Source organism: Luteimonas sp. RIT-PG2_3, from assembly GCF_054902115.1.
Window position 1 is genome coordinate 57672 of the sequence record NZ_JBUBPF010000003.1, and the last position, 115343, is coordinate 173014.

The following is a 115343-nucleotide window of genomic DNA, read 5'->3' on the forward strand; positions in this document are numbered from 1 at the left end:
GACGACGCCGACGGTGGTCGCGGCGCTGCAGAGCCGGCGCGACTGGCCGGATCCGGTGGTGCGCGAACATATCGACTGGGCCTTGGCCCGGCACCTCGGCTGACCGTCATCCTTCCGCCATCGCGCCCCTGGACAGCGCTCCTGCGGGGATGACGGCCGTCGCTCAGCCGCGCGCGGCGATCTCGGCCAGCACGGCGCGGGTCACCGGATCGTCGGCTTCGGCCTTGCCCTGCAACGCGGGCAGCAGCTTGCTGGCGACCTGCTTGCCGAGCTCGACGCCGAACTGGTCGAACGCGTTGATGCCCCAGGCCACCGATTGCAGGTAGACGCTGTGCTCGTACAGTGCGACCAGCATGCCCAGCGATGCCGGCGTCAGGCGGTCCAGCAGCAACAGCGTGCTCGGTCGATTGCCTGCATACGCGCGATGCGGATCGTCGCTGCCCTGGCCGTTGGCGAGCGCCTCGGTCTGCGCCAGCAGGTTGGCCAGCAACGCCTGGTGGTTCTCGACATGCGGATCGTCGTTGCGCACGACACCGATGAAATCGGCGGGCACGACCTGGGTGCCCTGGTGCAGGGCCTGGAAGAAGCTGTGCTGGGTGTCGGTGCCCGGCCCACCCCACCACACCGGCACGCTCTGCACCGGCAATGCCGTGCCATCCAGCCGCACCGACTTGCCGAGGCTTTCCATGACCAGCTGCTGCAGGTAGCTGGGCAGCAGTTTCAGGCGCTCGTCGTAAGGCAGGACCGCCTGGGTCGACGCACCCAGTGCATTGCGGTTCCAGATCGCGGTCAGGGCGTGCCAGACCGTGAGGTTGGTGCGCGCGGGCTCGGTGGCGGCATGCGCGTCCATGGCGTGCGCACCCTCGAGCAGTTGTTCGAACGCCGGCATGCCGATCGCCAAGGCGACCGGAAAGCCGACCGCCGACCACAACGAGTAGCGCCCCCCCACCCAGTCCCACATCGGCAGGATTCGCTCGGCGGCGATGCCGAACTGCGCGGCACGCTCGACATTGGCGCTGACCGCGTAGACGCGGCGGTCGTCGCCGAGCCAGTCGCGGACGATGCGGCCATTGAGCAGCGTTTCCTGGGTGCCGAAGGTCTTCGAGATCAGGATGGTCGCGGTCCGCGCCGGATCCAGCGACGCCAGCGTCCGCTGCGCGGCGGCACCATCGACGTTGGACAGGAAATGCACGCGGAAGCGCGCGCCCGGCTGCGCCAAGGCATCGACGATCAGCCGTGGCCCCAGGTCCGACCCGCCGATGCCGACGCTGACGATGTCGGTGACGTCGGTCGCGGCCAGGGCATCGATCATGGCGGCCATCTGCCGACGCGCATCGCGGGCCAGTGACGCCGCATCGCGCGCGACCTGCGCATCGGACACATCGCCGCGCAACGCGGTATGCAGTGCCGCCCGGTCCTCGGTGACATTGACGAGGTCGCCGTCGACCAGCCTGCGCATCGCCGCCGACAGCCCTGCATGCTCGCCCAGCGCGAACAGCGCATCCAGCGCCCCGCGATCGTAGCTCTGGCGCGAGAAATTGGCATACAGCGGACCGACACGCAGCGCGAGATCGCGCGTGCGTCCGGGATCACCGGCGATCAGCGTCGACAGGGAGGCGTTGGCCAGGCGTTCGGCGTGCGGGCCCAGGGAATCGATTGTCGACAACGTCATTGCTCCGCGACAGTGGGGTCCCCGAGTATAGGCCCGCACAGGCGCGCAGCGCGTGGCAACGGCGTCGCTGGCATGGCCTGTTTTCCGCATGCTTGAACCTGTCCCGTGGATGTCCTCTGGCGCCATGCCAAGGACAGTCGGGACCACATGGGTCGGGGTATGTGCGCCAGGCCATGTCGCGCGTCGTGTCCCCGCGAGACGCCGCCACGCCGCGCGTTGCCGCACCTGCGCTCAGCGCGCGTCGGGCAGCGTGAATTCGAGGTTGTCGATCAGCCGGGTCGTGCCCTGGCGGGCCGCCGCCAACGCGACCAGATTACCGCCCTGCCCGTCCGCGAATGCGGCCAGCGTCGCCTGGTGCACGACGACATAGTCGACGACGAAGCCGGCGGCCTGCAGCCGTGCAATGGCGTCTCCCTGCGCCCTGGCGAGCGACTGGCCCGACAGCAAGGCATCGCGCAACTGTTGCAGGCTGCGTTGCAGCTCCGGTGCCTGCGCACGTTGTTCCGGCGACAGGTACTGGTTGCGCGAACTCAGGGCCAGGCCGTCATCCGCACGCACGATGTCGGCACCGACGATCTCCACCGGGAACGCGAGATCGCGCACGAAATAACGGACCACCGCCAGTTGCTGGTAGTCCTTGCGGCCGAACACCGCGACATCGGGCTGCACCTGGTTCAGCAGCCGCGAGACCACGGTGACCACGCCGTCGAAGTGGCCGGGACGATGCGCGCCGTCGAGGATGTCGGTGATGCCGGGCACGCGCATCTGGACGGCATTGGCAGGACCGAACGGATACATGGTATCCACCGACGGCAGCCACAGCAGATCGCAGCCGGCCTCCTGCAGGCCCGCCGCATCCTGTTCGGGTGTGCGCGGATAGCGATCGAAGTCCTCGTGCGGGCCGAACTGCGTCGGGTTGACGAACACGCTGGCGACCACACGATCGGCATGCTGGCGCGCGAGCCGGACCAGGGCGTGATGGCCGGCATGCAGGTTGCCCATCGTCGGCACGAACGCCACGCGCAGGCCGTGGCGCTTCCAGTCGGCGATGCGCGGGCGGAGGGCGGTCAATGCGTCGACGACATCAATCATGGTCTGGCAGGCGAGCGGGCAATGGACGATTGTCGCCGATGTCGGCGGCACGGGCACCAGGACGCGCGGCACATTGCGTCCCGCCCACCATCACTGCAGCGACATTGCGGCAGCGATCAGCGCCGGACCGCTCGTTCCGCAATCGCCGCAATCGGGGCCAGGATCTCTTCGACAACGACAACGACAACGACGATCGCGGATGGGCGGGCGGGCACAGGCCCGCACGACGATGCCTCAGGCGTACGAATGCTGGGCGCCGGGGAAGCTGCCGTCGCGCACGGCGGCGATGTAAGCACGTGCCGCGCCGGCCACCGATCCGCCTTCGGCCAGGAAATCCTTGACGAATTTCGGGCGGCGATGGCCCGTGTCCAGCCCCAGCATGTCGTGCAGCACCAGCACCTGGCCATCGCAATGCGGGCCAGCGCCGATGCCGACCGTTGGGATCGGACAGCTGCGGGTGATGTCCTCGGCCAGCGCCACGGGCACGCATTCGAGCACCATCGACGACGCGCCGGCTTCGGCGACCGCCATCGCATCGGCCAGCAGTTGCCGTGCCGCGCCTTCGTCGCGCCCCTGCACCTTGAAGCCGCCAAAACGCAGCACCGATTGCGGCGTCATGCCCAGGTGCGCCGAGACCGGGATCTCGCGCTCCACCAGATAGCGGATGACGTCGAGCTTGTGCCCGGCGCCCTCGAGCTTGACCATGCCTGCGCCGGCCTGCAGCAGCGCGGTCGCGGCATCGAGCGCACGCGTCGGCGAGGCGTCGGCCTGGAACGGCAGGTCGGCCAGCACCAGTGCGGAACGGGTCGCGCGGGCGACGCAGCGCGTGTGGTAGACCATGTCTTCAAGCGTCACCGGCAAAGTCGATCCCAGGCCCTGCACGACCATGCCCAGCGAATCGCCGATCAGCAGGATGTCGGCGCCGGCATCGTCGAACACGCGTGCGAAACCGGCGTCGTAGGCGGTCAGCATCGCCAGCTTGCGGCCGTCGCGCTTGGCTTGCAGCAGATCGGGAACCATGACGGGCTTGCGTGGGGAAATGGCGTTCATGCGGTCAGTCCAGTGGCTTGATGTCGTCGTGTCGGCCATCGCCGGATGCGGTGGCGGTCAGTGCCGCCAGCGCGGTGCTGGCGCGGCCCACGCCCGGGATGACGATGTCCGGGTCCAGTTCCGTCAGCGGAACCAGGGCAAAGGCGCGTTCGTGCAGATGCGGATGCGGGACGCGCAGGTCCGGCGTGTCGATGCGGCTGTCACCATACAGCAGGATGTCGAGATCCAGCGTCCGCGGTCCCCAGCGGTCGCTGCCGTCGGCGGCGCGTTGACGGCCGGACTGGCGCTCGAGCGCCAGCAGGGCCTTCAGCAGCGCATGCGGCGGCAGGGAGGTTTCGAGCGCGGCCACGGCATTGATGAAATCGGGCTGGTCGCGCACGCCCCAGGCCGGGGTCGCATACAGGCGCGACGCCCGCAACAGGCGGGTCTGCGGCAGCCCGTCGAGGGCGACCAGCGCGTGGCGCAGGATCGTCGCCGCATCTCCGACATTGCCGCCGAGGCCAACGTGACACACCAGCCCTGCACTCATTCCGCCGCGCTCATCCCGCCGTGCTGACCCGCCGACGCCGGCGACGGCGCTTGCGCGCTGCGCCCTGCTCGTCGGTGTCGCTGTCATCGCCATCGCCACCGTCGGCGGGCGCATGGGCGATCGCGGCATCGGGATCGTGCTGGGCCTCGGTCCAGAAGGCGACGTCGTCGGCATGGCTGTTGGACGCCTGCAGGCGCAACACCAGGAAATCGAACGCGGCGCGGAAACGCGGATGCGCGATGGTGCGCAGCACGCGCTTGCGCTGGCGCAGCGAGAACCGCGCCTGCATCAGCCAGATCTCCTGCATCGGCAGCGAGAACCGGCGCGGCAGCGCAATGGTGTTGAGCTGGTGCAGGGTCACCCGGTCGGCCGCGCGGCGCTGGGCCTCGGTCACGTGCACGCCCTGCGCCTGCAGCCCGGCCAGCGAACGGCAATAGGCCGGCCACAGCAGCACCGCAAACAGGAATGCCGGCGACACCGGCTCGTCGTTGGCGACCCGCTGGTCGGTGCTGCGCAGGCCTTCGATGGTCATCCGGCGCAGCGCGCCGCTGCGGTTGGACGCCAGCGCCGCAGCCGTTTCCGGGAACAGCGCCTGCAACAGGCCGTGCCGCTCCAGTCCTTCGAAGCTGGCCACCGCATGGCCGGACAGGAACATCTTCAGGCACTCCTCGAACAGGCGCGCCGGCGCGGCTTCCGACAGCAAAGACCCCAGGCGCAGGATCGGTTCGGCGGTGGCCGGTTCGATCGAGAAGCCGAGCTTGCCGGCCAGCCGGATCGCACGCAGCATCCGCACGGGGTCCTCGCGGTAACGCGTCTCGGGGTCGCCGATCAGGCGCAACACCCGGTTCTGGACGTCCTCGAAGCCGCCGACATAATCGCGCACCGAGAAATCCTCGATCGCGTAATACAGCGCGTTCGCAGTGAAGTCGCGGCGGATCGCATCGTCCTCGATGGTGCCGTAGACGTTGTCGCGCAGCAGCCGGCCGTCGTCATGGACCTCGCGGTCGCCGCTGCCGTCGTCGACATTGGCGCGGAACGTGGCGACCTCGATGATCTCGCGGCCGAACACGACATGCGCCAGCCGGAACCGCCTGCCGATCAACCGGCAATTGCGGAACAGGGCCTTGACCTGCTCGGGCGTGGCGTCGGTGGCGACGTCGAAGTCCTTGGGCTGGATCTCGACCAGCAGGTCGCGGACCGCGCCGCCGACCAGGCAGGCCTGGTGGCCGCCATCGCGCAGGCGATAAAGCACGCGCAAGGCATTGGGACTGACATGCTTGCGGGAAATGGTGTGCTGTTCGCGCGGAATGATCCGCAGTTCAGCCGGGTGGAGCGTGGTATCGGGCATCAGGTCGCCAGGAATTTCGTGAAAGGGGTCGTTTCCGACCGCCGCATCGCTGCTATACTAGCAAGCTGCGCAGGGCCTGACCGCTCCCGCAGGCCGGTTGGACGACCGGCGTTGCCCAGACTACCGGTCCGGGCAGACTTCAGCTCCCTTCGTCTAGAGGCCTAGGACGTGGCCCTCTCAAGGCTAAAACACGGGTTCGAATCCCGTAGGGAGCGCCATCTTGATAGTAAGAGCCCATGTCGCGAGACATGGGCTTTTTCAATTCCCGGCGCGTCGCGGAGGGTTCGTACCCGGGTTCGACGGATTCGCCCGGAGCGAATCCGCACAGCCGCAGGCTGCCCGCAGGGCGCGGCACACGGATGTGCCGCGTGTATCCCGTAGGGAGCGCCATCTTGATAGCAAAAGCCCATGTCGCGAGACATGGGCTTTTGCTTTGTGGCGTCCTGCGCGACTTGGCCAGACCCGACTCGATCCATCCGCATCGCTGCCCGATGCGCGACCCGCATTGCGGCCGGACGATCGCGGCCATGGCCGCTGCTACAGGGTTCCGGCGACCTGCAGGGGCGGCAGGCCGCCACCCGCCGCCGCTTCGGCGACGAGGCGGTCGGCACCGGCCTGGTCGATGCCATGCTCGGCGTACCAGTCGGGGTTGTAATAACTGTGGTCGTAGCGCTCGCCGCCATCGCAGAGGATGGTCACGATCGACCCGACGTCCCCGCGCGCGCGCATGCGCGTGGCGACCTGTAGCACGCCGATGAAATTAGTGCCGGTCGAACCGCCGACGCGGCGGCCCAGCGCGCGATTGACGTGACGCATCGCAGCGAGGCTCAGCGCGTCGGGCACCTTGACCATCGCGTCGACGCAGCCGGCGATGAAGCTGGGCTCGACCCGGGGACGACCGATGCCTTCGATGCGAGAACCGCGTACCGGCTCGGCCGGAGCGGCATGCACACGGCCTGCCGCGACATCGGCGTAGTAATCCTGGAACGCGGAGAACTCGGGATCGGCGCACAGGATCCGGGTCGGGAAGCCGCGATAGCGCGCGTAGCGGCCGAGCGTCGCACTGGTGCCGCCGGTGCCCGCGCTGCAGACCACCCAGGCCGGAATGGGGTGCTCCTCGTGCGCCATCTGCCGGAAGATCGATTCGGCGATGTTGTTGTTGGCGCGCCAGTCGGTCGCGCGCTCGGCGTAGGTGAACTGGTCCATGAAATGACCGTCGCAATCGCGCGCGAGCCGCGCGGATTCCTCGCCGATGCCGCAGGCCGCGCGGATCAGGTGGCAACGCCCGCCCTGGAATTCGATCGCAGCGATCTTTTCCGGCGACGTCGACTCGGGCATCACCGCAACGAACGGCAAGCCCAGCAGGCGTGCGAAGTAAGCCTCGGACACCGCGGTCGAGCCGCTCGACGCCTCGATCACCGTGCTGCCGGCATGCAACCAGCCGTTGGCCAGCGCATACAGGAACAGCGACCGCGCCAGCCGGTGCTTCAGGCTGCCGGTGGGATGGCTGGACTCGTCCTTGAAGTACAGGTCGATGCCGGGAAAGCCCGGTAGCGCCATCGGAATCAGGTGGGTATCGGCCGAACGGTTGAAGTCGGCTTCGATCTTGCGGATGGCCTGGGCCACCCATGCGCGGTTGGACATGCTGGACCTGGTTGTCTGCGCAGGCGATGCGCGCGGCGACCCCATCGGCCGCAGCGCACAGCTTAGCGGGTCGCGCGCACGATCACCCGGTGCCGCGGCTGCGCATTCGGGCACGGCTCAGTCGGCGGCCCCCGCACTCGCCTCCCAGCGCCACTGTCCACGCGCGCGGAATAGGTAAGGAATAGAAATAGGAGTAGGAAGAAGGGGGAAATCGCAGGCCCAGCGCAGGCCCCGACCCGCCCGCGACCGGCGCTTTCCAGCCGGAACGCCCACCGCGCAGGCCAGCCCGCCCGCGCGGCCGTATAGCTCGTATAGCTTCCGTACAAGACAAGGGCCCACGTCGGCGATATCCTGCACGCCGTGCACCGCACCCACGCTCCCCAGGCCGCATCCCTCCTGCGCAAGCTGCTGCAGCTGCTGCTGTGCGCCAGCGTGCTGCTCAATGGCGTAACGGCAGCGACGGCATCGGTACGCGTCGCGGCGATGGCCCTTGAGGTCCCCGCTGCCATCGCGAGCACCGCCGCGGCCGCCGCCGATCCCGACTGCCATGACGCTGCGGCGACCAGCGGCCATCAGGCCGGCATGGGCATGACGCATGCCGCGATGGCTGCCTCCGGCCTGCCGGCCGCCGATGTCCACAGCGGCCATGACGAACAGGAATGCCTGCAGTTCTGCATGGACATCTGCATGCAGCACTGCACTGCCCTGTTCGGCGGCCATGCCTTGCCGCCTTCCCTGCTGGCCGAAGCCGCACCGCTGGTGTCGCTCGACACCGGCCTGCAGTCGCTGCCGCGCCTGCCTCCGATCCGACCGCCCATCGCCTGACGTCACGACGGCCCGCGTGCGCCCCGTTGCGCCCGCACGACCGTCCCGTTCCCTGAACACGTGAGCCCGCGCTTCGACGCGTGCACCACGATGACCTTGTGATGGCGCAACCGGCCCCGGCCGATTGCGGAGGAAAATCCAATGACACACGATCCATCCCGGCCTGCGCCCTGGGCGCAGACGCCGCTGTCCCGCCGCCGCTTTGTCCAGGGCATGGCACTGGGCGGACTCGCGCTCGGCACCACCGGTTGGCACCTGCCGGCCGCCGCCAGCGATTCCCGCAGCGGACCGCAGGTGCTGCGCGGCACCGAGTTCGACCTGTCGATCGGCAGCTCACCGGTCAACTTCACCGGCCGCACGCGGCCCGCGATCACCGTCAACAACAGCCTGCCCGCACCGATCCTGCGCATGCGCGAGGGCGATACCGTGACGCTGCGCGTCGCCAATCGCCTGCGCGATGCGATGACCTCGATCCACTGGCACGGCATCATCCTGCCGGCCAACATGGATGGCGTGCCCGGCCTGAGCTTCGACGGCATCCGTCCGGGCGAGACCTTCCAGTACCGCTTCCAGTTGAAGCAATCCGGCACCTACTGGTACCACAGCCATTCGATGTTCCAGGAGCAGGCCGGGCTGTATGGCGCGCTGATCGTCGATCCGCTGTCGCCACTGCCCTACCACTTCGACCGCGAGCACGTGGTGCTGCTGTCGGACTGGACCGACCTCGATCCGGGCAAGCTGTTCCGTCGCATGAAGAAGCTGTCGGAGTACGACAACTACTACAAGCCGACCGTCGGCGATTTCGTCCGCGATGTCCGCCGCGACGGCCTGTCGGCAACGCTGGCCGACCGCAAGGCCTGGGGCCAGATGCGGATGACGCCGACCGACATCTCCGACATCAACGCGCACACCTACACCTACCTGATGAACGGCACGACGCCGGCAGGCAACTGGACCGGCCTGTTCCGCAGCGGCGAGAAGGTGCTGCTGCGCTTCATCAACGGCTCGGCAATGACCTATTTCGATGTCCGCATCCCGGGGCTGAAGATGACCGTGGTCGCCGCCGATGGCCTGCCGATCCATCCGGTCTCGGTCGATGAATTCCGGATCGCGGTCGCGGAGACCTTCGACGTCATTGTCGAACCCAGCGGCCAGGATGCGTTCACCGTGTTCGCCCAGGACATGGGCCGCACCGGACACGCCTGCGGCACGCTTGCCGTGCGCGAAGGCCTGCGCGCGCCGGTGCCGGCGCTGGATCCGCGTCCCTTGCTGACGATGGACGACATGGGACATGGCGGCCATGCCGGCCATGGCGCCGCCGCGTCCGCGACGGCGGTAGCCTCGGCCAACGACCACAGCGCTCATGCCGCACCCGCCGCACCCGCGGCGATGGACCATTCGGCGCATGCCGGCCATGGCGGTGCGCAGGGCAGCGCGATGCAGACACACCCGGCCAGCGAAACCCGCAATCCGCTGATCGACATGCAGACCATGTCGCCGACGCCACGTCTGTCGGACCCGGGCATCGGCCTGCGCGACAACGGACGCAAGGTGCTGACCTATGCCGACATGAAGAGCATCGCGCCCGACGAGGATGGCCGCGACCCCAGCCGCACCGTCGAACTGCACCTGACCGGGCACATGGAGAAATTCGCGTGGTCGTTCGACGGTATTCCGTTCGCGAGCGCCGAACCCTTCCGCATGAACTATGGCGAGCGCATGCGGATCGTGCTGGTCAACGACACGATGATGCAGCACCCCATCCACCTGCATGGCATGTGGAGCGACATCGAGGACGAACAGGGCGACTTCATGGTGCGCAAGCACACCGTCGACATGCCGCCAGGCAGCCGGCGCAGCTTCCGCGTCCGCGCCGACGCGCTGGGCCGATGGGCCTGGCACTGCCACCTGCTGTACCACATGGAAGCGGGCATGATGCGCGAAGTGCGCGTGGAGGAACGGGCATGACGCTCAGGATCAACGCACGACCGATCAACGCACTGGTGCTGGCGCTGTCGTTCGCGCTGGCGCATCCCGCGCTGGCGCAGTCGCCCCCCGCATCCACCGCCCCCTCCACGACAAGCTCGTGCACGCCCGAGCATGCCGCGATGGGCCATTGCACGCTGCCTGCACCGGCACCCGCAGCACCGGCCGCGTCCAGCTGCACGCCCGAGCACGCCGCCATGGGCCATTGCACGCTGCCAGCACCGGCACCCGCAGCACCGGCCGCGTCCAGCTGCACGCCCGAGCACGCCGCCATGGGACATTGCACGCTGCCGACACCGGCACCTGCAGCACCAGCCGCGTCCAGTTGCACGCCCGAGCACGCCGCCATGGGACATTGCAGCCTGCCTGCAACCGCGCCTGCAGCCGCCTGCCCGCCGGAACACGCGGCGATGGGTCATTGCACGCCTGCGGCCAATGCGCCAACCGAGCCGTTGACGCCGATCCCGGTGCCGAGCGATGCCGATCGCGCAGCCGCGTTTCCCGAGATCGGCCACCACGCGATGGAACATGCGCCGGCGGTCAATTCGATGGTGCTGTTCGATCGCCTCGAGGCCTGGGATGCCGACAACAGCACTGGCCAGGCCTGGGAAGCCAGCGCATGGATCGGTGGCGACATCCATCGGTTGTGGCTGCGCAGCGAAGGCGAGCGCGACGGCGGGCGCACCGAGTCCTCGGATCTCGAAGTCCTGTACGGCCGCAGCATCACGCCGTGGTGGGATGTCGTCGTCGGCGGTAAGCAGGAGTTCCGTCCCGGCGCACGCAGCTGGGCGGCGTTCGGCGTACAGGGCCTTGCGCCTTATCTGTTCGAGGTCTCGGCGACGGCCTATGTCGGCAGTGGCGGCCAGGTGCAGGCCACCGTCGAGGCCGAGTACGAACTGCTGCTGACCAACCGGCTCATCCTGCAACCGCTGGTCGAGGCCACGGCCTCGCTGAAGGACGAACCCGGGGAACAGACCGGCAGCGGTCTCAACAAGGTCGAAACCGGGCTGCGCCTACGCTACGAGTTCAGCCGACGGTTCGCGCCCTATGTCGGTGTCGTGCACGAACGCAGTTTCGGGCAGACCGCGCGTTACCTGGAAGCTGCCGGCGGACATGCACGCGACACCCGCATCGTCGCCGGCGTGCGCATCTGGTTTTGAAGCACCGCACTGAAGCACTGCACTGAAGCACTGCACTGATCCGTTGCACTGATCCGCCGCAGCGATCTGTCGTTCCGATCCATCGCCACAACGCTGTCCCGCGTCATCGCCAGCCCCTGCCTGCGGCCCAACTGCCGCAGGCAACGGCCAGCCAACCCAACGTTCCTTCCCACTCAATGCAACACCCACACAGACAGGACTCCCATGAACACTTCACGTTCCGCTTCCCGCATCACCACCCTGCTGAAGGCCCTGACGCTGTCGACCGCACTGCTCGTCAGTGGCGGCGTATTCGCGCACGCCCACCTGGTCTCGGCCACCCCGGCCGCCGACAGCCACGTGCCCAGCGCCGACCGCATCGAGCTGACCTTCAACGAAGCCCTGACGCCGCGCGCATCGCGGGTCACGCTGAGCAAGGTCAATGCCGACAAGTCGCTGACCCCGGTCGAGCACCTGAAGATCGAACTGGCCGGCGACAACAAGGTCCTGCGCGCAACGCCGTCGCACAAGCTCGCGCCCGGCAGCTACAAGGTCGAATGGCGTGCGGTGGGCGGCGACAACCACCCGATGACCGGCGACTACCAGTTCATGATCCACTGAGGCAGCCCGGACCGATCCCCTTCCCTCCAAGCCACGCCCTGACATGAGCGATGCCGGCATGAGCGACCTTGCGCTATACCTGCTGCGACTGCTGCAGTACCTGTCGCTGATGCTGCTGTTCGGCCTGCCACTGCTGCAGTGGCAGGCCGATCGCACGATGCACCGGACGCCATCGGGGGCATCGTGGTTCGCGGCCCGTCCCCTGCAGTCCTGCTGGCTGCCGGCATGGCTGGGCATCGCGGTGGTGATGCAGTGCCTGGATGCGCCACTGAAAACGATGCGCATCCTCGGCCTGTCGTGGTCCGAACTCGATGCCGACGCGTTCGGTTGGTATCTGCTGGAAACACCGGCAGGCCTGGCCTGGATCGTCCGCACCGCCCTGCTGCTCGCCATCGCCGGCCTGCTGTGGTCACCGGCGCGACGGCATGCGCTCGGCAGCCGGCTCGGCAGCCGGCTGGTCGGCCTGCTGGCGGGCGCCGCGCTGATGACCCTGCTGTGGAACGGTCATGCCGCAGCCAGCGAAGGCACCGCCAGCGCGCTGCGACTGACCATCGGCGGGCTGCACCTGTTGGCCGCGGCTGCCTGGCTCGGCGCGATCGCGGGTTTCCTGCAACTCCTGGCGCACGACGGGCTGCGGCGCGGCGACGTCGGCGCGCTGAGCCGGCTGCACGTGTTGCTGCATACGTTCTCGGGGACCGGCACCTGGCTGGTCCTGATCCTGCTGGCGACGGGCCTGCCGCACTACGCCTGGATCATGCAATGGCAATGGTCGCCATCGCAGATGCTCGCCACGCCATATGGCCGCTGGATGCTGGTCAAGCTGCTGCTGTTCGCCGGCATGCTGGTGCTGGCGGCCCTGCATCGCTGGGTCCTGGTACCGCGGCTGCAGCGCGCGCGCGACATCGCAGCGGGCGTGCAGGCAGTAGGCATGCAGGCAACGGGCATGCAGGCAAAAGAGCCCCAGGCTGATGATGCCGTGGTCGCGCTGCGTCGCAGCCTGCGCCTGGAAGCCTGCGCGGCGTTGCTGGTGGTCACCGCGGTCGCGGTGCTCGGCACGATGAGTCCGCATGGCTGATCCGGCGACGCCCGCGACGACATGTCGTTTCCCTCCCTGTCCTTTTCAACACCCCTTCTTCCGGAGTTCCCGATGAAACGCCATACCCTGCCCGTCGTCGTCGCCTGCGTCGCACTGCCCTGGCTGCTGGCGTCCTGCACCGTGGCCGATTCCGCCAACGGCCCGCAGCCGGCGGCCGACAGCGCGACCACCGACGCGGTCGCACCGGCATCGACGACAGCGCGCGCACCGGGCCCGTCGGCCGTGCCGCATTCGCCGGTGCAGCCCGGCGCGCTGCCCCTGATGACCGTCAGCAAGCATCCCAGCTGCGGCTGCTGTGGCGTCTGGATCGAACACATGCAGGCGGCCGGCTTCAAGGTGGCGGTCAACGACGTCGAAGACCTGGGACCGATCAAGCAGGCGGCCGGCGTGCCCTATGCGATGGGCTCATGCCATACCGCGCAGGTCGACGGTTACTTCATCGAAGGCCATGTGCCGGCATCCGATGTGCTGCGGCTGCTTGCTGAACGACCCGACGCCAAGGGCCTGACCGTGCCGGGCATGCCGATGGGCTCACCGGGCATGGAGCACCCCGACGGCATCGTGCAGCCGTATACGGTGACCCTGGTACGCAAGGACGGCAGCACGCAGGCGTTCAGCCAGTATCCGCAACCCTGACGCCGGAGCCCCCTTTGCGGGCCAGCGTTCCGGGAGCCTTGATCCGCACCGCGAGGCATGGCCGCGGCGCATGCGAAGGATTCCCGATGGGAATCGCTCGCATCACTTAGGCCGGCATTGTTCTAAAATTCGCGCCGACTCCCACGATTCCCGATTGCCATGCCCTTCGTTGTCACCGAGAACTGCATCAAGTGCAAGTACACCGATTGTGTCGAGGTGTGCCCGGTCGACTGTTTCCATGAAGGCCCGAACTTCCTGGTGATCGATCCCGACGAGTGCATCGACTGCACGCTGTGCGAGCCCGAGTGCCCGATCAACGCGATCTACCCCGAGGATGACGTCCCCGCCGGCCAGGAAGGCTATGTGGCGTTGAATGCCGAGCTGGCGAAATCCTGGCCGGTCATCACGACCCGCAAGGAGCCGTTGCCGGACGCCGGCGAGTGGGATGGCAAGCCGGACAAACTGCCGCTGCTGCAGCGCTGAGCCCCTTCCGGGGGCTGTCCAGGCATCGGCTGCCCCCAGGCGCCCCCACCACACATCGCAGGCCACAACGAAAACGGGCGCCCAGGGCGCCCGTTTCGTCATCCGCGCCCGCGCCATCCAGGCGCAGGCGGGGACAGGTGGCCTCGATTCAGGGAACCAGCGCCGTCTTCAGGGCCGCGACCAGGCGCTGCGGGGCTTCACCGGCGGCCGGCTGGCCACGCGGATCGACCGCCGACACGTAGGCGCCGTTGTCGACGCGGGTCACCCGCACCAGGAACTTGGTATCGCCGTAGTCGACGTCGTAGGTACCCAGGATCTGCGCGCGGTTGACCACGGTCAGGCCCTGCGTGGCCGCCAGGGCTTCGCCGACCTTGTTGAACACCTCGTCGCGGTCGCCCGGCACCGCGAATCCGTTCGGCGAGGCCGAGGCCTGCGTCTGCTGTGCCTGGACGTCCGAGCGGGTCACCGATGCCGGCGTGGCCTCGGGCATCTGCATCGCGCCATCGGTACGCGGACGGTCGAGGTCCGGCGGCACTTCCAGCGGGCGGTTCTCGGGGCTCTGCGCATACAGCTCGCTGCCCTTGCGGAACCATTTGCAGCCGGAGGTGCCCATCACCGCCACCAGCAACACAGCGACGGCGATCGAACGGGACAAAGTCTGGGGATGACGCATGGACGGCTTACTCCTGCAGTGATGAGGTCATGCCGCGAGGGTTTCGCGACAGGATCGTTCGAGCTCATCGACATTGTGTTCGATGCGGCTCGCAAGGGGGTGGTGGAGATCGGACAGCGCGATCAGCGGCAGGCGCAGGCCGTGTCCGATGCCGAGCCGGGCAAGGATCGCCTTGACCGGGATCGGGTTGGGTTCGATGCAGGCGAACTCGCAGATCGCCTGCAAACGGGCGTTCCAGGCCTCGGCAGCGACGCGGTCGTCGGCCAGCGCGAGGTCGCAGAGCCGGCGCAGGGCACGCGGCACGAGGTTGGAGATCACCGAGACCACGCCATCGGCGCCGGCCAGCATCGCCCGGGCGCAGGTTGCGTCGTCGCCACTGAGCACCGCGAAGGCATGGCCGCGCAACGCCAGCAGGTCCTGCATGCGCGCAGGATCGTCGAGCGCTTCCTTGATGCCGACGATGCGGGCATGCCGGGCCAGCCGCGCAACGGTGGTCGGCAGCAGGTCGCAGGCGCTGCGCGACGGCACGTTATAGAGCACCACCGGCAATGCGCCGTCGTCGGCAATGGCGGTGAAATGCGCCAGCAGGCCGTCCTGGGTCGGACGCACGTAGGCCGGGGTCACCACCAGGGCGGCATCGGCGCCAAGTGCCGCGGCCCGGCGGGTCTGTTCGATGGTCTTGGCAGTATTCATCTGGCCGGTACCGGCAATGACCGGGATCCGGCCTGCGCAGCATTCGACCGCCGAACGCAGGATGGTGTCGTATTCACCCCCATACAGCGACGCCGCTTCCCCGGTCGAACCGGCGACGACCACGGCCTGGGTCCCGGCATCCAGTTGCGCCTGCAACAGCCGCTGCCACGCGCTGAGATCAAGCTCGCCACTGGCGGTGAACGGCGTCGCCAGCGCGGTGATGCTGCCGGAAAGTCGCAAAGGTCGGGCCCTGTCAGGATCGAACGGGAGTTGGGAAAGTGAACGGATGGAGCAAACGGGGGAATCTTGGCGAGATTTTGGAGAGCACGAAAACACGCGCGCAGTCGCCGCGTTCACGGAGACTTGCATGTTACTTGCGGCCACAAAGCAGGGGCAAGTATGCTGACCGCGGCTCCGGACCTCCATCCGGGTGCCATTCATCCCCTGCCTCACTCGCAGTGACCCCTCCCAGTTCCACCCAGACTTATCGCTGCGGACGCCGCCTTGACCGATCGAGATACCGCGCCAGATGCCGCTGCCAGGCCTGCGCCGAACGAGAATTTCCTGCTGATCAACGCCTACACGACGCATCCGGCCTCGCCGCTGCTGGCCGTGTCCCGGCGTATTTCCGACAGTGGCTGCAATCTCGTCGACACCCGCCTGTCCACGGTCGGCCGTGACGTCTCGGTGACCGCGCTGGCGACAGGCTCGTGGGACTCGGTGGCCAAGCTCGAGGCGATGTTGACCCGGCTGGAACGCGAGGAAGACCTGAAGCTGATCTGGTACCGGACCGGTCCCAAGCCGATCCAGTCCAACCTGCTGCCGTACATTGTCGAAGTGGTGGCCGCCGACAAGCCGGGCATCCTGTTCCAGCTCGCCGATTTCTTCGACCGCCAGGGCATCACCATCGAAAGCCTGCATTGCTCCCGCTACCGGGCGATGCAGACCGGCGCCGACATGTTCTCGGCCCAGGTCACCATCGGCGTCCCCGCCGACATGCACATCGCCGCGCTGCGCGACGACTTCCTCGAGTTCTGCGACCACCTGAACCTCGACGCGATCATGGATCCGATGAAGTTCTGATGCGGCGCACCGCCTGTCGATGCCGCCTGGGACACGGGAGCGTCCGTTCGGACGCAGCAGTCACAAAAACCGTCGCCAACGCTTGAACAAAATACCGGCCCAGGCGCTATGCTGCGCATGCAGACCTTCTGATGCGTGGAGCGAAAGCCCGTCAATGATCAATAGCCCATGATCGACATTGGTGACGCGGTCCCCAAGGCACTCCCGCTGGCCATGTCCGGCGGCGCAAGCGGCACACTGTCCGACCACGCCGGCCGCTGGCTGGTGTTGTATTTCTATCCCAAGGACGCCACGCCCGGCTGCACGACCGAAGGCCTGGACTTCAATGCCCTGTTGCCGAAGTTCAAGCGCCTGCAGGCCGACGTACTCGGCGTCTCGCGCGATTCGATCCGGTCGCACGACAACTTCTGCGCCAAGCAGGGATTCAAGTTCCCGCTGGTCAGCGATCCCGACGAAACGCTGTGCCAGGCGTTCGGCGTGATCAAGGAAAAGCAGCTCTATGGCCGCAAGTACATCGGCATCGAGCGCAGCACGTTCCTGATCGACCCCCAGGGCCGGCTCGCGCATGCCTGGCGCGGCGTCAAGGTTCCCGGCCATGCCCAGTCCGTGCTCGACACCCTGAAGGCAGCCGCCTCCCAGTGACCCCGACGTTCCGACACGTCGTCGCCCGCCCTGCTCCGCAGGCCGCGACGGCGTGCCGTTGCGCGCCATCCGCACGGGTGTCCACGGGCATCGCCATGCGGGCAGACACCGCGTGCACACGCCACGTCGCAGCGTGCGCACGTCCCTTTCCCGACCACAGCCCCGCGTCGCGTTCGCGCTCCAACTCCTCTCCATCCACTCCAGGCCAGCAGGCACCCCACTGATGATGACCAAAGGCAAGCGCATCTACGTGCTGGATACCAACGTGCTGATGCACGATCCGACTGCGCTGTTCAAGTTCGAGGAACACGATGTCTACCTGCCGATGCAGGTTATCGAGGAACTCGACAACGGCAAGAAGGGCACTACCGAAGCGAGTCGCAATGCGCGGCAGGTCAGTCGCTTCATCAACGAGCTGATCGAAGCCCAGGGCACCGACAAGATCGCCTCCGGACTGTTGCTGTCGCGCCCCAACGGCCTGCAACTGCGTGGCGCGCAGAGCATCGGACACCTGCGTTTCCAGACCACGGTGCCCAAGGAAGACAAGACCTCGTTCGGCGCGGTCGCGCCCGACAACCGCATCCTCGGCGCGATTCTCGCACTGCGCCACGACGAGCCGGACCTGCCGGTGGTGTTCGTGTCGAAGGACATCAACCTGCGGATCAAGGCGGCGATCGCCAGCATTCCCAGCGAGGACTACGAGAACGACCGCGCGCTCGACGATTTCAGCCTGTTGTACACCGGCGCCACGGCGCTGCCGGAAGACTTCTGGTCGGGCCATGGCACCGACCTGAAATCGTGGACGGACAAGGGCCGCACGTATTACGAAGTCGCGCATGCCGAAACCGACGACTGGTATCCCAACCAGTACCTGTACCTGCCGGGCGACGATGAGTCCGAGTTCCGCGTCGCCAAGGTCGAAGGCGACAAGGCGACCTTGCAGATCGTCGACGATTTCCGCAGCAGCCAGCACGCGGTCTGGGGCATCCTGGCGCGCAATCGCGAACAGAACTTCGCGCTCAATGCCCTGATGGATCCGGAGATCGACTTCGTGACCCTGCTCGGCACCGCCGGTACCGGCAAGACCTTGCTCGCGCTGGCCGCGGGCCTGGCACAGACGATGGACCAGCAGCGTTATCGCGAGATCATCATGACGCGCGCGACGGTCAGCGTCGGCGAGGACATCGGCTTCCTGCCCGGCACCGAGGAGGAAAAGATGACGCCGTGGATGGGGGCGCTGACCGACAACCTCGAAGTGCTGACGCACAACCAGGAAGGCGGCAGCTGGGGGCGCGCGGCGACCAACGACCTGCTGGCCAGCCGGATCAAGATCCGCTCGCTGAACTTCATGCGCGGTCGCACGTTCCTGTCGCGCTACCTGATCCTCGACGAGGCGCAGAACCTGACGCCCAAGCAGATGAAGACCCTGATCACGCGTGCCGGACCCGGCACCAAGATCGTCTGCCTGGGCAACGTCGAGCAGATCGATACGCCGTACCTGACCGAGACCACCTCCGGCCTGACCTACGCCGTCGACCGCTTCAAGCACTGGCCGCACAGCGCGCACGTGACCCTGCGTCGCGGCGAGCGTTCCAGGCTGGCCGACTACGCCTCGGAAGTGCTGTAGGGCGGGTCCAGACCCACCGGCGCCGACGCAGCCTTGCTGGATGCGCCTGCTGCGGACTGGCACGTGTGACCCGCGGGTCCTTCGACCCGCAAACCGCGACCCGCTGTCCTGGACAGCGGGTCGTATCTTTTGGGGCGGGGGCGATTGAGCAGGATTGATTGAGCGGGATCGCGCGTGCGTTGCCCCCCAAGATGCCCGGCGCGTAGGACGGGTCTCGACCCGCGCAACCTCCGACCGACCGATCCATCCCTCAATCCATCCACGTATGCGTCGCTAAGTGCATGTATCCAGGCCAAGTCGCGCACGCCCGCCGCCACAAAGACATACCAATGCCGACACGCGACCGGGCCAACCCATCACCGCTCACGACTCAATGCTTACCGCTTACCGCTCACGCCTCCTTGCTCATGGCCCGTTGCTCTCAACCCAAATTGATGTTTAAAACATCAATATAAACATCTAGAACTTGCACCTCGCTCTGCCCCGGGTAATATCCGGGCTTCTACCCACGCCCCTGCAACGCAGCCACCGCCCGATGATCTCCGCCACCCAATTGCGCGCCGCGCGCGCCCTGCTTGGTATCGACCAGCGCCAGCTGGCCGCGCTGTCCGGCGTGTCGCTGCCCACGATCCAGCGCATGGAGGCCAGCCAGGGCGACACCGTGCGCGGGGTGGTCGGGACGCTGACGCGGATCGTCGCGGCGCTGGAGGTCGCGGGCATCGAACTGATTGGTAATGGCCAGCCCAGCCAGGGCCGCGGTCGCGGGGTGCGCCTGAAGGAACCGGCGTCATGAGGGACGACCTCGTCACGCGTTTGCTCCCGTGCCGCCCGGCTGCGGTCAAGGCGAGCTGAGCCGGTGGGCATGCGGCTGCCACGCTGGGTCTGGGTCGGTGCGGTCGCGCTGGCCTGCATCGCCGGCATGGTCAACGTCATCGGCTACCTGGGTTTCGAGCACCAGGCGGTCAGCCACCTGACCGGCACCACCAGCCTGCTCGCCGCGGCGCTGGTCGAAGGCGACTGGCGCGCGGTCGGGCACCTGTGGGGCATGCTGATCGCGTTCTGCCTCGGCGCGATGCTGAGCGGCATGATCATCCAGGACAGCGCGCTGAAGCTGGGGCGTCGCTATGGCGTGACGCTGGCGCTGGAAGCGGTGCTGCTGGTCGCGGCCACCTGCCTGTTCAAGCAGCAGCAGATCTGGGGTGCGCTGCTGGCGGCAACGGCCTGCGGGCTGCAGAACGCGATGGTGACGACCTACAGCGGTGCGGCCGTGCGCACCACCCACCTCAGCGGCATGTTCACCGACCTCGGCATCGGCCTCGGTCACCTGCTGCGCGGCCTGCCCCTGCCGATGCGCCGGCTGACGCTGAGCACCCTGATCATCAGCGGCTTCCTCGGTGGCGGCATGCTGGGGGCACTGCTGTTCCGCCACCTGCAATACGACGCGCTGCTGGCGCCCGCCGCACTGACCGGCATCGTCGGCGTGGGTTACGTGGCGTACCGGCAATGGCGACCCGTACCGGCCACTGGCGCCGGTTGAGCCTGTCGAGACGCGGAGTGGCCGCGTATCGGCGAAGCTCTTCGCCGGGCTGATGGCACAATGCACGCATGTCGACTTCTTCCGTTGTTTCCGCGCTGACCATCGCCGGTTCCGATTCCGGTGGCGGTGCCGGTATCCAGGCCGATCTGAAGACCTTCGCCGCGTTCGGCGTGCACGGGCTGTCGGCAATCGCCGCGCTGACCGCGCAGCACACCCGCGGCGTCACCGCCGTGCATGTCCCGCCGCTGGACTTCCTGCGGGCACAGATCGATGCCTGCTTCGATGACTTTCGCATCGGTGCGGTCAAGCTGGGCATGCTCGCCAATGCCGGGGTCATCCATGCCGTCGCCGATGCGCTGGAGCGCTACCGCCCCCGCCACGTCATCCTCGACCCGGTGATGGTCGCGACCTCCGGCGCCAAGCTGCTCGCCGACGATGCGCTGGATGCGATGCGCACCCGCCTGCTGCCACTGTCGACGCTGCTGACGCCGAACATCCCCGAAGCCGAACTGCTGCTCGGTACGACGATCGCATCCGCCACCGATGCCGATGCCGCGATCGACGCCCTGCGTGCGCTGGGCGCGCAGGCGGTGCTGCTCAAGGGCGGCCATCTCGACGAAGGCGACGAGGTCGTGGACCGTTATGCCGACGATGCGATGACGTTGCGTTTCGTGCACGACCGCCTGCAGGTCGACGGCCATGGCACCGGCTGTACGCTCGCCTCGGCGATCGCCGCCGCACTGTGCAAGGGCCTGACCCTGCACGAGGCCGTCGATGTCGCCACCGACTACATCAACGCCGCACTGCTGACCGGTTACCACCCCGGTCGCGGCGACGTGCTGGTGCTTGGCCACCTGCAGGCTTTGCAGCACGAGGATGCGTGACGTCGGCATGAGCGACGCCAGTGCCGCCAGCGTCGAGATCGAAGCCCGCGCCGTCGAAGCCCGCGTGCTCGACGTCGTCGCCGACGACGGCCATCGTTATCAGCTGATCGCACGCATCCCGGCCACGCCGACGCGCAGTTTGCTGTGGCTGCCCGCACTGGGCACCGCGGCACGCCATTACATCGCGTTCGCCGAGGCGCTGGCCGCGCGCGGCATCGCAGTGTTCGTCCACGAATGGCGCGGCAACGGCGCCAGCCAGCTGCGCGCGGATCGCCAGCACGACTGGGGCTATCGCGAACTGCTGGACCTCGACATCCCGGCCAGCGCGCGCAGTGCGTGCCTCGCCTTGGCCGAAGCGCGGGGCGCCACCGGCGCGACCCTGGACATCATCGGCGGGCACAGCCTCGGCGGTCAGCTCGCATGCTGCCATCTGGCGCGGCAATCGGCATCGTCCGGCCAACGCGCGCAGGCGCTGTGGCTGGTCGCCAGCGGCGCACCATACTGGCGTGCGTTCCCGCCGCCGCACCGCTACTGGCTGCCGTTCGCATATCGCTTCCTGCCGTGGCTGGCCCGGCGCCGAGGCGCCCTGCCCGGCCGCAGCATCGGGTTTGGCGGCACCGAGGCCCGCAGCCTGATCCGCGACTGGGCAGGCACCGCGCTCAGCGGCCGCTACGCCGCGCAAGGGCTGGGCGACTTGGAAGCCGGCCTGGCCGGGATCGATGCCGACGTCCGCGCGGTCCTGCTCAGCCAGGACTGGCTGGCCCCCGAGGGCTCACTGCGCTTCCTGCTGTCCAAGTTGCCCCGCGCCACATCGCGGACGACGACGCTGGACGCCGCCGGACTGCAGGCACGGCCGGACCACTACGCATGGATGAAATCGCCCGACGCGGTGGCCGACCGCTTGTGCGCGCCGTGAGTGGGCGACGCCGATCGCTTTGATCGGTCGCGCTGATCGGCACCGGCTGATCACTGCATGCGGATCGATGTGACGGGATGCCGCGCCGTCGTCGATACTTGACGGAGGCGCCCCGGTTCGCACCCTTGACGGCGCCTGCGGAGCGCGGCGGGTCAGGCGTCGGCGAAACCGTTGGGGTTGCCGGACTGCCAGCGCCAGGCATCGCGGCACATGGCATCGACATCCAGTTCGGCCTGCCAGCCCAGCAGTTCGCGCGCACGCGCCGGATCGGCATAGACCGCGGCGACGTCACCCGCACGGCGCGGCGCGATGCGGTACTTCACCGGCCGGCCCGAGGCGCGTTCGAATGCCTGTGCCAGTTGCAGCACGCTGACGCCCTGCCCGGTCCCGAGGTTGACGGTCAGGCTGCGGTCCTCGCGCACCAGGTAGTCGATCGCGTCGGCATGCGCGCGTGCAAGATCCATGACGTGGATGTAGTCGCGCACGCCGGTGCCGTCGACGGTCGGCCAGTCGCCGCCGAAGATCGCGAGTTCCTCGCGTCGCCCGACCGCCACCTGGCAGATGTAGGGCATCAGGTTGTTGGGGATGCCGCCTGGATCCTCGCCGATCAGGCCCGACGGATGCGCACCGACCGGATTGAAATAGCGCAGTACCGCGGCGCGGAAGCCCGGGTCGTTGGCGACCAGGTCCTCGATCAGCTGCTCCATGACCAGCTTGGTGCGGCCATACGGGTTGGTCACGCGCAGAGGCGCGTCCTCGTCGACCGGAATGCGGTCGGGATCGCCATAGACGGTCGCCGACGAGCTGAAGACCAGCCGGTGGACGCCGGCGGACTTCATCGCCTGCAGCAGGTTGATCGTGCCGGAGATGTTGTTGTCGAAATAGTCCAGCGGACGCTCGCAGGATTCGCCGACGGCCTTGAGCGCGGCGAAATGGATCACCGCGTCGAAGCTGTCGCCGGCCAGCAACGCATCGGTCGCGGCGCGATCACGCAGGTCGACCTCGCGCACGTCCAGCGACTGCCCGGTGATCTCCTTCAGCCGCTCGAACACCTTGGGCGAACTGTTGGAATAGTTGTCGGCCACGACCAGGGAGTGCCCACGCCCGGCCAGCACCACGCAGGTGTGGCTCCCGATGTATCCCGCCCCGCCGCAGACCAGAATCCTCATCGCGCGTCCCTTGCTTCGTATCCGGTGTCCCGTGTCCGGGCATTATCCATCAACGCCGGCCACCCCGGCGTGCCGCCCGCGCAGACGGGGCCACGGCACGGGCGGCCGTCCGGTTCCCGCCCGCAATCGCGTTTAGCGAGCAGTGCCATCGCTTCCGCATGGCCGGCGGCATCCGCCGACACGGCTTGTCCTGCCCGCGATGCCGCTTAGACTTGTCCCCTTCCGCCGCCCTGCCTGCCTGGACCCAAGATGACCGCACCGTTGCCCGCCGCTGACGACATCCGTATCGCCGTGATCGGCCTGGGCTACGTGGGGTTGCCGCTGGCGGCCGCGTTCGGCCGCAAGTTCGACACCCTGGGTTTCGACATCGACAGCAAGCGCATCGGCGAGCTGCGCCAGCGCGAGGACAAGACGCTGGAGATGACGGCCGAGGAACTGCAGACCTCGGACCGGCTCGACTTCTCCGACGATCCGGCGGACCTCAAGCGCTGCAACGTCTTCATCGTCACCGTGCCGACGCCGATCGACGACTACAAGCGCCCCGATCTGCGGCCGCTGGAGTCGGCCAGCCGCACCGTCGGCCGTGCGCTGCAGCGCGGCGGCGTGGTGGTCTATGAATCCACCGTCTACCCTGGCGCGACCGAGGAAGTCTGCATTCCGATCATCGAGCGCGAGTCCGGGCTGGCCTTCAATGCCGATTTCCATGCCGGCTACAGCCCCGAGCGCATCAACCCGGGCGACAAGCAGCACCGGCTCGAGACCATTCTCAAGGTCACCTCGGGCTCGACCCCGGCGGCCGCGGACTTCGTCGACGCGCTGTACGCCAGCGTCATCACCGCAGGCACGCACAAGGCCTCGAGCATCCGCGTCGCCGAGGCCGCCAAGGTCATCGAGAACACCCAGCGCGACGTCAACATCGCACTGATCAACGAGCTGGCGCTGATCTTCCACCGCTTGGGCATCGACACCAACGAGGTGCTCGAGGCCGCCGGCACGAAGTGGAACTTCCTGCCGTTCCGGCCGGGCCTGGTCGGTGGCCACTGCATCGGCGTGGACCCGTACTACCTGACCCACAAGGCGCAGGAGATCGGCTACCACCCCGAGGTGATCCTGGCCGGCCGCCGGATCAACGACAGCATGGGCGGGCACGTCGCCCAGCGCGTGGTCAAGCTGATGCAGCAGCGCAGCCTGCAGACCGCCGGTGCGAAGGTGCTGATCCTGGGCCTGGCGTTCAAGGAGAACTGCCCGGACCTGCGCAACACCCGCGTTACCGACATCATCGCCGAGCTCAAGACCTACAACGTCGACGTCGCGGTCCACGATCCGTGGGTCTCGCCGGCCCAGGCCGAAGAGGAATACGGCCTGCACCTGGTCGCGGAGCCGGCCGCCGGCGACTACGACGCGGTGATCCTGGCCGTCGCGCACCGCCAGTTCATCGAGCTCGGCCCGCAGCGGATCCGCGGCTTCGGCAAGCCCGGCGCGGTGGTATTCGACGTCAAGCGCGCGTTGCCGCGCGACAGTATCGACGATTGCCTGTGAGCTGAGTCACCGACGCCCGACCCGACCCCTTGAATCCAGGCCCCTGCCTCCGGCAAGGGGCCACCCAGGCCGCAGCACCGGAGCGCCCGCCGCTCCTGCCCCGCGCAACCGCGCCGGCCTTCCACCACCCGCACAGGATGTCCCCAGCATGCGAATTCTCGTCACCGGCGCCGCCGGATTCATCGGTTCCAAACTCAGCGAGCGCCTGCTGGCCCGCGGCGACGAGGTGCTGGGCTACGACAACCTCAACGACTACTACGACCCCCGCCTCAAGCAGGCGCGACTGGCGCGGCTGACCCCGCTGCCGGGCTTCCAGTTCACCCAGGCCTCGCTCGAGGACCGCGCGGCGCTGGACCAGGCCTTCGCCCGGTTCAAGCCCGAGCGCGTGGTCAACCTGGCGGCCCAGGCCGGCGTGCGCTATTCGCTGGAGAACCCGCAGGCCTACATCGACAGCAACATCGTCGGCTTCATGAACATCCTCGAAGGCTGCCGCCACAACGGCGTCGAAAACCTGGTCTATGCCTCGTCGAGCTCGGTCTACGGCGCCAACCGCAAGCTGCCCTTCGCGGTCGAGGACAGCGTCGACCACCCGGTCAGCATGTACGCGGCGACCAAGAAGGCCAACGAGTTGATGGCGCATACCTACAGCCACCTGTTCGGCCTGCCGACCACCGGCCTGCGCTTCTTCACGGTCTACGGCCCCTGGGGCCGCCCGGACATGGCGCTGTTCCTGTTCACCCGCAAGATCCTGGCCGGCGAGCCGATCGACGTGTTCAACCACGGCCGCCATACGCGCGATTTCACCTACATCGACGACATCGTCGAAGGCGTGATCAGGACCTTGGACACCATCCCCGGCCACGACCCCGACTACGACCCGATGCAGCCCAACCCGGCCAGCTCCAGCGCGCCGTACCGGGTCTACAACATCGGCAACCACCAGCCGGTCGAACTGCTGCGCTACATCGAGGTGCTCGAGGATTGCCTGGGCCGCAAGGCCGAGCGCAACCTGCTGCCGCTGCAGCCGGGCGACGTCCCCGATACCTATGCCGACGTGCGCGCCCTGCAACGCGATACCGGCTATTCACCGTCCACGCCGATCGAAACGGGCGTCCGCCGGTTCGTCGACTGGTACCGGGAGTTCTATAAGGCCTGAGAACCCATTCAATATCTTGCTGCGCGTGCCATCTGGCGCGCGTGCGGTGCTCGGAATACTCATGTACCTGCACGTACACTGCGCTTTCTGCGCTCCACCACACGCCAGTTGGCTGCGCTCGCGACAGATCATGAACAGTTCCGGGTACCCCCTGCGCGACCGCAAACGCCGTCGCAGGCCCGGTCCTTGCATGCCGTCCACCCGGACGGCCTGCGCGCCCATCGCGGCATGAAGTCGCCGCATGAACACGACATCCCGTCGCGCAAGCGCCTATCATCGCGTCCATGCGGCCGGGAACCGCACACAGGCCTGTCCGCATCCGAGCTGTTTGCGCGTTCTTGTCTGCATCGAATCTGAAATAACGAACACCCAGGGGATACCCATGCACACCCTTAAACACCTCATCGTCGGCCTGCTGGCTGCCCTGATGCTCGCCGCCTGCGCTTCCGGCGGCAGCCGCTCGACCACGCCACCGGAACAGACCCAGGCGGCCGTCAAGGATTACCTGATCGGCGTCGACGACCTGGTCCAGGTCACCGTCTGGCGCAACCCGGAACTGGGCATCACCGTACCGGTGCGTCCGGACGGCAAGATCTCGGTCCCGCTGGTCGGCGACGTCACCGCCGGTGGCCGCACCCCGACCGAGGTGGCCAAGGACATCGAGGAAAAGCTCGGTGCGTTCGTGCGTTCGCCGCAGGTCGCGGTGATCCTGACCGACCTGCGCAGCCATGAGTACCTGTCGCGCGTGCGCGTGACCGGTGCCGTGCGCCAGCCGATCTCGATCCCCTATCGCCAGGGCATGACCGTGCTCGACGCGGTGCTCGCCGCCGGCGGCACCACCGAGTTCGCCGCGCCCGACCGTTCGGACCTGTTCCGCAGGAACACCGACGAAACCACGACCACCTATGCGGTGCGCCTCGACAGGATCCTCAACAAGGGCGACCTGTCGACCAACTTCAAGGTCGCCCCCGGCGACGTGATCACAGTGCCGGAGCGCACGTTCTAATGCAGGCAAATGCGCTTCCGGGGCCGCGCGGCCCCGCCTCCCGCTCCAAGGCCCCGGAGCTGTCGCCCAACGAACTCGTCCTGATCCTGCTCAAGGAGGGACGCAAGCGCATCCTGAGCCTGAGCGCGATCTTCTCCGCGATCGCGCTGCTGACACTGCTGATCGGCATGTTCGTGATCCCGCGCAACTACTCGACCTCGGTCACGATCCTGGCCCAAGACAGCGACATCATCCAGCCGCTGCTGGAAGGCCGCGCTGTGACCACCGGCGTCGCCGATCGCGCGGGCATGGCCCGCCAGATCATCTATGGCCGCAAGGTGCTCGAGCAGATCCTGGAAGTGGGTGGCTGGAACAAGGATGCACCGTCGCCGGTCGAGAAGGACCGCCTGATGGAGCAGATCCGCAACCGCACGCTGATCACCGGCCCGCGTCCCGACCTGGTCGAGATCATCTACCGCGACCGCGACCCGGAGCGTACGTTCCGCGTGACCGAAGCGCTGGGCCAGCTGTTCATCACCGAGACCCTGGCGACCAAGGAACGCGAAAGCCGCGAGGCCTACGAGTTCATCGACAAGCAGGTGCAGGAATACCACCGCAAGCTCACCGAAGCCGAGAACAACCTGCAGGACTACCGCTCGCGCAATGCCGACGCGCAGCCCGGCAGCGCGGTCGACGTCAGCGCGCGCATCAGCTCGCTGCGGACGCAGGTCGAACAGGCGCGCATGGCGTTGATGGAGCAGGAATCGCGCGAATCCTCGATCGGCTCGCAGCTGTCGGGCGAATCGGCGGTGACCGCGGTGCAGACCCGCGAAACCTTCTACCGCACCCAGCTGCTGGAACTGCAGGCCGAGCGTGACCGCCTGCTGCTGAGCTTCACGGAACAGCATCCCGACGTCGTGCGCGTCAACCTGCAGATCGAGGACATCCAGCGCAACCTGCAGCAGGAGCAGCGTCGTCGCGAGCAGCAGCCGCGCCAGAACGTGGCGACCAACTCCAACGACGTGCAGATGAACCCGCTGTACCAGGAGCTACGCAGCCAGCAGTCGCAGGCCCGCCGCGAGGCCGCCGCGACCCGTTCGCGCATGGACATCTCGTCGTCGCTGCTCAACGAAGAGCTCGATCGCAGCCGCCGCATCGCCGCATCCGAGAGCGTGCTGGCCGAGCTGACCCGCGATTACGAGGTCAACCGCGAGATCTACCAGGACCTGTTGCGCCGTCGCGAGAATGCGCGCGTGTCGATGGGCCTTGACCAGGAGAACCGCGGCCTGACCCTGCGCGTGCAGGATCCGGCGACGATGCCGCTGCGCCCGTCGGGCCTGCGCTTCATGCATATCGCCGCCGGCGGCATGCTGTTCGCGATCGCGCTGCCGCTGGGCCTGCTGTTCCTGCTGGTGCGCTTCGACCCGCGCATCCGTTCGGCGCAGCTGATCGAACAGCAGGGCCGTTATCCGCTGCTGACCTCGATCCCGGCGTATCCGACGCCGCGCGAGCGTCGTCGCCAGTACACCAACATCGCGGCCAGCATCGCGATGGTCGTCGGCATCTTCGTGGTCTACGGACTGCTGTTTGCCTACCGGATCGTGGCTGCGTGAGCCTGCCATGAGCAACCCTCAATACCCGGAACCGTCCGTGACCTCATCCAACGATCGCCACGCCGTCGTCCCCGCGCCCGACTCTTCGCGCTCGATCACGCGCGGCAGTGACAACCAGGCGCTGACCCCGCGTTCGCTCGAAGAGCGCCGCCTGATCCACCGCAACGATTCGGTGCGCGTGCAGGCAGACGCCTTCCGTGACCTGCGCACGCGCCTGTTGACGCTGGGCGGCAACCAGAACTTCGTGACCCTGATCGTGCCTGTCACGCCCGGCTGCGGCGGCAGCTTCGTCGCCCGCAACCTGGCTGCCGCGTTCGCGTTCGACGAAACCAAGACCTCGTTGCTGGTCGATTGCGACGCGCTGTATCCGTCGCAGCACGCGGCGCTGGGCGTCGAGGCCAATGCCGGCGGCCTGATGGACTACCTGGAAGACAGCGTCGCCGACATCGCCGACATCCAGTACCGCACCGGCATCCCGCGCATGTACCTGATCCCCAGCGGCCATGCGCGCGAGACCACCGGCGAGTACTTCAGCTCGTTGCGCGCGCGCACGATGATCGACTCGCTGCGCAGCAACCATCCCAACCGCTACCTGATCCTCGACAGCCCCTCGGCGCTGAAGTCGCCCGATGCCCGCATCCTGTCCGACCTGGCCGACCTGGTCGTGCTGGTGGCCGGCTACGGCAAGGTGACGCTGGAGAACATCGACAAGGCCGCGGCCAATTTCGACCCGGAAAAACTGGCAGGCGTCGTGTTCAACGACGTGAATTGATGACCGCACCTGCCGTGGTCAAAGGAGTACGCGCAATGAACAGGAACCGGCTCTGCCTCACGGCCCTCAGCGCGGCCCTGCTTGCCTCGATGCATGGCAACGCCCAGGCGGTCCGCATCAACTACGTGCTCGATGCCGGCATCGAGCACGACGACAACGTCCGCGTGGTCGCGATCGACCCGGTCAGCCAAACGATCTTCCGCACCGGCCTGGGCTTCACCGCACGCGAGGAGACCTCGCGCCTGCAGTACCTGGTCACCGGCCGGATGGACTATCGCAATTACGAGGACAGCATCTACTCCGACACCGTCGAAGGCATGCTGACCGGGCGACTGAACTGGACGCTGGTGCCCGAGCGCCTGAGCTTCTTCGTCGAAGACAGCCTGGAGATGCAGTCGATCGACCGATTCGCGCCGGACTCGCCGGAGAACCGCCAGCGGGTCAACGTGTTCTCGGCCGGTCCCAACCTGTTCTTCCGCATGGGCCAGACCGTGCGCGGCCAGGCCGAACTGCGCTACATGAACACCGACGCCGAGGTCACCGAGGATTTCAACTCCGATCGCTTCGGCGTCGCGCTGCGCGCGATCAAGGACCTGGGCCCGGAGAGCAACCTCTCGGCCAACGCGCAGTACCGCGACATCGACTACGACAACGACCTGCTGTCGCGCGACCACAAGCGCTCGGACCTATACCTGCGCCACGAGCGCACGTTGAACCGGTTCAACCTCAACGTCGACGTCGGCTACTCCGACCTCGATTTCGCCGATGGCGACTCGAGTTCAGGACCCTTGTTCCGTGGCCAGCTGGGCTGGAGCCCGAGCGAGCGCAGCGCGTTCACGCTGCTGGCGATCAAGCAATTCTCCGATACCGCCGACAACGCGCTGGCCGAGATCGGCGACGCCGGCAGCGTCCCCGAGAACGTGCTGATCAGCAGCGCGACGGTGACCTCCTCGGTGTACGAGGAAAAGCGCGTCGGCGTGACCTACAACTACACCGGCGCCCGCACCACGTTTGCGATCGAACCGTTCGTGCAGCGCCTGGCTTACCTCGACAACGACGTCTTCGACGAGCGTGGGCGCGGCCTGTTCGCCAACATGACCTATCGCCTGCGCCCGACGCTGTCGCTGTCGGGGTTTGCCTACCTGGAAAACCGCGACTACGTGAACACCGGTGGCGGCTATGACACCCGTCGCTTCACGGTGTCGCTGGAGAAGCAGTTCTCCACACACTGGAGCAGCGCGCTCAGCGTGACCCGCTACGAGCGCAACGGCGACGCCCTGGCCTTCGGCGACGTCAAGCAGAACGTGATCTACCTGCGCGTGGCCTACCGCAACCGCTGATCGGGTCCCCGGCCCTGTCACGCCACGCTGCCGACGCGCCCCCGCCCCTGCGCAGGCCTCCACGATGGATGCCTGCGCGATTGGCGATTGGACAACCCCGCCAGCTCCTGCCCATCGCACCGCGCCGCACTTGCCATCGGGGCGTGCCGTCGACGAGGATTGATCCACGATGAAATGGTCCGCCTCCCTGCGCTACTGGGTCGCCAACTCGCCCCACCCGGCCGCGGCCGGCGTGCGCGCGATGCGCCGCGGCGTGCGCGGGTTCACGCTGCCGGCGCCACGGGTGCTGATCCGTCCGTACCTGTGGCTGTATGTCGGCCTTCGCGAAGTGATCTTCTTCCTGCGCCGCACGCTGATCGCCGAGCCTTTGTTCAAGGCCTACTGCACGCGCTTCGGCAAGGGCGTCACCACCGGCATCTACGTGCCCTGGGTGCAGGGCCGCGGTGACCTGATCGTCGGCGACCATGTTCGCATCAGCGGAAAGCTCAACATCACCTTCGCCGCGCGCTTCGTCGAGCGTCCGCTGCTGGTCATCGGCGACCATTCCGACATCGCCCACGACAGCCGCTTCGTGGTCGGCAAGGAAATCCGCATCGGTTCGCATGTCGAGGTCGCGGGCTCCGTGGTCTTCCGCGATTCCGGTGGCCATCCCGCCGACCCCGCCCTGCGTGCGGCGGGCGCCCCGCCCGATGCCGCCGACGTCAAGCCGATCATCGTGCACGACAACGTCTGGATCGGCTCCAACGTGCTGGTGATGCCCGGCACCGAGATCGGCGAAGGCAGTATCGTCTCCGCGCATTCGGTGGTGTCCGGCATCGTCGCGCCGTATACCGTGGTGGCCGGCAATCCGGCACGCCGGATCAGCACGCTGACCCCGCCACCCGGCCGCGAGCACCTGGTGGTCAGCAAGCCCAAACCGTCGGCGCCGGTCGCGCCCGAGGCCGCCGCCGACAGCACGCCGGCGGCGTAACGCCTGCAGCAGCGGTCGCGGCCGCAATGGCGTCAGGTCTTCAGCAGCGGTCTAGACCGCAAACGACTGCGCCCGCCGAAGCGGGCGCATGCTGACACATACTGGTCTGGCTCAGACCAGCGCTTCAACCGCGTCGGGGTGGCTCAGGAAGGCGCGCGGACTGGCACTGCGTCCGTAGGCGCCGGACTGGAACACCGCGACCAGGTCGCCCGGCTGCGCGGCATCGAGCTCCATGCGGTCCGCCAGCAGGTCCAGCGGCGTGCACAGCGGCCCGACCACGTTCGCGGTTTCGCGACCGGCCGCGGCGCGGCCATTGACCGCGACCGGATAGTTCTTGCGCAGCACCTGGCCGAAGTTGCCGGTCGCCGCCAGGTGGTGGTGCATGCCACCGTCGACGACCAGGAACACCTGCCCGCGAGAGACCTTGCGGTCGATCACGCGTGACACGTAGATGCCGGCTTCGCCCACCAGGTAACGGCCCAGTTCGATGACCAGGCGCGCATCCGGCCAGTCGCCGTCGACACGCTCGGACAGCGTGGCCAGGTTGTCGATGATCGGCGCCAGGTCCAGCGTGGCTTCGCCCGGCGTATACGGGATGCCGAAGCCTCCGCCCAGGTTCAGGCTGCGGATCGGTGCCGGCAGCATGTCCTGCCATTCGCGCGCCTGCTCGTAGCACTTGGTCTGCGCTTCGACGATCGCGGCATGGCGCAGGTTCTGCGAACCGGCGAACATGTGGAAGCCTTCGAACGCGAGGCCGGCGGCAGAGATGTCGCGCAGCATGTCGGGCACGCGTTCGGCGTCGATGCCGAACTGGCGCGCGCCGCCGCTCATCTTCATGCCCGAGGCCTTGAGCTCGAACGGCAGGTTGACGCGCACGGCCACGCGCGCGGCCACGCCGCTGCGCTCGCTGGCACGCGCCAGCACGCCGATCTCGCGGAACGATTCCAGGTTGACCAGGATGCCGGCGGCATGCGCCTGCTCGAGTTCGCGATCCGACTTGCCGGGTCCGGCGAAGCTGATGTGCTCGCTGGACATGCCCGAATCGAGCGCGACCCGCAGCTCGCCGGCCGAGGCGACGTCGATGCCGTCGACCAGGCCCGCCATGTGGCAGACCAGCGCCGGCATCGGGTTGGCCTTCATCGCGTAATGCAGCAGGACCTTGTCGGGCAGGATGGCGCGCAGGCCGCGCGCGCGCGCGGTCAGGCGGGCGCGGTCGTAGACGTAGCACGGCGTGCTGCCGATCGCATCGACCACCTGCGACAGGCGCTTGCCGCCCACCAGCAGTTCGCCGGCCTCATCCGCCGGCCACGGCACGGTCAACTGGAAGGGATTGGCGTGCTCACTCAAGACCGCGACTCCTGCAGGGATTGTTGGAACGCCACCAGTTCCATGATGTTGTTGCGCCACTGGCGGTGGTCGGTGACGTAGCGACGGGCATTGTGCCCCACGCGCGCCAGTTCGGCCGAATCGCGGCTGCGTGCGACCACCTGGTCGACCGCGGCATCGAGGTCGCCGGCCTTGAACATCCAGCCGGTCTCGCCCTCGACGACCACTTCCTGGATCGGCTCGAAATCCGGCGCGATCGGCGGCACGGCGCAGGCCATGAACTCGAACAGCTTGACCGGTGAGGTGTAGTCGCCCGCGCTCGGCAGGATCGCCATGTCCATCGCCGCCAGCAGGCCGGGGACGGCATCATGGCCGACGCGGCCGGTCATGACGACCTGGCGCGACAGCCCGCGCTCCTCGACGAAGGCCTGCAGCGCCGGGAAGGTCGCGCCATCGCCCACCAGCAACAGTTTCAGGTGCGGGGCATCGGCCAGGCGATCGGCGATGTGGTGCACGAAGCCGTCGATCGCATGCCAGGGCACGAACGCACCGAGGTAACCGCAGACCACCGAGCCCTCGAGGCCGAAGCGCTGGCGGGCGTCGTCGCGCTGCTTCTGGGTGAAGGTGAACTTGTCGATATTGGCGGCGTTGGGCGTGATCAGCGTCGGCGCCAGCGTGCCGTGCGCGGCCCTGGCGCGGTCGCGGAACACCGTGGACACGAACACCAGGCCATCGGCCTTGCGATAGGTCCAGCCCTCGATCGCCATCGCGATGCGCTGGAAGAACAGCGGGCGCACGCGGTACACGGTGGCCGAGTCGTTGACCTCGAGGATCAGCGGGATCTTCTTCATCCGCGCGATCCAGATCGGCGCGAACATGAACAACGAATAGCGCTCGTAGATGAAGTCGACGTCGGGATTCTTGGCCAGGTAGCGCCAGATGCGCCAGCCGGCGACGGCGTTGTAGGCCATCTCGGCCAGTTCGAACAGCGGCTCGGGCAGTTTGGCGATCAGTCCCATCCATGGACGCGCCTGTTTGGTCGGCGACATCGCCTTGGGCGAGGAATACGGATCGGCGCCCGGCAGCGAGATGATGTCGACATGCACGCCCTCGGCCCGCAGCGCATCGGTGATGCCGCGGATATGCACGCCTTCGACGGCCTTGCCCTGGGTACGGTGGTGATAGAGGACCTTGCGTACGGAAATGTTGCCCAACATGTAGATCGCCCCTGTCATCGAACAGGCGCGGCCTGCCGAATGGTTCTGCCAGCACATCGATCCATGCGGCATGCATGGACGGCTGGACGGTCGATACTCAAACGGGATTCGTGGCGCGGGACGGCCATCGGATGGCGGACCAGGCGGTGCGCTGCTGCGTCGGGAGGCAAGGCGGCGGTGCCTCAGGATCGCCGGATCGACGGCAATGAGAGAGCGGGGTCTGTTCGAAGCACCGCGGACGCTGGCCCGCGCTACAGGCCAGCGATCGGAGCGATGACGTCCAGGGCCTGCGCCAGCGGGATGCCGAAGCTCCTGCCGGCCACGCTGAAGGCCAGCCGTTCCAGGCGCGGGCCACGTCCGCCCGGACGCACGTCGACCCAGTGCAGCGTCCGCGCCGACGTGCCCAGTCGACGCTTGTAGTCCTGTTCCCCGGCCAGGAAGTCGTAGCTGTCCCAGCCTGCCGCCAGCGCATGCTCGATCGCACACAGGTGCGCCATTAGCCCGGGGCGGTCGTTCCTGGGCAGCAGGCCGTAGCACAGGCCGCTGTTGTAGTAGTACAGGCGGTTGTGCCAGGCCAGGTTGTACAGATAGCCGATCAGCAGCGGCCCGGTGCTGACGCGGACCAGTTGCACCAGGCCCGAGCGGATGCCGGCGTCCATCAGCGCTTCGTGGAAGCGGCAGAAGTACGGGCTGGCGAATGCACCTGCCCTGCCCTTCGACATCCAGTGCGCCTGGTGCAGGCCGCGCAGGTCGTCGAGCCATGCGCGGGCGGTGGCCGGATCGGGCGCGATGTCGACGCGCAGCGCCCCGAATGCCTCGTAGCCGCGCCGCGTCTGGTTCAGGGCCGCGCGCATGTTGCGGCTGCGCGACGACAGGTAGGTCGCACCGGAGCGGCGCAGGTCGGCCAGGTCGACCAGGTAGGAGTGCCGGCATTCGATGCTGTAGGCCTGCAGCGGTGGCGTGATCACATCGCGGATCTCGGCGGCATCTGCCGTCGCGCTGATGCGCAGCCGCCGCCAGCCACGGCGATCACGCGCGATGGTGTCGAACAGCGCGACGTAGCCGATCGCCTGTGCGCCGGCACGCGACAGCAGACCGACGTATTCCACGGTGATCTCGTCGAGATCGGGATCGGCGGTCTCCTGCATCAGCAGCGACTGGCGCCCGAACAGCCGTCGCAGTCCGTGTTCGGGCACTTCGACCAGCAGGCCCAGCGCGACCAGGCCATCGCGGTCCTCGGCCCGGAAGACGATCGGCCGGATCGCCGCGGGCAAGGTGTGCAGCCAGGTCGAGATCCAGATCCAGCTCAGGAACGGGGAACCGTCGGCGATGGCCTCGAGTTGCGCCCAGTCCGCGGCAAGCGCGGGATAGTCCGCGACCGCAACCAGTTGCCCCTGCACGCCGGTCGACCGGGCGACGGCCTGCCGCTGCGCGCCGCCGTGCCGGGCCAACACGCCGTCCAGCGACGCGTTGGGGGATGCATTGCGATCGGCGTGCGGCGTCGAGGCCATGTCATCCGTCCCGGTCGAGGTTGGTCAGGTGCAGGTCTTCGATGCCGGCGTCGCGCGGGAACGCTGCGAACACCGTCTGCCGTTCGCGCTCGACGAAACCGGCACGGATCCACGACGCGTCGCGCCCTGCCGTGCCGGCGAACTCCAGGCTGATCGCGGCGTAGCCGTCGCGCCGCGCCTGCCGCGACAGCGCATCGATGAACGCCAGCGGCATCGCCTGCTGCGCGCCGCGCGCCCAGAAGTCCTCGACGTTGAGGATGTGCGGCCATTGCGGATCGACGCTGCAGGCGAACCACGCCAGCAACGCGCCACCGTCGGCGTCGCGCAGGCACAGGTAGCGGATGTCGCCGGCCGTCGACGGATCGAACCGCCATGCCAGCATCCTGCCGTCGCGCACGCTGGTCAGCCCGCGCTGCGGACGGGTGCTGTTCCACAGGGTGTCGAAGTCGCGCTCGAGGCTTGTGCCAGTGGCGATGTCGCGCAGCCAGCGCGCCTCCAGCGCACGCCCGCTGAGGCGGCGCCAGCACTCGGGCAGGCTGCCCACCACATCCAGACAACGGCCTGCGGGAGCGGCCAGCAGCGTGGGCAACCGGCGCTTGAGATAGTGCGCATGGCGCAGCAGCTTGACCCTGCGCACCAGGTCGGTCAGGGGCTGCAGGCCGGCGCGCTTGAGCACGGCACCGGCACCGGGACTGTTGCGCGGGATGCCGATCACGACCTCGCAGTCTTCACGCGCCTGCGCCAGCAGGTGGCCCAGCAGAGTCAGTGCGGGGCCCAGCGAGCGATGCTCGGGGCTGACCGCGAAATGCGCGAGGATGCCGGCACGGATCTCGCGGCCGTCGCGGAGCATGCGCCGCGGCGCGATCGCAGCGACGCCGACGACGTCGTCGGTGGGCGCATGCACCACGAAACGCAGGATCGGCGGTCCCTGCGGCGACCGCAGGCACAGCGCGTCATAGCGCGCATCCAGCGCGGATTCCGGGCCGAGCGAGATGCGCCAGACCGCCTTGGCCGCGGCTCTCGCGGCCTCGCTGCCCGCCTGTCCATCCGGATAGTTCCTGATGGTGTACGTCGACATCCACGCGCCTCCCTCATCGAGGAAGAGCCATCCCGCGTTGCGTGCCATCGCCCGCCGGCCCCTGCTGGCGTCCCGCTGCCCGTCCCGCAGGACGCGCCATGCCTGTCGTCGGCAACGGTCGTCAGCGGCCGATGCGGGACGGCCGGCATGGACCGGCCCATGTCTTCAAGCACGGCGGCGGCGGATGCAAGCGGCCACGGATCGCGCACCAGCCGACGGCCGGTCGAGCCATGCGCGACCCGGGGGCCATCGACGGGCTATTCGTCCTCGTCGGCAGCGGTCAGGTGCCACTGCCCCAGGTCGCGCTCGACGCCGTCGAGGAAGCGCCCGTACACCGGCCTGCGCCCGCGCTCGACGAAGCCGGCCGCCAGCCAGCCCGCAAGCTTGTCCGGTGCGGCCGCATATTCCATCGACACCGCGACATGGCCAGCCCGGCGCGCGTTGGTCACCAGCGCATCCACGTAGCCGTATCCGAGCCCGGTGCGGGCGTCGTCGGCCCAGAAGTCGCGCACATGCAGCACCTTGCCCTGCACCTGGCAGGCGAACCATGCGCACAGTTGCCCGTCGGCCGGATCGGTCAGCAGCAGGTAGCGCGTCCGTTCCAGCGGCGAATCGTCGAAACGCCAGCGCGCGAACGCCTGGTCATGTACCGCGACCAGGCCATCGGCCTCGCCACTGCGTGCCCACAGCGCATCGAAGCGCGCATCGGCGTGGTCGCTCCATTGCGCCTGAAGGCGTCGGGCACCAAGACGCTTCCAGCCGTCGAGCACGCGCCGGCCGATATCGAGCACGACGCCGGCCGGCGCGGTCAGCACCGACGGCAGGCGATCGCCGAGGTAACCCGAATGCCGGATCACCCGCGCGTAGCGGACGATGTCGCCGAGATGACGATAGCCCGAGCGCTTGAACGCCGGCACGGCCTTCTGGTTCGGAAAACCGTACAGCAGGTCGAAATGCGTGGCGCCATCCTGCAGCAGGCTGCCCTGCAGCATCAGCGCCGGACCCAGCGCGCGGTGTTCGGCGACGACCGCCAGATCGACCAGCACGCCGGCACGCAGCGCCTGCCCGTTCCAGCGCATCGGGCGACGGGCCGCGGTCGCCACGCCCACCGGCAACGCCTGCTCGCCATGGCGCAGCACCCGCACCACCGGCTCGCCGAACGGGCAGCCGAGATAGAACCAGTCGAATTTGGCGCGCATGCGGTCGTCGCGACCGAGATTGCCGCGCCAGATCGCGATCAGTGCATCGCGGTCGCGCGCGGCTTCGCCGGGCTCGACGCGATACGCAGGCGCAGTCACTCGAGGTCGTCCAGCTCCGCGACCTCGCCGACCAGCACCGGCGGCAGGTGCATGTAACGCGTGGTCCGGCGCTTGTTGCGGATGTCGTCATAGACCGCGTTGGCCTGGGCCACGCTGATGTCGAGCGCCGGCGCCAGTTCCTCGGCCGTGCGGCCGTGATTCAGCGCCCACAGCGCCAGGTCCATCGAGCGGTAGGGCAACGCGAAGTAGAACTCGTCCTGGCCCTGCTCGAGGCTGTAGGTGTCGGTGGTCGGCACTGCCGCACACACGCGCTCGGGCAGGCCGAGGAACCGCGCCATGCCGTAGACCTGCGACTTGTACAGGTGCGCGATCGGCTTGACGTCGGCCGAGCCATCGCCGTTCTTGACGAAGAAGCCCTGGTCGTATTCCAGCCGGTTCGGCGTGCCCACGACCGCATAGTTCAGGCGATCGGCGTGGTAGTACTCCAGCGTCTTGCGGATGCGCTGCTTGAAGTTGGTCGCCGCGACGATCTGCAGGTACTCCGACAGGCCCAGCGGCTTGTCGTGCTGCCCGCCATCGGGGTCCACCGCAACGATGCGGAACTGGTTGATGCGACCCTCGACACCGCCATCGATGACAATCTTGAAGCGCCAGCCCTCGCCGTACTCCGGCAGGGCGCGGCGCACCGCGGCATCGCGCTCGGCATAGCAGCCGATCGCCGCCAGCGCCGGCGCGATGTCCACCGTCTGCACGCGCACGCCCAGGTGCTCGGCCAGGATCGTCGCGCGCACCGCGCTGTCGTCGGAGGAATCGCGCTCGGGCAGGATCAACGCATAGACGCGCTCGGGGCCCAACGCACGCACCGCCAGCGCGATGCTGCAGGAGGAATCGATGCCTCCCGAAATCGCGACCACCAGGCCACGCCGATGCAGTTGCCGCGCGGTGATCGCGCGCAGGCGTTCACCGATGCGGTCCGCTTCGGCGGCGTAATCCAGATCCAGGACATCAAACGACAACACTTCGGGGACGAGCACGCTCACGAGGCCTCCTGCAAGGCAGCCGGGGCAATCAACAAGGCACGCCGGATCTTGCCCGACGCGGTTTTGGGCAGCGACGAGACGAACTCGACCTGCCGTGGAATCTTGTAGCTGGCGAGCCGTTGCCGGCAATGCGCGCGGATGCGGTCGGCATCCTGCGACGCGCCTGCGGCCAGCACGACGACGACCTTGATCGCCTGCCCCAGCGTGGCATCGTCGATGCCGACCGCCGCGACCTCGACGACGCCCGGCAGTTCCGCCACGGCTTCCTCGATGTCCAGCGGATGCACGCGATGGGCACCGGTCTTGATCATGTCGCTGCGGCGGCCGGCCAGGAACAGGTAGCCCTCGGCATCCAGCAGGCCCATATCGCCGGTCCGCAGCCAGCCGTCGCGCAGCACCTCGGCGGTCGCCGCTGGGTCCTGCCAGTACCCGGCCATCACGTTGTCGCCGCGCACCCACAGCTCGCCGGGCTGTCCGGCGGCCAGCGGCTGGCCGTGGTCGTCGCGGATCTGCAACTGCACGCCGGGGATCGCCATGCCGGCGGAGCCGGGCTTGTCGTCGAGGCGCTCGGGCGGCAGCCAGGCCAATCGCGCCGTGGCTTCGGTCTGCCCGTACATGACGATCAGGCGCGCTTGCGGCAGCGCCTCGCGCAGCCTGCGCGTCAACGCCTGCGGCATCGCGCCGCCGGCCTGGGTGACGTAGCGCAATGCCGCGAGATCGTGCTCGGCCAGGGCGACGCGATCGAGCAGCAAGGCGTAGGTCGACGGCACGCCGGCGAACCCACTGACGCGTTCGCGCGCCATCGACTCGACGATCAGGTGCGGGAACACCAGGTTCTGCTCGATGACCAGGCGCGCACCCACGGCCAGGTGCGTATGCAGCACCGAGGCGCCATACGAGTAATAGAACGGCAGGATCGTCAGGATGCTGTCGTCGGCGCGCAGCGCCAGGTACTGGACGATCGCATCGACATTGGCCGAGAAATTCGCGTGGATTAGCGTCACGCCCTTGGGCGCGCCGGTGGTCCCGGAGGTGTACAGGATGGCTGCGACAGCATCGGGAGCCGCAGTTGCAGGCATGCCCGCAGCGGCACCGGTCTCCGTGGCCAGCGCCGCATCCCAGGCGACCACCGCGCCCTGGCCGGCATCATCGGCACCGATGGCAGCGACAGACGGCACCGCGCCACCCGCCGCAGCCGGAGCGACCACGATCCGCAGCGGCGGCGGTGACAATGCCGGCAGCGTCGCATCGACTTCGCGGTTGCCGGCCTCGTGCACCAGCACGGCAGCGCCACTGTGGCGCAACCACGGCGCGAAATCGCGCGCGCGCGCTTGCACGTTCAACGGTACCGCCACGCAACCGGCCAGCCAGCTGCCATAGATCGCAACCACGGCTTCAAGGCAGTTGGGCAGCAGCACCGCGACCCGGTCGCCGTCACGACAGCCGGCCTGTCGCAGATGGCGGGCAAATGCCAGCGCCTGCGCGGCCAGCGCCGCGTAGTCGAGTTGGCGCGCGCCTTCGACCAGGGCGATCCGCTGCGGCGATTGCCGTGCGGTCGCCAACAGCCTGGCGGCGAGTGTCGGCATCGTCGCCAGCGTCAGGATGCGAGCTTGCGCCCGAGGAAGGCGTTGATCGTATCGATACTGTCAAAATTGGCAGGCACCATTTCTTCCGGGCTCACCTGGATGCCGCAGGCCTGCTCGAGATGCTCGATCAGCTCGAGGATGCCCGTCGAATCGATGATTCCGCCGCGGATCAGCGATGCATCGTCGGCAAGTGCCGTACCGTCCTCGGTGAACAGGAAGTTCTTGAGGATGAAGGGCTTGATCTTGTCCTTGTGGTCCATCGTATCGGTCAACCTGCGGTCTGTAGTTTGATTGAGAGCGTCCATCTGTCGTCTATGAACGCGATCCGCGGCCGGAAACGGCCGCCCCCTTGCGGTGGTGGTGCGGTGGCGTGACCGCGCCGGGAATACCCCTATCCCGCTGTCGGCGCGCGCCGGTGCCGATTGTGCCCGATTGCGTTGGCGGGATGTCGTGCCGGATGTCACGTGATGTCGCGACCGGAGGTGGCATGGACGGCACGACCGCCCGCAGCCGCGGTTGCTCAACAACGCCACAACAGCGCCCGCATGCCTGCGACCACGCTCAGTCCACCGGTGGCAGCAACGGGATCATGCGGACCTCGACGCCGAGCGGCAGCGCGACCGCACCGACCCATGCAGGAGGCGACGGCAACATCCGCAGCTGCACATGGAGCGGCTGCACCTGGACTGGCGGCACATGACCCGGCCGCACAAGAGCCGGCAGCACGACGTGCCCGTCGAGTCCGGCCGCGAAGGCCTCCATTGGATGGGTCAGGCCGACACCGGCAGCCTTCAGGCAGGCCTCCTTGCGGACCCACAACGCCAGCAATCGCTGCTGACGCCCGTCGATGCCGCCCGCATCGATCTCGGCGAGGTCCCCGGGATGGGCGATGCGATGGGCCAGGGCCACCAGGTCCACCCGCGACGGACGTACCTCGAGATCGATCCCCACCGGCGCACTCGGGCACACCGCGAACGCACTGAAGGCGCCGGCATGGCTCAGGCTGGTGGAGGCCACGCCACCCGGCAGGCGTGGACAGCCGCGGACGTCGCGTCCGATCTCCAGCGGCCACGGCGGTCGCTGCAGCCAGTGCGCGACGACCAGCCGATGCAGGGCATAGGTCAGCAGTCGCCGCTCCTGCTCATCGCGTTGTCGCAGCGTCGCGGCCCGGGCCAACTGCGCATCGTCGACGAATGCGGCTGCCGCCGAACGCCATGGCCGCCAGGCATCGATGTCGGTCCATGCGGCGAGCGCCGCCTGCGCGCGGGACGCCACAGGGGCGGCCTGCTGCAAGGCGTCGCCCACCAGCGTGGACAAGGCCTGCGCGGACCATCGCGGATCGTAGGTGGATGTCATGGCCGTCATCGCCCGCGATAGTCGCAATGCGGCTACGCAACCGCAACGTCGAGACGCAGTGCGATGGCGATGGCGACGGTGATGGCGCCATCCGCCTGCGCACGGAGGCCAACGCGATGCTGCGATCCCGTTTGACGGGCTGCGCATGACGCCGGCGATGACCGGTGCCGCATGCAGATGCCGTTCTAGCAAGGAGCATGCATGCTCCCGCCCGCCACAATGAGATCCAATGCCGATGACCGCAGGCGAACGACCGGCCTACTCGCTGGTGCAGGCCGACCCCCGCCACGATCTTGCTGCGATCCAGTCGGTCTGGCGGGGCAACTTCGGTCCCGATGCCGATCATCCGCGCAAGATCCAGCACCTCTACCTCGACGGCCCCAGCGGCCCGGCCCTGGTCCTGATACTGCGCGATGACCGCACCGGCGAGGCGGCCGGCGTCATCGGCGCGATCCCGCGCCCGATGCGATACGCCGGCACGCCGATCACCGCCGCCGTGATCTCGCATGTCGCGGTCGCGCCGCGGCATCGCACGCTGGGGCCGGTGATGAAGCTGCACGCGGAGATCTTCGCCGCCAGCAGCCGCCAGTTCGACCTGATCTACGGACACCCCAATCCCCGCAACGCGGTCGTGCTCAAGCGCGCCAAGTACCAGGAGTTGGGCCAGATCAAGCGCTACGTCAAAGTGCTGAAGTTCGGGCAGTACGCCGGGCGGGTCCTGCCGGCACCGCTGGCGCGGCTGGCTGCGCCGCTGGTGGATGCGCTGGCCGTGGGCGGCCAATGGCGGCGCCGACCCCATATCCGCGGCCTCGACACGCGCTGGAGCAGCGAACCCTTCACCGAGATCGACCAGGTCTGGCAGCAATCCGGGGGCGGCCAGCGGCTGGAGGCCATCCGCACGACCGAACTGCTGCGATGGCGCTTCCACCCCTGCATCGTCGGCCAGGTGCGCTACCTGCTGGTGTCATCGGCGCAGGGGCCGCTGGGCTGGTTCGCTTGCGAGGACAGCACCGCGATCGCAGGCCGCCTCACCCTCCTGGATTACCGTCTGATCGACATGCCGCAGCGGCACAAGGCCAACGCCATCCAGGCGCTGCTCGCGCAGGCGCATGCAGCCGGCTACAACACCGTGGAGATTCCGCTGTCGGGCCATGCCTACGGCAACGAAGGCTGGCAGGACGTGGGCTTCGTCGAACGCGGCAGCGGCCCGATCACCGGCGCCGGATTCACGCCCAAGCTCGACGGGCTGGACGCCGGACGCATCCACATGACCTACCTGGACAATGATTCCTGAGGTCGCGCTGTTTCGACTGTCGTGTTCAGGTGCCGATGCTTCCCTGCCAGGACACGATCACCGGCATGCCCGACACGCAAAAGACGTCAGCAGAACGCGGACATCGTATGATCGGGGCGTGGCTGGCATCCCGGCAGACGTTACCCTGCCAGCCGCCGAGAGGATCGACAGGGGAAGCTGAAGGGAATGACTCGGCATGGACGGCGTGCGCAGGCCCGGCACGACAGCAACGCAGCGGCATGATGTCGCGACGCACGGCTTCAGCATCAACAGGACACCAGGCATTTTCGTGAGTTCGACAGCATCCGAAGCCCAAGATCCACGCCACCCGCATGCCACCATCGGTGAGGCGATGACGCTGTCGCTTCCGCGCGACCTGCCGTTCGCGCCCTCCTCCACCTTGCAGGTGGCGCAGTCACGTCACGAGCTGTCGGCCGCCACCCTGCAGGCGCTGGCCGGATTCTGCGATACCCATCACACAACGTCGCCGCGCGTGCTGCTCGCGATCTTCGCGCTGCTGCTGCAGCGGCTGAGCGGCGAGCGCGACATCGCCATCGGACTGCGGGCACCGTGGACCCGTCCGGGACTGGCCGCCTCTGCGCCAATGCTCCGGCTGCAGGTGGATCCCGACGCCGACGTCCTTGCCCTGCTGCGGCAGGTCCCGCCCTTGCAGGCGGACGCGGCTGCCACCGATGCGCCGATGGCATCGACGCTGCAGGCCCTGTTCGGTGCGCCAGCGGCCGCAGACCGCTACGAGATCGCGCTTGCACCCGTCATCGAAGACCGTGGCGTGACCCTGCTCGCCCATTACGATGTCGCGCTGTTCGCACCTGCCACGATCGCCGGCTGGCTGGCCTCGCTGGAGGCGCTGCTGTCGCGCGCACTCTCCGCGCCCGAGCGTGCGACCGGCGCGCTGGCGATGACCTCGCCTGCACAACTGGCAGCCCTGCATGCCCTGCAGCCGGCACCGGCGCCACGCGTCCACGGCGAGCGCATCCATGACCTGATCGCGCGGCAGGCACTCGCCACGCCGGAGCGCATCGCCATCGAATACGGACCCACCGGGGCCGGCAGTGGGCAATGGCGCTACGCCGACCTCGACCGCCAGCGCCACCGCATCGCGCACCAGCTGCGCGCGCGCGGCGTCGGCCGTGGCGACCTGGTCGGGATCTGCCTCGACCGCAGCCCGACGATGGTCGCCGCACTGCTCGCCGTGCTCGAAGCCGGCGCGGGCTATGTGCCGCTCGACCCCGCCTATCCGCGCGATCGTCTGGCCTACATGGCCGAAGACGCCGACCTGCGCCTGCTGCTGGTCGAACCCGCGACCGCCGACAGCATCGACTGGCCCGCCGAGCGCACGCTGCTGCTCGGTGCTCACGCGGGCACGGACGCGGATGCCGACATGCCTCCCGGTCCGCTGGCCGAAGATGCCCGCTCGGCCGACGCGGAATCCGTCGCCTACGTGATCTACACGTCCGGCTCGACCGGCAAGCCCAAGGGCGTCAGCGTCCCGCATCGCGCGGTCGTCAACTTCCTGCAGTCGATGCAGCACACGCCCGGCCTCGGCGCGGACGATCGCCTGCTGGCCATCACCACGCTGTCATTCGACATCGCCGTGCTCGAGCTGCTGTTGCCGCTGGTGACCGGCGCGACCATCGTGCTGGCCAGTCGCGAACAGGCGATGGACGGCCGCGCGCTCGCGCAGCTGCTGCAGGCGCATGCGGTGACGATGATGCAGGCCACGCCGTCGAGCTGGCGGATGCTGCTCGACACCGGCTGGCGGCCATCGCCGGGATTCCGCGCACTGTGCGGTGGCGAAGCGTTGCCTGCCGACCTCGCGCGCCAGCTCGCCGCCAACGATGCGCAGTTGTGGAACATGTACGGCCCCACCGAAACCACGGTGTGGTCGACCTGCGAACGCATCGACGCCGATGCCGCGTGGATCTCGATCGGCACACCGATCGACAACACCACGGTGTGGATCCTCGATGCGCGGCGCCATCCCTGCCCGATCGGCGTTCCCGGCGAAATCTGGATCGGCGGCAGCGGCGTCACGCTGGGCTACCTGCACCGCGCCGACCTGACCGCGGAACGCTTCATCGAAGACCCCTTCGATGCGCGCGGCGGACGACTGCTGTACGCGACCGGCGACCTCGGCCGCTGGCGCGACGACGGCCGGCTCGAACACCTCGGCCGGCTGGACCATCAGGTCAAGGTCCGCGGCCATCGCATCGAGCTGGGCGAAATCGAATCACAATTAGCCTCGCACCCGCGGGTGCAGCGCGCCGTGGTCATCACACGCGAAGACCAGACCGGCGATGTCCGCATCGTGGCCTACCTGGTGTCGACCGACGGCGTGCAGATCGATCCCCAGGCATTGCGACAGCACCTGCGCGCCCAGTTGCCCGAGTACATGGTGCCGCAGCATTTCATCGCGCTGCCTGCGATCCCGCTGTTGCCCAACGGCAAGGTCGACCGCAAGAGCCTGCCGTCGCCGGCCCAGGCCCGCCAGGCGCTGCCGGGTGCCGCCGGACCCGCGGCGCCTTCGCAAGTACAGGCGCTGCCGCGCGACCCGATCGAAGGCAGCATCGTCGCGATCTTCGCGGCAGTGCTGGGCCATTCCGCCATCGGCATCGATGACAGCTTCTTCGCGCTGGGTGGGCACTCCCTGCTCGGTGCGCAGGTCGTCGACCGCATCAACCGCGCCTTCACGCTGGACCTGCCGGTCCGCACGATCTTCGAGGCGCCTACCGTCGCCGCGCTGGCCACCGTGGTCCGCAACGCGGACGCGCCGTCGACGCGCGTGGAGGCGCTGCCGTCGGCAACGCCCGGCCCGCATCCGCTGACGGTGATGCAGGAACGCATCTGGATCCACGAGCAGCTGCATCCGCACAGCGTCGCCTACAACATCCCGGTCGCCCTGTGCCTGCGCGGCGCACTGGATGTGGCGGCGCTGTCGTCCGCACTGGATGCGGTGCTGGCACGCCAGCCCACGCTGCGTTCGTATGCCGGCCAGCACAGCGACGGCGTGTTCCAACAGGTCGACGCGGATGCGACGACCACACCGCTGCCGATCGAAGACCTGGGCCCGATCGCGCCGGAACTGCGCGAACAGGCAGTGTCCGACCACATCCAGGCATGGTCGCGCCAGCGCCTGGACACCACGCGGGCACCGACCTCCCTGGCCCGCCTGCTGCGGCTGTCACCGCAGGAGCATGTGCTGGTCCTGATGCCGCACCATCTGTTCTGGGATGGCGGCTCGACGACGCTGCTGTGCCTGGCCTTGGCCGAGGCCTATCCGTCGATGCTGGCCGGCGCCTCCGCCGCAGCCACCACGACGAGCGATGCCGCGCCGGCGCAGTACGGCGACTATGCCGTCTGGCACCGGCAGCGGCTGTCGACGCCCTCGCATCTGCAGCGACGCCAGCGCAGGATCGATCATTGGCGGCAATGGCTGCATGCGCATGGCGCGCCGGTGCCGCTGCCCGCCGATGTCGCCCACGGCAATCAGAACAACGACGCGATCGCAGGCCCGCGCGCCGGCACGGTCTCGCTGTTCGCACTGACACCGGCACAGACCCGTGACGCGCGTGCACTGGCCGCGGGCCACGACACCACGCTGTTCGTCGTGCTGCTCGGCCTGTGCCAACTGCTACTGCAGCGCATCGGTGGCGGCGACCATCCGTTGACCGGCTCGCCGGTCCGTCTCGGCGGCCATCCCGACGCCGAAGGCACGATGGGCATGTTCACCCACCTGTTGCCGGTGTCGCTGGACATCGTGCCGGAGCGGACATTCTCCGACCTGATCGCCCAGGCGCGCACCCGCGTGCTCGACGGGCTCGATGGCGTCGAGGTCCAGCTCGACGACATCCTGCGCGAGCCCGACCTGCGCGCGTTCGCGACGCGCCACAGCCCCTACCAGGCGCAGCTGTCGTTCGAGGATGTGCGCAGCCGCCCGGCTGCCTGGGGCGCGTTGGCCGTCGAGGCCCTGCCCGCGTTGCCGGCACAGCTCACCGAAGACCTGATGCTGTGGTGGTTCGACGACGGCGAGCGCCTGCAGGGCCATCTGATGTATGACGCCGCGCGCCTGCAGCCCGCCACGGTTCAGACCTTCATCGACGGCCATGGCCGACTGCTGGCGGCCGCCGTTGCCGATCCCGGCATCACCGTCGGCGCGTTGCTGGCGGCCGCAGGCGATGCACGCAACGACAGTCCCGCAGGCCACGCCGCGATCGACGTTGCCCTCGCTGCCGACGCGCCGCCCGTGCCCGCCACGACTGCCGTCGCTGAAGGCGGGATCTCCGTGGATCGACAGCCGCCGACCACCGGGGCCGAACGCCTGGTAGCCGGCATCTGGTCGGAACTGCTGGAGATCGACGACATCGATGTCCGCGACACGTTCTTCGACCTCGGCGGGCATTCCCTGCTGGCGATGTCGATGATCGAACGCATCGAGCAGGCCACCGGCACCCGGCTCAACCTGCTGAAGGTCGCCAACGGCAACCTGCGCGTCATCGCGCTGGCCTTGCCGCGCCTGCCGGCGCAATCGGCGGCCACGCACGCTGCGGCGCCGCGCGGACTGCTGGCGCGCATGCGAGGCCTGTTCGGCCGCTCCAGCGGCGACAATACGCCATGACCGCACGCGTGCTGCCGCAGTACCTGTCCACGCCGCGCGGCCAGCTGTTCAGCGTGCTGCACCAACCCGTCGACACGCCGCGCGCCTTGCTGCTGGTGTGTCCACCGTTCTTCCACGAACATGCGCGCAGCTACCGGCTGTTCTCGCTGCTGGGCGAAGCCCTGGCCAACGCCGGTATCGCGGTACTGCGTTTCGACTACGTGGGCACCGGCGATTCCGATGGCGACGACCACCAGTTCACGCTCGACGGCGCGTGTTCGGACGCCACGATCGCAGCCGGATGGTTGCGGCAACGCTGGCCGGACGCTCCGCTGTCGATCATGGGTGTGCGTGCCGGCAGCCATCCAGCCTTGCAGGCTGGCGGCGTCGACAGTGTGCATCGCCGGCTGCTCTGGCAACCGGTGCTCGACTGGACGCAGTACGTGCTGGCGCTGGAACAGCTCGATGCGGAACAGCGCCTGACCGTGCCCGGACTGACCAAGGGCGACACCTCGACATCGCTGATGGGATTCCCGTGTACGACCCGCCTGCGCTCGCAGCTGCGCGACCACCGCCTGACGCTTCCACCGCCCGATGCATTGTCCACCTGGGTCGTGCTGTCCGGACAGGCCCCCGCACCGCCGCTGGATGCCGCCCTCTACCTGCCCCTGCCGACGGCACTGTCGCAATGGGCCGGCGAAGTCGACATGGCGCAGTTTCCGTCCAGGCCGATCCGCGACCTCGCGCCCGTGCTGGCCCCGCATCTCGTTTCCCTGCAGAGGGCCGACCGCCCATGACCACCCTGCTTCCGCTCGGTGCGGACCTGTTCGGGCTGCTGGAAATGCCGCAGGCGCAACGCGCAGGCGGGGGCAATGGCGACGGCGGGACTGCGGTCGTACTGCTGAATGCCGGCTTCATCCATCGCAGCGGTCCCTTCCGGATGAGTACGCGCCTGGCGCGGTCGGTTTCCGCCGCGGGCTATCCGGTGTTGCGCTTCGATGCGCCCGGCATCGGTGACGCGATCCCGGCCAGCGAGCAGCCCGACAACGTCGTGCTCAGCCAGGTCCTGGACCGATTGCAGGCGCAGACCGGCTGCACGCGCTTCATCGTCGGCGGGCTGTGTTCGGCGGCGGACGCCAGCTGGAAGGCCGCGCAGACCGATCCACGGATCGAGGGCCTGATCCTGCTCGACGGCGTGTCGCGGGCGCGGACCCTCGGTCGCCTGGTGCGGCTGCGCCGGCTGCTGCGCAGGTCACCCGCGCGCTGGATCGCGGCCATGCAGCGCCGCTTGCCGTCCTCGACGCCCTTCGCCGGCGGCAAGCGCATCACCGATGCCGAACTGCGCGACTGGCCAGCCGAAGGCGAAGAGCGCGCGCAGTTGCAGGCCATGCTCGATCGCGGCGTCAAGGTGTTCGCGCTGTACACCGGCGGCACGGCGTATTTCATGCATCGCTGGCAGTTCAACGCCACCTTCGGACGCGCCGCCCGCCACCCGGGCATGGCCTTCGAACACTGGCGCCAGTGCGATCACACGTTCTACCTGCCCGAGCATCGCGAGAAGCTGATCGCGCGCGTGACGGACTGGATCCAGCAGGCATTCCCGAACGACGGGCACCGCGCACGCGCCTGACCGGCGGCGGCAGCTGCGGCAACAACCGGCGGAGCGGCGCGATGGCCGGCGCGGTTCCGCCTTCTGTTAGACCTGCTGCCCGCCCCCGGCGGAAGTGCCGCGTCCGGGCTTGGCGTCCGCATGCCGCAGGGCCTTGGCGCGCCCCTGGTCGACGACCGCCAGCAACGGCGGCGGCGGGCCACGACGCGCGACCTCGACGACCTGGCGTTCGAGCGCCAGGCGCCACGACGCAGGACTGATGCGGATGTTGTGCATCGGCCGCGCATGCGTGCTCATCATCCGCTTGTAACGGCTCTCGCCGGCCATGAAGTCGTAGGCGTGCATGCCGAGCGCGGCGTAATGCCGGATCGCCAGCAACTGCGCGAGGTAACCGGGACGATTCTCGGCGACCGCCAGTCCGTAATCGAATCCGCTGGAATAGAAATAGACGTGGTGGTTCCAGACCAGGTGGTACAGGTAGCCGACGATGTGCTCGCCCGCGGTGATCCGCATCAACTGGGTGAATCCAGCCGCAGTGCCTTCGCGCACGAGTTCGCGATGGAAGTCGCCGAAGAAGGGACTGGCGAACGAACCGCCCTCGCCCTTAGCCTGCCAGTAGCGCGTATGCAACTCGCGCAGGCCATCGAGCCACTGCAGCGCCTGTCCGGGATCGACGGCGACCTCGATCTCCAGCGCGCCCAGCTCGGCATACGCACGTTCGGTGCGGCGCAACCCCGCGCGCGTGCTCTTGCTGAGCGCCTTCAGGTAATCGCCACCCAGCGCCTGCACGTGATCGAAGTCCACATAGCACGACATGTCAGCGTGCAGGTCGTAGGCGCTGAGGCCGTCCGGCAGGGCATCGCTGATCCAGTGGCCGTGGATCGAACCGCTGGCATGCAGGGCACGCAACGACGGAAAGCGCGCATTGACCAGCTCGAGCAGCGCGGCATAGGCCCGCGTCTCCTGGCCGGGCCGCACCAGCAGGCCCGCGTACTCGATGGTGATCTCGTCGAGTTCGGGATCGCCGGTCTCCTGCAGGTGCAGCGAGCAATTGCCGAACATCCGCTTGACCCCGGTCTCGGCGACTTCGACCAGCAGGCCGAATGCCACCACGCCACCGGCATCGCGGGCGCTGAACAACCAGGGCTGCACCTGCGACGGCAGCATGCGCAGCCAGGCCGATACCCAATGCCAACTCAGGAACGGGCTGCCGTCGGCGACCGCCTCGAGCCGGCGCCAGTCGTGCGCGAGCGCATCGACAGCATCGATCCGCTCCAGCGCGACCTGCAGCGGCAGGCCGGCCTGCATCAGCTCGACCTCCCTCGCGGCCGCGAACGCATGGGTGCCATCCCCCGTCATCGAATGCCCTTCTTCAAACCTGTCCCGCCCGCCGCGTATCCCCGGCGTCCTCCAGCACGCTGCGGCAAACCGCCAGCGTATCGACGGCGACCTCGTGCCAGCCGCGGCGCATCGCCGAAGCCATCGCCTGGTGATCCCAGGCCCTCGACATCGCGTCCGACAAGGCCTGCGTCAGGGCATCGACATCCTTCGGCGCGACCATGATGCCGTTGTCGGCGTTGATGATCTCGCGCGTACCGCCGACGTCGGTGGCCACCACCGGGCAGCCGCAGGCAATGCCTTCGACGACGACGTTGGGATAGCCTTCCGACCAGCTCGGCAGCGTCAGCACGTCGGAGGCGCAGATCCATTCGGCGACCTCCGAGGGCTCCATGCCGCCCGGCATCAGCACGCGCCCGGACAGCCCGCTGTCCTGCACCAGCGTCGCCAGTTCCTGGCGCATGACGCCATCGCCGACCAGCGCCAGGTGTAGCGAGGCGTCCTCTGCCGCCAGGCGCTGGAAGGCGACCAGCAGTTCGCGCATGCCCTTGGTTTCGACCAACCGGCCGACATAGACGATGACCTTGGCCTGCGCGGGCACGCCCAGCTTCTGGCGCATCTGCGCCTGGTCGCGCGGGTGGAAGATCCCGGTATCGATGCCGTTGACGATCGCGTGCACCTTTCCGGCAGGCACGCCATAGTCGGCGATCGTCGCAGCGCGCATCGCATGGCTGACGGTCAGCACGGTATCGGCGGCGGCCAGCGTCCTGCGCGTCATGACCTTGTTGATGCCCGAGCGCACATGGATATCCGACCCGCGTGCGCCGACGATGCAGGGTACGCCGACGCGCGCGGCCGCGCGTACCGCCGCGTAACCGTCCGGATAGATCCAGTACGCCAGCACCAGGTCGGGCGCGAACGCGCGCAACCGGGGCGTCAATGTCCAACTGCCGACGATGCCGTTGGTACCCCGCGACAGGCCCGGGAAGCCGGGATAGGTGTAGGCCTCCATGTCGATGCCGTCGAGGCTGTAATCGGCGCCGACCTCACCCTGCAGGAAGCTGCGCGGTGCCAGGCCAGGCAGACGTGGATAGCGCACCTGCGGAAAGAACACCTTGACCGTGGCCATCGTGCTCAGCGCACGCGCGGTCTCATGAATGTAGCGGCCGCGTGCCTGGTCATGCGGCACGGGCAGGATCGGGGTCACCAGGGCGATACGCATGACATGTCTCGTTCTAGAACCTCGGTGAACACGGGCGTGATGGACGCTTGCTGCGATTGAAGCATGTGGTGGGCGGGATCGAATCTGCCGGAGCAAAGTGGTTGAAGCAGCGTGATTGGAGCAAAGTCATTGGAACAGAGCGATTGGAGCAGAGCGGCTGGATCAAGGCCAGTGGATGGCAGCTGTTAAATCACACGACTGCAGCGTTTCGGCGCCCCGCAACCGTTCCAGCCCCCCCCGTTCCAGCCCCTGCACACAGCCCCTCAGCCCATCGCCAGCAGCAATCGCACCACCGCATACAGGCCAACGACGGCAATCGCCGAATAGATCGGCCAGCGCACCAGGTCCTTGCTGAGCCGGAAGGGTTCGATCTCCGGGAAACGGTCACGGACGATGCTGAAATGCGCCACCACGATCGCCGCCACCAGGTACAGCAGGATGATGTAGCTGCGACTCAGGAAGAACGCCGTCGCGAAGAATCCCGATAGCGAGATCATCAGCACCTGGGCGATGGCCCGCGCCTGCCGCCACTCTTCGGCATGCTCGTCGTCGACCAGTTCCGGCTCGTGGCGCAGGATGCGGTACATCATCATGAAGCCGTAGCCCACGAACGCGATCCAGATCGTAAAACCGATGATGCCGTTCTCGGCCAGCACCAGGATCAGCGAGTTGTGCGCGGTCAGGTGGTGGTACTCGGTGAAGCGATGCGTGCCCACGCCCAGCACCGGGTTGGCGATGAACATCTGGAAGCCTTCATACCAGGCATCGACGCGACCGGCCGCCGACGATTCCTGCACGTCCAGCTCGTTGAGTCGCGAAGGCAGCATCTTCAACACCACTAGTGCGCCCGCACCGAGGACACCTGCGATCACCGCGCCGCGCCGCAGCCAGATGTAGACACCGGCCATCGTCACCACCGCCAGCATGCCGCCGCGCGAATTGGTCAGGAAGATGCCGTACAGCAGCGCCGCGCAGGCCGCCAGCCAGAACACCCTGCGCAATCCGAGCATGCCGCCGCGACTGCTCAGGTAGACCGCCATCGGCACGCTGAGCACGAACAGCATGCCCAGGTCGTTGGGATCGCTGAAGATGCCCAGGTACTGGATGCGTCCGTCCTCGACGGTCGTCATGCCGGTCCAGCCAACCCCCAGCGCGGCCTGTTCGATGCCGTGCACCGCCAGCAACACCGCGCAGGCCACGAACACCGTCATCAGGATTTCCATCCGCCGCGGCGTATCGACCGCATTGGCCAGCAGCAGGAACGCGATGACGGTGGGATAGAAGTTCAGGAACTGCAGCGCAGCACCGCCGGACCAGCCACTGGCCAGCATCGACAAGCAGGTCACCAGCAGGAACAGCACCAGCAACAGGTATTGCGGCGCGTCGAAGCGCTTGTTGCGCGACAGCAGCCACACACCGAATGCCGCCATCAGCGTCAACGACAGGATCGGCACGCCGAAGCCGGTCATCGCCGGGTATTCCTGCGGGCGCACCAGCACCAGGAACAGGTAGAAGACGGTCAGCAGGTACAAAAGCATGCAAGGCGCCTCAAAGACGGGGACTGCGGCGACCGCGCGAAGAACGGCGCGGACGCGGTGCGGCCTGGACACCAGGCGATGATCGCACGACCGCGTGTCGTGCCCCGCAGCCAGCCAGGCGACTCACCACAGGTGCAGTCCCGGATTGCGCAGATACGCCAGCAGCGCACGGGCGGCGTAGAGGTTCATGTGCCAGAACGCCAGCAGCAGGCGCACCGGTTTCAGCGCGGCGACCGCGGGCACAGACGTGGCCACCAGCACCAGCAGCACCGCAGCGATCGCCGCGACCAGGCAGGCCAGGTAGAACGGGTGCCGTGGCGCCAGCAGGACCGTGGCCAGCAGCAGCGTGCACAGCAGCCACGGCACCGCCAACCGCAGCAGCTTGTGGCTGACGAAACGCGCCCACAGCGGGTTGGCGAATGGATCGATCAGCCACGGCGCCAGCGCCAGCAACTGGTAGTTGCCGGCCAGCGTGCGAACCTTACGGACACCCTCCCGGGTGGAGTCGGTCGACGCCCGGTCCCAGGCGATCGCAGCGGGTTCGAACAACACCCGGCTGCCGGCCTTGACCACCTGCATCGGCACCAGCACGTCGTCGAGCACGGTGCCCGGCGGCAGCGGACGGTACAACGCGCGTCGCATGGCATAGCAGGCGCCGGTCACGCCGACCACCGAGCCGCTCCGGCTTTCGGCCAACCGGATCATCTTCTCGTAGCGCCAATAAGCGTCCACGCTGGCGGCAAAGCCACTGTCGGCATCCTCGAACAGCAACTCGCCACTGACCGCGCCGACCGCGGGATCGGACAGGTTTGCGACCAGTGCGCGCAGCACGCCCGGCTCCAGCCGCTGGCGCACGTCGACCATCAGCAGCAGCTCGCCTTCGGCCAGCGCCACCGCATCGTCCAGGCACTGGCTCTTGCCACGACGCTGCGGTGAGTCGATGACCCGGACCCCGGGCAGGCCTGCGTCGGCGATCACCTGCGCGGTGCCATCGCTGCAACCGTCGCAGACCACGATGATGTCCAGCAGGCCCGTGGGATACGCCAGCGCACGCAGGTTGTGCAGCTTCTGCAACGCCTGCTCCCGGGCGTTGTAGACCGACATGATCGCGGTGACGGTCGGCAGGTAGTCACGCACGACCACCGGACGTGGACGCAGTTTTGCCAGCAGGCGCACCCACAGCGGATAACCGGCGAAGGCGTGCACCACCAACGCGGCACTGAGCCAGAACACCAGCGTCCAGATCGTCGTCATCGTCATCGCAGCCCCCTGCTGCCCACCCGCACCGGCATCATGCGTCCGCCGGCAGCCGCATCGCCCAGCGATGCATGCGCGCGCGCAGGCCGGCCGGGATGGCGGGGTAACGCTCCAGGAAATCCAGCACGTGCAGCACGTCCTGCGCACGCCAGGCCTTCAGCAGCACGGTACAGCCGACGAACACGATGCCGTAGACCACGGCGGCCACCAGGCCGATCCAGCGGCGCTCAGTGGACATCATCAGCGCAATCGCCGGCAGCGCGGCGATGATGCCGGACAGGTACTGCAGCCCCAGTTCGCGCCACGGCAGTTTCAGGTGCAGCATGCGCATCGCGAAGATCGTCAACGCGACCGACACGATGATCCGCGAGGCCGCATGCGCGACCACCGCGCCCATCAGGCCATAGGTCGGGATCAGCGCGATCGCGAACAGGGCCGCGACGCCGACCGAGATCACCGTGAACATCACCCGCAGGCGCTGGTTGTCGGTCGTCGACAGCAGCGCATTGAACGCGCCCTCGACCAGCATCAGGCCGCCGACCAGGATCATGATGCGCAGCACCGGCACCACCGGCTGGTAGTCCCCGCCATACATCAGCCAGACCGCGAACTCGGCGACCGCGACGCCGCCACCGGCCAGTAGCAGGCCCAGGAACTGGAAGTAGCGCAGCGAGCTGGCCATGATCGCATTGGCGCGCTCGGTACCGCCGGCACCGAAGGCGTGCGACATCGCCGGCATCACCACCGCAGCCAGGCCGGACGACAGCAGGTCGATGCCGCCCTTGGTCAGCGAGCCGGCGATCGCGAAGTAGCCGACCGCAGCCGAACCGACCAGTGCGTTGAGCATCCAGGTCTCGATCGACTTGTTGCTGATCGCATAGGTCAAGGTCAGCACCACCGTCCATGCCAGGTGACGCCCCACGCGCTGCTTGAGTGCCGGTTCCGGCGCTTGCGACGACGGCCGGAAGCCGCCACGCCACAACATGTAGCGCGACAGCAGCGCGTAGCCTGCGCCGACCGTCGCGAACAGCACGAGATAGGCCTCCAGCGGAGCCTCCAGCTGGAACAGGATCGCCACCGCGATGATGTTCAGGAAACTGATCACCACGGTGGATTTGGCCTCGACGCCGAAGCTGCCATGCCCCTTGGCGATCGACACGTCGAACAGGAACAGAGCCTTGGCGACGCTGGCCACCAGCACCACCGCGACGAAGAACCCCAGGTGCCCCTCCCAGCCCGCGGGCAGGAAGAACGGGATCGCGCAGACGAACAACGCCGAGACCAGCAGCAGGCACAGGTACTGCCGTCGCCGCAGCCAGCCATGGATGTCGTTGGCCGATTCGACCGAGGCACGGCCCAGGCTTTCGGACACGAACCGGATCGCGGTCGTGGTCAGGCCGTTGTTGCCGAACGCGATCAGCAGGCCGGCCAGCCAGACCACATAGGAATAGCGGCCGAAGTCGTCCGGGCCGAGGCTGCGTGCGACCAGCACGCTGGTCACCAGCCCCAGCGCATAGGTCACATAGGTCGACCCCATGACCATCATCGCCGCCCGGATGGCAGACGCTCCAGTGAACGATTGCGTCATCTCTGCGGCTCAGTACGGAGGGCGGGTATCGATACCCGTGTGGGCAGGCGGCAGCATCCGCCCGGCGGTGGCCGGCGGGCGAAAGACCATTGTCAGTGCGTCCGTCACCTGAACCCACTCCCCACCAACCAGCTCCCCATCCCACGTTCTCCTGTCGACCCGTCGTCCTGACGGACCAGCTTATGCCAAAGGTTTGACCCGCCGCCCGCGACCGATCGATCGGTCGGCATGCCAGCAGGCCACACGCAAGGACCCCGCGGCAGCGCCCGAAGGTCGCCACCGATGTCCTGCTGCTGATCCCGATAACGTTCAAATCGGGGAACAGCGGCCAAGCCCGGCTGCAGGTCCGCTCATGTCCGGCGCCAGGTACCTGCAAGCCGCGCGGGTGCTCCGTCGGTGCAAGGCAATCCACCAAAGCGATGAGCGACGCCCGCTGCGTGCCCAACGCGGGCGCCCGCAGGCCGTCACGTCGCGACGGGCCATCGGCCGCCGGCGCGCTCTGCAATACTTCCCCGGCATCCGCACGGCCTCCCCTTCTTCGACCAAGACTCCCGATGGCATCCGAACACCCCCTGAGCATCGTCCATGTCGTCGACACCCTGGAGACCGGCGGGCTCGAGCGCGTGGTCACCGACACCGCGATCGCGCAGCTCGCCCATGGCCATCGCGTGTTCGTGTTCAGCATCTGCGCCACGGATGGCTTCCGGCAGACGCTGGAAGCCGCCGGCGTACCGGTCATCGTCGGCAACAAGCAGGGCGCGCTGGACCTGAAGGTCATGCGCGCGCTGCGCCGCCTGGTCGTCGACCAGCACATCGACGTCGTGCATACCCACAACTTCGTGCCCAACTATTACGCCGCCGCGGCCCTGCTGCTGGTGCGACCGGCCCCGGCGCTGGTCAACACCTGCCACAACATGGGCACGCGGCTGGCCAACCGGCGTCTGCGTTGGCTGTATCGCGGGTCGCTGGCGCGCACCGCGAAGGTCGCCCTGGTGGGACGCCAGGTCCACGACCACCTGGTCGGCAGCGGCATGATTGCCGCGTCGAAGGCCGTGACCGTGCGCAACGGCATCCCGGTCGAGCGCTTCGCCGACGACGGCACGCGGCGCGCACGTGCGCGCACGCTGCTGGGTATCGCCGACGACGAATGCGTCGTCGGCTGTGTCGGTCGCCTGGTCGCGCTGAAGAACCATCGCCTGCTGCTGTCACGGCTGCCCTCGCTGCTGCAGCGCCATCCACGCCTCAAGGCCGTGCTGATCGGTGACGGTCCGCTGGATGCCGAGCTGCGCGCACTGGCCACCGCGCTGAACCTGGGCGACCGCGCACTGTTCACCGGCGCGCGCGCCGATGTCGCCGACCTGCTGTCGGCACTCGATGTCTTCGTGCTGCCCTCGCGCACCGAGGGCCTGTCCATCGCGCTGCTGGAAGCCTGCGCGACCGGGCTCGCGGTCGTGGCCACCGATGTTGGCGGCAACCCCGAGATCATCCGCGACGGCGACACCGGCCTGCTGTTCGCCTCCGAAGACGGCGCACAGCTTGAAGTGCACCTGGACACGCTGCTGGCAGATCCCGCGCTGCGCGCGCGACTGGGACACGCCGCGCGCGACGAAGTCGAGCGCCACGCGTCGATCCAGGCGATGCGCGCGCAGTACGACGCCGTCTACGCGGCGGCGCGCGGGCACGCGTAGGCCGCGGACGCGCCTGCCCGCGCGGGCCACGCCAGGCCCGCCACGTCAGGCCAACCCCGACCAAGTCTGTTCACCAGGCCGGGCCAGGCGGTTCACCCTGCGATGCGGCCCCGGTCACAGGGACACGGGTTCGCGACGACCCCGGCACGTTTGCTTACTGCGGGTTTTCGCGCCAGAAGCGGAACGAACGCTCCATGCCTTCGGCCGTGCTGACCGCCGGCGTCCAGCCCAGCGATTTCAGCGCGGCATTCGAATAGCGCAGCGGGCGGTACATCGAACGCACAATGTATGGCGTGAACACCGCCGGCAGCTGGCCCTTGGATGCCTTGTGGTACTTCAGCAGCATCGACGACCCCAGCAGGAACGCCCAGTACGGCACCGGCAGCGTACGCAGCGGCTCCACCTTGCGGCGGTAGTCGCGCAGGTAGCCCCGGCAGCTCGGCAGGTCGTCGTCGACCACGTTGTAGCGGCCGCCATCGGGCGCCTTCAGGGCCGCCAGCGCGATCGCATCGGCGCAATTGTCGACATAGGTCAGCGGCAAGGCCGCCGAGCCGCCCAGCGAGAAGAACACGCCCATCGCGCGCAACCCGATCCGGTTCGACAAGCGCCCGCCGGCCGGCCCATAGATCACGCCCGGGCGCAGTACCACCGACTCGAAGCCGAACCGCTGACGGTACTCCTCGAACAGGTGTTCCTGGCGGGTCTTGGCATAGGCGTAGGCGCCCTTCTCGATGCCGGTGGCCTCGATCGGCACCTGTTCGTCATGCCGCGCGCCGCGCGCCAGTTGCTCGGTGCGATAGACCGAGAACGAACTGACCAGCACGATCCTGCGCACACCCGCGGCGCCAGCGGCATCGAGCAGGTTGCGGGTCCCGACCACGGTGTTGGCGAACATGTCCGCTGCCGAGCCGCGCATGCCGGCAGCCGCGTGCACCAGGCAATCGATGCCCTCGACCAGCGCGGGCAGGCGCGTCCGCGACAGCAGGTTGGCGCCCCGCGCCTCGATCCTAGCCTGCGGGAAACGCCCGCGCAGTTCTTCGAGCAGACGCTCCGGCGCGCGGTCGCGAAAATGCAGGCAGACATCGTCGGCACCCGCCTCGAGCAGGCTGACCACGATCCGTCGGCCGAGGAATCCACCGGCTCCCGTTACCAGCACCCTCATGCCGGCCGCCTCGTCTGTTCCACAATCATGTCGATCATCCTGCATACGCGAAGCACATGCGCAGGTGCGACGGGATCCTCGTCCCGGCCTTCGATGGCGCCGTAGAAGCGCGCCAACAGCACCCGCATGCACTGGAAATAATGCGATTTCGCACGTCCGAAATCGGCGACGTTGCGCCAGCCGTTGCGGCAGTACTGCCGCGTCTGCACGAACGGCGGGAACAGCCGTCCGATCGCGCTGGGCTGGGTTTGGCGCGCACTGCGCACCAGGGTCCGGGCCGCGTAGTCGAGTTCGACCGAATCGGCCGTTCCGAACACCCGCAGCGTATGCGCGACCGGCTTGGCGTGCGCACTGACCGATCCCGATGCGGTGACGCCATTGGCGCCCTTGACGATGAAACGCAGCTCGTCGGACATCGCATCGAGCACCGGGTTGCCGCTGTCGGGCCGCAGCCGGAACGCGGTCGCCTGCAGCGTGAAGTCGTCGCCGACATGCGGCGCCACCTTGGCCAGCACGTGGTCGAGCACGTTGTGGAAGAGTTTGCCCGGCAAACGGTGCACCCAGTGCTCGGGATCGCTGAGCACGGCCACGCCGTAGTCACCGGCCAGGTTGTAGCCGTAGTTGCTTTCCAGATGCACGACGCGGCCGATGCGGCCATCGTCCAGCAGCTGCTGCAGCTCCAGCGCCGGCGTCTCGAAGTTGTACAGGTAATTGACGCTGACGCGCTTGCCCGCGCGTGCTGCTGCATCCAGGATCACCGCCGCATCGGCGGCTGTCAGCGCGAAGGGCTTCTCGACGAAGACATGGCAGCCGTGCTCCAGCGCCATCGTCGCCAGCGCGACATGCGAGTCCGGCGGCGTCGCGATGTGCACCACGTCCGGGCGCACGCGCTGCAGCATCTCCAGCGCATCGGTATGGATGCCCGGCACCGACCAGCGCTGTGCCAGCTGCTCGGCCATCAGCGGCTCGCGATCACAGACCGCGACCACGTCGCCGCAGCCGATGGCACGGATCTGTTCGATGTGGCTGTCGGCAATCTTGCCGCAACCGATCACGGCGATCTTCAGCATGCCGGTCCCCGCGCGGCCTGCGCGGCGCGCGCCAATGGTGGCTGCAGGGTGCAGCCGTCGATATCCCGCGCTGTCCGGTATTGCCGGTGGGCGCTGTTCATTGCAGATGACATGTTTGTGTTTCCAACGTCGGTATAGAGGTGGCGGCGGCCACGCAGGCGACCCGCATGGGTACCGGGCAGCCTGCAGCGCAGTGCGGGACGATCGCTGCGGGAGGACCCGCAAGCAATGGCCCGCGCGCGACGATCAGTGGGCAGCATCAGCTGCGGGAGCGCGGTACAGCGGCCTCGGGATCACGAAATCGCGGTACTGCCCCGGGTCGCCGTCGACGCCGGCTTCGGCGGCCTTGATGATGTTGTAGGTCTCGCGCGCACTGACGTAGTGCAGCTTCCAGTCCTTGCCGTCGTTGTAGCGCGACTCCAGGTAACGGTACGCCTGGTCCATCGACTTGCCCAGCAAGGTGTCCATGTCGCAGTCCTCGGCGCCATGGGTGTGGATCTTGACGAAGATCCACTCCGGCCGGCCCTCGACGTGGATGCCGGTCTCGACCCAGGCATCGATGCGGTCGGGACTGGGCGGCGCGACCGCACGGATGTCTGAATTCTCGATGCGCGGGATGATGCCGAACTTGCGGCTGTTCCAGCGGAAGCCCAGCGGCCCCTGGATGATCATCAGGTCGGCTTCGGTCGCCGCGGCGTCGTGCTGGCCGCCGACACGGACGCGCTCGCCCTTGTCGTGCGACTTGCCGCGATGCGGGTCGTCCTTGGCGTAATAGATGCGGTTGACGGTGCTGGTCTGGCACGGATCGGGTGCGGCCGGCAGCGTGAAATCGGCGTAGCAACCCTCCTCGCGCAGCACGATCAGCTCATTGTCGACGCCGCAATGGCGGCCGCTGGGATGGCAGTTGTCGAGCGCCCAGTTGCCATGAATGAAGGTCCAGCGCGGTTGCCCGGTCTGCGGATCGCGCGGCAGCGCATCATGGCGGCTGGCCAGCAGTTCGGTGAAGCGCGACAGCTTCTCGCGCAGCCCGGCTTCGGTATCGCCGTCATGGTGCAGGTGGATCTCGATCTCGCCCAACCCCATCCGGCACAGGTCGACCAGCGAATCCAGGTGCTCGGGCCGGTATTCCTCTTCGGGATAGAAGAACGAATGCACCGGCGGTCGACCGTCGGCGTCGCGATGCGGGGCGCACAGCGTCGGCAGGTCACGCCGCCAGCGCGCGACGCGCTCGCATTCCTTGGCATAGTCGGGCTTGCCCCAGGCAGGCTCGTAATGATCGACGAAGCAGAACATCAGGTGGCGCGTGGTGCCCTGCGGTACCGGCGCCTTCCAGCCGCCGCGCAGGTAGCCCATCAGCCAGCCCATGACATTGCGCTTGCGGACCAGGTGTAGCGCCACCGCCAGTCCGATCAGCAGGACGACGACGGCCACGGCCAGGAGAATCCAGGGCAACAGGGTCATTGGATCGGGTACCAGTTTGACGAATAGGGAGACATTGTCCGGGGTTGTACCCAACATGGGTACCTGTTCGTCCCGGGGGGCAACGGAGGGCTGCGGCGCGGCGGCATCGACCGCGGCGGGCTCGCCATTGCTCTGGAACGCGCCGAGGTCGTAAGGCGGCGCCCGCGTATGGCGCTGGATGTCGTCGGTCACCTCCGGCAACGGCGTGCCCGCGCCAAGGGCCGGACTGCCGGCGACCGGGCGCCCGTCCGCATCCAGGTCGAACCGGGCATCGATGCTGTTGGCATCGCCATGGCTGGCACGCTGCCAGCCTGCCAGGCTGGTCGACAGGCCCGGTGCCGAGGCCGGACGCTGGTCGTTGAAGCGGCACAGTCCGCTGCTGTTGCCGTAGCCGTTCCAGTCCAGGCCGGCAGCGCCATCGAGCGCCGACATGCCGCCCAGCTCATGCGACCAGCGGATGTCCACGCAACGGCCGTTGTTCTGCATCACCAGGTTGTTGACGATCCTGGGATTGACGCTGGCCGGCCGGCCCGCGGACTCGTCCCAGTCCTGGAATGTCAGCCCGAAATAGATCGCGGCATGGCCCTTGCGCGCGGCATTGACGATGGTGTTGTTGACCACCAGCGCGTCCTTGGCCGCGAACAGGCCGATGCCGGCATACCCGGTGTTGCGCACCACGTTGTTGCGGATGATGCCGCGCACCGACTCGTAGTAGCCGGGATTGGCGACCAGGTCGAAGAACTCGGGACTGGTGTCGAAACCGGCCAGGATGCCGGCATCGCCGGTGTTCTCGATGCGGTTGCGCTGGATCACCACATCCGTCGCGCCGCCCTTGAAGTACAGGCCGGTGGTGGCGATATCGTGGATGTAGCTGTCCTCGACGACCATGCCATCGCCATTGACGTTGTCGATGCCGTCGGCGTTCTTGCGATCGTGCGGCGTGCCCGGCGGATAGGCCTGCCCGGTGTTGTGGATCTCGCTGCGCCGGATCGTGATCCGCCTGGACCTGGGCGTGATCTTGATGCCGTCGCGTCCGGTGTGGTGGATCAGCAGGTCCTCGAGCACGATGTCGGACGCGCCGGTGTCACTGTCCGGCCCGCCCTGGTACCAGTCGGTCTGCATCATCACGCCGTAGTACTGGCCGCCGCTGATCTCCAGGTTCGACAGGCGGCTGCCCGACGCCCCCGGATCGATCTGCACGACCACGCTGTCCTTGGTGCGGATCGGGCACTGGATGTGCGCGCGCTCGCCGGGATAGGAGCGCAGCGTCAACGGCACGCGCAGGCGGACATCGCATTCGGGATAGGTGTTGTTACCGGCCGGCCCGCGCAGGGTGATCGTGTCGCCGCGTCGGGCGACCCCGGTCGAGGTATTGATGACGCGCATGATGCTGCGGAACGGGCGGGCCTCCGAGCCGTTGCCGCGCGCGTCGTCGCCGGTCGGCGAGACGAACCACTCCGCCGCCACCGCCGGCAACGACAGTGCCGCCAGGGCGAGCAGCGCCATCCCGCCCAGGGCATGCCTCAGCGGGGCGCGCCTGCTGAAGGCAGACCCGATCGAGGCTGGCCCGATCGGGGCCGACCTCGTCAGGAGCAGGCAGAACGTCTGTATCGGGCCGCGGTGCATGCAATTCCCTGGGATGCGTGGCCGATCCCGTCGCCGCATTGGCCGGATCGTTCCATGAAAAACGTCATTGGGGGAGAGAGCAGGACAATCCGGCTGAGCCCGAGGTTGAGTTTCAGGAATCGATTGGGTTTACTACATGGCTGGGGATGTGGGGAATTGCAGCAAACGGTCGGATGCCCTTCAGGCGTCCTCGCGGAGACGTCGGGAGCGCGCGCAGGATGGCGAGCTGTGCCCGGCGCCGATGGCCAGCCTGCAGTCACGCATGTTGTTGTCTACGGGTAGTGCCATACCACGGCACCTGCCTGCCGGCGCCGCGAAGGCGGGGCCATGGCGGCCGAGGGAGGTTCGCATGAAGAGAGACCTGGCGGCAAAGGTTCTGGCCTCCACCGGTCTGCGCGACCTGCTGGCCTTCTTCCAGCGCCCGCACGGCGTGCTGATCCTCAATTACCACCGCATCGGCGATGGCAGCCAGTCGCCATACGACCGCGAGCTGTGGAGCGCCAGCGCATCGGCCTTCGACGAGCAGGTCGCGTTCCTGGCGCGGCATTGCGATGTGATCTCGCCGGCCGACCTCGACCACGCGTTGGCCAAGCCGCGCGGCCGCCACGTCATGATCACCTTCGACGACGGCTATCGCGACAACTACGAACTCGCGTTTCCCGTCCTGCGTGCCCACAAGGTGCCGGCCACGTTCTTCGTCACCACCGGCTTCATCGACAAACCCACGCTGCCGTGGTGGGATGAGATCGCGGCCCTGCTGCGCAACACGTCGGCCAGCGCGCTGACGATGGCGCCATGGTTCCGTACCCCGCTGCTGATCGAGCCGGGCGACCGCGCGCGCCCGATCCGGCAGACGCTCGAGTTCTACAAGACCCTGCCCGCGCATGACAACGCCGCGTTCCTGGCGCAGCTGCGCGCCGAGTCCCAGATCGCGGCCCCGTGCATCACTCGCGACCACTGGATGGACTGGGACATGATCCGCGAGATGCATGCCAACGGCATGACCATCGGCGGGCATACCGTGCACCATCCGGTGCTGGCACGGATGCCGCGCGAACAGCAACTGGCCGAAATCGCCGGATGCCGGGCCAGGATCAATGCCGAACTCGGCGCCGAGATGAGCTATTTCGCCTACCCGGTAGGTGGACGCGACGCCTTCAACGCCGATACCTGGGCCTGCCTGGAAGACCAGGGCGTGCGTCACGCATTCTCGTATTACGGCGGCTTCGCGACATGTGCCAGCACGAAGTACGACATGCCGCGCGTGGCCATCGAAACCTCGGTCGGCACCGACCTGTTCCGGGCGATGACACGCCTGCCCGGCGTGTTCTGCCGCCGCGCCTATACCTGACAACGATGGCAGGACCCCCGCCCAGATCCGGCTTCTCCGATCGCCGCCAGGGATCCTGGACGCGGGCGCGTACCCGCCGTGGCCGGCAGCTGGCAGGCGGCGCACGATGATCGACTTCATCCGCCTGTATCGCGAACTCGGCATCGCGCCCGATTGTTCGCTGGACACGTTCAAGCAGGCCTATCGTCGCCGCGTCGGCGAGCTGCATCCGGACCGCACCGACGACAACGCGAACGCCGTCAATACGCTGAAGGACCTGAACCTGTGCTACTCGGCTGCGCTGGATTTCCATCGCCAGCACGGCCGCCTGCCGGGCTCGCTGCCGCACGCGGCCACGACGGGCACAGCGGCGGGCAATGGCCGCGGAACAGGCACAAGCACGCCGACCGCTGACCTCAACCCCACAACCACGACGCAAGGGAGCGCGGCAGGCACGGCACAGTTCCGCTCTGCATCGAGGGCGTCAGCGTCATCTGGTTCAGCGTCAGCTGCATCGACACCCAGCGGCACCTCGTCGCCTCGCCGGCGCCGTCCACCGCCGCCTTCGCCGGCGGCGTCGGACCCGAAGTTCCTGCACTCGCGCAAGTTCTGGCTGGTCGCCGGCGTTCTGTTGCTGGCGGCCGTCTGGTATTTCAGCAACCTGCCCAGCGATGACGCCGACCGTCGCTACGAACAACGGCCACCCGCGGCCGGCGCGGATTCGGCGACGCCCTTGCATCTGGATGCCCTCGCGCTGGGCATGCCCGGTGGCGATGTCGCCCGCCTGCTCGGTGAACCGGTCGGGCGCGACGAAGACAGCGAACGCTGGATCTATGGGCCGTCGTGGGTCGAGTTCGAATGCGACCGCGTCGTCGACTGGTACAGCTCGCGCCTGAAACCGCTGCCGGTCGACGCCCCGCGTCCCGAGCACGCCCAGCCGGCGCCGCACGACAAGCGCCGGGGCGATCACTGCCCGCCGTCGCTGCTGCGCGAGGCCGGCGTGGTGCCGTCGCCGGCGCATCCCGCACTGCACACGCAAGGCTCCTGACCCGATGTGTGGCCTGGCCGGATTCCTGGGGACCGACGTTGCCGACGCGCAGGCGCAGGCATTGCTGGAACGGATGATCCATACCCTCGCCCACCGCGGGCCCGACGGCTATGGCTATCACGTCGCACCCGGTGTCGGCCTGGCCCATGCGCGGCTGTCGATCATCGACCTCAGCGGCGGCGCCCAGCCGATCCACAACCCGACGCAGACGGTGTGGACGGTCTTCAACGGCGAGATCTTCAATTACATCGAACTGCGTGCCGAGCTCGAGGCGCAGGGCCATCGCTTCTACACCCATTCCGACACCGAAGTGATCGTGCACCTGTACGACCGCTACGGCGATGCCTTCGTCGAGCACCTCAACGGCCAGTTCTCGATCGCGCTGTGGGACAGCACGCGTCGACGGATGGTGCTGGCACGCGACCGCGCCGGCATCCGCCCGATGTACTACACCCGCGCGCGCGGGGCGCTGTGGTTCGCCTCGGAAATGAAGGCACTGTTCGCCGCCGTGCCCGAGCGCGCGCAGCTCGATCCGCTCGGCATCGTGCAGGCCTTCAGCTACTGGGCGCCGCTCGACCCCGACACCGCCTACCAGGACGTACGCAGCCTGCCGCCGGGGCACACGCTGGCGATCGAGGCCGATGGCAGCGAGACGCTGACCCGCTACTGGGACTGGGTGTTCCCGGATGCCGCCGAGACGTCGCCGGCGCGCTTCGCGAGCATCGAGGACGCCGCGGCCGAACTGCGCGAACGCCTGATCGATGCGGTCCGCCTGCAGTTGCGCGCGGATGTCCCGGTCGGTGCGTATCTGAGCGGCGGACTGGATTCATCGGGCATCGTCGCGCTGATCCGCGGTTTCACCGAGACACCGGTGCGCACGTTCTCGGTCGCGTTCGACGAAGCCGAGTTCGACGAAAGCGAACACCAGATGGCGATGGTGCGCCACCTGGGGACGGAGCACACCACGCTGCGGGTCACGCCGCGCCAGATCGGCGAGGCGTTTCCGCGCCTGATCCGGCATACCGAGACGCCGGTGTTGCGCACCGCGGCGGTACCGCTGATGCTGCTGGCCGACACCGTGCGCGCACATGGCTACACGGTCGTGCTGACCGGCGAAGGGGCCGACGAACTGTTCGGCGGCTATGACCTGTTCAAGGAAGCCAAGATCCGCCGTTTCTGGGCGCGCCAACCGGATTCTGCCTGGCGTCCGAAACTGCTCGGCAAGCTCTACGGCTACCTCGAGCACTCGCCGGCCAGCAATCCCGCCTTCGCCGCCGCGTTCTTCGGCCAGGGCATGCAACATCTCGGCCGCCCGGTGTTCGCGCATGTGCCGCGCTGGACCACGTCGCAGCGTGCGCTGTCGTTCCTGTCGCCGGAACTGCGCGCGCGCGTGGGCGAATGGGACGCCCTGGCACTGGCCGAATCGCGCCTGCCCGAAGCGATCGGACGCTGGTCGCCGTTGGCGCGCGACCAGTACGTCGAGGCCAAGACCCTGCTCGCCGGTTACCTGCTGGCATCGCAGGGCGACCGTGTCGCGATGGCCGGATCGATCGAGGCCCGCTTCCCGTTCCTCGACCACACGCTGATCGAATTCGCCAACCGGCTGCCGCCTTCGTACAAGATCCGCGGCCTGACCGAGAAATTCCTGCTGCGCAAGGCGCTGGCCGACCTGCTGCCCGCCGACATCCTGCACCGGACCAAGCAACCCTATCGCGCACCCGACAGTCGCTGCTTCTTCGTCGACGGCGAACCACTGGACTATGTCGCCGAGCTGTTCGACCCGGCGCACCTGAAGGCCAGCGGCCTGTTCGATGCCGGCGCGGTCGGCCATCTGTATGCCAAGGCACGCGCCGGGCGCACCACGAGCTTTGCCGACAACCAGGCCTTCGTCGGCATCCTGTCGACGCTGCTGCTGCAACGCCAGCACGCCGGTCACTGACGCCGGCGCGGCGCAGGCCGCAGGGCGTCGGTCAGGCGGCCGGCTTCCCGGCGACTTCAACCGCAGGCAGGTCACGTGCAGGCGCTTCAACCGCAGGGCCTTCACCGGACGACATTGCAGCGGCCGGCTCCAGCCGCAACAGCCGGCCATTGGCGGCATCGTCGGTCAGCAGATAGAGGTATCCATCCGGGCCCATGCGCACGTCGCGGATGCGCTCGCCCAGATCGGTCAGCAAGCCTTCTTCATGGACGATGCGGTCGCCGTCCAGCTCCAGCCGGATCAACCGCTGTCCCGCCATCGCGCCGATGAACAGGTTGCCGCGCCATTGCGGAAACACCTCGCCGGTGTAGAACGCCATGCCGCTGAGCGCCGGCGAGACCTGCCAGTAGTGGTGCGGCGGCTGCGTGCCCGGCACATGCGTACCGATCGCCTCGGGCACTTTGTCGCCGGAGTACTCGCGGCCATGGGTGGCCAGCGGCCAACCGTAGTTCAGTCCGGCCTGCGCCAGGTTGATCTCGTCGCCGCCGAACGGCCCATGCTCATGCGTCCACACCTGCCCGCTCGTCGGGTGCATCGCCATGCCCTGGATGTTGCGATGGCCATAGGACCAGATCTCGGCGCGCACATCGGCACGCCCGACGAAGGGGTTGTCGTCGGGTATGCGACCGTCGGGATGCAGGCGCACGACCTTGCCCTGCAGATGGTCGAGCAACTGCGCCTTGCCGCTGTCGCGGTTGTCGCCGGCACTGACGAACAGGTAGCCACGGTCATCGAACGTCAGTCGCGAGCCGATATGCGAACTGTTGGACAACTTGGGCTCCTGGCGGAAGATCACCTCCAGCGTCCCCAGCCGATCCCCCTCCAGCCGCGCACGCGCGACCGCAGTGCCGCCCTTGTTGCCGCGCAAGTTCGATTCGCCATACGAGACATACACCAGGCGATCCTCGGCGAACTGCGGCGACACCGCGACGTCGAGCACGCCACTCTGGCCGCGCATGAACAACCGGGGCACCTCGTCGAGCAGGGTGGTGATCGTGCCATCGGCGGCGATGCGATGCAGCCGGCCGGGACGTTCGGTGACCAGCATCGCGCCATCGGGCAGGAAGGCCAGGCCCCAGGGATGCGACAGCCCGCCGAGCAGTTCGCGCACGACGACATCGCCGCGCTCGCTGGCCTGCGGACGCGCCGCTCCATCGGCCTGGAAGCGGAGTACGCGCTCGGCCGAAACGGCAGGGGCTTCGCTGCCGGGGCGGCAGGCGGCCATCAAACAGCAGGTGAGCGCAACGACGAACAGGACATCGCGCTTGCGGAGCGCGTGGCTGCGACCAGACCGGTCGTGATCGGAGCAGCCGTGTCCGGACGGGCTTGGAGCGGACGGCTTTGGAGCAGACTGGCTTGGAGCAGGCATGCGTGGGCTTCCGGCAATGGCGAACGCTGGCGTGCGCGTTACCGGCGACGATCATCGGGATCGTCCCACCGTATCGACAGCGGTCGCCGCAACGCCTGCTTCAGGACACGTCCAAACCCACGCAATCCGGTCAGCCCCGCCGGCGATGGCAGGCCACATGCGCGCCGTGCATGCGACGCCGCACATCGCCGCGGTCGTGCCCCGGCATTGTGCGGTCGCCTCGCCCTACTCCTTCGCGCCCTACTCGTCCTCGCCGGGCAACGTGCGCCCTTCGGCTTCGGCCTGCAGCACGCTGCGGCGGATCTTCCCGGTGCCAGTCTTGGGCAGGGCATCGCGGAACTCGACCTCACGCGGAATCATGAATTCCTCGAGATGGGTCTTGCAGTGCGCGATGATCGCACGCGCATCGAGGTCGTCGCGGTCGGTGACCAGGATTGCCTTCAGCGCATGCCCCAGGATCGGATCGGGCACGCCGACCAGCGCGGCTTCGCGGATGCCCGGCAACGCATACAGCACGTTCTCGACTTCCTTCGGGCTGACCTTCTCGCCGCGCGACTTCAGGATGTCGTCCTTGCGACCGACGAAATACAGCAGGCCTTCGTCATCCATGCGGAACAGGTCGCCGGTATGCAGCACCTTCTCCCACGGGTAACGGCCCGTGCGCAGCGTGCGCTCGGTCGCTTCGGGATTGTTCCAGTAGCCCTGCATGACATGGCCGCCACGCACGACCAGCTCGCCGGTCTGGCCGGCAGGCAGCGGCTTGCCATCGTCGCCGGCCACCCAGACCTCGGTACCCGGGATCGCGATGCCGACGCTGTCGGGCTTGCGCGTGAGCAGGTGCGGCGGCAGGTAGGTGCAGCGCTTGGACTCGGTCATGCCGTACATCGAAAACACGCGCGCGTTCGGGAACAGCTCCTGCAGCTTCAGGATGTGCGCCGGCGGCAACGCGGCCGCGGTATTGGTCAGGTAGCGGACCGTCTTCGCCCATTCGGGATTGAAGTTGCGCAGCTGCACGATCAGCGCGGCCATCGTCGGCACCAGCGGGAAGCCGGTGATCTTTTCCGACGCCAGGAGCGGCAGGATCTTCTGCGGGAATGCGAACGACTTCTCCAGCACCAGCGTCGCGCCCATCTTCACGCACATCAGCAACTGGTACAGGCCGTAGTCGAACGCCAGCGGCAGCACGCTGAGGACGATATCGTCGTCGCGCGATTCCAGGTACGTGGTGATCGAGGTCGCGGCATGCTCGATGTTCTTGTGCGTCATCATGACGCCCTTGGGATTGCCGGTGGATCCCGAGGTGTAGACCAGCATCGCAAGATCGATATCGATACCGATATCGGCGCGCGGACCGGCATTGGCCGGTGCCGCGGCGATGAAGGCCTCGTAGGACAGCGTGCCGGGTTGTGCCTCGGCCTGGTCCAGCACCACGATCCGGCGCACCGTCGGCGCCTGCGCCGCGGCGGCGAGCGCGACCGGCAGCAGGCTGGCCTGGGTCACCAGTACCGACGCATCGCAGTTGCCCAGCACGAAGGCCAGCTTGTCGGCCTTGGTCGTCGGGTTGATGACGCTGAACACGCCACCGGCACGCAGGGTGCCGAAGATGCCGACCGCGGTTTCGATGCGGTTGTCGAGAAACACGATGCAGCGTTCGCCGTTGGCGAAGCCGGCTTCGTGGACCAGCGCATCGGCGAAGCGGTCGACCGCCTGGTCGAGCTCGGCATAGCTGATGCGCGTGTCGCCCTGGATGATCGCCGCACGCGCCGCGAACCGCTGCGCGCTGTCGGCCAGATAGCGCTCGTAACGCATCAGTCCTCCGATGCGGCGAGTTTGCCGTCGACGTAGGCGGTCAGGCTGGCGATGCTGTCCAGGTTTTCCGGGACCACATCCTCGTCATCCACGGTGATGCCGAACTCCTGTTCGAGCCAGGTCACGACCGTCAGCACGCCGATCGAATCGATCACGCCGGTGTCGAGCAGGCTCTGCGTCGGGGCATAGTCGGCTTCGTCGCCGGCGGGCGGGAACGTGTCCAGGATGAAGGCGCTGATACGGCTTTGGGTGGTGTCCACACGGATTCCTGAGTACATGAGCTAAGACGGGGATTATATCGCCGCTACCCGCCACGCCCGGCCCCGGCTGGGCGGATGCCCACGGACCTGCTGTGTTGACGGAAACGGTGCGAATCGATGGTGGGCGCCGCCGCCGGCGACGGCAGCGCCCCTGCCCTCAACGGGCGCCACGCCGGAACAGCACCACCTCGACGGTCTGCAACAGGATCATCAGGTCGAAGATCAGGCCATGGTTCTTGACGTAGAACAGGTCGAACTTGAGCTTTTCCTGGGCATCCTTGACCGAGGCGCCGTACGGGTAGCGCAGCTGCGCCCACCCGGTCAGGCCCGGCTTCACCGAGTGGCGGACGTTGTAATAGCGCACTTCATCGTTGAGCTGCTGCACGAACTGGGGGCGTTCCGGACGCGGGCCGACGAAGCTCATGTCGCCCGACAACACGTTGAACAGCTGCGGCAGCTCGTCCAGGCGGGTCTGGCGGATGAACCGGCCGACGCGGGTCGTGCGGTCGTCGTTGGTCGTGGCCCAGCGCGCCACGCCATCCTTCTCGGCATCGACGCGCATGCTGCGGAACTTGGTCAGGTCGAAGTTGCGGCCACCCTCGCCGACCCGGGTCTGCCGATACAGGATCGGCCGGCCGGTCTCGGCCCAGATGCACAGGATCACGATCAACATGAACGGCCACGCCAGCAGCAGCAACAGCGAGGCCGCGGCCAGGTCGAAGAAGCGCTTGCTCAGCCGCCGCGGCAGCGAGTGGTCGAAGCCGCCCGAGAAGATCAGCGAGGACGGGTCCACGACCTCCAGCTTGATCAGTCCGGCTTCGCGCTCGAAGAAGCCCGGCAGGTCGACGACCGAGATCCCCTGCTGCACGCACAGCAGGATCTCGTCCATCGGCAATCCGCCGCGACGCTCGTCGGGGGCGATGACGACCTCATGCGCACCCAGCGATTCGACCAGGTCGAGCAGGTTGCCGCCGTCCTTGCGGCTCACCAGCATGCTGTCGGCCACGACGACGGGCTGGTTGTCGATGGGCACGAAACCCAGGACGGAGAACGACTTGCGGTCGCTGCGCCTGCGCAGGCGGCGGTTGATCAGGTCGGCATTGTTGCCGGCGCCATAGATCAGGATGCGCTTCTTGAACGCTTCGATACCCAGCACGCCATAGACGCCGAGCCGCAGCGTGCAGACCAGCACGAAGCCAAGCAGCAGGGCGATCAGCAGCACGCCGCGGCCGATGTAGCTCTGCGGGAACAGGTAGTAGATCACCAGCAGGCCGATGCCGCCGAAGATAAAGGCCAGGCCGACGCGCAGGGTGAAATCGATCTTGTTGTGGCGCACGTGCGGCTGGTAGAGGCCGAACGCGGCCATCGACGCGGTCACCGACAGGGCGACGAGGAACGAGCGGATCGGCGAGGTCTGCAGGAAGAAGCCGTGGTCACCCGGGTCCTGGATGTAGCGCAGCCAGACCGCGGCGGACACCGCCAGCGCCAGGATCATCAGTTCGACCAGCCACAGCAGGCGGACGGTGCGATTGGCACGGCTGGCGAAGGGACCGGTCATGCCTGGCCTCCCACGATGTCGCCATCGATCATGTCATGCGTGTCCCTGAGGGAAACCTGTCGCAACAGCCGGCATTGCCCTGCATCCGCAGCAAAAGCGTCCACGTTCACCACCATCCCCTGTCATTGCACGATCGCATTGTCGAAAGTGGCTGATCCAGCGCCATCGACAGTCGCGGTGACGATCCTCCGCGCTGCCTTCATCCGTAGCCTCTAGATACGTACTCGGAGCACCAGAGCGGCCAAGCCAAGCGACGCGCATGCGCCTGGGGAGGGTCGGTCGGCATCGTCGTGTTCGGAGCCGCCCCCACCCGAACAAGGATGGCTGCGCCGCTCGCCCGACCATTCATCTTTGACTTACCGCCCGTCTCCCCTGACCCGCCCTCCGCAATCCCCGGCCGAGGCGACGGGCTGATGTGGGATGGGTCGAGGTCTTCACTGGAGGAGCATGCGTCGAGCGCCTTCCGATGCCGAAATACCGACGCTCGCGGCAGTGGCGGGTCGGGCGGAGGCTGCGCCAAGCACGCCATGGACAGCGTGCGCTCGAGTCAGGGCAGGATACCCTGACCGAGGGAAAAGCAGCCGCAGCCCGACACGCTGCTGCAAATCCGGGTGCAACGAATCTGCTTTTGGGCTCTGTTTTTCTCGGGGTTGAGGGCAACGGCTTGGGTTCGTCGGCCTCGGAATCTGCATCGCCCCGTCCAGGGCTTGCTGCTCGGCCCGGTCAGCCCGTGCCGCTGTGCGGCCCGGTTCGGCCCGGCCCAGCACGGCGGGCGTTCGCATGGGCTGCGCGGCAGTGCCGCGAAAGCAGCCCCTGCTCACCCATGGCTGGCTCGCCGCCGCGGGCCATCCAAGGCCCGCTCTCCGCAATCCCCGGCCGAGGCGACGCACTGATGGCGGAGGGGCCGATGTCTTCGGAGCTGGAGGCGTCGTGCGCTGAAGACCAACCGACGCCGCATTCCTGACGCTCGCGGCAGTGGCGGGTCGGGCGGAGGTTGCGCCAAGCACGCCATGGATGGCGTGCGCCAGAGTCAGGGCAGGATGCCCTGACCGAGGGAAGAGCAACCGCAGCCCGACGCGTCGCTGCAGATCCAGCATCGGCGATCCGGCTTTCGCATTTCCTCTCTTCCAAGCGAAGCAAAGCAGACACTTTGTCGGCTTCGGAGGCAGCATCGCCCCGTCCGGGAATTACTCCTCGGCTCGGTCAGCCCGAGTCACAATGAACCAGCATCCGGAATCCGGCAGAGAACAAAAAAGCCGCGCCCTCGCGGGACGCGGCCTCCTGGTCAACGGCGGATGACGCTCAGTCGAGCAGTTGCGTCCGCAGATGATTCGCCCAGACCTTCAACCGCAACCATGCCAGCGTCAACGGTGCGGTAACGCGGACGTTGGACGACGATGTCGCCGCCGGCGTCGCTGCCACCGCACTGGCCGTATTGCCGGTCGCTGCAGTCGTGCTGGACGCCACTGCGACCGGCACCGAGGCGGCGGTCGTCGGCAGGCTGTTGGCGGTGGCCGCCGTGGTCGCCACCAGCGGCTGCGAACCGGTGCGACGCACTGTCACCGCGGAGGTGGTGCCCTGGTACTCGTCCGCACCGAGATCGTAGGGAACGACCCGGGCCTGCTTGTCGATGTCGTCGGACACCTGTGCCACGGTCGTGCCGGCATTGATCGCCGGACTGTTGGCTGGCAATCGCCCGGTAGCCGTGACCGTATAGGCCGCCAGCTTGCTGTTGCCGTCGGCGTTCATCGCCGTGCGCCATTGCGCCAATGTGCCGCCGGAAGAGATCGCGCTGCCCGGGCGTCCGTCACGGAAGGTGCAACCGGTATTGAGGTAACCGTTCCAGTCGCTGTTGATCGAACCGCTGAGTCCCGACAGGCCGCCCAGCTCGCTGCTGTAGCGGATGTCGATACAGCGACCACTGCCCTGCAGTACCAGGTTATTGACCAGCCTGGGATTGATGTTGGCAGGGCGACCGGCGTTCGCTACCCAGTCCTGGAACGTCACGCCCAGGTAGATCGCGGCATGGCCCTTCTGCGCGGCGTTGATGATCGTGTTGTTGGCGACGATCGAATCGCGCGAGGCGTACAGGCCGATGCCCGCATAGCCGGTGTTGCGCACCACGTTGTTGCGCACGATGCCGCGGACCGCCTCGTAGTACTGCGGATTGACAGCCAGGTCGAAGAACTCGGGGCTGGTATCGAAGCCAACCAGGATGCCGGCATCGCCGGTGTTCTCGATCCGGTTACGCTGGATCACGACGTCCGCTGCACCACCCTTGAAATACAGGCCAGTGGTCGCGGTGTCGTGGATGTAACTGTCCTCGACCAGCATGCCCGAGCCGTTGACATTATCGATGCCGTCGGCGTTCTTGCTTTCGCTGGGGGTCCCGGCCGGATAGGCGGCGCCAGTGTTGTAGATCTCGACGCGACGAACGGTGACGCGGTTCGACTTCGGGGTGATCTTGATGCCATCACGACCGGTATCGTGGATCAGCAGATCCTCGAGCAAGATGTCGGACGCACCGGTTGCCGAGGCAGGACCGCCCTGCTCCCAGTTGGTCCGCATCATCACGCCGTAATACTGGCCGCCACTGATCTCAAGATTCGACACCTTGCTGCCGGACGCCGCGGGATCGATCACCACGGTGGAACTGTCGGCCGTCGTCACAGGGCAGCTGATATGCGCACGTTCGCCAGTGTACGAGCGCAGCGTCAGCGGCACGCGCAACCTGACCTCGCACTCGACATAGGTGTTGTTGCCGGCAGGTCCACGCACGGTGATGATGTCGCCCGAACGCGCCGCCGATATTCCGCGTTTGATGGTCTTGTAGGGACTGGCCAGCGAGCCGTTGCCGGTCGAGTCGTTGCCGGTATTGGACACAAACCATTCGGCAGCAGCAGCCTGTCCTGCGACAAGACCGAGGGACAGGGCTGCGATCGAAAGTGCGAGCGGCCTGGGCGAAAGACGGGGCATGGCAAAGCGGGCAAAGCGCATCAAAAACTCCCAAATGGAGAGAATGCCGCAGCGCCCCTGTTTCGCCGCTCGATCGGTGAAGCCGTCCAGAATCACTTGCAAGCTACCCTTGCTTCGAAGCCAAGGTCGCTTCAACCAAGCAATATCGCTTGAAAGCGCAGTGATTCTGTCCAACTCGACCAGCGGCGAATCTGACACATCAAGGCTTAACCGCCAATGCATGAGCCCGGTGTCACGGCGATCGCGGCCCGCAACCGCGAACGGGGCCGGCAAAATATGTGACGCATATCGCATTTGCGCCATGCGCGTCTGTGTTGGATAAGCGCGTTATCGGCCGGCGTTCCGCTCGGCGACCATCACCAGATGCTTCAGGCAAGCGTTCAGCGCCCACGAACTGGGGCCGCCGTTGTCGGCCATGCCCGCATCGACAGCCATCCAGCAGGCGGTGGTCCCGCATGTGGAAACAGGCAGGAATCCACGGACAAAACGGGCCAACGGGATGACGTGGATTCCCGGATCGCCTGCCCGATCGACGGCAGAACGATCATCAACGGCACTGTCATCGAACGTTCGGTCACGCATGCGAGCCGCGCTTGATTGACATGCTGATCGAAGAAGGGATTGCGGGTGCTTTCGACGATGACGTCGACATGCAGCCGTGTGTGCGAGCGCAGGCATGGCTGCGTTCGGCGATACCATCGATGCCGCCATCCAAAACGCGTCCTGTGGATCGTGGTCTTCAGGGACGCAATGCCTGCAAGTCATGCGCGACTTGCCCATGCGCGCAACCACGTCTGCCTGCATCAAATCGGCACACACCGCGTGATTCGGCGTGACGTCAGCCGCAAGGGCATCTGCACGCAATGCATCCGTCGGAATGCACCGAATGCATCTAAGGAATGCATCGCCCAGAAAGCAAAAAGGCCAGACAGTGGACTGTCCGGCCTGATGGCTTGTCTCTAGTGGTGCGCCCGGAAGGATTCGAACCTCCGACCCCCAAGTTCGTAGCCTGGTGCTCTATCCAGCTGAGCTACGGGCGCACTGAGAAGCGAAATTATGACGAAACCAGATTCACTTCGTCAATCCATTTTTCCAATCATTCAAAACAAATTTCTGCAGATCGGGATGGACAAACGAAACTGGCGGAGAGTGAGGGATTCGAACCCTCGATGGAGCTTTTGACCCCATACTCCCTTAGCAGGGGAGCCCCTTCGGCCTCTCGGGCAACTCTCCGGGTTTCGATCATCTGCCCCGGGACTGGCGTCCCGAAACAGGGTGCAAAGGATACCGGGTCATGTCGACGGCGGCAAACTTTTAGTCGTTCGCGTCTTCGCCGGCGCCAGGATCGGCACCCTCGCCACGGCGGATACGCTGGTAGATCTCTTCGCGATGAACGGCAACGTCTTTTGGCGCGGTAATGCCGATGCGAACCTGATTACCCTTGACGCCCAGCACCGTCACGGTGACCGAGTCGCCAATCATCAAGGTTTCACCGACCCGCCGGGTCAATATCAACATCACAATCTCCGTAGGCCCAGGGCCTTGCCCAGCAGTTTGGCGCATCGTAAGGATGCGCTCGCAGCCCGCCAGAGTTCACAAACGTGAAGCATGCTTTGGTTGAACGAGATGGTCAACACACTAAAACCATTCTCAGACCACCAAATCAATGCATTTGTTCAGCCACCCAAGCCTGTACTTCCGACAGTGCCTGGACCAGCTGCGGGCCATCCGGGCCTCCGCCTTGCGCCATGTCAGGCCGGCCGCCGCCCTTTCCGCCAATGCGCGCCGCGACATGCCCGAGCAGATCGCCTGCCCGTACCCGTCCCGCCGCTGCACCTGAAACACCTGCGATCAGGGTCGCCTTGCCGTCAACCACACCGGCCAGCACGACCACCACATCGCCCAATTGCTGCTTGAACCTGTCCACGGCGTCGCGCAATGCCTTGGAATCAAGGCCTTCGATCCGCGCCGCCAATACCTTGATACCCGCCACGTCCACCGCCGTCGACGCTAGGTCGGCGGTGGCGCCGCTGGCCGCCTTGGCCTTCAGGGCGTCGAGCTCCCGCTCGAGCCGCCGTTGGCGGTCCAGCAGGCCGCGCAACTTGTCGCCGACCTCGGCCGAGGTCCCGCCGAGCAGGCCGGCCATCTGTTGCAGCTGGCGCTGGTCGCTGGCGACATGGTCGAGGGCGCCCTGTCCGGTCACTGCTTCGATGCGGCGAACGCCGGCGGAAACACCGCCCTCGGACACCAGCTTGAACAGTCCGATCCGGCCGGTGTCGGCGACATGGGTGCCGCCGCACAGCTCGACCGAATCGCCCATCTTGACTACGCGCACGCGCTCGCCGTACTTCTCGCCGAACAGGGCGATGGCGCCAAAATCCAGCGCCTCCTGCATCGCCATCTCGCGGATCTGCACCGGATGGTTGGCGCGCACTTCAGTATTGACCAGCCGCTCGATCTCGGCGAGCTCTTCCGCACTGACCGGCTGGAAATGCGAGAAATCGAAGCGCAGGCGATCGGGCGCGACCAGCGAGCCCTTCTGCGCAACGTGGGTGCCCAACAGCCCCCGCAACGCGCCATGCAGCAAGTGGGTCGCACTATGGTTCAGCACAGTCGCCGCCCGGCGCTCGCCGGCCACGGCACCCAACAGGTGGTCGCCCACCGCCAGCGCGCCGGTTTCAAGCGTACCGACATGGCCGCTGAACTGGCCTGCGAGCTTCTGGGTGTCGGAGACGCGGAAACGCAAGCCCTGGGCATCAAGTTCGCCGGTGTCGCCGACCTGCCCGCCGGACTCGGCGTAGAACGGGGTCCGGTCCAGGATCACGATGGCGTCGTCGCCTGCCTGGATGTGCTCGACCGGGCGCCCATCGCGCAGCAGCGCGACGACCTGGAGGCCGCCGGCCTGCAGGTTGTCGTAGCCCAGGAAAACAGTCGGCGACAGCTGGGCGACCAGGTCGGCTGGCAGCGTGACGCCGCCGCCGAACTTGCCGGCCCTGCGCGCGGTGTCGCGCTGCCGGTTCATGGCGACTTCGAAGCCCGCGGTATCGACGGCCAGACCTCGCTCGCGGGCGATGTCCTGGGTCAGGTCGAGCGGGAAGCCATAGGTATCAAAGAGGCGGAACGCATCTTCGCCCGGGATCGCGTCGCCACTGCGGGCCACGACGTCGTTGAAGATCCGCATGCCGGCATCGAGGGTCTCGGCAAAGCGCTCCTCTTCGGCCAGCAGGGCGCGCTCGACAAGATCGCGCTTGGCCGTCAGCTCCGGGTAGGCCTGGCCCATCACCTCGTCCAGCGTACCGACCAGCTTGTGGAAAAACGGCGTGCGCACCCCGAGCATCCAGCCATGGCGCAGCGCCCGGCGGATGATCCGGCGCAGCACGTAGCCGCGACCTTCATTCGACGGCAACACCCCGTCCACGATCAGGAATGCGCAGGCCCGGATGTGATCGGCGATGACCCGCAGGGACTTGTGCTCGACGTCCGCGGTGGCCGTCAGTTCGGCGGCCTTGTGGATCAGGCGCTGGAACAGGTCGATCTCGTAATTGCTGTGCACGTGCTGCAGCACGGCCACCAGGCGCTCCAGACCCATGCCGGTGTCCACGCAGGGCGCCGGCAACGGCACCAGGGTGCCGTCGGGCTGGCGGTCGAACTGCATGAACACCAGGTTCCAGATCTCGATGAAGCGATCGCCGTCCTCGTCGGGCGAACCCGGCGGGCCGCCGGCGATGTGCTCGCCGTGGTCGTAAAAGATTTCGGTGCAGGGGCCGCAGGGACCGGTATCGGCCATCTGCCAGAAATTGTCGGACGCGAACGGCGCCCCCTTGTTGTCGCCGATGCGGACGATGCGCTCGGCGGGAATACCGATGACCTCGTTCCACAGCGCATAGGCCTCGTCATCGGTGTGGTAGACGGTGACCAGCAGGCGCTCGGCCGGAAGCTTCCAGACCTCGGTCAGCAGCTCCCACGCCCAGGCGATGGCATCCTTCTTGAAGTAGTCGCCGAACGACCAGTTGCCCAGCATCTCGAAGAAGGTGTGGTGCCGGGCGGTGTAACCCACCGCATCCAGGTCGTTGTGCTTGCCACCGGCACGCAGGCAGCGCTGGACGTCGGCCGCGCGCACGTAGCTGCGCTTCTCGGCGCCCAGGAAGACGTCCTTGAACTGGACCATGCCCGAATTGGTGAACAGCAGGGTAGGGTCGTTGCCCGGCACCAGCGGTGCGGACGGAACGATGGTATGGCCCTTGCCACTGAAAAATTCGAGGAAATCGCTGCGGATCTTCGCAGTGCTGTAGGTTGATTGCGTGGTCATTGGCTGGCAAATGCGGGCAGGCGGTACCGTCTCACCTGGTCCGCATCTGCGGCGACAAGGAAAGCGGACAGCCCTGAGACCGCCAAGAGTAGCAAAAGCGGCCGCCTCAGTCGTCGAATCCGGCCTCCGCACCCGCCAGCGCGGCCCGAATGCAATCGCCGTCGAAGCCGCGACGCATCAGCAGCTCGACCGCCTTGCGCCGTCGAGCCGGTTCCATGTCGGTCGGACTGGCTGCGTCCGGGAAGCGCCGGAGCACCAGATCGCGGGCCACCTGTCGCCAGTCCCCTTCGAACTCGTCCAGCGCCCGGGCCACCTGTTCCCGGTCCAGGCCGTGGGTCTGCAGCTCGGCCTTCAGATGCAGCGGTCCGTAGCCGGTGCCGGCCCGGCTGCGGACCAGCGAGCCGGCAAACCGCGCATCGTCCTGCCAGCCGGCGTCGGCCAGCTTGTCGACCGCCTGCTCGACCCCCAGCGGGTCCAGCCCGCGAGAGGTCAGCTTGCGGGTCAGTTCCTTGCGCGAATGCTCGCGTCGCGTCAGCAGGCCAAGGGCCCGCTGGACCGGGGTCAGTTCCGGACGTTTGCGGCGCCCGCGCGAGGCAGTTGGCCCGGCAGGAGCATCTGGGGCCTCAAGGGCCTCGGTGTCGTCATGCAACTCTGGGCCGGCAGCAGGTCCGGCAAAGGCGCCAGCGCCTGGATCAGGATCGGCCTCGGCAGCGAGGACAGGCCGGGGCATGACGCCATGATCGTCGCCATCGGGCAGCCTTGCGCTGCCATGGCCGTCCGCTGCGGCGCCCGATTCCGGGACAGAGGCCGTGGACAGCCTGTCCGCAGCCTCCGCCGAGCCGGCAAGGCCCCTCCGCGATCCGGACCTCGCCGGAGGGAAGGACCCGCTTGCCATCGAGCGCTTACTCTTCGTCACCGCCGCCAGCAGCCGCATTCTCTTCGCGCGGCGCTTCCGCAGGCTTGAACTTCTCGCGCAGCTCGGACTCGAGCCTGACCGCGACCTGCGGATTCTCGCGCAGATAGTTGCGGGCGTTTTCCTTGCCCTGGCCGATCCGCTCATCGCCGTAGCTGTACCAGGCGCCGGCCTTGTCGACCAGCTTGGCCTCCACGCCCATGTCGATCAGTTCGCCTTCGCGACTGATGCCTTCGCCGTACAGGATCTCGGTGATGACCTGCTTGAACGGAGGTGCCATCTTGTTCTTGACGACTTTGATGCGGGTCTGGTTGCCGATGATCTCGTCGCCCTTCTTGATCGCACCGATGCGGCGGATATCCAGGCGCACCGAGGCGTAGAACTTCAGCGCGTTGCCGCCGGTGGTCACTTCCGGGCTCTGGCCCGGCATCATCACGCCGATCTTCATGCGCAGCTGGTTGATGAAGATCACCATGCAGTTGCTGCGCTTGATGTTGCCGGTCAGCTTGCGCAGTGCCTGGCTCATCAGTCGGGCCTGCAGGCCGGGCAACTGGTCGCCCATCTCGCCTTCGATTTCGGCGCGCGGCGTCAGCGCGGCGACCGAGTCGACGACGACCATGTCGACGGCATTCGAGCGCACCAGCATGTCGGCGATTTCCAGCGCCTGCTCACCGGTATCGGGCTGCGACACCAGCAGGTCGTCCATGTTGACACCCAGCTTCTGCGCATAGCCCGGATCGAGCGCGTGCTCGGCGTCGATGAAGGCCGCAGTGCCGCCAGCCTTCTGGCATTCGGCGATCGTCTGCAGCGTCAGCGTGGTCTTGCCGGAGGATTCCGGGCCGTAGATCTCGACCACCCGCCCCTTGGGCAGGCCGCCGATTCCCAGCGCGATATCCAGCATCAGCGAGCCGGTGCCGATGACCTCGGCCGGCTCGACATTGCCGTCACCCATGCGCATCACCGACCCCTTGCCGAACTGCTTCTCGATCTGGGTCAGTGCCGCCGAAAGTGCGCGCTTCTTGTTCTCGTCCATTGTCATGTCCTGGTGGGTTCGTTCTGGGAATGGCTGCATCCTCGCAGCCGCCGGTCGCAAGGGCTGCGACCGCCCTGCGTGGCATTCAAATTAATGGGATCTGCAGGCCCTGGGCAGCAGACGACAACGCCCTGCCCGGTCAGGAAACCCCGCATCAGCGGTTCGGCCTGACCAGGCCGCAATACAGGCCTTCGATCGCGAAATCCTGGTCCGGCAGCACTTCGATCGGCGCGTAGTCGGGATTGCGCGGCAGCAGCCGGATCCGGTCCTTGCCGATCTTCAGCAGCTTGACAGTGATTGCATCCTCGATCCGGGCGACGACGATCTGGCCGGAGCGCGCGTCATTGGTCCGGTGCACGCCGATCAGGTCGCCCTCGAAGATGCCCTCGTCGCGCATCGAGTCGCCCTTGACCTTCAACAGGTAGTCCGGCGACGGCGAGAAGAACACGCGATCGAGCACCACATAGTCGTCGCTGGACGACATGCCGTCGTGGGCGCCGGAGCCGATCGGCATACCAGCCGCGACCTGTCCCAGCACCGGCAGGCGCAACACATCGTCGTTGGCGCCCTCGAGCGCGAGCGTGCGCTGCGGCGGCTGCGGTGCATGCAGGATGCGGATGCCGCGGGCGCGTCCGGGCACCCGCTCGATCGCACCAGCGGCCTCCAGGGCCTCCAGGTGATGCTGGGCCGCGCGGATCCCCTTGAACCCGAAGGCCCGGGCAATCTCGGTCTGGGAAGGAGGAACGCCCTCGGCTTCAATCCGTTCGGCGATCAACTCGAGGATGCTGCGCTGGGTGTCGGTCAGGTTCATGGTTAGTAGTAATACTACTAACGTTTGCGGAATTCAACCGGTTTGTTCGAGCAGGACCAGCCGCCCGCCTCCGGCCGACCCGCCTCCGCCGCCCGTCAGTCCAGCAACGGTTCCAGCCCGCGCAACGCGGCCGCCACGGTCTGCCGGCGCACGGCATCGCGGTCGCCGTCGAACTGGAACAGCTGCGCACGCGCATAACCGCCGCGACGCTTCCAGCCGATCCAGACGGTACCGACCGGCTTGTCCTCGCTGCCGCCGCCGGGCCCGGCGATCCCGGTCACCGCCACCGCGACGCTGGCGCCGGAATTGACCAGGGCGCCCGAGACCATCTCGATCACCGTCTCGCGGCTGACCGCGCCATAGGTTTCCAGGGTCTGCGGGCGTACGCCGAGCAGCGCCTGCTTGGCCTCGTAGCTGTAGACGACCATGCCGCAGTCGAACCATTCCGACGAACCGGCGATGTCGGTCATGGTCTTGGCGATCCAGCCACCGCTGCAGCTTTCCGCGGTCACCAGCATCTGCCGCGCCGCGCGCAGGCGCTCGCCTGCATGTTCGGCCAGCCGACCAAGGGTGTCGTCGTCGGGTGGGGCCTGGTCCGTTGGAGTCGAGGGCATCGTCGTCAGCACTGCGGGGAGCCGCTGTTGTAACCGATCCGTCGTCGCCGACCAAGGACACGGGCAGAAAAAAGCCCGCGCATCCATGAGACGCGCGGGCCGCAGGTCCGGTTGCACCGGACCGTCAATCGATCAGCCGGTGATGCCGTCAGTAGCGCACGCGCAGGGTCGCACCGTACATCCGGGGTGCGCCGAGAAACGCATTGAACGTGTTCAGCGGGTTGCCCGGATCCGGGAACAGCGCCTGCAGCGGACCATCGAAACCGACCTGCACGTAGTTGGTATCGGTGATGTTGGTCCCCCACAGCTCGACCATCCAGCGCTTGTCGCTGGAACCGAATCCGATCCTCGCGTTGACCACGGTGTACGAGTCCTGGTGCTTCTCGACGTCGAGGTCCGAGCCGGTGTTGTAGTCGCCCATGTACTTGGCACCGATGTTGAAGCGGCCGATCAGCTTGTTCGAGAAGTCCCACTCGTAGGTGGCCGAAAGCGAACCCGACCATTCCGGCGCGAACGGCATCGTCGCGCCGGGCAGCTTGTACAACGCGCCCGACGTGCTCAGCGGCGTGCGCTGGACGAAGTCGCCACCCGGGATGTCGTTGCCGAACTTGGTGTCGGCATACATGAAGCCGCCCTGCAGCATCAGACCGGAGACCTGCCGCGGCTGCCACAGGATCTCGGCATCGAGGCCCGACGAGGTGACCTTCGGGATCGAGCGCACGACGAAGCTGGTGCCGAGGAAGCTGTTGAGCTGGAAGTCCTCGTACTCCTGGTGGAACAGCGTGGCGTTCAGCAGCAGCGTGCCATCGGCCCACGTGGTCTTGGCGCCCAGCTCATAGCTGTCGACGAACTCGCCGACGAACGAGGTGTCCGCGACCGGGGTGATGCCGGCGCCGCTGGCCGAGTTGCCATCCGCCGACTGCACGCGGTCGAGGTTGAAGCCGCCGCCCTTGTAGCCGCGCGCCGCGGAGGCATAGGTCATGACGTTCTCGTTCCAGCGGTACGCCGCCTTCAACGTGCCGGACCATTCCTTGTCTTCGATCTCCTGGAAGGTGTTGCGCCCGTTGTGCAGCGCGTTCGCCCACGGCAGGCACATGTAGCCGGCGATCGTCGGTCCGGCCGAGGCCATGATCGCGTTCTGGGCCGCTGCGGGCAGGCTCGCGAACACCGAGCTGCGCGAGGCCAGCGCCGAACGCAGGTTGGCATAGCGGTTGGGATTGGCCGGATTCTGGTCGGTCAGCGCACCGGTGCAGCCCAGGCTGCCGTTGGGGTTGCTGTAGGCGGACGTGAGTTCCTTCTTCTCGCTGGTGTAGCGCAGGCCCACGGTGATGTCGAGCGCATCGGTCGCATGCCAGGTATTGTTGGTGAACAACGCCATGCTCTTGGCGTCCTGCTGGTAGCGATCCAGCGCGCCCAGCCCGCTGAAGCCGGTGCCGTACGGACGGCCGCCGACCTGCGACAGGAACGCCGCCGGCGGCAGGTTCAGCGGATTGTTGAGCGGCACGCCGGAAGCGGCCAGGCTTTGTCCGACCAGCTGGTACACCAGCGTCGACACGTACGGCTCGTAGGCGTTGCCGACGCGATAGGTCTCGTTGCGCTTGAGGTCTTCGTCGGAATAGAACATGCCGACCATCCAGTCCACGCGATCGGTCGAGCCGGTCAGGCGGAACTCCTGGCTCAGCGTCTTGAAGCCGGTGAAGGACTCGTCCTTGTTGGCACTGCGATAGAGGATGTCGGCGGTGCTGAAGTCGTAGTCGAGGCCGTTGATCGCCTGCCAGTCGCGCGAGGCGCTGATCGAGGTCAGCGTCGCGCCGCCGAACCACGGCGTTTCCCAGTTGACCTCGGCCGAAACGCCCTTCTCCTTGATGTCCTGGGTGGTCGGCCGGTTGCTGTAGGCCACGCGATCGAAGGGATCGTCGGTCGGAGCGGCCACGCCCTTGCCGCCGGCCAGCGCGTTGATCAGCGGCGCAGTGCCGCCGACCGTGGTCTGCACGGCGGTGCAGCAGTTCTCTTCGCGGCTGGTGTAGTCGCCGGCGAACAGGATCTCGAGCGTGTCGCTGGGTTCGAACAGCAGCTTGCCGCGGAAAGTGTGGAAGTTCTGGTCGTAGTCTTCGGTCTCATCGCGTGGACCGGCGCCGGTGCGCACGTCCATCCAGCCGTCGCGCTTGCGCTTGGCCGCGTAGACGCTGAAGGCGGCGCGGTCGTTGAAGGCATCGTTGTAGCTGCCGGCCACGCCCATCGCGCCATAGTTGCCGACCGAGACTTCGGCCTCGGCGCTCTGCGTATAGCTGGGCTTGCGGGTGATGACGTTGATGACGCCGGCCGAGGTGTTCTTGCCGAACACCGTGCCCTGCGGGCCCTTCAGGACTTCGATGCGCTCGATCTGGCCGAGATCGCCGAAGCCGACGCTGTTACGCGGGCGGTAGACGCCATCGATGACCACGCCGACCGACGACTCCAGGCCGACGTTGTCGCCGACCGTGCCGATGCCGCGCAGGCGCGCGGTGGTGATCGCTTCGTTCTGGGTGCTGGTGACGGTCAGGCCGGGCACCAGGATCTGCATGTCCTTGATATCGCGCACGCCAGTGTCCTGGATCAGCTGCTCATCGAGCGCGGTGATCGAGATCGGGACGTCCTGCGCGGCTTCTTCGCGCTTCTGCGCGGTGACCGTCATGGTCGCCAGGGTCTTGGGCTGGTCCTCGCCGGCCGTGCTCTGCGCGTGGACGACGGGGATCGAAGTGGAAACGAGCGCTGTGAACAAAGCGGTCGCAAGAAGCGTGCGTTGCGGATGGCCTGACGCCATGGTGTCCCCCTAGCCAGAATGTGGTGATGATCGGATGCATGACATGACACCCGCGACCGCGAAGGTCACTGCGTCGTGTCCGAGGAACCGCGTGGATCCGTGTGGGGGGACTGATCCTTCGCGCCCGCACTTCCGTGATCGGGCAACGGAAACCTAACATACTTCCGAACGGATACGTATGTCATTTTTGAACATCGTCGATGCTGCTTAGCAGCATGTCCGGACACGCATCGAACCGCACCATCGCCGGACGTCGCCGCCGGAAAAAGCAATGCCCCAGGAGAACCGGCCAAGCGGTCTGCCGGACGTTCGATGCGACCGGCTCGCAACGGCATCATGACCGAGGCGGACGGCGGACTTGGCGCCGCCATGACGCACGTGTCGACATGTCCGCGAACGCGTCCTGGCGAACACAAGGACGCGTCGATCAGGGCCATCGATCGGGCGCACAATGGGCCTCACATCCCGCCGGAGCCCGCCATGTCACTCGCCCGCCTGATCGTCGTCACCACCCTGACCCTCGCCGCCGGCTGCTCGTCGCTGCAACCGCCGCCTGGCGCACCCGACGAACGCGCCGCCGCGTCGGGCACTTGCCATGCCGACAAGGTGCAATGGGCCATCGGCGAGCAGGCCACGCAGGACGTCACCGCACGCGTCTGGCGCGAAAGCCATGCCGGCCTGATCCGTCCGATCGCGCCCAACCAGCCGGTGACGCGCGACTATCGCCAGGACCGCATCAACATCGACATCGATGCCGGCAACGTCATCCGCAAGGCCTGGTGCGGCTGAGCGGACGTCATGCGCGTGGCGGGTCTGGACCCGCCCTGCCCCAACCTTCCGCATCCGACCGCACCCGATATGCCGGCAACACGCGACGCTCGTAGGGCGCGTCTCGACCCGCGAACCTCCGCCATGGCGACCGCTGTACCGGTCGCCGGTCGAAGACCTGCCCCACACGTATCCCGCGTCAGGCGAGCGCCTGCTCGTGGACGCCGGCGATGGCGCGGCCCGAAGGATCGGCGGCGGCGGCGAAGCTCGCGTCCCACGCAATCGCCGCGGGCGACGAGCATGCGATCGACTTGCCGCCCGGCACGGTCTCGGCCGCAGCCACGGTCGGGAAGTGCAGCTCGAACAGCGTGCGGTAGTAATAGGCTTCCTTGGTCTGCGGCGGGTTGACCGGGAAGCGCTTGTCCGCGGCGGCCAGCTCACGATCGCTGACTTGCGCCTCGGCATGCGCCTTGAGGCCATCGATCCAGCCATAGCCGACGCCGTCGCTGAACTGTTCCTTCTGGCGCCACAGGATCGAATCGGGCAGGTAGCCTTCGAAGGCTTCGCGCAGGATCGACTTCTCGATGCGCCTGCTGCCGTCGGCACGCGTGCCGATCATCTTGTGCAGGGCGTCCATCTTCATCGCGACGTCGAGGAACTCCACGTCCAGGAAAGGCACGCGCGGCTCAACGCCCCAGGCCATCATCGACTTGTTGGCGCGCAGGCAGTCGTAGTTGTTCAAGGCGTCGAGCTTGCGCACCAGCTCCTCATGGAACTCGCGCGCGTTGGGCGCCTTGTGGAAGTACAGGTAACCGCCGAAGATCTCGTCGCTGCCCTCGCCGGACAGCACCATCTTGACGCCCATCGCCTTGATCCGGCGCGCGAGCAGGAACATCGGCGTCGATGCGCGGATCGTGGTGACGTCATAGGTCTCGACGTGCTTGATGACCTCGGGCAGCGCGTCCAGGCCTTCCTCGAAGGTGTACTCGAAACCGTGGTGCACGGTGCCGAGCGCTTCGCCGGCGACCTCCGCGGCGGCCAGGTCGGGCGAGCCCTTCAGGCCGATCGCGAACGAATGCAGGCGCGGCCACCAGGCTTCGGTGGTGTCGTTGTCCTCGACGCGATGGCGGGCGTAGCGCGCGGCGACCGCAGCGACCAGCGACGAGTCCAGGCCACCCGACAGCAGCACGCCGTAGGGCACGTCGGTCATCAGCTGGCGATGCACGGCACGCTCGAAGGCTTCGCGCAGTTCCTGCCTGGCCACTTCGACACCCTGCACGGCGTCATAGTCGCGCCAGGCCTTGTGGTAGTACCGGGTCAGCACGCCGGTCGCGCTGTCGTACCAATGGCCCGGCGGGAACTGGGCGACATCGGCGCAGCTGTCGACCAGCGATTTCATTTCCGAGGCCACGCGCAGGCGGCCCTCGCGGTCATGGCCCCAGTACAGCGGCACCACGCCGATCGGATCGCGCGCGATGATTGTGCGGCGCTTGGCCTTGTCCCACAGCGCGAACGCGAAGATGCCGTTGATACGGTTCAGGAAATCGGCCGGCGCCTGCGGATCGGCCTCGCTCTGGCGATACAGCGCGTTGATGACCTCGCAATCCGATCCGGTCAGGAACACGTAGGGTGCCGACAGTTCCGCCTTCAGTTCGCGGTGGTTGTAGATCTCGCCGTTGACCGCCAGCACCAGTTCGCCATCGTCGGACTTTAGCGGCTGCGAACCGCCGGCGGGATCGACGATCGCCAGGCGCTCATGGACGAGGATCGCGCCGTCGTCGGCATAGACGCCGCTCCAGTCGGGGCCACGATGGCGCTGACGCTGCGAATGCTCCAGCGCCTGCCGGCGCAGCACCGCGATGTCGTCGCCTGCCTGCAGGCCGAAAATGCCAAGGATCGAACACATGGGGGAAATCTCCTGGATGGGAACCGGATGCCTGGGAGGGCAGCGGGTGAATGAAGAACGGTCGGGATGGAGCGCATTGGCGTGGAAAAACGGAAGCAACAAAAAACCCGCGCCAGGCGCGGGTTTCGGGGTTCTGGGTCTAGCCTGGTTCGACTAGTCCTGGACACCTTCCCGCGACAAGCGCACACGGTTATTCGAACCGCGATTGCGGTTGGAGTTTCCGTTGGGATTGCGGCGGGCGTTGGTGGACAGGATCGACATGGATGCGACGCTAACCCGGTTTCGCGGACTTGGCAAGGAAAATCCGCCGCCAGCGTGGACAGGGATTGGTTTCACCTGAAAGCGCAGGTGAAACCACCTGACCGATGCCCTGCCCGGCGCTGCGATGTCAGCGCAGCAGGCGTTCGATCAGCCGCAGGTACAGCACCGGCAGGGCTTCAAGGGCATCAACGCGGATGTTCTCGTCGACCTGGTGGATGCTGGCATTGACCGGACCGATCTCGACGCATTGCGCGCCCAGTGGCGCGATGAAGCGGGCATCGGACGTGCCGCCGCCGGTGCTTTCTTCCGGCGCATGTCCCGCGAACGCGGCCAGCACGTCGCGCGACGCCGCGCGCAACTCGCCTTCGGGCGTGTAGAACGGTTCGCCGCTGCGATGCCAGTGCAGTCTGTAGTCCAACCCATGGCGATCGAGGATCGCCTCGCATTCCGCTTCCAGCCGCGGGGCATCCCAATGCGGGTTGTAGCGCAGGTTGAACAGCACCCGCAGGTCGCCAGGGATGACATTACTGGCGCCGGTGCCCGACTGCAGGTTGCTGATCTGCAGGCTGGTCGGCGGGAACTGCTCGTAACCCTGGTCCCATGCGCGCGCGGTCAGTTCGGCCAGGGCCGGCGCTGCCTGGTGGATGGGGTTGCGCGCCTTTTCCGGATACGCCACATGGCCCTGGATGCCCTTGACGACCAGGGTCGCCGACAGGCTGCCGCGCCTGCCGACGCGCAGCAGGTCGCCGAGCACCGCCGTCGACGACGGCTCGCCGGTGATGCACCAGTCGATGCGCTGGCCGCGCTCGCGGAATGTCGCCGCGACGCGACGCACGCCATCGATCGCATCGCCTTCTTCGTCCGAGGTCAGCAGCAGCGCGAGGGTGCCGGGGTGGTCGGGATGCGCAGCGACGAACTGCTCGAGCGCGACCACGAACGCGGCGACGCTGCCCTTCATGTCGGCGGCGCCGCGCCCGTACAGCACGCCGTCGCGTACCTGCGGCGAGTACGGATCGCTGGTCCAGTCGTCGACCGGTCCCGAGGGCACCACGTCGGTATGACCCAGCAACACCAGCACCGGCCCGCCCGTGCCATGGGTCGCCCACAGGTTGTCGACTTCTCCGTGGCGCAGGGATTCGATCGCAAAGCCCGCGCGACGCAGGCGCGCTGCAAGCAGGGCCTGGCAGCCGGCATCGTCGGGCGTTACCGAGGGGCGTGAAATCAGTTCGCAGGTCAGCGCGAGGACATCGCTCATGGCAGGCTCGCTATCGGTGGATGCTTCGGGTGTGTCGAACGCAAGGTGACAGCATGGCCTCGACGACCCGTGTGTCGATGACTTGCATGTGGGGGGCTTGCACGCGGGTGGCATGCGCACTTCACCGCGCATGCCGCGGCTCGCGCCGTCAGCCCACGTCGAAGCGCTTCTTGAATCCGTTGTCGGTGAACCCCTGCGTCAGCTCGCCGTCCTCGGTCACCACCACGGGCCGGCGGACCAGCTGCGGCTGTTCACGCAGCAGCAGCTTCCACTCGGCTTCCGAGCCGGGCTGCTTGCGGTTGTCGGGCAACTGCCGCCAGGTCGTGGATGACTTGTTGATCAGCGCGTCCCAGCCGCCGGCTTTCAGCGCCCACGCCGTCAACGCCTCGGGCGCCTGGCGATGCTCGCGGTAGTCGACGAACTCGTACTTGATGCCGAAGCGGTCCAGCCATTTCAGCGCCTTGCGGCAGGTATCGCAGTTCTTCAGCCCGTAGATCTTGGTCGTCATCGCAGCACGCATCCATCCATCGAATCACGCAAGGGAACATGTGTCGGGACCTGCGCCGCCCTCGCGGGCAACGCAGGCCGCCGTCCGTCTGAACCTCAGTCGGCCAGGCCGCGCAGCAGCTCGTTGACCGAGGTCTTGCTGCGCGTCTTCTCGTCGACCTGCTTGACGATGACCGCGCAGTACAGCGAGTGCGAACCGTCGGCGGCGGGCAGCGAGCCCGAGACCACGACACTGCCCGGCGGCACGTAGCCGTAGGACACTTCGCGCGTCGCGCGGTTGTAGATGCGGGTGCTCTGGCCCAGGAACACGCCCATGCCGATGACGCTGTGATGGCCGACCACAACACCCTCGACGACCTCCGAGCGCGCACCGACAAAGCAGTGGTCCTCGATGATCGTCGGCGAGGCCTGCAGTGGCTCGAGCACACCGCCGATGCCGACGCCGCCCGACAGGTGGCAGTGCTTGCCGATCTGCGCGCAGCTGCCGACCGTGGCCCACGTGTCGACCATCGTGCCCTCTCCGACATGCGCGCCGATGTTGACGAAGCTCGGCATCAGCACAACATCGCGGCCGAAGTAGGTGCCGCGGCGGGCGACGGCGCCCGGCACCACGCGGACGCCGGCGGCGCGGAACGCGGCTTCGTCATACCCGGCGAAGCGCGACTCCACCTTGTCCCAGAACGGCGCCGGCTGCGCGTCGACGACGGCCATGTCGTTGACGCGAAAGTACAGCAGGACCGCCTTCTTCAGCCATTCGTTGACGCGCCAGCCGCCAACGCCGTCGGGCTCGGCCACGCGCAGGTCGCCGCTCTCCAGTCCGGAGATTGCACGCAGCACCGCAGGACGGGCCTGGGCGGCATCCAGTCCGGCGCGCTGCTCCCACGCGGTCTCGATGTCCTGGCGGAGCACGTCGGTGGCGGCATTGGGGGGCGTTGCGGTCATTGCGTGGGGTCTCCGTCGATGATGGCGTACAGGGCGTCATGCAAGGCCTGCCGCCGTGGTTCTTCAAGATTGCGGTTGTGTTCGTCGCTGATCCGGAACACGTCCTCGGCGCGTGCGCCGAAGGTCGCGATGCGCGCTTCGTGCACGCGGATGCCCTGCTCGCGCAGCACATGCGAGACGTCGGCCAGCAGCCCCGGGCGATCGGTGCAGACCAGGCTCATGATCGTGCGCCGGCCGTCGGCGCTGCCGTCGAAGCCGATCTCGGGGCTGGTGCGGAAATGCCGCAGGTGTCGTGGCTGGCTGCGACGCGCGGGACGCACGTCCAGCGAACCCGACAGCACGGTCGCCAGCTTGCGCTCGATCGCCAGCAGGTCCGGCGCCTGCCGGCGGTCGTTGGGCAGGACCTGGAAGGTATCGAAGATCGTCGCCTGCGGGCCGTCGAGCGCGCGCGCCTGCAGGATTTCCAGGCCAAGGCGATCGAGCGTGATGACGATGGCTGCGAACAAGCCGTCGCGATCTGGCGAATGCACGAAAACGTCGAGCGCATCGTTGGCACCGGCCAGTCGCCGGACCCTGACCACGACTTCGCCGCGATCGGTCCCGTGCAGGGCCAGGGCCTGCCACGCGATCAGGTCGGGACGCGCACGCAGGAAGGTCTCGTCGGGGATCCGCGCGAACAGCGCGTCGATGTCGATGTCGCGTTCGTCCTCGAGCAGCTCGCGCACCCGCTCGCGGTTGCTGGCGATACGCTCGAAGGCGGCCACCGGGTTCTCGAGCCCGCGCCGCAGCGCGAAACGCGTCGCGATCCGCAGGTCCGACAGCAGGCGGTCCTTCCATGCGTTCCACAGCTTGGGCGAGGTGCCGGCGATATCGGCGCAGGTCAGCAGGTACAGATAGTCCAGGCGCTCGCGGTCGGCCACCAGGGTCGCGAAGCGATGGATCACGCCGGGATCGGAGATGTCCTGCTTCTGCGCGGTCGTCGACATCAGCAGGTGCTTGAGCACCAGCCATTCCACCAGTGCAGTATCAGCCACCGACAGGCCATGCGCCTCGCAGAACTCACGCGCATCCACGGCGCCGAGTTCGGAATGGTCGCCACCACGGCCCTTGGCGATGTCATGGAACAGGCCGGTCACCAGCAGCAGTTCGGGCTTGGGCAGCAACGGCCAGACGTCCTGCGCCATCGAGAAGCGCTCGTCGCGCTCGGGCGATGCGAACGAGGCCATGTTGCGCAGGACCGCCAGCGTGTGCTGATCGACGGTATAGACATGGAACAGGTCGAACTGCATGCGCCCGGACACCTGCGCGAACGCGGGGATCCAGCGCCCGAGCACGCCGGTACGCGCCATGCGTTCCAGCGTCAGCACCGGCGATGGCCCGCGCAGCAGATCCATGAACGCGTCGCGCAGTTCCTGGCTGGCATTGGTGTACGACGGCAACGCATGCAGCGACTCGGCCAGCGCGCGCGCGGTATGCGAATGCAGGCGCCGGACCTGTGGCTGGTCGGCCCAGCGCGCGAACATCTCGAAGACCCGGCCGATGTCGCCGCCCGGCCAGAAGTCATCGCGCGCCAGCAGGTAGCCGCGCTTGATCGCGAATTCCGAGTCCAGCGGCTGGACCTCGGCCTCGCCTTCGAGATGCTCCTCGAAGCGTTGCAGCAGGCGATCGTTGATGCGCAACACCATCGCCGCGCTGCGATAGAACTGCTGCATCATCTGCTCGACCGCCAGGTTGTCGGCATCGCCCGAGTGCCCGAGGCGGGCGGCCAGCGATTTCTGGAAATCGAAACGCAGGCGTTCTTCGGCCTTGCCGGCGACCAAGTGCAGGCCGAAACGCAGCTTGCACAACACCCGGTGCTCGCGTTCGAGCGTCGCATACTCGTCGATGCCGATCTGGCCGATCGCGATCAGCGATTCCAGGTCGCGGGTGCCGAACATCCGCATCGACATCCAGCGCAGCGTCTGGATGTCGCGCAGCCCACCCGGGCCGCCCTTGATGCTGGGCTCGAGGTTGTCGGCGGTATCGCCGTAGCGCGCGTGCCGGTTCTGCTGCTCTTCGCGCTTGGCGAGGAAGTATGCATGCGGCGGCCAGACCTTGTCGATCGCACTGGCCTCGGCCAGCGCGGCGATCGTGCCGCCGTCGGCGACCAGCGGGCGCGATTCCATCAGCGCGGTCATGACGGTGATGTCGTCGCCGGCAGCCTGCGTGCATTCGGCCAGCGTGCGCACCGAGTGGCCGATCGGCAGGCCGACGTCCCACAGCAGTGCGAACAGGCGGCCGAGCGCGTCGGCGTTGCGCTCCTTGCTGCCCTCGCCGGCCAGCACCAGCAGGTCGATGTCCGAATGCGGGTAGAGCTCGCCGCGGCCGTAGCCGCCGATCGCGAACAGCGCCATGTCGGCGCTCGCCGGGATGCAGCGGGCCCAGGCCTGGCGGACGCAGTTGTCAACCGCCACCGCGCGGATCATCAGCAGGCGGCTGGGATCGTCCTCGGCATCGAAGCGCTGGGCCAGCATCACGGCATTGGCGGCCAGCGCCGCGGACGCCCTGCTCACCCAGGTGGCGTCGTCGACCTCATCCGTGCGGCCAGTCGCGTCCTGTGTCCCCGCCGCGGGCGCCGTCACAGGTCGTTGTCGTCCCCGGGCAACCGGGTCAGGATGTCTACGCCATCGGCGGTCACCGCCACCGTGTGCTCCCATTGCGCGGACAGCTTGCGGTCCTTGGTCACCACGGTCCAGCCATCAGGCAGCAGCTTGGTGTAGCGCGTGCCCTCGTTGATCATCGGTTCGATCGTGAAGGTCATGCCCGGCTTCAGCACCACGCCCTCGCCGGGGCGTCCGTAGTGCAGCACCTGCGGATCGTCGTGGTAGACCTTGCCGATGCCGTGGCCGCAGTACTCGCGGACAACGCTGAAGCGCTCGCCCTCGGCGTACTGCTGGATCGCATGGCCGACATCGCCCAGCGTGGCGCCCGGACGCACGGCGCGGATGCCGCGAAACAGCGCCTCGCGGGTCACCTCGACCAGGCGTCGTGCCATCACCGAGGGCTCGCCGACGTAGTACATGCGGCTGGTGTCGCCATGCCAGCCATCCTTGATGACGGTGACATCGATATTGATGATGTCGCCGTCCTTCAACACCTTGGCCTCGCTGGGGATGCCATGGCAGATGACGTTGTTGGCGGAAATGCAGGTGGTCTTGGGATAACCGCGATAGCCGACGTTGGCCGGAATCGCGCCCTGCACATTGACGATATGGTCGTGGCAGATGCGGTCCAGTTCCTCGGTGGTCACGCCGGGCTTCACGTGTTCGGCGACGACCTGCAGCACTTCGGCCGCGAGACGGCCGGCCACACGCATCTTCTCGATCTCGTCGGGGGTCTTCAGGGGGATGCTCATGGCCGCATTATCGCCCAAATCGACGCTGCCTGAACGGCTGACCCTGCCCGCGCGATGGTCTGCATCGGCCCATCCGAGGGCGCGAGCGCCCTGTCGCGTCGTCCGGGGGAGGCCACGAGTGATATCCATGTCTGTGACAGAGCCCTCATCAACAACGGACTCCTGTCACGGAACAGGGTCCGCATTCACGCCACAATCGATCGCAATGCAAGAGCGACGATCGGCGCCGACAGCAGCATCCCGGCGTGGTCGAAGGGGTCCACCTGCGTCGGAGAGATGTCCATGTCCTTGTCCAGCATGTCCTTGTCCAGACTGCTTGCCAGCCTTGTCCTGATCGCCGCCGCCGGGGTCGTCCAGCCAGCCTTGGCGCAATCGACCAGCACGACCTTCCAGGTCCGGATGTCGATCACCAGCACCTGCCTGTTCACCGCCCCTGGCGCGACAGACGTCGATTTCAGCGACCATCCGTCCACGGACGTCAATATCGAGGCGGCGGGCGCGCTGACCGTGCAGTGCACGTCCGGCACCGCCTACAACCTGGCGCTGGACGGCGGCCAGAACGCCGGCACCGGCGGCGTCACCGACCGCCGCATGAGTGATGGCACCAGTTTCCTGCCCTACCAGTTGTATCGCGACAGTGCACGGTCGCTGGTCTGGGGCGACACGGTGGGGACCAATACACTGGCCGGAACCGGCACGGGCGCCGCCCAGACCATTCCCGTCTTCGGCCGGGTACCGAGTGCGAATGTCCCGGCCGGCAGTTATCTCGACGTCGTCACCGCCACCGTCGTCTATTGACGATGGCCATGCGGGCCAGCCCCGTTCTCCGCATCGCGCCGTCCCTCATTGCGTCCCTGATGTTGTCGCTGCTGCTGGCGATGGGCCTGCAGCAGGAGGCAGGCGCGGCCAGCCTGCAGGTGGCGCCGACCACGATCGTCATCGATGCCCGCAAGGGCGCCGAGGGCCTGCTGTTGCAGAACAGCGGCCGCTCGCCACTGCCGGTGCAGATCCGCGTGTTCCGCTGGTGGCAGGACCACGGCGAGGACCAGATGGAAGCCAGCGATGCACTGGCGGTCAGTCCGCCGATGCTGACGCTGGCGCCCGGCGCCGAACAACTGGTCCGTATCGTCCATGTCGGCACGCCGCCCGCGCCCGGCCATGATGCGACCTACCGCGTTGTCGTCGACGAACTGCCGGTCGAGGAGGACGCGCCGCCGCGCACGGGCCTGCGCTTCGCGATGCGTTATTCGATCCCGGTCTTCGTCGTCGCCGACCCCGACAGGCGTGGCAACCCGCAGCTGTCGACCCGCATCGTCGCCGCCAACGGCGTGCCGGCCATCGAAGTCCGCAACAGCGGGGACGCGATCGCGCAGTTGGCTGACCTGGTGCATGTCGATGCCGCCGGCACGCGCACGCCCATCGCCCGCGGACTGGCGGGCTACGTGATGCCGGGACAGCAACGACGCTGGCCGCTGCCGCCGGACATCGACGCCAGCGCCGGCACCGTGCAAGCCACGCTCAACGGCGAGCCCCGGGCCCGTGCGCTGGCGCCGGATCGTTGAAGTGATGGTGGCCGGCGCGATCGCCCTGCCGGCCGCCGCCGAAGACGGGGTCACCAGTCTGTCGGCGATCCCCCGCGCGACGACGGCAACACAGGCGGCCGGCGATACGCCGCTGCATCTGGCGGTGGTCCTGAACCAGGTCCCGCACCCGCGCGTCTTGCCGTTCGTGTCGCGCGATGGCCGCCTGCTGGCCGGCCCGGACACCCTGCGCGCGCTGGGCTTCGCCGCCGCTGCCGACGCGACGGCCGGCCTGTTGCCGCTGGACGCGATCCCGGGCGTCGAAGTGCGCTTCGACAGCGCGCGGCAACATGTCGCCATCGAAGCACCCCTGTCGCAGCTGAGCCTGGACACGACCCGTGTCGGCTGGCAGCAGGACCCGATGCAGGCGCGTGCGAGCGCCAGTCCGCGTGGCGTATTGCTCAACTACGACATCTACGCCAGCCACACCGGCGACGGCACGCAGTTGACCACCGGCACCGAGCTGCGGGTCTTCGGCGTCGCCGGCGGCATCCTGCGCAATACCGCGGTGCTGCGCAGCGATCGCCTGCGTGCCGACTCGGGCGATGGTGTCGACGGCGCGCTGGCCGCCAATGGCGGGCGCTGGCGGCATGCCTCGGTGCGGCTCGACACCGACTGGCGTTTTTCGTTCCCGGAGTCGGCGGTGTCGCTGACCATCGGCGACACCCTGACCGGCTTCGTCGACTGGAGCCGACCGGTGCGCCTGGGCGGCCTGCGGGTCGGACGCGATTTCGGCCTGCAGCCCTATCGCGTGACGTCGCCGCTGCCGGTCTTCCCCGGAGAGGTCGCGTTGCCGTCCGAGGTCGAGTTGTACGTCGATGGCCTGCGCCAGTACCAGGGCAGCCTGCCGGTCGGGCCATTCGAGATGACCACCCTGCCCGGCATCAGCGGCGCGGGACATGCGCAGGTGGTCATCACCGACGCCTTCGGCCGCGTGCGCACGCTGGACTTCCCGTTCTATGCCACCCAGCGGCTTCTGGCCGAGGGCCTGAGCGACTGGTCGCTCGCGGTCGGCCGGGTGCGCGACCACTATGGCATCGATTCCTTCGCCTACTACGGCGATACCATCGCCAGCGCGACGCTGCGACGTGGCGTCAGCGACCGCATCACGCTGGAACTGCAGGCCGAAGGCGGTGGCGGCCTGCGCAACGCCGGCGTTGGCGGTGCCTGGCTGCTCGGCATGGCGGGCGTGCTGTCGGTCTCGCATGTGCGCAGCCGGATCGGCGATGCAAGCGGAGGACAAAGTGCGTTCGCCTACAACTGGCAGCCCGGCCGCCTGCACCTGTCGCTGCAGAGCCAGCGCAGCCATGGCGATTACCGCGACATCGCCGCGCTGTACGCGCCAGCTCCGCCGACGCGCACCGATCGCGCGCTGCTGGGCTTCACCGGCCGCGCCGGCAGCCTCAACCTCAGTTACCTGCGCCTGGACCGCTCCGAGCCCGACACGCTGCCGGCACGCTATGCCGGCGCCTTCTGGAACCGCAGCTTCGATAGCGGCTGGTCGGCCAACCTCAGCCTCAACCAGAACCTCGACGACCGTCGCGACCGCAGCCTGTTCGTCAGCGTATTGATCCCGTTGGCGCGCCAGCGCCAGGCCAGCATCGCCGTACAGCGCCAGCAGGCAAGCACGCAGGCGCTGCTCGATGTCTCGCAGCCGATCCCCGGCGACGGCGGTCTCGGCTGGCGGACGCAACTGCGGCTCGGCGACGCCGGCGGCGGCCTGGTCGAAGCAGGCTGGCTGCACGACCATGGCCGCCTGATGCTCGGTGCCGGCCGTTTCGACGATCTGCGCCAGGCCTATGCGCAGGCCGATGGCGCCCTCGTCTGGATGGGCGGCGGCCTGTTCCCGGCACGCCGGGTCGACGATGCCTTCGCCGTGGTCAGCACCGATGGATTCGCCAACGTGCCGGTGACGCTCGAGCACCGGATCATCGGCAGCACCGACGCGCGCGGGCACCTGCTGGTGACGCCGTTGCGCGCGTGGCAGCAGAACCGGCTGGGACTCGACCCGATGGCGCTGCCGGCCGACGTACGGGTCGATGAAGTGTCGCAATTGACCGTGCCGCAGGACCGCGCCGGCGTCAGCGTGCGGTTCCCGGTGATCCGGGTCCGGGCGGCGTTGCTGGTGCTGCACGATGCCGACGGCCAACCGCTGGCGATGGGCAGCCGGGCCGTCCTGGCGGGTACCGACGGAACGGCAGGCCAGGCCATCGTCGGCTACGACGGCATCGTCTACCTGGAAGGACTCGAAGGCCCCGGCGAGCAACGCCGGGTCCGGGTGCACATGCCCGATGGTCGCGATTGCGAGGCCGGGTTCGCGCTGCCACCGGCCGGCCATGCCGTGCCCCGGCTGGGGCCGCTGACGTGTGTATCGACGCAGGCGACGCCATGATGCGCCCGCGATGGCTGCCGACCGGCCTGCCGGTATTGATCGCCCTGTCGCTGGCATGTGGGCTGCCGGTCGCACCGGCGCAGGCCGCGACCAGTTGTACGGCCAGCACGACGCCGATGACCTTCGCCGATGTCGGCAGCACCCAGCGCGACAGCACCGCGACAGTCACGATCAGCTGTACCACCACGGGGCTGACCGCGTTGGCACAGGTGCGCGTGCGCATGTGCCTGAACCTCGACGGCGGCGGCACGGCCAGCACGCAGACCGCGCCGCGGCAGATGGCCAACGGATTCGGCGACCTGCTGGGCTTCCAGATCTACCGCGATGCCGCCCGCAGCCTGATCGCGGGCAGCCCGACCACCCCGTCGACGCCGACACCGATCCAGGTCGACCTGACCTACAGTGCTCCGCTGCTGGGGGGCAGCGGCGGTACTTCGGCCACGCTCTACGGCCGCGTCCCGGTACAGGTCGGCCTGGCCGCCGGCACCTTCCAGAACGCCTTCGACGCCACCCATGCCAGCCTGAGCTACCGCTACGCCGAAGCCCTGATCGGCACACCGGCCTACCCGGCCACCTGCACGACCGGCGGCACCAACGGCGGCACCACCGGGTTCGGCTTCACCGCGACGGCGACGGTGCTGCCGCGCTGCACGCTGTCGACCGCCACCGACCTGGACTTCGGCAACGTGCCGGGGTTCATCACCGCCGACCGCGACCAGACCTCGACGGTGACGTTCACCTGCACCGGGCGCACGCCCTGGCAGGTCGGACTCGACAATGGCCTCCACGCCAGCGGCACGAACCGGCGCATGCGGCTGGGCACCAGCAGCAACTACGTCGGTTACGAGCTGTATCGCAATGCCGGCCACAGCCAGCGCTGGGGGGCGACGCTCAACAGCGATACCGCGACCGGCACCACGGCCGGCAGCACCAGCACCCAGTCGCTGACGGTCCACGGCCGGGTGCCCGCGGGTCAGACCGCCGCGCCCGGGGCCTACCGCGACACCATCACGGTCACCGTGACGTACTGAGGCCTGACTCCCGTCACGCCTCTCGATCGCGCCTCCAATAGACAAGGTACGAAGCACGGCAGGGCCGAAGCGGCACCCGCGCCCGCCGCGCGCCTGCCATCTCGCGCATCCCGCCCACCGCCTCAGCCGGCCCGTCCGGCCGCCCCTCGCGGCCCGGCGCGTGCCCTGCTACAATCAGCGGGCTGTGCGGGGCGACCCGCCGCCGATGCCGGGCGTCACCGGCAAATACACACCTGTTGCAACATCCCGTGCCGGGGTGTCCTGCGTCCATCCGGACGGAGGATCTGGCCACGGAGCGACAGGGAGGCCCAACCCCGGAACCACGCGCCCTGCCCTGCAGCGTGCACCGCCCCAACCTCATGGGCGGCCGGTTCCCATCCAGGAGTTCCACCATGCCCCAGATCACCATGCGCCAGATGCTCGAAGCAGGCGTCCACTTCGGCCACCAGACCCGTTACTGGAACCCGAAGATGGCCCCTTACATCTTCGGCGCCCGCGGCAAGATCCACATCATCAACCTCGAGAAGACCGTTCCGCTGTTCAACGACGCGATGAACTTCATCTCGTCGATCGCACAGAAGCGCGGCATGATCCTGTTCATCGGCACCAAGCGCAGCGCGCGCGAGCCGATCAAGGAAGAAGCCGAGCGTTGCGGGATGCCGTTCATGACCCAGCGCTGGCTGGGCGGCACGCTGACCAACTTCGCCACCGTCAAGAAGTCGGTGTCGCGCCTGAAGGAACTGGAAGCGGCCGAGACCGACGGTACGTTCGAGAAGCTGGTCAAGCACGAAGTGCTGGGCCTGCGCCGCGAGCGCGACAAGCTGGAAGCCTCGCTGGGCGGCATCAAGAACATGAACCGCCTGCCCGACGCCCTGTTCGTCATCGACATCGGCCATGAAGACATCGCCATCAAGGAAGCCAAGAAGCTCGGCATCCCGGTGATCGCTGTCGTCGACTCCAACTACGACCCGGCCCTGGTCGATTACGCCATCCCGGGCAACGACGACGCCATCCGCGCCGTGCAGCTGTACGCCGGTGCCGCCGCCGACGCCGTGCTGGAAGGCAAGGCCGCCGCGCCGAGCGCCGCCAGCGTGCGCGAGGAAGAGTTCGCCGAAGGTGGCGAGAAGTCGGGTCGCGCCCCGCGCGGCAAGAAGCCCGTCGAAGGCAAGGCCGAAGAGGCCCCTGCCGCCACGGACGCTCCCGCGGCCGAGTAATCGCCGCGACACGCTGCCATGCCAACGTGCATGGCAGCGCGCTGCCAGCCCCGGGCGGGTCGTCCGCGACCCGCTGGCTGCCGGTGTCAAGACGGCGGGCCAAGGCCCGCCCTACTCCACACGAATTCAGAGGTCCCAATGGAAATCACCGCATCCCTGGTCAAGGAACTGCGCGAGCGCACCGGCGCCGGCATGATGGAGTGCAAGAAGGCACTCACCGAGAGCAAAGGCGACATCGACTCCGCGGCCGAAGCGCTGCGCAAGTCGGGCCTGGCCAAGGCCGACAAGAAGGCTGACCGCGTCGCCGCCGAAGGCCGCATCGCGCTGGCCCAGGCCGACGGCAAGGCCGTGCTGGTCGAGATCAACTCCGAGACCGACTTCGTCGCCAAGGACAGCAACTTCCTGGCCTTCACCGAGACCGTGGCGCAGGCCGCCCTCGACAGCGCGGCCGATGCCGACGCGTTGAAGGCGACCAAGCTGCCGTCCGGCGAGACCGTCGAGGAAACCCGCGCCGCCGTCATCGCCAAGGTCGGCGAGAACGTGCAGGTCCGTCGTCTGGTCCGCATCGACACCGCCAACAACATCGCCGGCTACATCCATGGCGGTCGCATCGGCGTGCTGGTCGAGCTCAAGGGCGGCAACGAAGACCTGGCGCGTGGCCTGGCCATGCATGTCGCGGCGATGAACCCGCCGTACAACAAGGCCGCCGACGTCCCAGCCGATTTCATCGCCAAGGAAAAAGAGATCGAGCTGGCCAAGATGTCCGAGAAGGACAAGGCCAAGCCGGCCGACATCTTGGAAAAGATCATCGGCGGCAAGTTGGCCAAGATCGTCAACGAAGTCAGCCTGTACGGCCAGCCCTACGTGCTCGACACCGACAAGTCGGTCGAAGCCGTGCTGAAGGCCGCTGGCGCCGAAGTCGTCGGCTTCAAGCGCCTGGCCGTCGGCGAGGGCATCGAGAAGGTGGTGGAAGACTACGCTGCCGAAGTGATGAAGCAGGCCGGCCTGGCCTGATCACCGCGCCGCGCGCGTTGCGCGGTCCGCGCGTACAAGAAACCCGCTGGCGACAGCGGGTTTTTTGTTGTCTGGCTTCCACGGTTGCCGCAGCAACCCGGATGCCGGACACCGCCTGCGCGATCGCCCCGGCGCCGCGCTGGCCAGCACGCCGGCAAGCGCGTCCCACCACCCTTCCGACGACGCGCCCCGACATGCCGTGTGATCCACGCGCGGGCGTCGCATCGGATAGAATCATCCTGTTTGCCCACCCGGAGAGTCCCATGTCCCAACTTGCCTATCGCCGCGTCCTGTTGAAACTTTCCGGCGAGGCGCTGATGGGCGACGAGGACTACGGCATCGACCCCAAGATCATCAGCCGGCTGGCGCGCGAAGTCATCGAAGCGCAGCAGGCCGGGGCCGAAGTGGGCGTGGTGGTCGGCGGCGGCAACATTTTCCGCGGCGCGGGCCTTGCGGCAGGCGGCATGGACCGGGTCACCGGCGACCAGATGGGCATGCTGGCCACCGTCATCAATGCGCTGGCGATGCAGGACGCGCTTGAGAAGCTCGGTGCCCGCGCCCGCGTGATGAGCGCGATCAAGATCAACGACGTCTGCGAGGACTACATCCGCCGACGCGCGATCCGCCACCTCGAGAAGGGCCGGATCGCGATCTTCGCCGCCGGCACCGGCAACCCGTTCTTCACCACCGACTCCGGCGCCGCCCTGCGCGCGATCGAGATCGGTGCCGACCTGCTGCTGAAGGCGACCAAGGTCGACGGCGTCTATGACGCCGACCCCAAGAAGGTCCCCGATGCCAAACGTTTCGACGAGCTGACCTATGACGAGGTGCTCTCGCGCAACCTGCAGGTCATGGATACTGCCGCGTTCGCGCTGTGCCGTGACAGCGACCTGCCACTGCGGATCTTCGACATGAGCCAGCCGGGCGTACTGCTGCGCATCCTCAAGGGCGAGCCGATCGGCACCCTGGTACGCGGCCGCCTCTGAGCATCCACGCCGCCTGCGGGCGATCCCCCCGCAGGCGACAGCCGCGCGCGCCGCACGCGGCCGGGTACGATCCCCGACACGGCCACGGCTGGCAGGTGGATTGACCTATAATCGCCCGATTCTGATTCACGATGGACTTCCGGCGATGATCAACGACATCAAGAAAGACGCGCAGGCGCGCATGGGCAAGAGCATTGACGCGCTGCGTCATACCCTGACCAGCATCCGGACCGGCCGCGCCTCCCCGGCCCTGCTGGACGGCATCAAGGTCAAGGCCTACGGCGCCGACACCCCGCTCAACCAGGTGGCCAGCATCTCGGTATCGGAAGGCCGCTCGCTGGTCATCACCCTGTTCGACAAGGGCATGATCAAGGACGTCGAGAAGGCGATCTACGCCTCCGACCTCGGCCTGACCCCGACCGTGATGGGCACCGTGATCCGCCTGAACCTGCCGCCGCTGACCGAAGAGCGCCGTCGCGACCTGACCAAGCAGGTGCTCAAGGAAGGCGAAGATGCCAAGGTCGCCGTCCGCAATGTCCGCCGCGACGCGATCCAGCAGGTCAAGGAGCTGCTGAAGGACAAGTCGATCTCCGAGGACGACGAGCGCCGTGGCGAGGACGAGATCCAGAAGATCACCGACAAGGCGATCAAGGATGTCGACGAAGTGATCAAGGCCAAGGAAGTGGAACTGATGTCGGTCTGAGGAGACCGTGCATGGGGTGTCCGGCTGGCGGTATCGAAGCCCGCACCGCGACACTTTCCTTCTGCCCGGCAGCGATGCCCACGGACTTTCCTTGAACGACTCCCCTTCTCCCAGCCCAGGTCCCGTGCCCCGCCACCTGGCGGTGATCATGGATGGCAATGGCCGCTGGGCCGCACGCCGCAAGCGTCCGCGGATGATCGGCCATCGCGCCGGTGCGCGGGCCGTCAACATCTGCATCGACTACTGCCTGGATGCCGGCATCTCGGCGCTGACGCTGTTCGCGTTCTCGAGCGAGAACTGGGGGCGTCCGGAAGAGGAAGTCGGCGCGCTGATGAAGCTGTTCCTCAACGCGCTCGAGCGCGAGGTCGGCGAACTGGAACGACGTGGCGTGCGCATCCGTTTCATCGGTGAGCGCGAACGCTTCAGCGCGACGATCCTGCAGCGCATGGCCGACGCCGAGACCCGCACCCGCCACAACAACCGCCTGCACCTGTCGATCGCGGCCAGCTATGGCGGCCGCCAGGACATCGCGCAGGCGGCACGCAGCCTGGCCGAGGACGTCGCCGCGGGACGGCTGCAGCCGCAGGACATCGACGAGGCCGCGGTGGCGTCGCGGATGGCACTGTCCGACCTGCCGGCGCCCGACCTGTTCATCCGCACTGGTGGCGACTACCGCATCAGCAACTTCCTGCTCTGGCAGCTCGCCTATACCGAGCTGTGGTTCACCGAGACGTTGTGGCCCGAACTCGATGCCGCCACACTGCAGGCCGCCATTTCGGCGTATGCCTCGCGCGAACGGCGTTTCGGATTGACCGGCGAACAGGTCGCATCCAGCAGGACCGGGCCTTCAAACCCGCCTGCCGCCCTCGCACCTGCCGTTCAACCCATCACGGGGAGCTCCACCGGATGACGAAAACCCGGGTACTTGCCGCCTTGGTCATGGCACCGCTGGCGATCGCCGCCGTGCTGCTGCTGTCCACGCCCTGGATGGTCGCCCTCAGCGCCGTGCTGTTCCTGCTGGCGTTGTGGGAATGGTTCCGCCTGGCCGAAATCGACGACACCCTGTCGCGGACGATCCTGCTGGTCGCCAACCTGCTGCTGATGGCCGCGCTGGTCTGGGCCTCGCCGGACGACTCCGGGGGCTCGCTGGTGCTGTTCAAGCTGACCGCAGTCATCGGCGTGGTCTGGTGGCTGCTGGCGATCCTGTGGCTGCGGCACAGCCGCTTCGCTTCCGACCACGATACCCATGCCCGGGTGTTCAAGCTCGCCGCGGGCACGCTCAGCGTCGTCCCGGCCTGGTGCGCGATGGCCCTGATCCATGCCGGCCAGCCCACCGGCGAGCATGGCAACCGCTGGCTGCTGGTCGCGCTGGCGATCGTTTGGGCCACCGATTCGGGCGCGTACTTCGCCGGTCGCAAGTTCGGCAAGCGCAAGCTGGCCCCGGTCATCAGTCCGAACAAGACCATCGAAGGCCTGCTTGGCGGCGTCGTCGCAGGCGTGCTGGTCGCGGTCGCCGCGGCGCCCTTGGCGGGCGCCAGCCTCGGTCAGTTGCCGCTGGTGGCGCTGGTGGCGTTGCTGACGGTGCTGTTCTCGGTGGTCGGCGACCTGTTCGAAAGCCTGCTCAAGCGGCATGCCGGGGTCAAGGATTCCGGCACCCTGATTCCGGGCCATGGCGGCGTGCTGGACCGCCTCGACAGCGTGCTGGCCGCGCTCCCGGTGTTCGCGGTCGGAAAGATCTGGCTCGGCTTCTGATGCAGCGCATCGCCGTCCTTGGTGCCACCGGCTCGATCGGTACGTCCGCACTCGACGTCATTGCCCGCCATCCGGAGACGATGCGCGCCAGTGTGGTCGCGGCAGGGTCGAATGTCGGGGCGCTGGTCGACCTTTGCGCCCGGCACCGACCGGACCACGCGGTCATCGCCGATCCGGAGCTGTTCGTCGCGCTGCGCGACGGCCTGCAGGCCGCGGGCCTGGAGACCCGGGCGCACGCAGGCTTGGCGCCGCTGTGCGCGCTGGTGGCCGACCGCTACTGCGACACCGTGGTGGCCGCGATTGTCGGGGCCGCCGGCCTGGATTCGACGCTGGCTGCCGCATCGGCCGGCAAGCGACTGCTGCTGGCCAACAAGGAATCGCTGGTGCTGGCCGGCGAGCTGCTGATGTCCACTGCGCACCGGGCCGGTGCGACGATCGTCCCGATCGACAGCGAGCACAACGCGATCTTCCAGTGCCTGCACGGGCAACCCGCCGGAGTCGAGGTGCGCAGGGTCACGCTGACCGCATCCGGCGGCCCGTTCCGCGGCTGGACCCGCGACCAGTTGCGGGACGTGACGCCGGCACAGGCCGTGGCACACCCCAAGTGGTCGATGGGACCGAAGATCTCGGTCGATTCGGCGACGCTGATGAACAAGGGGCTGGAGCTGATCGAGGCCCACCACCTGTTCTCGCTGGCCGACACCCGGCTGGCGGTGCTGGTGCATCCGCAGAGCCTGGTGCACTCGCTGGTGGAATTCGTCGACGGCTCCACCCTGGCCCAGCTCGGCCTGCCGGACATGCGCACCGCGCTGGCCGTCGGCCTGGGCTGGCCGACACGGATCGCCTCCGGCGTCGGTGGCCTGGACCTGCTGACCCAGGGGCGGCTCGACTTCGAGGCGCCCGATACCGACGCATTCCCGTGCCTGCGGCTGGCCCGCGAAGCGCTGGCGGCCGGCGGCACCGCCCCGGCAATCCTGAACGCGGCCAATGAAATCGCCGTTTCAGCGTTTCTTCAGCAGCAGATCGGTTTCCTGTCCATTGCCGCGCTGGTGGAATCCACCCTCGCGGCGTTTCCCGTCCTGCCCGCCACGTCACTGGAGATCCTGCGCGATGCCGACGCGCAGGCCAGGCGCAGCGCCATGGATGCCGTGACCTCCGGTGCCTTTCGATGAGCCAGCGCTTCGATGAGCCAGTGCGATGACTGATTTTCTGGGCTCGGTATGGTGGCTGATCGTCAGCCTCGGCATTCTCGTCACCTTCCACGAGTTCGGCCATTACTGGGTCGCGCGTCGTTGCGGGGTCAAGGTGCTGCGTTTCTCGGTAGGCTTCGGCAACGCGCTGTGGTCGCGGACCGCCCGCGACGGCACCGAATACCGGCTCGCGGCGATCCCGCTGGGCGGCTACGTGAAGATGCTCGACGAGCGCGAGGGCCACGTCGCGGCCGCCGACGTCGACCAGGCCTTCAACCGCAAGTCGGTCTGGCAGCGGATCGCGATCGTCGCCGCCGGCCCCGCGGCCAACCTGCTGCTGTGCTTCCTGCTGCTGTGGGCGATGTTTGTCATCGGCCGCCCGGACTACCAGCCGGTGGTCGGCCAGGTCGACGGCATCGCGGCCGAAGCCGGGCTGCGTCGGGGCGACAGCGTGCTGTCGGTCGGAGCGCGCGCGACCCCGACCTGGATGGAACTGCAGATGGCCCTGCTGCCTGCGGCACTGGACCATGAAGACGTGCCGCTGGCGGTCGTCGATGCCGACGGCCGCGAACGCACGGTCGTGCTGCCGTTGTCGCGCCTGCCAAAGGATTTCGACCAGCGCCGGGTGATCCAGTCGATCGGCTTGCTACCGCGGCACCTGCTGATGCCGGCCCTGGTCGGCAAGGTCATGCCCGATACCGCAGCCTGGGGCGTGCTTGCCGAAGGCGACCAGATCACCGCCATCGACGGGACCCCGATCGAGGCGTTCAACCAGATCGCCCCCGCCGTCCGGACCCTGGGCGAGCGCGGCGGCGAGGCGATGATCGAAGTCCAGCGCGACGGCGAGCGCCTGGCCCTGCCCTTCACCCCCGGCCGCTATACCGACACCGACGGCAGCACCCGCTGGATCGTTGGCGTCGAGCCCCCGGCGAACCTGGCCCTGCCGGACAAGGACGCGCTGCAGCAGTACGGCCCGGTGGCCGCGGTGCCGATGGCATTCAAGGAAATCGGACATCTGACCAGCCAGCTGGTGGGCATGGTCGGCCGGGCGTTTACCGGGCGGATCGCCATCGAGAACACCATCGCCGGCCCGATCACCATCGCGCGGGCCGCGAATGTCTATGCCAATCAGGGTGTTGCCTGGTATCTGACGATCCTGGCGATGCTGTCGCTGAGCCTGGCGATCCTGAACCTGCTGCCGATCCCGCTTTTGGACGGCGGACACCTGATGTATTACCTTATCGAGTTGGTCAAAGGCAGCCCGTTAAGCGAACGTGCGATGGTCGCCGGGCAATATGTCGGCTTGGCGTTGTTGGCTAGCTTGATGGGCCTGGCGTTCTACAACGACATCCTGCAACTGGTGCGCTGATGCCCTGCTTTAGACCCTCCCATTGCGCGTCAGGCAATGGATCGAACCACAATCCGGACTTCATGATGACGCGAACGCCTTCCCGCCGACTGCTTGCCCTCGCTCTTGCCTCGGCTATCGCCGCTCCAGTCTGGGCACAGTCGGTTGACCCCAACGCGGCCTTCGCGGTACCCGGCGGCGTGCAGGCGCCCGTCCCCGGCAGCTTCACGGTTAGCGACATCCGCATCGACGGCCTGCAGCGCATCGGCGCAGGCACGGTGTTCACCTACCTGCCGATCGAGCGTGGCGACACCGTCACCCCGACCCGCATCGGCGAAGCCATCCGGGCGCTGTACAAGACCGGCTTCTTCGAAGACATCCAGATCGGCCGCCAGGACAACATCCTGGTCGTCACCGTCTCCGAGCGCCCGGCGATCAACCGCCTGACGCTGGACGGCAACAAGGACATCAAGACCGAAGACCTGACCAAGGGCCTGACCGACATCGGCCTGGCCGAGGGCGAGACCTTCGACCGCCTTGCGCTCGACAAGGTCACCCAGGAACTGACGCGCCAGTACAACAACCGCGGCAAGTACAGCGTGGAGATCACGCCGACGGTGTCGCGCCTGGACCGCAACCGCGTCGACGTCGCGATCAAGATCAAGGAAGGCAAGGCCGCCAAGATCCGCCACGTCAACCTGGTCGGCAACGAGCTCTACGAACAGGAAGTACTGACCGATTCCTGGGAATCGCGCGAAAGCAACTGGCTCAGCTGGTACCGCCGCGACGACCAGTACTCGAAGGAAAAGCTGTCGGGCGACCTCGAGAAGCTCAACAACTACTACCTCGACCGTGGCTACATCGACTTCAGCGTCGACAGCACCCAGGTCTCGATCAGCCCCGACAAGCGCGACATGTACATCTCGGCCGGCATCACCGAAGGCGAGATCTACAAGGTCTCGTCGGTCGAACTGACCGGCGACACCGTGCTGCCGAAGGAAGACGTCGAGCGCCTGGTGCTGGTCAAGCCCGAGCAGACGTTCTCGCGCGCGTTGCTGGAACTGACGTCGGATTCGATCACGGCCACGCTCGGCAACATCGGCTATGCGTTCGCGCAGGTCAATCCGATCCCGGAAGTCAATCGCACCGACCGCACCGTCGACATCAAGCTGCAGGTCGTGCCGGGCCCGCGCGTCAACGTCCGCCGGATCGTGTTCAAGGGCAACAACCGCACATCCGACGAAGTGATGCGCCGCGAGATGCGCCAGTTCGAAGGCAGCTGGTTCTCGCAGGCCGCGATCGACCGCTCCAAGATCCGCCTGCAACGCCTGGGCTATTTCGAATCGGGCAGCGTCAATGTCGAGACCCAGCCGGTCGCCGGCAGCCACGACGAAGTCGACGTCGTCTTCAACGTCACCGAAACCACGTCGGGCAGCTTCGTGTTCGGCCTGGGTTACTCGCAGCTCAGCGGTGTGACCACGTCGATCCAGCTGTCGCAGAACAACTTCCTCGGCAGCGGCAACCGGGTCTCGGTCGAGGCGCAGCGCAACGTCTACCTGCAGCGCTACGCGTTCTCGTTCATGAATCCGTACTTCACCGAGGACGGCCTGTCGCTGGGCTACAACCTGTGGTGGCGCGAATTCGACAACTCCGAGTTCAACACCGCGCAGTACTCGTCGACGAACGCCGCGATGCAGACCGTGCTCGGCATCCCGATCACCGAAACCGACAGCATCTCGGCGCTGTTCGGCATCGACCGCAACCAGATCTACGCCTGGCGCGGCTCCTCGCCGGATTCGATCGTCGACTACATCGATGCCTTCGGTTCGCGCACCTTCCACGCCTGGCGCGCAGAACTCGCCTGGGCGCGCGATTCGCGCAACGATTACCTGCAGCCCACGCGCGGCACGATGCAGCGCGTCAGCCTGGAGGCCACGCTGCCCGGCTCGACCGCCGAGTACTTCAAGTTCAACTACGAGTTCTCCAAGTACTGGCCGATCACCCGCGCACTGGTGCTCAATACCCGTGTCGAGGTCGGCTACGGTGACAGCTATGGCGACGACGTCTTCCAGACCTTCTGCCGACCGCTGCCGACAGAGCCGCTGGATCCAACCGGCGGATCAACCAACGCAGCGACCAACGCCGGCACCAATGGCTGCGCCGACGGCTCGCAGTATGTGAAAACGCTGGTCGCGACTGGCTTGCCTTTTTACGAGAACTTCTACGCCGGCGGCGCGCGCTCGGTGCGCGGCTTCCGCGACAACACCTTGGGTCCACGAGAGTCTGCTCAAGGCAGCACCTACCTGCAACCGATCGGTGGCGCGCTGAAGACCGTCGGCTCGCTGGAGATGTTCTTCCCGCAGCTAATCAAGTCGCCGGCCGCCCGTGTCTCGGCGTTCGTCGACTTCGGCAACGTCTTCAAGAACGTCGACACCTTCGAGACCAGCGAGCTGCGCAGCTCGGCGGGTATCGCGCTGATGTGGCGCGCACCGGTCGGCCCGATCTCGATCAGCTACTCGTTCCCGATGCGCAAGAAGGACGGCGACGAACTCGAACGCCTGCAGTTCACGTTCGGCGGCGCGTTCTGACGCATCACCTGGCATGAGCAATCCGCTGCCGGCTTCCCCGTCCTATTCCGCGAGGGAACTGGCGGAACGCTTCGCGCTGGAGGTCTCTGGCGACGACGACGTCGTCGTCAGCGGCGTCTCGACGCTGGCGTCCGCCGGCGCAGGACAGCTTGCGTTCCTGGCCAACCCGCGTTATCGCCCGCAACTGGCGGAGGCCAGGGCCAGCGTCGTGGTCCTGCGCGCGGACGATGCCGCCGCCTTCGCCGGAACCGCACTGGTCGCGCGCGACCCGTATGTCGCCTTCGCGAAGATTTCGGCGTTGTTCGAGCATCGCAGCCGGTTTGCCCCGGGCATCCATGCCAGTGCCGACATCGATCCCACTGCCCTCGTGTCTGCGGATGCCAGCATCGCCGCCTTCGTCAGCATCGGGGCGCGCACGCATGTCGGCGCTGGCGTCCGCATCGGTCCCGGATGCGTGATCGGCGAGGACTGCCGGATCGATGACGGCAGCGAGCTCGTCGCCCGGGTCACGCTGGTCAAGCGGGTCCGCATCGGCCGCCGCGTGCTGGTCCACCCTGGCGCGGTCCTCGGTGCCGATGGCTTCGGCCTGGCGATGGATCGGCCGCAGGATGGCGACCCGCACTGGATCAAGGTGCCGCAACTGGGCGGCGTGGACATCGGCGATGATTGTGAGATCGGCGCCAATACCACGATCGACCGCGGCGCGATGGAAGACACGGTGCTCGAAGCCGATGTCCGCCTCGACAACCAGATCCAGATCGGCCACAACGTCCGCATCGGCGCGCACACCGCTATCGCCGGATGTACCGCGGTCGCTGGCAGCGCGCGGATCGGACGCTACTGCATGATCGGTGGTGGCGCCGGCGTCGTCGGCCATATCGAAATCTGCGACCGGGTGGTGGTGACGGCGATGAGCTTGGTCACCCACTCGATCAGCGCGCCGGGGGAGTATTCTTCCGGTACGCCTTTGATGGACAACCGCTCGTGGCGCAAGAACGCCGCGCGCTTCAAGCATCTGGATGCGCTGACACGTCGTGTCGGCGCCCTTGGCAAGGGGGACGAATGAGCCAGGACGTTGTACTTCCAATTGATATCAATCGCATCAGGGTACTGCTGCCCCACCGGTACCCGTTCCTGCTGGTTGATCGCGTCGTCGAATTCGACGCTGCGACACGCCACATCGTGGCCTACAAGAATGTGACCGGGAACGAGCAGTTTTTCCAGGGCCACTTCCCGGAAAGCCCGGTGATGCCGGGCGTGCTGGTCATCGAAGCGCTGGCGCAGGCCGGCGGCATCCTCAGCCACCTGGTGCGCGGATCCGTCTATGACGGCACGCCCTCCTACCTGGTCAAGGTCGATGCGGCGAAATTCTCGAAGATGGTGGTGCCGGGCGATCGCCTGGAACTGGATGTCACCATCAAGCGCGAGATCCGCAACATGATGCTGTACGACGGCGTTGCCCGCGTCGACGGCGTACAGGTCGCACGCGCGGAGATCCTCTGCGCAGAGTCGAAGGGCTGATCGATGGCGGCCGCCCCGCGGGTCCATGCTTCCGCGATCGTCGATCCGTCTGCACGGATCGGCAAGGATGTCGTCATCGGTGCGTTCACCATCGTGGGCGCCGATGTCGAGATCGGCGACGGCAGTATCATCGGGCCGCATTGCAGCGTCCTGGGGCCGACCCGCATCGGTCGCGAAAACCATGTCCATGGCCATGCCGCGATCGGCGGCGAGCCGCAGGACAAGAAGTTCCGCGGTGAGCGCGTCGGCCTTGACATCGGCGACCGCAACACCATCCGCGAGTTCGTCACGATCAATCGCGGCACCGGCGAAGGCGGCGGCGTCACCCGCATCGGCAACGACAACTGGCTGCTGGCCTATACGCATGTCGCCCACGACTGCGTCGTCGGCAACCACTGCGTGTTCTCCAACAACGCGACGCTGGCCGGACATGTCGAGGTGGGCGATCACGTGATCCTCAGCGGTTTCGCCGGGATCCATCAGTTCTGCCGCATCGGCGCGCATGCGTTCATCGGCATGGGCGCATTCGTCAACGGCGATGTGCCGCCGTTCGTCATGGTCGCGCAGGACGGTTATGGCCGGCCACGCGGCATCAATGCCGAGGGTTTGAAGCGGCGCGGCTTCGACAGCGAGCGCACCGCCGCGATCAAGCGCGCCTACCGCGCGTTGTACATGTCCGGCGCCAGCCTCGCCGAAGCACGCGAACAACTGGCGACGTTGGCTGCGGACAGCGAAGACGTCCGTGCATTCCTCGATTTCATCGAGCGCGGCGAACGGCCGCTGTTGAGATGACACAGGGAACCGGGCATCCGGAATCGGGCGCCGGAACGACGTCGCCCTTTGCCTCAAACCGGTCGATTGCAGGGACCGCACTCGATTCCCTCGCCGCTTCCAGCCACACCACCACTTTCGCGCCCCGCCCTCCCGGCGCGCCGCCCCTGCGTATCGCCCTGGTCGCGGGTGAGGCTTCGGGCGACCTGTTGGGCGCAAGCTTGATCGATGCACTCCGCGAGCGCTTCCCCGACGCCGTCTTTGCCGGTGTCGGCGGCGACGCGATGCGCGCGGCCGGCTTCGACGACTGGCATGATGCGTCCGAACTCGCGGTCATGGGCTTGAGCGAAGTGCTGCGCCACCTGCCGCGCCTGCTCGGCCTGCGTCGCGCGCTGCGCAAACGCCTGCTGCAATGGCGACCCGGTGTCTTCATCGGCATCGACGCGCCCGATTTCAATCTCGGCCTGGAGCGCGCGCTCAAGCAGCGCGGCATCCGCACCGTGCACTATGTCAGCCCGTCGGTCTGGGCCTGGCGCGAGAAGCGTGCGGCGAAGATCGGACGCAGCGCCGATCGCGTGCTGTGCCTGTTCCCGATGGAGCCGGCGATCTATGCGCGCCACGCCGTCGATGCGCGCTTCATCGGTCATCCGCTTGCCGATGTCATGCCGATGCATCCCGACCGCGCAGCCGCGCGCGAAGCGCTGCGCCTGCCTGACGGTGCGGCCGTACTTGCGGTCTTGCCGGGCTCGCGGCTGGGCGAGATCGCGCGACTTGGCGATATCTTCCTTGCTGCTGCGGCGCGCGTCGCCGCACAGGTCCCCGGCCTGCAGATCGTGATCCCCGCCGCAACAGCGGCCTGCCGGCAGGCGATCGAGCGCCAGCTCGAACAGGCCTCGCTGCCCAGCGGGCAGGTGCATCTGCTCGACGGCAACGCCCGCAGCGCGATGATCGCCTCGGATGTCATCCTGCTGGCGTCGGGCACCGCCACGCTCGAAGCCATGTTGGCCAAGCGGCCCATGGTCGTCGGTTACCGCATCGCGCCGACGACCTATCGCATCGTCAAGGGCCTGGGGATGCTGAAAGTGGATCGCTACGCCCTGCCCAATGTCTTGGCCGGCGAGACCATCGCACCGGAGCTGATGCAGGACGACTGCACGCCCGACGCACTCGCGGACGCGATCCTGCACTGGTTCCGCTCGCCGGACGCGGTGGTCGCGCTGGAACCCCGCTACCAGTCGCTGCACCAGGCCCTGCGTCGCAACGCCTCGCAGTCGGCGGCCGATGCGATCGCCGAACTGTTACCGACTGCACCGACGATGGGCGGCATGCCTGCATGATCGTTGCGCCGCCACGTCACACGGTGCTGGTCGCAGGCGTCGACGAAGCCGGCCGCGGCCCGCTGGCAGGCCCCGTCGTCGTCGCTGCGGTGATCCTGGATCCCGCGCGCCGCATCGATGGGCTCGACGACTCCAAGAAACTCTCGGAAAAACGTCGCGAGCGGCTGTATCCGTTGATCGTCGAACAGGCCCTGGCCTGGCGCATCGAGTTCGTCGAAGTCGCCGAGATCGACACGCTCAACATCCTGCAGGCCACGCTGATCGGCATGCGCCGCGCCCTGCAGGCGCTGTCGCCGGCCGCGCAGTTGGCGCGCATCGACGGCAACCGCCTGCCGCGCGATCTGCCATGCGAGGCGGAAGCGCTGGTCGGTGGCGATGCGATCGACCCTGCGATCATGGCCGCGTCGATCCTGGCCAAAGTCGCACGCGACCGCCACATGCTGGAACTGCACGCACAATGGCCGCAATACAGTTTCGACCAGCACAAGGGATATCCCACGGCCACGCACCT

Annotated in this window: 95 protein-coding genes and 3 tRNA genes (2 of these 98 cut by a window edge); 50 read left to right on the forward strand and 48 right to left on the reverse strand. The window is 67.5% G+C overall.

The features are described from left to right. Positions 1 to 103 carry the end of a tRNA epoxyqueuosine(34) reductase QueG gene (gene queG, locus ACYX7E_RS05215; RefSeq protein ID WP_462079513.1) on the forward strand. It extends 998 nt beyond the left edge of the window, so only the last 103 of its 1101 coding nucleotides appear in the window; the start codon falls outside the window, past its left edge; its stop codon occupies positions 101 to 103. Between the two features lie 60 nt (positions 104 to 163). Here queG and pgi read toward each other — a convergent pair whose 3' ends face one another. The 5 genes from pgi to pcnB form a co-directional block, all read right to left on the reverse strand. Further along, positions 164 to 1672, reverse strand: coding sequence for a glucose-6-phosphate isomerase (gene pgi, locus ACYX7E_RS05220; protein ID WP_462079514.1), 1509 nt, complete (start codon positions 1670 to 1672; stop codon positions 164 to 166). Between the two features lie 231 nt (positions 1673 to 1903). Next, positions 1904 to 2764: a pantoate--beta-alanine ligase gene (gene panC, locus ACYX7E_RS05225; RefSeq protein ID WP_462079515.1), complete on the reverse strand. Its 861-nt coding sequence runs from the start codon at positions 2762 to 2764 to the stop codon at positions 1904 to 1906. Between the two features lie 234 nt (positions 2765 to 2998). Continuing rightward, the gene (panB, locus tag ACYX7E_RS05230; protein WP_462079516.1) at positions 2999 to 3814 is read right to left on the reverse strand and encodes a 3-methyl-2-oxobutanoate hydroxymethyltransferase; all 816 of its coding nucleotides are present in this window, start codon (positions 3812 to 3814) and stop codon (positions 2999 to 3001) included. A gap of 4 nt (positions 3815 to 3818) precedes the next feature. After that, positions 3819 to 4343, reverse strand: coding sequence for a 2-amino-4-hydroxy-6-hydroxymethyldihydropteridine diphosphokinase (gene folK, locus ACYX7E_RS05235; protein ID WP_462079517.1), 525 nt, complete (start codon positions 4341 to 4343; stop codon positions 3819 to 3821). Between the two features lie 10 nt (positions 4344 to 4353). Continuing rightward, on the reverse strand, positions 4354 to 5691 hold the full coding sequence (pcnB, locus tag ACYX7E_RS05240; protein ID WP_462079518.1) for a polynucleotide adenylyltransferase PcnB: 1338 nt from the start codon (positions 5689 to 5691) through the stop codon (positions 4354 to 4356). Positions 5692 to 5833: 142 nt separating this feature from the next. Here pcnB and ACYX7E_RS05245 point away from each other — a divergent pair. Next, positions 5834 to 5909, forward strand: a tRNA-Glu gene (locus tag ACYX7E_RS05245). Between the two features lie 319 nt (positions 5910 to 6228). Here the strand turns inward: ACYX7E_RS05245 and ACYX7E_RS05250 are convergent. Continuing rightward, complete coding sequence (locus ACYX7E_RS05250) at positions 6229 to 7335, reverse strand: PLP-dependent cysteine synthase family protein (protein WP_462079519.1); 1107 nt, start codon at positions 7333 to 7335, stop codon at positions 6229 to 6231. A 360-nt stretch (positions 7336 to 7695) separates the two neighbouring features. Between ACYX7E_RS05250 and ACYX7E_RS05255 the strand changes: the two genes are divergently transcribed. The 7 genes from ACYX7E_RS05255 to fdxA all read left to right on the forward strand — a co-directional run bounded on the left by ACYX7E_RS05255 (position 7696) and on the right by fdxA (position 14121). Continuing rightward, positions 7696 to 8160 (forward strand): CopL family metal-binding regulatory protein, encoded by a 465-nt coding sequence (locus tag ACYX7E_RS05255; protein ID WP_462079520.1) that lies wholly within the window; start codon positions 7696 to 7698, stop codon positions 8158 to 8160. A gap of 141 nt (positions 8161 to 8301) precedes the next feature. Beyond that, positions 8302 to 10128 (forward strand): copper resistance system multicopper oxidase, encoded by a 1827-nt coding sequence (locus ACYX7E_RS05260; RefSeq protein WP_462079521.1) that lies wholly within the window; start codon positions 8302 to 8304, stop codon positions 10126 to 10128. Between the two features lie 8 nt (positions 10129 to 10136). Next, positions 10137 to 11306 carry a copper resistance protein B gene (locus ACYX7E_RS05265; protein ID WP_462079863.1) on the forward strand — a complete coding sequence of 390 codons (1170 nt, stop codon included), beginning with the start codon at positions 10137 to 10139 and terminating at the stop codon, positions 11304 to 11306. A gap of 204 nt (positions 11307 to 11510) precedes the next feature. Beyond that, the gene (gene copC / locus ACYX7E_RS05270; RefSeq protein WP_462079522.1) at positions 11511 to 11906 is read left to right on the forward strand and encodes a copper homeostasis periplasmic binding protein CopC; all 396 of its coding nucleotides are present in this window, start codon (positions 11511 to 11513) and stop codon (positions 11904 to 11906) included. A gap of 43 nt (positions 11907 to 11949) precedes the next feature. Then, the gene (gene copD / locus ACYX7E_RS05275) at positions 11950 to 12981 is read left to right on the forward strand and encodes a copper homeostasis membrane protein CopD (RefSeq protein WP_462079523.1); all 1032 of its coding nucleotides are present in this window, start codon (positions 11950 to 11952) and stop codon (positions 12979 to 12981) included. 72 nt (positions 12982 to 13053) lie between these two features. Continuing rightward, positions 13054 to 13638, forward strand: a complete 585-nt coding sequence (locus ACYX7E_RS05280) for a DUF411 domain-containing protein (RefSeq protein WP_462079524.1) — start codon at positions 13054 to 13056, stop codon at positions 13636 to 13638. Between the two features lie 159 nt (positions 13639 to 13797). Continuing rightward, positions 13798 to 14121 carry a ferredoxin FdxA gene (gene fdxA / locus ACYX7E_RS05285; RefSeq protein WP_462079525.1) on the forward strand — a complete coding sequence of 108 codons (324 nt, stop codon included), beginning with the start codon at positions 13798 to 13800 and terminating at the stop codon, positions 14119 to 14121. 148 nt (positions 14122 to 14269) lie between these two features. Here fdxA and ACYX7E_RS05290 read toward each other — a convergent pair whose 3' ends face one another. Together ACYX7E_RS05290 and dapA are read right to left on the reverse strand one after the other, a co-directional pair. Further along, positions 14270 to 14794 carry a hypothetical protein gene (locus ACYX7E_RS05290; protein ID WP_462079526.1) on the reverse strand — a complete coding sequence of 175 codons (525 nt, stop codon included), beginning with the start codon at positions 14792 to 14794 and terminating at the stop codon, positions 14270 to 14272. A gap of 27 nt (positions 14795 to 14821) precedes the next feature. Then, positions 14822 to 15727 (reverse strand): 4-hydroxy-tetrahydrodipicolinate synthase, encoded by a 906-nt coding sequence (dapA, locus tag ACYX7E_RS05295; RefSeq protein WP_462079527.1) that lies wholly within the window; start codon positions 15725 to 15727, stop codon positions 14822 to 14824. A gap of 264 nt (positions 15728 to 15991) precedes the next feature. Here dapA and ACYX7E_RS05300 point away from each other — a divergent pair, with 264 nt between their 5' ends. The 7 genes from ACYX7E_RS05300 (at position 15992) to ACYX7E_RS05330 (ending at position 22176) form a co-directional block, all read left to right on the forward strand. Further along, positions 15992 to 16570, forward strand: coding sequence for a glycine cleavage system transcriptional repressor (locus ACYX7E_RS05300; RefSeq protein WP_462079528.1), 579 nt, complete (start codon positions 15992 to 15994; stop codon positions 16568 to 16570). A 168-nt stretch (positions 16571 to 16738) separates the two neighbouring features. Next, complete coding sequence (locus ACYX7E_RS05305; RefSeq protein WP_462079529.1) at positions 16739 to 17212, forward strand: peroxiredoxin; 474 nt, start codon at positions 16739 to 16741, stop codon at positions 17210 to 17212. Between the two features lie 226 nt (positions 17213 to 17438). Then, positions 17439 to 18839 (forward strand): PhoH family protein, encoded by a 1401-nt coding sequence (locus ACYX7E_RS05310; RefSeq protein WP_462079530.1) that lies wholly within the window; start codon positions 17439 to 17441, stop codon positions 18837 to 18839. Between the two features lie 535 nt (positions 18840 to 19374). After that, positions 19375 to 19632 (forward strand): helix-turn-helix domain-containing protein, encoded by a 258-nt coding sequence (locus tag ACYX7E_RS05315; RefSeq protein ID WP_462079531.1) that lies wholly within the window; start codon positions 19375 to 19377, stop codon positions 19630 to 19632. A 63-nt stretch (positions 19633 to 19695) separates the two neighbouring features. Further along, positions 19696 to 20376, forward strand: a complete 681-nt coding sequence (locus ACYX7E_RS05320; protein WP_462079532.1) for a YoaK family protein — start codon at positions 19696 to 19698, stop codon at positions 20374 to 20376. A 68-nt stretch (positions 20377 to 20444) separates the two neighbouring features. Continuing rightward, a complete protein-coding gene (gene thiD, locus ACYX7E_RS05325; protein ID WP_462079533.1) occupies positions 20445 to 21260 on the forward strand; it encodes a bifunctional hydroxymethylpyrimidine kinase/phosphomethylpyrimidine kinase in 816 nt (271 codons plus the stop codon). 7 nt (positions 21261 to 21267) lie between these two features. Beyond that, positions 21268 to 22176: an alpha/beta hydrolase family protein gene (locus ACYX7E_RS05330; protein ID WP_462079534.1), complete on the forward strand. Its 909-nt coding sequence runs from the start codon at positions 21268 to 21270 to the stop codon at positions 22174 to 22176. A gap of 152 nt (positions 22177 to 22328) precedes the next feature. Here ACYX7E_RS05330 and galE read toward each other — a convergent pair whose 3' ends face one another. Further along, a complete protein-coding gene (gene galE, locus ACYX7E_RS05335) occupies positions 22329 to 23345 on the reverse strand; it encodes a UDP-glucose 4-epimerase GalE (RefSeq protein ID WP_462079535.1) in 1017 nt (338 codons plus the stop codon). Between the two features lie 249 nt (positions 23346 to 23594). Here galE and ACYX7E_RS05340 point away from each other — a divergent pair, with 249 nt between their 5' ends. From ACYX7E_RS05340 to ACYX7E_RS05370, 7 genes are all read left to right on the forward strand, one after another. Then, complete coding sequence (locus tag ACYX7E_RS05340) at positions 23595 to 24884, forward strand: nucleotide sugar dehydrogenase (RefSeq protein ID WP_462079536.1); 1290 nt, start codon at positions 23595 to 23597, stop codon at positions 24882 to 24884. A gap of 148 nt (positions 24885 to 25032) precedes the next feature. Next, a complete protein-coding gene (locus ACYX7E_RS05345; RefSeq protein WP_462079537.1) occupies positions 25033 to 26040 on the forward strand; it encodes an NAD-dependent epimerase in 1008 nt (335 codons plus the stop codon). 382 nt (positions 26041 to 26422) lie between these two features. Then, positions 26423 to 27046 (forward strand): XrtA/PEP-CTERM system exopolysaccharide export protein, encoded by a 624-nt coding sequence (locus ACYX7E_RS05350; RefSeq protein WP_462079538.1) that lies wholly within the window; start codon positions 26423 to 26425, stop codon positions 27044 to 27046. After that, the gene (locus tag ACYX7E_RS05355) at positions 27046 to 28638 is read left to right on the forward strand and encodes an XrtA system polysaccharide chain length determinant (RefSeq protein ID WP_462079539.1); all 1593 of its coding nucleotides are present in this window, start codon (positions 27046 to 27048) and stop codon (positions 28636 to 28638) included. Before ACYX7E_RS05350 ends, ACYX7E_RS05355 begins: the two co-directional genes overlap by 1 nt. Positions 28639 to 28675: 37 nt before the next feature. Further along, positions 28676 to 29410, forward strand: a complete 735-nt coding sequence (locus ACYX7E_RS05360; protein WP_462079540.1) for a P-loop NTPase family protein — start codon at positions 28676 to 28678, stop codon at positions 29408 to 29410. A 35-nt stretch (positions 29411 to 29445) separates the two neighbouring features. Further along, positions 29446 to 30750, forward strand: a complete 1305-nt coding sequence (locus tag ACYX7E_RS05365) for a hypothetical protein (RefSeq protein ID WP_462079541.1) — start codon at positions 29446 to 29448, stop codon at positions 30748 to 30750. Positions 30751 to 30919: 169 nt separating this feature from the next. Beyond that, positions 30920 to 31720, forward strand: coding sequence for an acyltransferase (locus tag ACYX7E_RS05370; RefSeq protein WP_462079542.1), 801 nt, complete (start codon positions 30920 to 30922; stop codon positions 31718 to 31720). A 111-nt stretch (positions 31721 to 31831) separates the two neighbouring features. On the opposite strand, the gene ACYX7E_RS05375 is transcribed toward ACYX7E_RS05370, so the two are convergent. The 9 genes from ACYX7E_RS05375 to ACYX7E_RS05415 all read right to left on the reverse strand — a co-directional run bounded on the left by ACYX7E_RS05375 (position 31832) and on the right by ACYX7E_RS05415 (position 42093). Next, positions 31832 to 33067 (reverse strand): pyridoxal-dependent decarboxylase, exosortase A system-associated, encoded by a 1236-nt coding sequence (locus tag ACYX7E_RS05375; protein WP_462079543.1) that lies wholly within the window; start codon positions 33065 to 33067, stop codon positions 31832 to 31834. After that, on the reverse strand, positions 33064 to 34281 hold the full coding sequence (locus ACYX7E_RS05380) for a glycosyltransferase family 4 protein (RefSeq protein WP_462079544.1): 1218 nt from the start codon (positions 34279 to 34281) through the stop codon (positions 33064 to 33066). The genes ACYX7E_RS05375 and ACYX7E_RS05380 overlap by 4 nt, the downstream gene beginning before the upstream one ends. A gap of 233 nt (positions 34282 to 34514) precedes the next feature. Next, positions 34515 to 35774: a GNAT family N-acetyltransferase gene (locus ACYX7E_RS05385; RefSeq protein ID WP_462079545.1), complete on the reverse strand. Its 1260-nt coding sequence runs from the start codon at positions 35772 to 35774 to the stop codon at positions 34515 to 34517. A 1-nt stretch (position 35775) separates the two neighbouring features. Next, a complete protein-coding gene (locus tag ACYX7E_RS05390; RefSeq protein WP_462079546.1) occupies positions 35776 to 36852 on the reverse strand; it encodes a GNAT family N-acetyltransferase in 1077 nt (358 codons plus the stop codon). 257 nt (positions 36853 to 37109) lie between these two features. Beyond that, entirely contained in the window at positions 37110 to 38150 is a 1041-nt protein-coding gene (locus tag ACYX7E_RS05395) for a hypothetical protein (protein WP_462079547.1), read from the reverse strand. Next, positions 38147 to 39151, reverse strand: coding sequence for an NAD(+) synthase (gene nadE, locus ACYX7E_RS05400; protein WP_462079548.1), 1005 nt, complete (start codon positions 39149 to 39151; stop codon positions 38147 to 38149). Before nadE ends, ACYX7E_RS05395 begins: the two co-directional genes overlap by 4 nt. After that, positions 39148 to 40737: a class I adenylate-forming enzyme family protein gene (locus tag ACYX7E_RS05405; protein WP_462079549.1), complete on the reverse strand. Its 1590-nt coding sequence runs from the start codon at positions 40735 to 40737 to the stop codon at positions 39148 to 39150. Before ACYX7E_RS05405 ends, nadE begins: the two co-directional genes overlap by 4 nt. An 11-nt stretch (positions 40738 to 40748) precedes the next feature. After that, positions 40749 to 40997, reverse strand: a complete 249-nt coding sequence (locus ACYX7E_RS05410; protein ID WP_462079550.1) for an acyl carrier protein — start codon at positions 40995 to 40997, stop codon at positions 40749 to 40751. A 301-nt stretch (positions 40998 to 41298) separates the two neighbouring features. Next, positions 41299 to 42093, reverse strand: coding sequence for a 4'-phosphopantetheinyl transferase family protein (locus tag ACYX7E_RS05415; protein WP_462079551.1), 795 nt, complete (start codon positions 42091 to 42093; stop codon positions 41299 to 41301). Between the two features lie 235 nt (positions 42094 to 42328). Between ACYX7E_RS05415 and ACYX7E_RS05420 the strand changes: the two genes are divergently transcribed. The 4 genes from ACYX7E_RS05420 (at position 42329) to ACYX7E_RS05435 (ending at position 49632) form a co-directional block, all read left to right on the forward strand. Then, entirely contained in the window at positions 42329 to 43387 is a 1059-nt protein-coding gene (locus ACYX7E_RS05420) for a GNAT family protein (protein WP_462079552.1), read from the forward strand. Between the two features lie 289 nt (positions 43388 to 43676). Further along, positions 43677 to 48023: an acyl carrier protein gene (locus ACYX7E_RS05425; protein ID WP_462079553.1), complete on the forward strand. Its 4347-nt coding sequence runs from the start codon at positions 43677 to 43679 to the stop codon at positions 48021 to 48023. Further along, positions 48020 to 48799, forward strand: coding sequence for a serine aminopeptidase domain-containing protein (locus tag ACYX7E_RS05430; RefSeq protein WP_462079554.1), 780 nt, complete (start codon positions 48020 to 48022; stop codon positions 48797 to 48799). The genes ACYX7E_RS05425 and ACYX7E_RS05430 overlap by 4 nt, the downstream gene beginning before the upstream one ends. After that, positions 48796 to 49632, forward strand: coding sequence for an alpha/beta fold hydrolase (locus ACYX7E_RS05435; protein WP_462079555.1), 837 nt, complete (start codon positions 48796 to 48798; stop codon positions 49630 to 49632). The genes ACYX7E_RS05430 and ACYX7E_RS05435 overlap by 4 nt, the downstream gene beginning before the upstream one ends. Before the next feature lie 66 nt (positions 49633 to 49698). Here ACYX7E_RS05435 and ACYX7E_RS05440 read toward each other — a convergent pair whose 3' ends face one another. From ACYX7E_RS05440 to ACYX7E_RS05460, 5 genes are all read right to left on the reverse strand, one after another. After that, a complete protein-coding gene (locus ACYX7E_RS05440; protein WP_462079556.1) occupies positions 49699 to 50970 on the reverse strand; it encodes a GNAT family N-acetyltransferase in 1272 nt (423 codons plus the stop codon). A gap of 13 nt (positions 50971 to 50983) precedes the next feature. Next, positions 50984 to 52171: a glycosyltransferase gene (locus ACYX7E_RS05445; RefSeq protein ID WP_462079557.1), complete on the reverse strand. Its 1188-nt coding sequence runs from the start codon at positions 52169 to 52171 to the stop codon at positions 50984 to 50986. A 263-nt stretch (positions 52172 to 52434) separates the two neighbouring features. Further along, positions 52435 to 53709 (reverse strand): O-antigen ligase family protein, encoded by a 1275-nt coding sequence (locus ACYX7E_RS05450; RefSeq protein WP_462079558.1) that lies wholly within the window; start codon positions 53707 to 53709, stop codon positions 52435 to 52437. Between the two features lie 123 nt (positions 53710 to 53832). Further along, positions 53833 to 54969, reverse strand: a complete 1137-nt coding sequence (locus ACYX7E_RS05455; protein WP_462079559.1) for a glycosyltransferase family 2 protein — start codon at positions 54967 to 54969, stop codon at positions 53833 to 53835. Positions 54970 to 55000: 31 nt separating this feature from the next. After that, positions 55001 to 56503 carry an oligosaccharide flippase family protein gene (locus ACYX7E_RS05460; RefSeq protein WP_462079560.1) on the reverse strand — a complete coding sequence of 501 codons (1503 nt, stop codon included), beginning with the start codon at positions 56501 to 56503 and terminating at the stop codon, positions 55001 to 55003. A 605-nt stretch (positions 56504 to 57108) separates the two neighbouring features. Here ACYX7E_RS05460 and ACYX7E_RS05465 point away from each other — a divergent pair. Continuing rightward, positions 57109 to 58242, forward strand: a complete 1134-nt coding sequence (locus ACYX7E_RS05465; protein ID WP_462079561.1) for a glycosyltransferase — start codon at positions 57109 to 57111, stop codon at positions 58240 to 58242. Positions 58243 to 58396: 154 nt separating this feature from the next. Here ACYX7E_RS05465 and ACYX7E_RS05470 read toward each other — a convergent pair whose 3' ends face one another. The 3 genes from ACYX7E_RS05470 to ACYX7E_RS05480 form a co-directional block, all read right to left on the reverse strand. Beyond that, complete coding sequence (locus ACYX7E_RS05470) at positions 58397 to 59404, reverse strand: NAD-dependent epimerase/dehydratase family protein (RefSeq protein WP_462079562.1); 1008 nt, start codon at positions 59402 to 59404, stop codon at positions 58397 to 58399. Beyond that, positions 59401 to 60474, reverse strand: a complete 1074-nt coding sequence (locus ACYX7E_RS05475) for a Gfo/Idh/MocA family protein (protein ID WP_462079563.1) — start codon at positions 60472 to 60474, stop codon at positions 59401 to 59403. The genes ACYX7E_RS05470 and ACYX7E_RS05475 overlap by 4 nt, the downstream gene beginning before the upstream one ends. Before the next feature lie 246 nt (positions 60475 to 60720). Beyond that, a complete protein-coding gene (locus tag ACYX7E_RS05480; RefSeq protein ID WP_462079564.1) occupies positions 60721 to 63441 on the reverse strand; it encodes a right-handed parallel beta-helix repeat-containing protein in 2721 nt (906 codons plus the stop codon). A gap of 469 nt (positions 63442 to 63910) precedes the next feature. On the opposite strand from ACYX7E_RS05480, the gene ACYX7E_RS05485 reads away from it, so the two are divergent. From ACYX7E_RS05485 to asnB (ACYX7E_RS05495), 3 genes are all read left to right on the forward strand, one after another. Next, positions 63911 to 64912, forward strand: coding sequence for a polysaccharide deacetylase family protein (locus ACYX7E_RS05485; protein ID WP_462079565.1), 1002 nt, complete (start codon positions 63911 to 63913; stop codon positions 64910 to 64912). A gap of 106 nt (positions 64913 to 65018) precedes the next feature. Continuing rightward, positions 65019 to 65939 (forward strand): J domain-containing protein, encoded by a 921-nt coding sequence (locus tag ACYX7E_RS05490; protein WP_462079566.1) that lies wholly within the window; start codon positions 65019 to 65021, stop codon positions 65937 to 65939. A gap of 4 nt (positions 65940 to 65943) precedes the next feature. Then, positions 65944 to 67878 carry an asparagine synthase (glutamine-hydrolyzing) gene (gene asnB, locus ACYX7E_RS05495; RefSeq protein ID WP_462079567.1) on the forward strand — a complete coding sequence of 645 codons (1935 nt, stop codon included), beginning with the start codon at positions 65944 to 65946 and terminating at the stop codon, positions 67876 to 67878. A gap of 31 nt (positions 67879 to 67909) precedes the next feature. Here the strand turns inward: asnB (ACYX7E_RS05495) and ACYX7E_RS05500 are convergent, their stop codons facing one another. The 15 genes from ACYX7E_RS05500 to ACYX7E_RS05570 form a co-directional block, all read right to left on the reverse strand. After that, positions 67910 to 69142 carry a PQQ-dependent sugar dehydrogenase gene (locus ACYX7E_RS05500; RefSeq protein WP_462079568.1) on the reverse strand — a complete coding sequence of 411 codons (1233 nt, stop codon included), beginning with the start codon at positions 69140 to 69142 and terminating at the stop codon, positions 67910 to 67912. Positions 69143 to 69526: 384 nt separating this feature from the next. After that, complete coding sequence (locus ACYX7E_RS05505; RefSeq protein WP_462079569.1) at positions 69527 to 71095, reverse strand: class I adenylate-forming enzyme family protein; 1569 nt, start codon at positions 71093 to 71095, stop codon at positions 69527 to 69529. Then, complete coding sequence (locus tag ACYX7E_RS05510; protein ID WP_462079570.1) at positions 71095 to 71355, reverse strand: acyl carrier protein; 261 nt, start codon at positions 71353 to 71355, stop codon at positions 71095 to 71097. The genes ACYX7E_RS05505 and ACYX7E_RS05510 overlap by 1 nt, the downstream gene beginning before the upstream one ends. Before the next feature lie 157 nt (positions 71356 to 71512). Then, complete coding sequence (locus ACYX7E_RS05515; RefSeq protein WP_462079571.1) at positions 71513 to 72913, reverse strand: TIGR03013 family XrtA/PEP-CTERM system glycosyltransferase; 1401 nt, start codon at positions 72911 to 72913, stop codon at positions 71513 to 71515. Positions 72914 to 74215: 1302 nt separating this feature from the next. After that, on the reverse strand, positions 74216 to 76192 hold the full coding sequence (locus ACYX7E_RS05520; protein WP_462079572.1) for a right-handed parallel beta-helix repeat-containing protein: 1977 nt from the start codon (positions 76190 to 76192) through the stop codon (positions 74216 to 74218). Positions 76193 to 76216: 24 nt separating this feature from the next. Next, positions 76217 to 76471: a hypothetical protein gene (locus ACYX7E_RS05525; protein WP_462079573.1), complete on the reverse strand. Its 255-nt coding sequence runs from the start codon at positions 76469 to 76471 to the stop codon at positions 76217 to 76219. Between the two features lie 381 nt (positions 76472 to 76852). Next, positions 76853 to 76929, reverse strand: a tRNA-Arg gene (locus tag ACYX7E_RS05530). Positions 76930 to 77029: 100 nt separating this feature from the next. Continuing rightward, positions 77030 to 77122, reverse strand: a tRNA-Ser gene (locus ACYX7E_RS05535). An 81-nt stretch (positions 77123 to 77203) separates the two neighbouring features. Further along, entirely contained in the window at positions 77204 to 77407 is a 204-nt protein-coding gene (gene csrA / locus ACYX7E_RS05540; protein WP_462079574.1) for a carbon storage regulator CsrA, read from the reverse strand. Positions 77408 to 77552: 145 nt separating this feature from the next. Then, entirely contained in the window at positions 77553 to 80198 is a 2646-nt protein-coding gene (alaS, locus tag ACYX7E_RS05545) for an alanine--tRNA ligase (RefSeq protein WP_462079575.1), read from the reverse strand. A 106-nt stretch (positions 80199 to 80304) separates the two neighbouring features. Continuing rightward, positions 80305 to 80847, reverse strand: a complete 543-nt coding sequence (locus tag ACYX7E_RS05550) for a regulatory protein RecX (protein WP_462079576.1) — start codon at positions 80845 to 80847, stop codon at positions 80305 to 80307. A 253-nt stretch (positions 80848 to 81100) separates the two neighbouring features. Further along, entirely contained in the window at positions 81101 to 82144 is a 1044-nt protein-coding gene (gene recA / locus ACYX7E_RS05555) for a recombinase RecA (RefSeq protein ID WP_462079577.1), read from the reverse strand. Positions 82145 to 82298: 154 nt separating this feature from the next. After that, positions 82299 to 82955, reverse strand: a complete 657-nt coding sequence (gene lexA, locus ACYX7E_RS05560) for a transcriptional repressor LexA (protein ID WP_462079578.1) — start codon at positions 82953 to 82955, stop codon at positions 82299 to 82301. 95 nt (positions 82956 to 83050) lie between these two features. Further along, complete coding sequence (locus ACYX7E_RS05565; RefSeq protein ID WP_462079579.1) at positions 83051 to 83569, reverse strand: CinA family protein; 519 nt, start codon at positions 83567 to 83569, stop codon at positions 83051 to 83053. A gap of 148 nt (positions 83570 to 83717) precedes the next feature. Further along, on the reverse strand, positions 83718 to 86372 hold the full coding sequence (locus ACYX7E_RS05570; RefSeq protein ID WP_462079580.1) for a TonB-dependent receptor: 2655 nt from the start codon (positions 86370 to 86372) through the stop codon (positions 83718 to 83720). Between the two features lie 480 nt (positions 86373 to 86852). Between ACYX7E_RS05570 and ACYX7E_RS05575 the strand changes: the two genes are divergently transcribed. Next, complete coding sequence (locus ACYX7E_RS05575; protein WP_462079581.1) at positions 86853 to 87161, forward strand: I78 family peptidase inhibitor; 309 nt, start codon at positions 86853 to 86855, stop codon at positions 87159 to 87161. A gap of 178 nt (positions 87162 to 87339) precedes the next feature. On the opposite strand, the gene asnB (ACYX7E_RS05580) is transcribed toward ACYX7E_RS05575, so the two are convergent. The 7 genes from asnB (ACYX7E_RS05580) to ACYX7E_RS05610 form a co-directional block, all read right to left on the reverse strand. Next, complete coding sequence (gene asnB / locus ACYX7E_RS05580) at positions 87340 to 89046, reverse strand: asparagine synthase B (RefSeq protein ID WP_462079582.1); 1707 nt, start codon at positions 89044 to 89046, stop codon at positions 87340 to 87342. Positions 89047 to 89434: 388 nt separating this feature from the next. After that, positions 89435 to 90562, reverse strand: coding sequence for a succinyl-diaminopimelate desuccinylase (dapE, locus tag ACYX7E_RS05585; RefSeq protein WP_462079583.1), 1128 nt, complete (start codon positions 90560 to 90562; stop codon positions 89435 to 89437). A gap of 148 nt (positions 90563 to 90710) precedes the next feature. Then, entirely contained in the window at positions 90711 to 91070 is a 360-nt protein-coding gene (locus ACYX7E_RS05590) for a Spx/MgsR family RNA polymerase-binding regulatory protein (RefSeq protein ID WP_462079584.1), read from the reverse strand. Positions 91071 to 91165: 95 nt separating this feature from the next. Next, a complete protein-coding gene (dapD, locus tag ACYX7E_RS05595) occupies positions 91166 to 92011 on the reverse strand; it encodes a 2,3,4,5-tetrahydropyridine-2,6-dicarboxylate N-succinyltransferase (RefSeq protein ID WP_462079585.1) in 846 nt (281 codons plus the stop codon). Then, complete coding sequence (gene glnD, locus ACYX7E_RS05600; RefSeq protein WP_462079586.1) at positions 92008 to 94632, reverse strand: [protein-PII] uridylyltransferase; 2625 nt, start codon at positions 94630 to 94632, stop codon at positions 92008 to 92010. The genes dapD and glnD overlap by 4 nt, the downstream gene beginning before the upstream one ends. Next, positions 94629 to 95405, reverse strand: a complete 777-nt coding sequence (map, locus tag ACYX7E_RS05605; RefSeq protein ID WP_462079587.1) for a type I methionyl aminopeptidase — start codon at positions 95403 to 95405, stop codon at positions 94629 to 94631. The genes glnD and map overlap by 4 nt, the downstream gene beginning before the upstream one ends. A gap of 185 nt (positions 95406 to 95590) precedes the next feature. Continuing rightward, positions 95591 to 95821 (reverse strand): hypothetical protein, encoded by a 231-nt coding sequence (locus ACYX7E_RS05610; RefSeq protein WP_462079588.1) that lies wholly within the window; start codon positions 95819 to 95821, stop codon positions 95591 to 95593. Here ACYX7E_RS05610 and ACYX7E_RS05615 point away from each other — a divergent pair. The 18 genes from ACYX7E_RS05615 to rnhB form a co-directional block, all read left to right on the forward strand. After that, positions 95805 to 96203, forward strand: a complete 399-nt coding sequence (locus ACYX7E_RS05615) for a Csu type fimbrial protein (RefSeq protein ID WP_462079589.1) — start codon at positions 95805 to 95807, stop codon at positions 96201 to 96203. The genes ACYX7E_RS05610 and ACYX7E_RS05615 overlap by 17 nt on opposite strands. A 59-nt stretch (positions 96204 to 96262) precedes the next feature. Further along, positions 96263 to 96967, forward strand: a complete 705-nt coding sequence (locus tag ACYX7E_RS05620) for a fimbrial biogenesis chaperone (RefSeq protein ID WP_462079590.1) — start codon at positions 96263 to 96265, stop codon at positions 96965 to 96967. Next, the gene (locus tag ACYX7E_RS05625; protein ID WP_462079591.1) at positions 96945 to 99377 is read left to right on the forward strand and encodes a fimbria/pilus outer membrane usher protein; all 2433 of its coding nucleotides are present in this window, start codon (positions 96945 to 96947) and stop codon (positions 99375 to 99377) included. Before ACYX7E_RS05620 ends, ACYX7E_RS05625 begins: the two co-directional genes overlap by 23 nt. Then, complete coding sequence (locus ACYX7E_RS05630) at positions 99374 to 100408, forward strand: Csu type fimbrial protein (RefSeq protein WP_462079592.1); 1035 nt, start codon at positions 99374 to 99376, stop codon at positions 100406 to 100408. Before ACYX7E_RS05625 ends, ACYX7E_RS05630 begins: the two co-directional genes overlap by 4 nt. 392 nt (positions 100409 to 100800) lie before the next feature. Further along, positions 100801 to 101622 carry a 30S ribosomal protein S2 gene (gene rpsB, locus ACYX7E_RS05635; protein ID WP_462079593.1) on the forward strand — a complete coding sequence of 274 codons (822 nt, stop codon included), beginning with the start codon at positions 100801 to 100803 and terminating at the stop codon, positions 101620 to 101622. Positions 101623 to 101760: 138 nt separating this feature from the next. Next, positions 101761 to 102636, forward strand: a complete 876-nt coding sequence (gene tsf, locus ACYX7E_RS05640; RefSeq protein ID WP_462079594.1) for a translation elongation factor Ts — start codon at positions 101761 to 101763, stop codon at positions 102634 to 102636. Positions 102637 to 102899: 263 nt separating this feature from the next. After that, on the forward strand, positions 102900 to 103622 hold the full coding sequence (gene pyrH / locus ACYX7E_RS05645) for a UMP kinase (protein ID WP_462079595.1): 723 nt from the start codon (positions 102900 to 102902) through the stop codon (positions 103620 to 103622). Positions 103623 to 103767: 145 nt separating this feature from the next. Next, positions 103768 to 104325 carry a ribosome recycling factor gene (gene frr, locus ACYX7E_RS05650; RefSeq protein WP_462079596.1) on the forward strand — a complete coding sequence of 186 codons (558 nt, stop codon included), beginning with the start codon at positions 103768 to 103770 and terminating at the stop codon, positions 104323 to 104325. A gap of 91 nt (positions 104326 to 104416) precedes the next feature. Beyond that, positions 104417 to 105235 (forward strand): polyprenyl diphosphate synthase, encoded by an 819-nt coding sequence (gene uppS, locus ACYX7E_RS05655; RefSeq protein ID WP_462079597.1) that lies wholly within the window; start codon positions 104417 to 104419, stop codon positions 105233 to 105235. Next, positions 105232 to 106077 carry a phosphatidate cytidylyltransferase gene (locus ACYX7E_RS05660; protein ID WP_462079598.1) on the forward strand — a complete coding sequence of 282 codons (846 nt, stop codon included), beginning with the start codon at positions 105232 to 105234 and terminating at the stop codon, positions 106075 to 106077. Before uppS ends, ACYX7E_RS05660 begins: the two co-directional genes overlap by 4 nt. Continuing rightward, positions 106077 to 107249 carry a 1-deoxy-D-xylulose-5-phosphate reductoisomerase gene (dxr, locus tag ACYX7E_RS05665; RefSeq protein ID WP_462079599.1) on the forward strand — a complete coding sequence of 391 codons (1173 nt, stop codon included), beginning with the start codon at positions 106077 to 106079 and terminating at the stop codon, positions 107247 to 107249. Before ACYX7E_RS05660 ends, dxr begins: the two co-directional genes overlap by 1 nt. Before the next feature lie 25 nt (positions 107250 to 107274). After that, the gene (gene rseP, locus ACYX7E_RS05670) at positions 107275 to 108636 is read left to right on the forward strand and encodes an RIP metalloprotease RseP (RefSeq protein WP_462079600.1); all 1362 of its coding nucleotides are present in this window, start codon (positions 107275 to 107277) and stop codon (positions 108634 to 108636) included. Between the two features lie 65 nt (positions 108637 to 108701). Next, a complete protein-coding gene (bamA, locus tag ACYX7E_RS05675) occupies positions 108702 to 111203 on the forward strand; it encodes an outer membrane protein assembly factor BamA (protein WP_462079601.1) in 2502 nt (833 codons plus the stop codon). A gap of 13 nt (positions 111204 to 111216) precedes the next feature. Next, on the forward strand, positions 111217 to 112269 hold the full coding sequence (gene lpxD / locus ACYX7E_RS05680) for a UDP-3-O-(3-hydroxymyristoyl)glucosamine N-acyltransferase (protein ID WP_462079602.1): 1053 nt from the start codon (positions 111217 to 111219) through the stop codon (positions 112267 to 112269). Further along, on the forward strand, positions 112266 to 112724 hold the full coding sequence (gene fabZ / locus ACYX7E_RS05685) for a 3-hydroxyacyl-ACP dehydratase FabZ (protein ID WP_462079603.1): 459 nt from the start codon (positions 112266 to 112268) through the stop codon (positions 112722 to 112724). Before lpxD ends, fabZ begins: the two co-directional genes overlap by 4 nt. Before the next feature lie 3 nt (positions 112725 to 112727). Then, positions 112728 to 113516: an acyl-ACP--UDP-N-acetylglucosamine O-acyltransferase gene (gene lpxA, locus ACYX7E_RS05690; protein ID WP_462079604.1), complete on the forward strand. Its 789-nt coding sequence runs from the start codon at positions 112728 to 112730 to the stop codon at positions 113514 to 113516. Beyond that, positions 113513 to 114832, forward strand: a complete 1320-nt coding sequence (gene lpxB / locus ACYX7E_RS05695) for a lipid-A-disaccharide synthase (protein ID WP_462079605.1) — start codon at positions 113513 to 113515, stop codon at positions 114830 to 114832. The genes lpxA and lpxB overlap by 4 nt, the downstream gene beginning before the upstream one ends. Next, positions 114829 to 115343 carry the 5' portion of a ribonuclease HII gene (rnhB, locus tag ACYX7E_RS05700; RefSeq protein WP_462079606.1) on the forward strand. The gene runs 79 nt beyond the window's last position, so only the first 515 of its 594 coding nucleotides appear in the window; its start codon is at positions 114829 to 114831; its stop codon lies off the right edge, out of view. Before lpxB ends, rnhB begins: the two co-directional genes overlap by 4 nt.

Excerpts from the sequence above, each read along its gene's own strand:
- ACYX7E_RS05565 (WP_462079579.1), bottom strand. The coding sequence starts at position 83,569 with ATGCCCTCGACTCCAACGGACCAGGCCCCACCCGACGACGACACCCTT.
- lpxA (WP_462079604.1), top strand. The coding sequence starts at position 112,728 with ATGGCGGCCGCCCCGCGGGTCCATGCTTCCGCGATCGTCGATCCGTCT.
- ACYX7E_RS05355 (WP_462079539.1), top strand. The coding sequence starts at position 27,046 with ATGCAGGCAAATGCGCTTCCGGGGCCGCGCGGCCCCGCCTCCCGCTCC.
- ACYX7E_RS05515 (WP_462079571.1), bottom strand. The coding sequence starts at position 72,913 with ATGACCGGTCCCTTCGCCAGCCGTGCCAATCGCACCGTCCGCCTGCTG.
- ACYX7E_RS05660 (WP_462079598.1), top strand. The coding sequence starts at position 105,232 with ATGACGAAAACCCGGGTACTTGCCGCCTTGGTCATGGCACCGCTGGCG.
- ACYX7E_RS05525 (WP_462079573.1), bottom strand. The coding sequence starts at position 76,471 with ATGCGTGACCGAACGTTCGATGACAGTGCCGTTGATGATCGTTCTGCC.
- lexA (WP_462079578.1), bottom strand. The coding sequence starts at position 82,955 with ATGAACCTGACCGACACCCAGCGCAGCATCCTCGAGTTGATCGCCGAA.
- ACYX7E_RS05330 (WP_462079534.1), top strand. The coding sequence starts at position 21,268 with ATGAGCGACGCCAGTGCCGCCAGCGTCGAGATCGAAGCCCGCGCCGTC.
- rpsB (WP_462079593.1), top strand. The coding sequence starts at position 100,801 with ATGCCCCAGATCACCATGCGCCAGATGCTCGAAGCAGGCGTCCACTTC.
- ACYX7E_RS05370 (WP_462079542.1), top strand. The coding sequence starts at position 30,920 with ATGAAATGGTCCGCCTCCCTGCGCTACTGGGTCGCCAACTCGCCCCAC.
- lpxD (WP_462079602.1), top strand. The coding sequence starts at position 111,217 with ATGAGCAATCCGCTGCCGGCTTCCCCGTCCTATTCCGCGAGGGAACTG.
- ACYX7E_RS05365 (WP_462079541.1), top strand. The coding sequence starts at position 29,446 with ATGAACAGGAACCGGCTCTGCCTCACGGCCCTCAGCGCGGCCCTGCTT.
- ACYX7E_RS05505 (WP_462079569.1), bottom strand. The coding sequence starts at position 71,095 with ATGCGTTACGAGCGCTATCTGGCCGACAGCGCGCAGCGGTTCGCGGCG.
- alaS (WP_462079575.1), bottom strand. The coding sequence starts at position 80,198 with ATGACCACGCAATCAACCTACAGCACTGCGAAGATCCGCAGCGATTTC.
- panC (WP_462079515.1), bottom strand. The coding sequence starts at position 2,764 with ATGATTGATGTCGTCGACGCATTGACCGCCCTCCGCCCGCGCATCGCC.
- ACYX7E_RS05310 (WP_462079530.1), top strand. The coding sequence starts at position 17,439 with ATGACCAAAGGCAAGCGCATCTACGTGCTGGATACCAACGTGCTGATG.
- ACYX7E_RS05455 (WP_462079559.1), bottom strand. The coding sequence starts at position 54,969 with ATGACGATGACGACGATCTGGACGCTGGTGTTCTGGCTCAGTGCCGCG.
- copC (WP_462079522.1), top strand. The coding sequence starts at position 11,511 with ATGAACACTTCACGTTCCGCTTCCCGCATCACCACCCTGCTGAAGGCC.
- ACYX7E_RS05620 (WP_462079590.1), top strand. The coding sequence starts at position 96,263 with ATGTTGTCGCTGCTGCTGGCGATGGGCCTGCAGCAGGAGGCAGGCGCG.
- lpxB (WP_462079605.1), top strand. The coding sequence starts at position 113,513 with ATGACACAGGGAACCGGGCATCCGGAATCGGGCGCCGGAACGACGTCG.
- pyrH (WP_462079595.1), top strand. The coding sequence starts at position 102,900 with ATGTCCCAACTTGCCTATCGCCGCGTCCTGTTGAAACTTTCCGGCGAG.
- ACYX7E_RS05380 (WP_462079544.1), bottom strand. The coding sequence starts at position 34,281 with ATGACAGGGGCGATCTACATGTTGGGCAACATTTCCGTACGCAAGGTC.
- ACYX7E_RS05440 (WP_462079556.1), bottom strand. The coding sequence starts at position 50,970 with ATGACGGGGGATGGCACCCATGCGTTCGCGGCCGCGAGGGAGGTCGAG.
- ACYX7E_RS05450 (WP_462079558.1), bottom strand. The coding sequence starts at position 53,709 with ATGCTTTTGTACCTGCTGACCGTCTTCTACCTGTTCCTGGTGCTGGTG.
- asnB (WP_462079582.1), bottom strand. The coding sequence starts at position 89,046 with ATGTGTTCGATCCTTGGCATTTTCGGCCTGCAGGCAGGCGACGACATC.
- ACYX7E_RS05250 (WP_462079519.1), bottom strand. The coding sequence starts at position 7,335 with ATGTCCAACCGCGCATGGGTGGCCCAGGCCATCCGCAAGATCGAAGCC.
- ACYX7E_RS05490 (WP_462079566.1), top strand. The coding sequence starts at position 65,019 with ATGATCGACTTCATCCGCCTGTATCGCGAACTCGGCATCGCGCCCGAT.
- ACYX7E_RS05345 (WP_462079537.1), top strand. The coding sequence starts at position 25,033 with ATGCGAATTCTCGTCACCGGCGCCGCCGGATTCATCGGTTCCAAACTC.
- ACYX7E_RS05280 (WP_462079524.1), top strand. The coding sequence starts at position 13,054 with ATGAAACGCCATACCCTGCCCGTCGTCGTCGCCTGCGTCGCACTGCCC.
- ACYX7E_RS05305 (WP_462079529.1), top strand. The coding sequence starts at position 16,739 with ATGATCGACATTGGTGACGCGGTCCCCAAGGCACTCCCGCTGGCCATG.
- fdxA (WP_462079525.1), top strand. The coding sequence starts at position 13,798 with ATGCCCTTCGTTGTCACCGAGAACTGCATCAAGTGCAAGTACACCGAT.
- ACYX7E_RS05500 (WP_462079568.1), bottom strand. The coding sequence starts at position 69,142 with ATGGCCGCCTGCCGCCCCGGCAGCGAAGCCCCTGCCGTTTCGGCCGAG.
- recA (WP_462079577.1), bottom strand. The coding sequence starts at position 82,144 with ATGGACGAGAACAAGAAGCGCGCACTTTCGGCGGCACTGACCCAGATC.
- ACYX7E_RS05290 (WP_462079526.1), bottom strand. The coding sequence starts at position 14,794 with ATGCGTCATCCCCAGACTTTGTCCCGTTCGATCGCCGTCGCTGTGTTG.
- panB (WP_462079516.1), bottom strand. The coding sequence starts at position 3,814 with ATGAACGCCATTTCCCCACGCAAGCCCGTCATGGTTCCCGATCTGCTG.
- ACYX7E_RS05435 (WP_462079555.1), top strand. The coding sequence starts at position 48,796 with ATGACCACCCTGCTTCCGCTCGGTGCGGACCTGTTCGGGCTGCTGGAA.
- ACYX7E_RS05570 (WP_462079580.1), bottom strand. The coding sequence starts at position 86,372 with ATGGCGTCAGGCCATCCGCAACGCACGCTTCTTGCGACCGCTTTGTTC.
- tsf (WP_462079594.1), top strand. The coding sequence starts at position 101,761 with ATGGAAATCACCGCATCCCTGGTCAAGGAACTGCGCGAGCGCACCGGC.
- fabZ (WP_462079603.1), top strand. The coding sequence starts at position 112,266 with ATGAGCCAGGACGTTGTACTTCCAATTGATATCAATCGCATCAGGGTA.
- csrA (WP_462079574.1), bottom strand. The coding sequence starts at position 77,407 with ATGTTGATATTGACCCGGCGGGTCGGTGAAACCTTGATGATTGGCGAC.
- ACYX7E_RS05340 (WP_462079536.1), top strand. The coding sequence starts at position 23,595 with ATGACCGCACCGTTGCCCGCCGCTGACGACATCCGTATCGCCGTGATC.
- thiD (WP_462079533.1), top strand. The coding sequence starts at position 20,445 with ATGTCGACTTCTTCCGTTGTTTCCGCGCTGACCATCGCCGGTTCCGAT.
- ACYX7E_RS05615 (WP_462079589.1), top strand. The coding sequence starts at position 95,805 with ATGTCGATCACCAGCACCTGCCTGTTCACCGCCCCTGGCGCGACAGAC.
- dxr (WP_462079599.1), top strand. The coding sequence starts at position 106,077 with ATGCAGCGCATCGCCGTCCTTGGTGCCACCGGCTCGATCGGTACGTCC.
- pgi (WP_462079514.1), bottom strand. The coding sequence starts at position 1,672 with ATGACGTTGTCGACAATCGATTCCCTGGGCCCGCACGCCGAACGCCTG.
- asnB (WP_462079567.1), top strand. The coding sequence starts at position 65,944 with ATGTGTGGCCTGGCCGGATTCCTGGGGACCGACGTTGCCGACGCGCAG.
- bamA (WP_462079601.1), top strand. The coding sequence starts at position 108,702 with ATGACGCGAACGCCTTCCCGCCGACTGCTTGCCCTCGCTCTTGCCTCG.
- ACYX7E_RS05390 (WP_462079546.1), bottom strand. The coding sequence starts at position 36,852 with ATGTCGACGTACACCATCAGGAACTATCCGGATGGACAGGCGGGCAGC.
- ACYX7E_RS05575 (WP_462079581.1), top strand. The coding sequence starts at position 86,853 with ATGTCACTCGCCCGCCTGATCGTCGTCACCACCCTGACCCTCGCCGCC.
- ACYX7E_RS05385 (WP_462079545.1), bottom strand. The coding sequence starts at position 35,774 with ATGGCCTCGACGCCGCACGCCGATCGCAATGCATCCCCCAACGCGTCG.
- pcnB (WP_462079518.1), bottom strand. The coding sequence starts at position 5,691 with ATGCCCGATACCACGCTCCACCCGGCTGAACTGCGGATCATTCCGCGC.
- map (WP_462079587.1), bottom strand. The coding sequence starts at position 95,405 with ATGAGCATCCCCCTGAAGACCCCCGACGAGATCGAGAAGATGCGTGTG.
- ACYX7E_RS05485 (WP_462079565.1), top strand. The coding sequence starts at position 63,911 with ATGAAGAGAGACCTGGCGGCAAAGGTTCTGGCCTCCACCGGTCTGCGC.
- ACYX7E_RS05445 (WP_462079557.1), bottom strand. The coding sequence starts at position 52,171 with ATGCGTATCGCCCTGGTGACCCCGATCCTGCCCGTGCCGCATGACCAG.
- ACYX7E_RS05470 (WP_462079562.1), bottom strand. The coding sequence starts at position 59,404 with ATGAGGGTGCTGGTAACGGGAGCCGGTGGATTCCTCGGCCGACGGATC.
- ACYX7E_RS05460 (WP_462079560.1), bottom strand. The coding sequence starts at position 56,503 with ATGGGGTCGACCTATGTGACCTATGCGCTGGGGCTGGTGACCAGCGTG.
- ACYX7E_RS05475 (WP_462079563.1), bottom strand. The coding sequence starts at position 60,474 with ATGCTGAAGATCGCCGTGATCGGTTGCGGCAAGATTGCCGACAGCCAC.
- ACYX7E_RS05520 (WP_462079572.1), bottom strand. The coding sequence starts at position 76,192 with ATGGCGCAAATGCGATATGCGTCACATATTTTGCCGGCCCCGTTCGCG.
- ACYX7E_RS05405 (WP_462079549.1), bottom strand. The coding sequence starts at position 40,737 with ATGCCGACACTCGCCGCCAGGCTGTTGGCGACCGCACGGCAATCGCCG.
- ACYX7E_RS05315 (WP_462079531.1), top strand. The coding sequence starts at position 19,375 with ATGATCTCCGCCACCCAATTGCGCGCCGCGCGCGCCCTGCTTGGTATC.
- folK (WP_462079517.1), bottom strand. The coding sequence starts at position 4,343 with ATGAGTGCAGGGCTGGTGTGTCACGTTGGCCTCGGCGGCAATGTCGGA.
- ACYX7E_RS05410 (WP_462079550.1), bottom strand. The coding sequence starts at position 40,997 with ATGGACCACAAGGACAAGATCAAGCCCTTCATCCTCAAGAACTTCCTG.
- ACYX7E_RS05465 (WP_462079561.1), top strand. The coding sequence starts at position 57,109 with ATGGCATCCGAACACCCCCTGAGCATCGTCCATGTCGTCGACACCCTG.
- ACYX7E_RS05420 (WP_462079552.1), top strand. The coding sequence starts at position 42,329 with ATGACCGCAGGCGAACGACCGGCCTACTCGCTGGTGCAGGCCGACCCC.
- ACYX7E_RS05480 (WP_462079564.1), bottom strand. The coding sequence starts at position 63,441 with ATGGCGCTGCTCGCCCTGGCGGCACTGTCGTTGCCGGCGGTGGCGGCG.
- ACYX7E_RS05590 (WP_462079584.1), bottom strand. The coding sequence starts at position 91,070 with ATGACGACCAAGATCTACGGGCTGAAGAACTGCGATACCTGCCGCAAG.
- dapE (WP_462079583.1), bottom strand. The coding sequence starts at position 90,562 with ATGAGCGATGTCCTCGCGCTGACCTGCGAACTGATTTCACGCCCCTCG.
- rseP (WP_462079600.1), top strand. The coding sequence starts at position 107,275 with ATGACTGATTTTCTGGGCTCGGTATGGTGGCTGATCGTCAGCCTCGGC.
- ACYX7E_RS05350 (WP_462079538.1), top strand. The coding sequence starts at position 26,423 with ATGCACACCCTTAAACACCTCATCGTCGGCCTGCTGGCTGCCCTGATG.
- galE (WP_462079535.1), bottom strand. The coding sequence starts at position 23,345 with ATGAGGATTCTGGTCTGCGGCGGGGCGGGATACATCGGGAGCCACACC.
- ACYX7E_RS05430 (WP_462079554.1), top strand. The coding sequence starts at position 48,020 with ATGACCGCACGCGTGCTGCCGCAGTACCTGTCCACGCCGCGCGGCCAG.
- copD (WP_462079523.1), top strand. The coding sequence starts at position 11,950 with ATGAGCGATGCCGGCATGAGCGACCTTGCGCTATACCTGCTGCGACTG.
- ACYX7E_RS05415 (WP_462079551.1), bottom strand. The coding sequence starts at position 42,093 with ATGACATCCACCTACGATCCGCGATGGTCCGCGCAGGCCTTGTCCACG.
- ACYX7E_RS05260 (WP_462079521.1), top strand. The coding sequence starts at position 8,302 with ATGACACACGATCCATCCCGGCCTGCGCCCTGGGCGCAGACGCCGCTG.
- dapD (WP_462079585.1), bottom strand. The coding sequence starts at position 92,011 with ATGACCGCAACGCCCCCCAATGCCGCCACCGACGTGCTCCGCCAGGAC.
- ACYX7E_RS05630 (WP_462079592.1), top strand. The coding sequence starts at position 99,374 with ATGATGCGCCCGCGATGGCTGCCGACCGGCCTGCCGGTATTGATCGCC.
- frr (WP_462079596.1), top strand. The coding sequence starts at position 103,768 with ATGATCAACGACATCAAGAAAGACGCGCAGGCGCGCATGGGCAAGAGC.